This is a genomic window from Enterobacter cloacae complex sp. ECL352, assembly GCF_020149545.1.
Lineage (GTDB): Bacteria > Pseudomonadota > Gammaproteobacteria > Enterobacterales > Enterobacteriaceae > Enterobacter > Enterobacter asburiae_B.
Map to the genome: position 1 here is coordinate 3101586 of NZ_CP083709.1, position 115343 is coordinate 3216928.

The following is a 115343-nucleotide window of genomic DNA, read 5'->3' on the forward strand; positions in this document are numbered from 1 at the left end:
GTAAATACAAAAACTCAGGCTTTTCGTCAGGTTGTTAAAGCCATGCAGTTTAAGCTTTTTCAATTAGCTCACCCCCTTAGTGGATAATGCGTCTTGCAGGTACTGCGGCAGAGCAAACGCTGCGGTATGGATAGCCGGATTGTAGTATCGGCACTGAAGACCATCCTGATGGAAGCGGGCCTGAATAATTTCGGTGGAGAGATGGCGTAATACGTCGTTATCGGTCGCCCAGGCAAAGGTCATGATCCCGCCGTAGTACGTCGGAATAGCGGCCTGATAGAAGCTGACGTCATCGAAATAGGTGCTGAGCTTACGATGGCTGTCGAGCGCTTCATCCTGCTGCAGGAAGCAGACGCCATTTTGGGCGACAAAAATCCCGCCCGGGTTCAGGCAGCGCTTGCAGCCTTCGTAGAAGGAAGAGGTAAACAGCGACGCGCCGGGGCCGATTGGGTCGGTGCAGTCGGAGATAATGACGTCAAAGGTCTGCGAGGTCTGGTTAACAAAGTTAACGCCGTCGTCAATCACCAGGCTAAAGCGCGGATCGTCATAGCTACCGGCATTGTGGTTGGGCAGATACTGGCGGCAGAAAGAGACGACGCCCGCGTCGATTTCCACCATGGTGATGGTTTCAATGGAACGATGACGGGACACTTCACGCAGCATTGCGCCGTCGCCGCCGCCGATAATCAGGACATGCTTCGCGTGTCCGTGCGCCAGCAGCGGAACGTGGGTCATCATTTCGTGATAGATAAACTCGTCGCGCTCGGTCGTTTGCACGACGCCGTCCAGCGCCATCACGCGGCCAAAGGCGGCGTTTTCGAAGATGATGAGATCCTGGTGATCGGTTTTCTCATGATAGAGCACGTTATCAACGGCAAAGTACTGACCAAACTGGTCATGCAGTGTTTCATGCCACAACGTGTGGTCGGCCATACGCGGACTCCTCCTTTGTTAACATCCGTTACGCTCACAAAAAATGAGCGAAACATGATAGCTAACTATAACCGTGGTTGCACGGCTATAGGTTCAACAGGGGGGCGTCGGGAAGGTTATTTGACGTAGGCGAGCAGGCTGAGTGAGTCGCGAGCCAGCGCTTTGCATTTTTTGGCAGTGGGAATACCAATACCGCTCAAGTCACGGTAGCTGTCTTCGCCGAGCGCCTTCATGTCGAAGCTGTCGTAGTTGCTGAGATCCCACTGGTTTTGCTGGGCAAAAAAGACCAGCGCGCGGCGAATCTGCCCGTTGGGTAAATTCTGGTAGCCACAATCATTTTTCAGGAATACAAAAACCGCCGTTAAATCGGCCATATCTTCCGCTTCATTTTCACTTAGCGCATAGCTGTTCGCACACATTGCCATCAGGCTTCCGAACAAAATTGTCCTGAAAAACGTCTTCATTGCTTCTACCACTTCTTCACGGAAAATTAACGTTAGCATACTTGATGCCGGTGCGACGATCTTTATTATTGCCGCTTTACTTGACCTTCCGGTAAGGGGAGGGTTTATGCTCAAAAGATCGCCTGCTGGAAATAAGGAAATGAACATGCAACGTCGTGATTTTTTAAAATATTCCGCTGTGCTGGGGGCTGCCAGCGCATTACCTCTCTGGAGCCGCGCGGTTTTAGCGACCGACAGGCCTGCCTTACCCATTCCTGACTTACTGACCGCTGACGCCCGCAGCCGTATCCAGCTTGTGGTTCAGGCCGGTAAAACGACGTTCGGCGAGCACAACGCCACGACGTGGGGCTATAACGGCAATTTGCTCGGTCCGGCGCTTCAGCTACGTAAAGGGAAAGCGGTGACGGTGGATATCCACAACACGCTCGTCGAAGAGACGACGCTGCACTGGCACGGGCTTGAAGTGCCGGGCGAAGTGGACGGCGGGCCGCAGGGCATCATCAAAGCGGGCGGTACGCGCAGCGTCACCTTTACGCCCGATCAGCGCGCGGCGACCTGCTGGTTCCATCCGCATCAACATGGCAAAACGGGCCATCAGGTGGCGATGGGGCTGGCGGGGCTGGTGCTGATTGAAGACGACGAAAGCCGCCTGCTGCGCCTGCCGAAACAGTGGGGCATTGACGATGTACCGGTGATTGTGCAGGACAAGAAATTCAACGCTGACGGGCAAATTGACTATCAGCTGGACGTGATGAGCGCGGCGGTAGGCTGGTTTGGCGACACGTTGCTGACCAACGGCGCCATTTACCCTCAGCATGCCGCGCCGAAAGGCTGGCTGCGCCTGCGCCTGCTCAACGGCTGTAACGCGCGCTCGCTGAATTTCGCCGCCAGCGATAAACGCCCGCTGTATGTGGTAGCCAGCGACGGCGGCCTGCTGCCGGAGCCGGTGAAGGTGAGCGAGCTGCCGATGCTCATGGGCGAACGCTTTGAGGTGCTGGTGGATATCAGCGACGGCAAGCCGTTTGACCTCGTAACCCTGCCGGTGAGCCAGATGGGGATGGCGGTCGCACCGTTTGATAAGCCGCATCCGGTGCTGCGTATTCAGCCATTGCTGGTGGCCGCATCCGGCACGCTGCCTGATACGTTAACCACCCTGCCAGCCCTCCCGTCGCTGGAGGGGCTTACGCAGCGCAAGCTGCAGCTCTCAATGAACCCGATGCTCGATATGATGGGCATGCAGGCGCTGATGGCGAAATATGGCGATAAGGCGATGGCGGGGATGCAGCACGGCCAGATGATGGGCCACATGAATATGGACCACGGCAAAATGGGCGGCATGGGGAATATGAATCACGGCGACCATGGCTTTGATTTCCACAACGCCAACATGATCAACGGCAAAGCGTTCGACATGAACACGCCGATGTTTGCTGCGACAAAGGGTCAGCTTGAGCGCTGGGTGATTTCAGGCGAAGGGGACATGATGCTGCACCCGTTCCATATCCACGGCACCCAGTTCCGCATTCTCACAGAGAACGGCAAAGCGCCGGATGCGCATCGCGCGGGCTGGAAAGATACGGTGAGAGTGGAGGGCGGCGTCAGCGAGGTGCTGGTGAAGTTTGACCACGAGGCGCCGAAGGAGTTTGCCTATATGGCGCACTGCCACCTGCTCGAGCATGAAGATACGGGGATGATGCTGGGGTTCACGGTATAAAAAAGCCCGGTGGTCGCAGGTGCGGCCTGATGCCCTCACCCTGACCCTCTCTCACAGGGAGAGGGAACAAACACAAAAACGGCAACCGAAGTTGCCGTTTTGCTTTTATTTGCCTTCGTCAGGCAACGCATACGCGACGATATAGTCGCCCATCTTCGTGCCAAACGAACCGTGACCACCCGCTGAGATGACAACGTACTGCTTGCCATTCACTTCATAGGTCATCGGCGTGGCCTGTCCACCCGCCGGCAGACGGCCCTGCCACAGTTTTTCACCGTTGGTCATGTTGTACGCGCGCAGGTAGTTATCTGCGGTTGCCGCGATGAACAGCACGTTACCGGCGGTGGAGATTGGGCCACCCAGCATTGGCATACCCATATTGAACGGCACCGGAACAGGCATCGGGAACGGCATGCTGTCCTGTGGCGTACCAATACGTTTTTTCCATACGATCTGGTTAGTCTTCAGATCCAGACCGGAGATATAACCCCATGCAGGCTGTTTACACGGCAGACCAAACGGCGACAGGAACGGGTTCAGCGTTACGCCAAACGGCACGCCGTACTGCGGCTGAATGCCGGCTTCGGTACCGCTGCCTTTCGCGTCTTTCGGCTGCTCCATTGGGTTGCCCGGACCGCGTGGGATCAAGCGGGAAACGAACGGCAGCGCCATCGGGTTGGCAATCGCCACCTGACGGTTAGGGTCAACGGAGATCCCGCCCCACTCGAACATCCCCAGGTTACCCGGGAAGACCAGCGTGCCCTGCTCAGAAGGCGGCGTGAAGATGCCTTCATAGCGCAGCTGGTGGAACATCACGCGGCACACCAGCTGGTCAAACATGGTGGCGCCCCACATGTCCGCACCGCTGAGGTCTTTCTTCGGACGGAAGCTCAGGTCAGAGAACGGCTGGGTTTTGCTGACGTAATCGCCTTTCGCCGCGCCCTGCGGAACCGGTTTTTCCGGTGCTGGCACAACCAGCTTACCGTTGCTGCGATCCAGCACGAAGATGTTGCCCGTCTTGGCCGGCGCGTAAATCACCGGAACGGTTTTGCCATCAACGGTAATGTCCGCCAGCGTCGGCTGGGACGGCATATCCATATCCCACAGATCGTGGTGAACGGTCTGGTAGCTCCATGCCAGCTTGCCGGTGGTCGCGTTCAGCGCCACGATAGCGCTCGCATAACGCTCCTGCTCCGGCGTGCGGTTACCGCCCCAGATATCTGGCGTGGTCACACCCATTGGCAGATAGACCAGGTCCAGCTTCGCGTCATACGCCGCGGGTGCCCAGGAGTTTGGCGAGTTAAAGGTAAAGGTGTGCTCGTCCGACGGGATCGCGTTGGGATCTTTCGCGCCCGGGTCGAAGGCCCACAGCAGTTTACCGGTGTTCACGTCGAAACCACGGATTACGCCGGAGGTTTCACGCGTGGAGAAGTTATCCGTTACCGAACCGGCAATCACGATAGTTTTATCGGTGATGATTGGCGGTGAGGTTGGCTCATACAGACCCGGCGTGGTGTCCGGCATGTTGGTCTGCAGGTTCAGGATACCTTTGTTGGCAAAGGTTTCACACAGCTTGCCCGTTTCGGCATTGATGGCGAACAGACGGCCATCGTTCACCGGCAGCATGATGCGGCGAGGACAGTCAGCAATGACTTCCGGGCTCGCATTATCGGCGCGCGCTTCGTGGTAAGAGACGCCGCGGCAGGTGACGTGCTGGAAGGACGGGTTGGAGTTCAGCTGCGGATCGAAGTGCCATTTCTCTTTACCGGTGGCCGCGTCGAGCGCGAACAGACGCTGGTGCGCCGTACACAGGTAGAGCATATTGCCGACTTTAATCGGCGTGACTTCGTTGGTCAGTTCACCCGGATCGTTCGGCATCTTCAGGTCGCCGGTACGGAATACCCAGGCTTCCTTCAGGTTTTTGACGTTGTCCGCGTTGATCTGCTTCAGCGGGGAGTAACGTTGACCTTCCTGGTTACGGCCATACGCTGGCCAGTCGCCGTCAGCGACCTGCGAGATAGCCGCAGCAGGCGTGGATTCTGCGTTCAGCGTACCGTTGATCTCCTGCGGGTCATTAAAGCCAGCCCAGGTCAGAATGCCGCCGGTAATCAGCAGGGCAACAACCAGGCCCGCCACAGCACCGCTGGAAGGCACAATCAGGCGACGCCAGACGAACGGCAGGATCAGCCAGATACCAAAGAAGACCAGGATGTCGCTGCGCGGCGTCAGTGCCCAGAAGTCAAAACCGACTTCCCAGACGCCCCAGATCATGGTGGCAAGGAGGAGGGCGGCATACAGCCACAGTGCAGATTGTTTTCTACGCAACAGCAGAACGGTTACGCCAATCATAACCAGACCCGCAATCGGGTAGTACCAGGAGCCGCCTAAAGCGACCAGCCAGACGCCACCGATTAACAGATACAGCGCGCAAAAGGCTGCGAATGCGGCTGTTAATGTCACCAGTAGACGCGGCTGTTTAGAGTTTGTTTCAGCCATAGAAAGTGTACTCGTCAGTTTTTGTTAATAATTTGCTAGCAACTAATTATAGGTATTAACAAGTGTGATCGGAATCACAATATTTGCTTTTTATAACTCATACGCCAGGCTTATCCATTTGCTGATATAATGGCTGGCTTGCGTATCAGTGCTGGATATTAACTCATCCGTATTGAGAGATTTTCACTAAAATCATTTGGTTAGTAATATGAAACATACTGTTGAAGTGATGATCCCGGAAGCCGAGATCAAAGCGCGTATCGCCGAACTGGGTCGTCAAATCACCGAACATTACAAGGACAGCGGCAGCGAAATGGTGCTGGTCGGTCTGTTGCGCGGCTCTTTCATGTTCATGGCAGACCTGTGCCGTGAGGTGCATGTGCCCCATGAGGTCGATTTTATGACCGCCTCCAGCTACGGCAGCGGCATGTCCACTACCCGTGATGTGAAAATCCTGAAAGATCTGGATGAAGATATTCGTGGCAAAGATGTGTTGATCGTTGAGGACATCATCGACTCCGGCAACACGCTGTCAAAAGTGCGCGAGATCCTGAGCCTGCGCGAGCCAAAATCTCTGGCGATTTGTACGCTGCTGGATAAACCCGACCGTCGTGAAGTGCAGGTGCCGGTAGAGTTCGTAGGCTTCTCGATTCCGGACGAATTCGTCGTCGGTTACGGCATTGACTACGCGCAGCGCTATCGTCATCTGCCGTATGTGGGGAAAGTGGTACTGCTGGACGAGTAATCGAGGGCTGATGCCTTCACCCCGGCCCTCTCCCACAGGGAGAGGGAGAAAATCCCCGGCTTTATTTATGATTTACATGCTTAAGCTGAAGGTTAGCAATCCCCGAACGGTAACGCTGCTCCAGCGTTTCGCGGTTGGTGGCGGTCACTTCCAGATTGCGCAGCAGGCCATCGTGAATCCCGTACGCCCAGCCGTGGATAGAGACCTTCTGCCCGCGTTTCCACGCTGATTGCATGATCGTTGAGTGGCCCAGGTTATACACCTGCTCCATCACGTTGAGTTCGCAAAGGGTATCCATGCGACGCTCCTGCGGCATTTCGCCCAGCAGTGAGCTATGTTTGAACCAGATATCGCGGATGTGCAGTAGCCAGTTATCAATGAGCCCCAGTTCCGTGTTTTCAACCGCCGCCTGCACGCCGCCGCAGCCATAATGGCCGCAAATGATGATGTGCTCGACTTGCAGAACGTCCACGGCATACTGAACAACAGAAAGACAGTTGAGATCGGTGTGAATCACGAGATTGGCGACATTGCGGTGAACAAACAGTTCGCCGGGTTCAAGGCCGGTCAGGCGCTCCGCCGGTACGCGGCTGTCGGAACATCCAATCCAGAGAAAGCGTGGGTTCTGAGCCTGCGCGAGTTTTCCAAAAAATCCGGGGTCTTCCTCCACCAGCATTTTTGACCATAGTGCATTGTTGCTGATGAGTGTATCTATGTTGTTCATGGAGGTTAGCGACCTGTAACCGAGTTATTGCGTTGCGCTACTATAGGGTAACCCGACTTTTAATGAAACCACACAACGTGTGTAAGAACTGAAGGTAAGTTAATTTCATGGCAATTGCACTGGAGCTTGAGCAGCTTAAAAAAACCTATCCGGGTGGCGTTCAGGCGCTACGCGGAATAGATCTGAAAGTAGAGGCCGGCGATTTTTACGCGCTTCTGGGGCCGAACGGGGCCGGGAAATCGACCACCATTGGGATTATCAGCTCGCTGGTCAATAAAACGTCCGGCCGGGTGAGCGTCTTTGGGTACGACCTGCAAAAAGACGTGGTGAACGCCAAGCGCCAGCTGGGGCTGGTTCCGCAGGAGTTCAACTTCAACCCGTTCGAGACGGTGCAGCAAATTGTCGTTAACCAGGCGGGCTATTACGGCGTTGAGCGTAAAGAGGCCCTCGAGCGTAGCGAAAAATACCTTAAGCAGCTCGATCTGTGGGAAAAGCGTAACGAACGCGCGCGCATGTTGTCCGGCGGGATGAAGCGCCGCCTGATGATTGCCCGTGCGCTGATGCACGAGCCAAAGCTGCTGATCCTCGATGAACCGACAGCGGGTGTTGATATCGAACTTCGTCGCTCCATGTGGGGCTTCCTGAAAGATCTCAACGACAAAGGCACCACCATTATTCTGACCACCCACTACCTTGAAGAGGCTGAAATGCTGTGCCGCAATATCGGCATCATTCAGAACGGCGAGCTGGTGGAGAACACCTCGATGAAGAATCTGCTCTCCAAGCTGAAATCCGAAACCTTCATTCTCGATCTGGCGGCGAAAAGCGCGCTGCCAAAACTTGAAGGCTACAACTATCGTCTGGTGGATACCTCGACGCTGGAAGTGGAAGTGCTGCGCGAGCAGGGGATTAACAGCGTGTTCTCGCAGCTGAGCGCGCAGGGGATTCAGGTCTTAAGTATGCGTAACAAAGCGAACCGACTGGAAGAGCTGTTTGTCTCTCTGGTACATGACAAACAAGGAGACAAGGCATGACGCATCTTTACTGGGTCGCGCTGAAAAGTATCTGGGCGAAAGAGATCAACCGCTTTATGCGTATCTGGGTGCAAACTCTGGTGCCGCCAGTCATCACGATGACGCTCTATTTCATCATCTTCGGTAACCTGATTGGCTCCCGGATTGGTGAGATGCACGGCTTTACCTATATGCAGTTTATCGTGCCGGGCCTGATCATGATGGCGGTGATCACTAACGCCTACGCCAACGTGGCGTCGTCGTTTTTTAGCGCAAAGTTCCAGCGCAATATTGAAGAGCTGCTGGTCGCACCGGTGCCGACGCACGTCATTATCGCGGGCTATGTCGGCGGCGGCGTGGCGCGCGGGCTGTGCGTGGGGATCCTGGTCACGGCGATTTCGCTGTTCTTCGTGCCGTTCCAGGTCCACTCGTGGCTGTTTGTCGCGCTGACGCTGCTCCTGACGGCGATCCTGTTCTCGCTGGCCGGTCTGCTGAACGCCGTGTTCGCCAAAACGTTTGACGACATCAGCCTGATCCCGACCTTCGTACTGACGCCGCTGACCTATCTCGGTGGGGTGTTCTACTCCCTGACGCTGCTGCCATCGTTCTGGCAGGCGCTGTCGCACCTGAACCCGATTGTCTACATGATCAGCGGGTTCCGCTTTGGCTTCCTCGGTATCACCGATGTGCCGCTGTTTACCACGGTGGCGGTGCTGGTGGTGTTTATCATCGCCTTCTACCTGCTCTGCTGGTCGCTGATCCAGCGCGGACGCGGGCTGCGCAGCTAATCTTTTGCCCGGCGACGTTCTGTTTGCCGGGCACTTTCTTTGACAGTTATCACCGTAAGCTAACCTTCACTCCGCTAAACTACTTGCCTGCTAAGGAGGGAGTTATGCTGGGATGGGTTATCACCTGCCACGATGAACAGGCGCAGGAAATGCTGGATAAGCTTGAAGCAAGATTTGGCCCGCTGGTGCAATGCCGAGCGGTAAACTACTGGCGCGGGTTGAGCACCAACATGCTGAGCCGCATGATGTGCGATGCCCTGCATGACACGGACACCGGGGATGGCGTTATTTTTCTTACCGATAAATCGGGCGCGGCGCCTTATCGCGCAGCCGCGTTGCTGAGCCATAAGCACGCGTGCTGTGAAGTGATCTCGGGTATTAACCTCTCCCTGCTGGCGTTAATGTATCCGCAGCGTGGATCTTTAAGCAGCGCAGAGTTTCGCCAGGCCATCGTGGCGCAGGGCGTTCCGGGCGTCAGCAGCTTGTGGCATCAGCAGCAAAAAAATCCTCCCTTCGTCCTGCTCCACGATTTGTATAAGAATTAAACGTGGGTATTGATGTCTCATTTGTTACAATAGCGGCAGTTTTCCGCACCGATTAAGACATCATGCTACCGCGCATTCTTTTCTTGCTATTGATGCTCATTTCCGGCGTCAGCTCAGCCAGTTTACTCAGTCAGCACACGCTGCCTGCCCAGTACATGCAAACCACCGAAGACGCGGCGATCTGGGCGCAGGTGGGGAACAGCGTGATCAACGTCGGTAACGTGCGCGCAGGGCAGATCCTGGCCGTTGTGCCTGCGGCGGCGGACTACTACGAATTTCGCTTCGGTTTTGGCACGGGGTTTATCGACAAGGGGCACCTGGAGCCTGTTCAGGGGAAACAGCGCGTCGAGGACAGCCTCGGGGATCTCAATAAGCCCCTGAGCAATCAGAACCTCATTACCTGGAAAGACACGCCGGTGTATAACGCGCCGTCGAGCGGCAGCGCGCCGTTCGGTACATTAAGCGCCAATCTGCGCTATCCCATACTGAATAAACTGAAAGACCGGCTGAATCAGACCTGGTTCCAGATCCGCATCGGCAATCGTCTGGCGTGGATCAGCAGCCTGGACGCGCAGGAAGATAACGGCCTTCCGGTTCTGACCTACCATCATATTTTGCGTGATGAAGAAAACACGCGCTTTCGACATACGTCCACAACGACCAGCGTACGTGCGTTCAACAACCAGATGGCCTGGCTACGCGATCAGGGCTATACCACCCTGACGATGTACCAGCTTGAAGGGTACGTGCGTAACAAAATGAACCTGCCTGCAAAATCGGTGGTGATTACCTTTGACGACGGCCTGAAATCCGTCAGCCGCTATGCCTATCCTGTGCTGAAAGAGTACGGCTTCAAGGCTACCGCGTTTATTATCTCTTCCCGCATAAAAGGCCATCCGCAGAAGTGGGATCCAAAATCGCTGCAGTTTATGAGCGTGCAGGAGATTAAGGGGATTCAGGATGTGTTCGATATTCAGTCCCACACCCACTTCCTGCACCGCGTGGATGGGTATAAGCACCCGATTTTACTGAGCCGCAGCTATCACGTGATTTTGTTTGATTTTGAACGCTCGCGTCGCGCGCTGGCGCAGTTTAATCCACGCGTGCTCTATCTTTCCTATCCGTTTGGCGGCTACGATAATAAAGCGATAAAGGCGGCGAATGATGCCGGTTTCCATCTGGCGGTGACGACGGTGAAAGGGAAGGTGAAGCCGGGGGATAATCCGTTCTTACTGAAACGCCTGTACATCTTAAGAACGGATTCGCTGGAGACCATGTCGCGGCTGATCAGCAATCAGCCGCAGGGATAGTGCTTATGCAACCTGAACCGGAATCGCCTTCGCGGTACGTTTCATGTCGTTGTCGCCTTCAAAGTAGGCAACTTTCGGCTGCCAGCGGCGCGCTTCTTCATCAGACATCATCACGAAGCTGGCGATAATCACAATATCGCCCACGTCCGCGCAGTGCGCTGCCGCGCCGTTAACGGAGATGATTTTAGACCCGCGCTCGGCGGCGATGGCGTAGGTTGAGAAACGTTTGCCGTTGTTAACGTTCCAGATATCAATCGCTTCGTTTTCAAGGATGCCCGCAGCATCAAGGAAATCCTGGTCGATGGCGCAGGAGCCTTCATAGTGCAGGTCGGCCTGGGTGACTTTCACACGGTGAAGCTTACCTTGCAGCATTTTGCGAATCATTACGTTTACCTTTCATCTTCCGGGTAGAGAAACCTACGCCAGTTCAACCACTTTGTTGTCGATTAGGCGGGCCTGACCAAGCCATGCCGCCACCAGAATGACCGCACGTTTGCTGGTCTGTGTAAGCTCCAGAAGCGTATCGGCATCGCGAATTTGAATATCATCAGCGCGGAAGCCTTTATCGTTCAGCGCCTGTTCAGCCAGAGCAATAATCTCTTCGGCCGTTAACTCTTTCGCCAGCAGCTGTTCTGCCATGGTGTTCATGACCTTGCTTAAGCCCGGCGCGATTTTACGCTGGTCCGCGGTCAGGTAGCCATTTCGCGAGCTGAGCGCCAGACCGTCTTTGGCGCGTACAATCGGTACGCCGACAATCTCGATATCGTAGCCCATATCCGCAACCATCTTGCGGATCAGCGCCAGCTGCTGGAAATCTTTCTCACCGAAGCAGGCAACGTCCGGCTGCACCAGGTTGAACAGCTTGCTGACGATGGTCGATACGCCGCGGAAATGACCCGGGCGGCTTGCGCCTTCCAGCATGGTGGAAATGCCCGGTACGTCAACGTAAGTGGCCTCATCGGTACCCTGAGGATAGACATCCGCCGGTGCCGGAGAGAAGACAATATCCGCATGGCGTTTTTTGAGCTTCTCGCAATCTTCCTGCAGGGTGCGCGGATAGCGTGCCAGATCGTCGGCGCGGTCAAACTGCATTGGGTTAACGAAGATACTGACCACCACGATATCTGCACGGGCTCTTGCTTCGTCAACCAGCTTCATATGGCCGTCATGCAGGTTGCCCATGGTCGGGACCAGTGCGATACGTTTACCTTCCTGACGCGCACGACGGATATGCTGGCGCAGCAGCGGCAGGGTTTCAATGATTAGCACAACGAGACTCCTTAATGGAAACTGTGTTCTTCACCCGGGTAAACACCGGATTCAACGTCGGCAATATACTGCCTGACCGCAGCGCGCATGTCGCCCGCTTCGGTGAGGAAATTTTTGGCAAACTTCGGAATATGCCCGCCGGTGATGCCAAAGGCGTCGTGCATCACCAGGATCTGACCGTCGGTCACGTTGCCTGCGCCAATACCAATCACCGGAATCGACAGGGCTTCAGTAATACGCTTCGCCAGCTCAACCGGCACGCACTCCAGCACCAGCAGCTGGGCGCCTGCGGCTTCCAGCGCCAGGGCATCATCAAACAGCGTCTGGGCGGCGTCACCGCGGCCCTGCACTTTATATCCACCAAAGATGTTGACGGACTGCGGCGTCAAGCCCAAATGGCCGCACACCGGCACGGCGCGCTCGGTGAGCATCTTCACCGTATCCACCAGCCAGGCGCCGCCTTCAATTTTGACCATGTTAGCGCCAGCACGCATGACTACTGCCGCGTTTTCGAATGCCTGCTCCGGCGTGGCATAGGCCATAAACGGCAGATCGGAAAGCAGCAGGCAGGCTGGAGCCCCGCGGCGCACCGCACGCGTGTGGTAAGCGATATCCTCAACCGTGACCGGCAGGGTGGAATCATGTCCTTGTACCGTCATCCCTAACGAATCTCCGACCAGCATGACGTTGATACCCTCTTCGGCAAAGAGTTTGGCGAAGCTGTAGTCATACGCGGTGATGGTGGCGAAGCGTTTTTTTTCCTGTTTGCATTTCTGCAGTAAGGAGATGGTGGTTGGTTTCATACTGTTTCCTGATAGCCCAAAAGCGAATCTTTGCGCATTCTAACAGTAACATTCGGGGGAACAATGATTTTAGGTAACCGATTAGCCACAATTATTTTGAGGTTAATCGGCAGGGGAACCGGATCACCAGCGGGCGGGTCTTTCCGCGTTGAGGTTGTCCAGAATGGTCCGGAGTGGGATGCCATCCGGGAAGATGAGATCGGGGGCGACTTCAAACAGCGGCCAGAGCATAAACCCGCGGTTTTTCATGTCGTAATGCGGAACGGTGAGACGTTCAGTGTTAATGGTTTCGTGACCAAACAGCATAATGTCGAGGTCCAGCGTGCGCGGTCCCCAGCGCTCGGCTTTGCGTACGCGTCCCTGCTGCAGTTCGATGCGCTGGGTGTTATCCAGCAGCGTTTCGGCATCAAGGGCAGTTTCCAGCACCACGGCGGCATTGAGATAATCAGGCTGATCCTGCGGGCCCAGCGGCGGCGTGCGGTAGAAAGAGGAGACTGCCACGATCTTGCTTTGCGGGATCTCCCCCAGCGCCTGTACGGCAGCGTTCACCTGCTCCAGCGGAGAGGCTAAATTGCTGCCGATGGCGATATACGCGAGGGTCATGCTGTCCCTTCACGACGCGGCGCGCGTTTGCGCGGACGACGATGGCGGCGACGCGGTTCCGGCTCTTCATCCAGCCCGGTGAGCATGTCTTTTTGCTCCGGCGGTGCGGAAACCTGGAATTCGGCCCACCACTGCGCCAGGCGCTGCAGTTCCTGGTTGCGTTCAATTTCAGCACGCAGCGACAGCAGATCGAAGGCGGCGCGGAATTTTGGATGCTCCATCAGCTTCCAGGCGCGTTTGCCCTGACGACGGGACATGCGCAGCTGAAGCTGCCAGATATCGCGCACCAGCGTGGTAATGCGTTTTGGAATAGCGAGCGTACGGCACCCTTCGTCCAGCACGTCGTTTGCGGCCAGCGCGAAGGCGTCATAATAGGCAAGCCCGCTCTCCTGGGTAATTCGCTGGGCCGTTTCCAGCAGCGGATACCAGAACATCGCCGCAAACAGGAACGCCGGATTGACGCGCATGTCGTTGCGAATACGGGTATCGGTATTTTTCAGCACCTGCGCAATCATCCGCTCCATTGGGCTGTCACCGCTTTCGGTGAAGTAGCGGGTAATGGTCGGGAACAGGGGCTGGAACAGGTTGTATTCGCGCAGCAGGTTGTAGGTTTCAAAGCCGTGGCCAGCCTGCAGCAGCTTCAGCGCCTCTTCGAACAGGCGGGCAGGCGGCACGTCGTTAATCAGCGTCGCCAGGCGCGGAATCGGCTCTGCCGTTTCCGGGCTGATGCGCATATTGAGCTTGGCGGCGAAACGCACGGCGCGCAGCATACGCACGGGATCTTCACGATAGCGCGTTTCCGGCGTGCCGATCAGACGGATCAGACCTTCTTTCAGGTCCTGCATGCCGCCGACGTAATCGCGCACGGTGAAATCCGCCACGCTGTAATAAAGGCTGTTGATGGTGAAGTCGCGACGCTGGGCATCTTCTTCGATAGAGCCGAAGATATTGTCACGCAGCAGCATGCCGTTCTGGCCGCGCTGTGACGTGGTGCGATCGGATGCGCCCGCTTCGTGGTGGCCGCGGAAGGTCGCCACTTCAATGATTTCCGGGCCAAACATCACGTGAGCCAGACGGAAACGGCGGCCAACGAGACGGCAGTTGCGGAATAATTTGCGCACCTGCTCAGGCGTGGCGCTGGTCGTCACGTCGAAATCTTTTGGTTTTTTGCCCAGCAGTAAATCACGTACTCCACCGCCCACGAGGTAGGCCTCGTAGCCCGCTTTATTCAGACGATAGAGCACCTTGAGGGCATTTTCACTGATATCTTTGCGGGAAATAGTGTGCTGCTCACGCGGAATAACCGACATGTGTGGCTGTGCAATAGCATCGTTCGCCATGCTCTCTTCGCGGCTTAGCACTTTACGGCAAAAATTAGCGACTCGGGTAAAAATGGTACACCTCGTAGTGTGTTTTGTTATGAAAAAAGCGGCTAATCATAGCTCAGCGCAACGCATTTGAGAATGCTGGATTTTTGGCACTGCCGCGAGCGTCCAGTTGGCAACGGCCATTTTCAGCAGTTCGTCAATACGCAGATCCTGCCATTCGTTGGTTACATTCTGGTTGAGAAATCGCAGCGCGTCGATCAAAACAGGACGCGGATCGCCGTCTGGCAGGGCCGGGGCGTGGTTCTGCTTTGACAATTTAAAGCCCTGCGCATTGACCGCCAGCGGCAGATGAATGTAGTCCGGGGCCGTCCAGCCAAACTGGTGATACAGCGATATTTGTCGCACGGTCGGCTCGACCAGATCCGCCCCGCGCACAATTTCCGTCACGCCCTGAAAACGATCGTCGACGACCACCGCCAGGTTATAGGCGAAAAGGCCGTCACGGCGGTGAATAATAAAATCCTCACGCGCCAGACGTTCATCGGCATGAATCTCACCGGAGAGGAGATCGTTAAAGTGCGTCACCGGGGAGCGCTGCTTTATACGTACGGCGGCATTTTCCGGGGGAAGATTAAGCGTGCGGCAGTGGCCGTCATAGACGCCACCCACGCTCTGGATACGCGCGCGGGTGCAGGTGCAGTTATAGGAAAGCCCCCGATCGCGAAGCCAGGCCAGACGTTCCCGATAGGCATCGTGACGTTTTGACTGCCAGAGCACCTCGTCATCCCAGTGAAGACCGTAATGTTCCAGCTGACGCAGAATAGTGTCTGCAGCACCGGGAACTTCACGAGGAGGGTCAATATCTTCAATGCGTACGAGCCATTTTCCCAGGCGGGCGCGAGCCTGCAGGTAGCTGCCGAGCGCGGCAATCAATGAGCCGAAGTGTAATTCACCGGAAGGAGATGGCGCGAAGCGCCCAATATAGTGTGATTCAGACATATCAACAGTAACAAGGCGGGAGAGACTCCCGCCTTTGGAGTGTGTGAACAGCGCTGGTATTAACCGGCCATCTGTTTTTCGCGGATTTCGGCCAGCGTTTTACAGTCGATGCACAGATCGGCGGTTGGACGCGCTTCCAGGCGACGAATACCGATTTCAACACCGCAGGATTCGCAGTAGCCAAAATCTTCGTCTTCGACTTTTTTCAGCGTTTTCTCGATCTTTTTGATCAGTTTGCGTTCGCGGTCACGGTTACGCAGTTCGAGGCTGAACTCTTCTTCCTGAGCGGCACGGTCTACCGGATCCGGGAAGTTGGCAGCTTCATCCTGCATATGAGTAACGGTGCGATCGACTTCATCCCTGAGTTGATTACGCCATGCTTCAAGAATACGCTTGAAGTGCGACAGCTGGGCTTCGTTCATATACTCTTCGCCCGGCTTCTCTTGATACGGCTCCACCCCAGCGATGGCGAGAATACTCAGGGACGATGTTTTACGGTTTTGCCCTTCTTGCATGTTGCTTCTCCTTAACACGCACTATCGATCCCCGTGTTGGGGGAAAAATCAGGTCGCTATAAATAGCAGATGCTTTTCCGTAAGGCAATTATCTAAACGTAACACTTGACAAGCCTGTGAGGAAAAGCGTATTTGCGCACGCGGCCAGAACACTTATTCGACAATCGTCTAATCCCTTACAAGACAATGGGAAGAGAGGATCTCAGAGTCATATTATCGGCAGAAAGTTCCGCTTTATAAGCGAAAACCTCTACCCCCTGCTTTTGTGCCTCATTCAACAATTGCGCGTATTTAGGATCAATATGGCGGGCAGGGGAGAAACGTTCAATGGCTGAATGCAACACCGCAAACAGCAATACGGCGCGTTTGCCCGCCGCCGCAACACTCATTAGCTCTCGCAGATGCTTCTGGCCACGCAGCGTTACCGCATCCGGGAAGTAGCCATTTTCCTGTTCCGCTAACGTCACTGATTTTACTTCAATATAGCACTCGGGCCTGTCTTCCGCCTGTAACATGAAGTCAATTCTGCTGCCTTCATCGCCATATTTCACTTCACTTTTATGCGTGCCATATCCCACCAGTTCGGGAATGGCGCCAAGGGTCAGCGCTTCCTTAACCAGCTGATTTGCGCGCTGGGTATTAACGCAAATAAATGCTCCGTTTTGGGTTTCGGTCACTTCCCAGGTATGGGCATATTTGCGTTTACTATTTTCTGATGTGGAATACCAGACCCTGTCACCCGGCGTCGCACACCCCGTCATGGCGCCGGTATTGGGGCAGTGCAGGGTGAGATGAACCCCTTCGGGGGTGATCACGTCGGCGAGGAAGCGTTTGTAGCGTTGGATAAGCGTAGCGTGCTGCAGGGAAGGACTAAACTTCATCAGAATTCCTTTCGGTGTTGCCCAGCGTCCAGCGCTGTAGTGGCGTATAGCGGGTGCGTCCCTGTGCAAAGACGGATTCGTAAAGCGCGAATGCGTTGACCGGAAAGGCCCAGTGAAAACCCGGCGGCGGGATGGCAACGGCCTGACCGGCATCGCGCAGCAGCGTGATATGTGGATGAAACGGCTGTGGGCTCTGATAACAGCCGCTGCGCGCCGCCTGGGCGCGCAGCATATTCGCCAGCTGCAATAAGCCGCGCGGCGGCTGGCGCGTTCCCAGCCACACCACGCGCGAACGCGGCCACTGGCCCGCGTCGTCGAGGTGCAGCGTAAATTCCGGCTGGGCAATACGCCCGGCCATTGCGGCTAACGCCCGCTGTTTTTCGGCACTGACGTCGCCCAAAAAGGCCAGCGTCAGGTGCAGGTTGGCCGCCGCGACAGGGCGGCCCGCTTCCGGCGGAAAGCAATCGGCGCGCCAGCGAACAATTTGACGCTGTATTGTGGTGGGCAATTCAATGGCAAAAAACAGCCGTTTCGACTCAGGCATACGGAGGACTCGGTAATGATATGCGCCGATGCTACAATGTACGCCGACTAATGTTAACCCTCTGGAGCTGTTAGTGTCCTCATTGCCGGTCGCCGTCATTCTTCCTGAGCTTCTCGCTGCCTTACACCATTCCCCACAGGTTTTGCTGAATGCCCCAACGGGCGCGGGCAAGTCCACCTGGCTGCCGCTGCAGATTCTGAAAGACGGAAATATCCGCGGGAAAATTATCCTGCTGGAGCCGCGCAGGCTGGCCGCGCGCAACGTGGCTCAGCGTCTGGCGGAGCTGCTGAATGAAAAACCGGGCGAAACGGTAGGTTACAGGATGCGTGCCGAGACCTGCGTTGGTCCGAACACGCGTCTTGAAGTGGTCACCGAGGGTATTCTCACCCGCATGCTGCAAAACGATCCGGAGCTGAACGGCGTCGGGCTGGTGATCCTCGATGAATTCCACGAGCGCAGCCTGCAGGCGGATCTGGCCCTCGCGCTGTTGCTGGACGTGCAGCAGGGGCTGCGCGACGATCTCCGGCTGCTTATTATGTCGGCCACGCTGGATAACGAGCGGCTACGACAGGCATTACCCGATGCGCCGGTCATCAGCTCGGAAGGGCGGGCGTTTCCGGTTGAACGCCGCTATCAGCCGCTTCCCTCCCACCAGCGTTTTGACGAGGCCGTCGCCATTGCCACCGCTGAGCTGCTGCGCCAGGAAGCCGGTTCCCTGCTGCTGTTTTTACCCGGCGTGGGCGAAATCCAGCGCGTGCAGGAGCAGCTTTCTACCCGCACAGGCGCCGACGTGCTGCTTTGCCCGCTCTACGGCGCGTTGTCGCTACAGGATCAGCGTAAAGCGATCCTTCCCGCGCCGGCGGGGCAGCGCAAGGTGGTGCTGGCAACCAACATTGCTGAAACCAGTTTGACCATTGAAGGGATTCGCCTGGTGGTGGATAGCGCGCAGGAGCGGGTGGCAAGCTTTGACCCGCGTACCGGGCTGACTAAACTCCTGACGCAGCGCATCAGCCAGGCGTCGATGGTGCAGCGCGCGGGCCGCGCGGGGCGTCTTGAGCCGGGCATCTGCCTGCATTTGACCAGCGCGGAGCAGGCTGAACGCGCTGCACAGCAAAGCACGCCGGAAATTTTACAAAGCGATTTGTCTGGTCTGGTGATGGATCTGCTCCAGTGGGGCTGCCCGAACCCTGAGCAGCTCACCTGGCTTAATCCTCCTCCTGTCGTAAACCTCACCGCTGCGCGCACGTTGCTGACCCAGCTTGGCGCGCTGGAAGGCGAGCGTCTGACGGCGCGCGGCCAGAAAATGGCGGCGCTGGGCAACGATCCGCGTCTGGCCGCGATGCTGGTGGCCGCGCAAGGGGATGATGAAATTGCCACGGCGGCAAAACTGGCGGCTATTCTTGAGGAGCCGCCTCGCGGTGGCAGCAGCGATCTGGGGCAGGCGTTTTCGCGCAGCCAGGGTAACTGGCAGCAGCGGGCGCAGCAGCTGGGTAAACGCCTGAATAGCCGGGGAGGAGCGCCTGACAGCGACAAGATTGCCTTCCTGCTGGCCCAGGCTTTCCCGGACAGGATTGCGCGTCGGCGCGGGCTGGACGGTCGCTACCAGCTGGCAAACGGTATGGGGGCGATGCTGGACAGCGATGACGCGCTGACGCGTCACGAATGGCTGATCGCCCCGCTGTTGCTGCAGGGCAGCCATTCTCCGGATGCGCGTATCCTGCTGGCGATAGCCGTAGAGATTGACGCCCTGACGCGTGCCTGTCCGCAGCTGCTTCAGCAATCTGATACCGTGGAATGGGATGACGCCCAGGGCACGCTGAAGGCCTTTCGTCGCAGCCAGATTGGCAAGTTGACGCTTGGGACGAAGCCGCTGGCGAAGCCGTCGGAAGACGAGCTTCATCAGGCGATGCTGAACGGAATTCGGGAAAAAGGGCTGAGCGCCCTGAACTGGACGCCGGAAGCGGAGCAGTACCGCATTCGTCTGCACTGCGCCGCGAAGTGGCTACCGGAATACGGTTGGCCTGCGGTGGATGACGAGACGCTGCTCGCTACGCTTGAGCGCTGGCTACTGCCGCAAATGAGCGGCGTACACTCTCTGCGAGCCCTTAAGGCGCTTGATGTTAAGACCGCGTTACAGAATTTACTGGACTGGTCATTACGTCAACGTCTGGATAGTGAACTGCCAGGGCATTACACTGTGCCGACCGGAAGCCGGATTGCCATCCGTTATCATGAGGATAATCCGCCGGCGCTGGCGGTTCGGATGCAGGAGATGTTTGGTGAAGCCACCACGCCGTCCATTGCGGAAGGGCGTGTGCCGTTAGTGCTTGAGCTGCTGTCGCCTGCGCATCGTCCATTACAAATCACCCGAGATTTGGGTGCGTTCTGGGCGGGAAGCTACCGTGAAGTGCAAAAAGAGATGAAGGGGCGATATCCCAAACATGTCTGGCCGGACGATCCGGCGAATACGGCGCCGACGCGGCGAACGAAGAAATATTCGTAAAAGGGGAGTGCGGCCTGATGCCCTCACCCCGGCCCTCTCCCACGGGGAGAGGGAGAAAACACTAAAGACTTTCCTGACAGGAAAGTCTTGCTGTTTATTTTGAGAGATTTCTTCTTTCACAGGCCTGTGAAAGAAAAGAAAATCTGGCCTTTGCGCCTGAAAGTTGCGGAGAAAAAGCATGGCGGGGAATGACCGCGAGCCAATAGGACGTAAGGGAAAACCAACGCGTCCGGCGAAAGAAAAGGTAAGCCGTCGTCGCCTCAGAGATGAGGACTATGACGATGATTATGAAGACGATTATGAGGATGAAGAACCGATGCCGCGTAATGGAAAAGGCAAAGGGCGTAAGCCTCGGGGCAAGCGCGGCTGGTTCTGGCTGCTGCTGAAGCTGTTTATTGTTTTTGTTGTCCTGATGGCGATTTACGGCGTGTATCTGGATCAGAAGATCCGCAGCCGTATCGACGGTAAAGTCTGGCAGCTCCCTGCGGCAGTGTATGGCCGTATGGTGAACCTTGAGCCAGATATGTCCATCACCAAGAACGAGATGGTTAAACTGCTGGAAGCCACCCAGTATCGTCAGGTATCAAAAATGACGCGGCCTGGCGAATTTACCGTGCAGTCCAACAGCATTGAGATGATTCGTCGTCCGTTTGATTTCCCGGACAGCAAAGAGGGGCAGGTGCGCGCGCGTCTGACCTTTGACGGCGATCGTCTGGACACCATCGAGAACATGGATAACAACCGTCAGTTCGGTTTCTTCCGTCTCGATCCGCGTCTGATCACCATGCTTTCGTCAGCAAACGGCGAGCAGCGCCTGTTCGTGGCGCGTAACGGCTTTCCGGATCTGCTGGTTGATACGCTGCTGGCAACCGAAGACCGTCACTTCTACGAGCACGATGGCATCAGCCTCTACTCGATTGGCCGTGCGGTACTGGCTAACCTGACTGCCGGTCGCACCGTGCAGGGAGCGAGTACGCTGACCCAGCAGCTGGTGAAAAACCTGTTCCTCTCCAGCGAACGCTCTTACTGGCGTAAAGCGAACGAAGCCTACATGGCCGTGCTGATGGATGCGCGCTACAGCAAGGATCGTATCCTTGAGCTGTACATGAACGAGGTGTACCTCGGTCAGAGCGGCGATAACGAAATCCGCGGCTTCCCGCTGGCGAGTCTGTACTACTTTGGTCGCCCGGTAGAAGAGCTGAGCCTGGACCAGCAGGCGCTGCTGGTGGGCATGGTGAAAGGGGCGTCCATTTATAACCCGTGGCGTAACCCGAAACTGGCGCTGGAGCGTCGTAACCTCGTTCTGCGTCTGCTGCAACAGCAGCAGGTGATTGACCAGGAGCTGTACGACATGCTGAGCGCGCGTCCGCTGGGCGTTCAGCCGCGCGGCGGCGTGATTTCGCCTCAGCCTGCGTTTATGCAGCTGGTGCGTCAGGAGCTGCAAAGCAAGCTCGGTGATAAGGTCAAAGATCTCTCCGGCGTGAAGATCTTCACTACCTTTGACTCCGTGGCGCAGGATGCGGCCGAAAAAGCGGCTGTGGAAGGCATTCCGGCACTGAAGAAACAGCGTAAGCTCTCCGATCTGGAAACCGCGATGGTGGTGGTTGACCGTAACACCGGCGAAGTGCGCGCGATGGTGGGCGGGGCCGAGCCGCAGTTTGCGGGCTACAACCGTGCGATGCAGGCGCGTCGCTCAATCGGCTCTCTGGCAAAACCGGCAACCTACCTCACAGCCCTGAGCCAGCCAAATCAGTATCGCCTGAATACCTGGATTGCGGATGCGCCGATCTCACTGCGCCAGCCTAACGGCCAGGTCTGGTCACCGCAGAACGATGATAAACAGTTCAGCGGCCAGGTCATGCTGGTGGATGCGTTGACCCGTTCCATGAACGTGCCAACGGTGAACCTGGGCATGTCGCTGGGACTGCCGGCGATTGTCGATACCTGGCAAAAACTGGGCGTGGCGAAAGATCAGCTGCATCCGGTGCCGGCGATGATCCTCGGTGCGCTTAACCTGACGCCGATCGAAGTGGCGCAGGCATTCCAGACCATTGCCAGCGGGGGCAACCGCGCGCCGCTGTCTGCCCTGCGCTCAGTGATTGCCGAAGATGGTTCCGTGCTGTATCAGAGCTTCCCGCAGGCGGAGCGTGCCGTTCCCGCTCAGGCCGCCTATATGACGCTGTGGACGATGCAGCAGGTCGTGCAGCGCGGTACCGGCCGTCAGCTGGGCGCGAAGTATCCGGGTCTGCATCTGGCGGGTAAAACCGGGACCACCAACAACAACGTCGATACCTGGTTCGCCGGTATTGATGGCCGTGAAGTGGTGATCACCTGGGTAGGCCGCGACAACAACCAGCCGACCAAGCTGTACGGCGCGAGCGGGGCGATGTCGATTTACCAGCGCTATCTGGCGAATCAGTCTCCTGTGCCGCTGAATCTGGTTGCGCCGGAAGATATCGTCGATATGGGCGTGGACAGCTCCGGTAACTTCGTCTGCGGCGGCGGGATGCGTACGCTGCCTGTCTGGACCGCAAACCCGGACTCGCTGTGCCAGCAAAGCCAGCCAGAACAGCCAACGGGTAACCCGTTCGACCAGTCTTCTCAGCCACAGCAGTCGCAGCAGCAACAGCCGCAGCAGCAGAATGAGAAGAAAGACAGCGACGGTGTCGCGGGCTGGATTAAAGACATGTTCGGCGGTAACTAACCTTTTAAAGCCCTCTTCCCTGGAAGGGGGCTTTTTTTACCCGTAAACCTCATTTCGTTAACCCTCGCTTTAACTCTGATTAACCCTTCGTTTTCTCTTGATGATTTCTTAAACCCTTAATTCTCATAGGGCCGCTTACTGCTTGCTATGCAACCAGCGTTTCGCATATTATTCTGGCGCTCATAATAATAATTCTCGTTTACGTTATCATTCACTTTCACATCAGAGATTCAACATGGCGCTTTCCAATACTGCTCAGCCAATGAACACGTCGCTGCGTAAGCTCGCGGTCGTCGTCGCCACAGCGGTTGCCGGCATGTCTGCTTATGCTCACGCGGCCGAAACCCCGAAAAAAGAAGAAACCATTACGGTAACCGCAGCACCTGCGGCACAGGAAAGTGCCTGGGGGCCTGCTGCGACCATCGCCGCACGGCAATCCGCGACCGGAACCAAAACGGATACCCCTATTCAAAAGGTTCCACAGTCTATTTCTGTGGTCACGGCCGAAGAGATGGCGCTGCATCAGCCGCGCTCGGTGAAAGAAGCCCTGAGCTACACGCCGGGCGTTGCGGTAGGCACGCGCGGCGCGTCTAACACCTATGACTATTTGATCATCCGCGGCTTCGCGGCCGATGGCCAGACGCAGAATAACTACCTCGACGGCATGAAAATGCAGGGGAACTTCTATAACGACGCGGTAATTGATCCTTACATGCTGGAGCGCGCCGAAATCATGCGCGGTCCGGTTTCCGTTCTGTACGGCAAAAGCAGCCCGGGCGGTTTGCTGAACATGGTCAGTAAGCGCCCAACAACCGAGCCGCTGAAAGAGATCCAGTTCAAAGTCGGCACGGATAGCCTGTTCCAGACCGGGTTTGACTTTAGCGATGCGATCGACGACGACGGCGTTTACTCTTATCGCTTAACGGGCGTTGCGCGTTCTAATAACGCTCAGCAGGAGCGTGCGGAAGAGCAGCGTTACGCCATCGCGCCATCGTTCTCCTGGCGTCCGGATGATAAAACCACCTTCACGTTCCTCTCCTACTTCCAGAACGAGCCTGAAACGGGCTACTACGGCTGGTTGCCAAAAGAGGGAACGGTTGAGCCGCTGCCGAACGGCGATCGTCTGCCGACGAACTTCAACGAAGGCGCGAAGAACAATACCTATTCCCGTAACCAGAAAATGGTGGGATACAGCTTCGACCACGAGTTCAACGATACCTTTACCGTGCGTCAGAACCTGCGCTTTGCCGAGAACAAAACCTCGCAAAACAGCGTATATGGCTATGGCGTCTGTACCGATCCGGCAAACAGCGGCAACAAACAGTGTGCCGCGCTAGCGCCATCGGACAAAGGCCATTATCTGGCGCGTAAATACGTTGTCGATAACGAAAAGCTGCAGAACTTTACCGTTGATACCCAGCTGCAGAGCAAATTCTCAACCGGCGAGGTGGACCACGTCCTGCTGACCGGCGTTGACTTTATGCGCATGCGAAATGACATCAACTCCTGGTTTGGTTACGACGACTCTGTTCCGCTGCTGGATCTCTACAATCCGGTGAACAGCGATTTTGATTTCGGCTCAAAAGATCCCGCGACCTCCGGCCCATATCAGATCCTCAACCGTCAGAAACAGACGGGGCTGTACGTTCAGGATCAGGCGCAGTGGGATAAAGTGCTGGTAACCCTGGGCGGCCGTTATGACTGGGCCGATCAGGAATCCTACAACCGCGTGACGAACACCACCTCCAAACGTGATGATACCCAGTTCACCTGGCGCGGTGGCGTTAACTATCTGTTTGATAACGGCGTAACTCCGTACTTTAGCTACAGCGAATCGTTTGAACCGGCTTCGCAGACCGATGCCCAGGGCAAGCTGTTCTCGCCGTCTAAAGGCAAACAGTACGAAGCGGGCGTGAAATACGTGCCGAACGATCGTCCGATCGTCGTCACCGGTGCGTTGTACCAGCTGACCAAAACCAACAACCTGATGGCGGACCCGGCGGGCTCCTTCTTCTCGGTTCAGGGCGGTGAAATCCGCGCGCGTGGCGTAGAACTGGAAGCGAAAGCGGCCCTGTCTGCAAGCGTCAACCTGGTGGGTTCTTATACCTACACCGATGCGGAATACACCACGGACACCACCTACAAAGGCAACACGCCTGCTCAGGTGCCAAAACACATGGCATCGTTGTGGGGTGATTACACCCTGTTTGACGGTGCGCTGTCGGGTCTGACGCTGGGTACCGGCGTGCGTTACACGGGCTCAAGCTATGGTGATCCGGCGAACTCCTTCAAGGTGGGCAGCTACACCGTTGTCGATGCGCTGGTCAGATACGATCTGGCACGCGTTGGCATGGCTGGCTCAAACGTGGCGCTGCACGTGAACAACCTGTTCGATCGTGAGTACGTTGCCAGCTGCTTCAATACCTACGGCTGCTTCTGGGGTGCTGAACGTCAGGTTGTTGCCACCGCGACCTTCCGCTTCTAATCTCTCTTCGGGCACGGTTCGCCGTGCCCTTTTTATTTAAGTTGGCTGATATGCAGGATATTCAAACGCAACCCGACACCACCTTTACGCTCAATCATCTCTCCTTTCGCGTACCCGGGCGCACGCTGCTGCATCCGCTCTCTCTGACGTTCCCTGCCGGTAAAGTGACGGGCCTGATTGGTCATAACGGTTCCGGTAAATCCACGCTTCTCAAGATGCTGGGGCGCCATCAGCCGCCTTCAGAAGGCGATATTCTGCTGGATGACCAACCGCTGGAGAGCTGGAGCAGTAAAGCCTTTGCCCGCAAAGTGGCCTATCTGCCGCAGCAGCTGCCGCAGGCGGAAGGGATGACGGTGCGCGAGCTGGTGGCGATTGGGCGTTATCCGTGGCACGGTGCGCTTGGGCGCTTCGGCGTCGCCGACAGAGAGAAGGTGGAAGAGGCGATTGCGCTGGTCGGGCTAAAACCGCTGGCGCACCGTCTGGTGGATAGCCTGTCCGGCGGCGAACGTCAGCGCGCGTGGATCGCGATGCTGGTGGCGCAGGACAGCCGCTGTCTGCTGCTGGATGAACCGACCTCTGCGCTGGATATCGCCCATCAGGTCGACGTCCTGGCGCTGGTGCATCGCCTGAGCCAGCAGCGTGGCCTGACGGTCATTGCGGTCCTGCACGATATCAACATGGCCGCGCGCTATTGTGACTACCTCGTCGCGCTGCGCGGGGGCGAGATGATTGCCCAGGGGACACCGGCAGAGCTGATGCGCAGCGAAACGCTGGAACATATTTACGGTATTCCGATGGGTATTCTGCCTCACCCGGCCGGGGCTGCACCGGTGAGCTTTGTCTACTGATGCTGAATAACACACGCATTAGCCGCCGTCGCCTGCTGACGGCGATGGCGCTCTCGCCGCTGCTGTTAAAAATGAATACGGCGCGTGCCGCCGCCGTCGATCCGCACCGTATTGTGGCTCTGGAGTGGCTGCCGGTCGAACTGATGATGGCGCTCGGCGTCACGCCCTATGGCGTGGCGGACATTCCTAACTATAACCTCTGGGTGAACGAGCCAAAGCTGCCGGACTCGGTGATCGACGTCGGCCTGCGTACGGAGCCAAACCTTGAGCTGCTCACCCAGATGAAACCCTCGTTCCTGTTCTGGTCCGCGGGCTACGGCCCGTCAGAGGAGACCATGGCGCGCATTGCGCCGGGACGTGGATTTGCTTTCAGCGACGGTAAAAAACCGCTGGCCGTGGCGAAAAACTCGATTAACGAGATGGCGCACTTTCTCAACCGCGAAGCGGAGGCCAAAAAGCATCTCGACGAATTTGATGCCCTGATAGACTCCCTGAAGCCGCGCTTTGCTCACCGGGGCGATCGTCCGCTGCTGATGGTGACGCTGCTGGATGCCCGCCATATGCTGGTCTTCGGTAAAAACTGTCTGTTCCAGGAGGTGCTGGACAGCTTCGGCATTCGCAATGCCTGGGAAGGGGAGATGACCTTCTGGGGCAGTACCGCCGTGGGTATCGACCGCCTGGCGGCGTTTCGCGATGTGGACGTGCTCTGTTTCGACCACGGTAACGAACGCGACATGCAAACCCTGATGGCGACCCCGCTCTGGCAGGCGATGCCGTTTGTGCGCGAGAAGCGCTTCCAGCGCGCCCCGGCGGTCTGGTTCTACGGCGCGACGCTGTCGGCCATGCATTTTGCCCGCGTGCTGGATAACGCCCTGGGAGGTAAAGCATGAGTACGCGTATCGCCCGCTTCCCGGCGCTGCTGTTATCTCTGCTTTTTCTGGTTGCGCTGGTATTAACCGGGTTCAACCTCTCCGCGGCCTTACCGCGCGCGCAGTGGGGGGCCGCTCTGGCCTCGCCGGATATCGACAATATTCAGCAGATGCTGTTCCACTACAGCCTGCTGCCGCGTCTGGCGATCTCCCTTTTGGTCGGGGCCGGCTTAGGGCTGGTGGGCGTGCTGTTCCAGCAGGTTTTACGTAACCCGCTGGCAGAGCCAACCACGCTCGGCGTCGCGACCGGCGCGCAGCTTGGGATCACCATCACCACGCTGTGGGCGCTGCCGGGAGCGTTAACCTCGCAGTTTGCAGCACTCGCGGGGGCGTGCGTGGTGGGCGCGCTGGTCTTTGGCGTGGCCTGGGGCAAGCGCCTTTCTCCTGTGACGCTTATTCTGGCCGGGCTGGTGGTGAGCCTGTACTGCGGGGCGATTAACCAGCTGCTGGTGCTGTTCCATCACGATCGGCTGCAAAGCATGTTCCTGTGGAGTACCGGCACGCTCACCCAGACCGACTGGAGCGTTGTAGAGCACCTCTGGCCGCAGCTGGCTGGCGGCGTCGTGCTGACGCTGCTGCTCCTGCGCCCCCTGACGCTCATGGGGCTGGATGATGGCGTGGCGCGTAACCTGGGGCTGGCGCTGTCGCTGGCTCGTCTGGCGGCGCTGACGCTGGCGATTGTATTGAGTGCCCTGCTGGTCAACGCGGTTGGCATCATCGGGTTTATCGGCCTGTTTGCGCCGCTGCTGGCGAAAATGCTCGGGGCGCGTCGCCTGCTGGCGCGTCTGATGCTGGCGCCGCTGATTGGAGCGCTGATCCTCTGGCTTTCCGATCAGCTTATTCTCTGGCTGGCGCAGGTCTGGAGGGAAGTGTCCACCGGCTCTGTGACCGCGCTTATCGGGGCGCCGCTGCTGCTGTGGCTGCTGCCGCGCTTGCGCAGCATGAGCGCACCGGCGATGGACGCCGGCGATAAAGTCTACGCTGAACGTCAGTCGGTGCTGTGGTTTAGCCTTGCCGGTCTGGCGGTGCTGATTATCGCCTCGTTCGCGGCGCTCTCATTCGGACGCGATGCCATGGGCTGGCACTGGGCAACGGGTGATTTACTCAATGAACTGGTGCAATGGCGCTGGCCGCGTATCTTCGCTGCGCTGATCGCAGGGGTGATGCTGGCAGTGGCGGGGTGCATTATTCAGCGTCTGACCGGCAACCCGATGGCAAGCCCTGAAGTGCTTGGGATCAGCTCTGGCGCCGCCTTTGGCGTGGTACTGATGCTGTTCTTTGTGCCGGGGAATGCATTTGGCTGGCTGATGCCTGCCGGCAGTATCGGCGCGGCAATCACGCTGATGATTATCCTGATTGCCGCCGGTCGCGGCGGGTTTTCGCCGCACCGCATGCTGCTGGCCGGGATGGCGCTCAGCACCGCATTTACCATGCTGCTGATGATGCTGCAGGCCAGCGGCGATCCGCGTATGGCGAAGATCCTGACCTGGATTTCCGGCTCGACGTACAACGCCACCGGCAGCCAGGTGGTCTGGTCCGGGATCGCGATGCTCGTGCTGCTGGCGATGGTGCCGCTGTGCCGCCGCTGGATGACCATTCTGCCGCTCGGCGGCGAAACCGCGCGTGCGGTGGGAATGGCGCTGACGCCAGCGCGCGTGGCCCTGCTGCTGCTGGCGGCGTGCCTGACGGCTGTGGCAACCCTGACGATTGGACCGCTGAGTTTTGTCGGATTAATGGCGCCGCACATTGCCAGAATGATGGGATTCCGCCGGACGATGCCGCATATCGTCATGTCGGCCCTGACGGGCGGGGTGATGCTGGTGTTTGCGGACTGGTGCGGAAGAATGGTGCTGTTCCCGTATCAGATCCCGGCGGGTCTGCTGTCGACCTTTATCGGTGCGCCGTACTTTATTTATCTGTTGAGAAAGCAGAGTCGGTAATAAAAGTAAACGGCAATCCTTTAATTGCCGTTTTAGTGTTTGCTCCCTCTCCCCGTGGGAGAGGGTTGGGGTGAGGGCATCAAGCCGCACATCTTACAGCTTCGCAAACACCTTGCGCGCCGCGTCGATGGAGTTGTTGATATCTTCTTCGCTGTGCGCCACGGACATAAAGCCCGCTTCGAACGCGGACGGCGCCAGGTACACGCCTTCGTCCAGCATCAGGTGGAAGAAGCGCTTGAAGCGTTCAACGTCGCACTTCACCACGTCCTGATAGCAGGTCACGGTTTTCGCATCGGTGAAGAAAATCCCGAACATGCCGCCCACGTGGTTAACCACCAGCGGAATACCCGCTTCTTCTGCCGCTTCCAGCAGACCGTTTGCCAGCTGCGAGGTCAGGTCGGTCAGGGTTTCGTGAATACCCGGCTGTGCCACTTCGGTCAGGCAGGCAAAGCCCGCCGCCATGGCGATAGGGTTACCGGAAAGCGTGCCCGCCTGGTAAACCGGGCCGGTTGGCGCCAGGGCTTCCATCACGTCCTTACGACCACCGAATGCGCCGACCGGCATGCCGCCGCCGATGATTTTGCCGAGGCAGGTCAGGTCCGGCACGACGTCGTAGTAAGACTGGGCACCTGCCAGCGCCACGCGGAAGCCGGTCATGACTTCATCGATGATCAGCAGCGCGCCGAACTCGTCGCACAGGGCGCGCAGGCCCGGCAGGAAGTCAGGCTGCGGTGGGATACAGTTCATGTTGCCGGCAACCGGCTCAACGATGATGCAGGCGATTTCCTGCGGATACTGCTCGAACGCCGCGCGAACGGTAGCAAGATCGTTGTAGGTGCAGGTCAGGGTGTGCTTCGCGAAATCTGCCGGTACGCCAGGCGAGTTCGGCTGGCCGAGCGTCAGCGCGCCGGAACCGGCCTTCACCAGCAGACAGTCGGCATGGCCGTGGTAACAGCCTTCAAACTTGATGATTTTATCGCGACCGGTAAAACCGCGCGCCAGGCGGATGGCGCTCATGGTGGCTTCGGTACCGGAGTTCACCATACGCACCATGTCCATGGTAGGCACCAGTTCGGTCACCAGCTCCGCCATTTTCACTTCCATTTCGGTTGGCGCACCGAAGCTCAGGCCGCGCTGGGCGGCTTCAATTACCGCGTTACGAATGGCCGGATGGTTGTGCCCCAGCACCATCGGCCCCCAGGAACCCACATAATCGATATAGGCTTTGCCATCGACATCATACAGATACGCGCCGTCAGCACGTTCGATAAACAGCGGCGTACCGCCCACGCCGGTGAAGGCGCGCACAGGTGAGTTCACGCCACCCGGAATAAGCTCGCGGGCTGCACTGTAGAGGTTTTCAGAGTTGCTCATGGCGTCGTTCCTGGTTCGAATAAAATGGTTAAGCCCACTATTCTATGTGATTCGGGGAAGGTTATGAAATTTTTAGCCGGGCAATGCTTTAAGATTTGTTAAGTAATTTTCAGGAGACGGTAGGGCCGTCTCTGGTAAAATCCTCGCGGCTTTTTGTGTGACAAATAAGAACAGGACATGAAATCAGATTCTCCGTCTTTTGAAGAACAACAGTTTACGCGCGCCCAGCACCGAATCAGCATTCGGCGGCTGCTCAATCGCGATAAAACGCCGCTGGCGATCCTGCTGGCCGCTGCCGTGGTGGGTACTCTCGCGGGCCTGGTTGGCGTGGCGTTTGAAAAAGCGGTTAATGCCGTACTCAACTGGCGAGTGGGCACCGTGGCCGGTTTCGCCGACAGCGAATGGCTGGTCTGGGTGTGGGCATTCGGGCTGTCCGCGCTGTTTGCCATGGTGGGGTATTTTCTGGTGCGAAAATTCGCGCCGGAAGCGGGGGGATCGGGCATCCCGGAAATTGAAGGCGCGCTGGAGGAGCTGCGTCCGGTGCGCTGGTGGCGGGTGATTCCGGTTAAGTTCATCGGCGGCATGGGGACTCTGGGCGCGGGAATGGTGCTTGGACGGGAAGGACCCACGGTACAGCTGGGGGGGAACGTCGGCCGTATGGTGGGCGATCTGTTTCGGATGCGAAGCGCCGAAGCGCGCCATACGCTGCTGGCAACCGGCGCGGCGGCGGGGCTTTCCGCCGCGTTTAACGCGCCGCTGGCGGGCATTTTGTTCATTATCGAAGAGATGCGCGCGCAGTTCCGCTACAACCTGATCTCAATTAAAGCGGTATTCACCGGCGTCATTATGTCGAGCATCGTGTTTCGCATCTTTAATGGCGAGGGAGCGGTCATTGAGGTGGGTAAACTGACCAACGCGCCGGTCAACACCCTGTGGCTTTACCTGATCCTCGGCATGATTTTTGGCGTGGTGGGGCCGCTGTTTAACACCTTTATCCTGCGCGCTCAAGATATGTTCCAGCGCATTCACGGCGGGAACACCACGAAATGGGTGCTGATGGGCGGTCTGCTGGGCGGAATGTGTGGCGTACTCGGGTTTATCGAGCCGAATGCCGCAGGCGGCGGGTTCGGGCTGATTCCCATTGCGGCGGCGGGGAATTTCAGCGTGGGTCTGCTGCTGTTTATGTTTATCTCCCGGGTTATCACGACGGTACTGTGCTTCTCTTCCGGCGCGCCCGGGGGGATTTTTGCCCCGATGCTGGCGCTGGGTACGCTGCTCGGCACCGCGTTTGGTATGGCGGCTGAAGTGGGCTTTCCCGCCTATCACCTTGAAGCCGGGACCTTTGCGGTGGCCGGAATGGGGGCGCTGCTGGCCGCGTCCCTGCGTGCGCCCTTGACCGGGATCGTGCTGGTGCTGGAAATGACGGACAATTACCAGCTCATTTTGCCAATGATCATCACCTGTCTCGGCGCGACACTATTAGCCCAGTTCCTGGGTGGAAAACCGCTATATTCCACCATCCTCGCGCGTACCCTGGCGAAACAAGAGGCTGAGCGGGCCGCCACGCAGAATACTTGAATGAATTACCAGGGTATTAGATAATGAGACAAAGAATTGGGTGAATTTTACCCAATGGCAGTATTCATGGGAGCATAAGATGAGTGATGACGTAGTAGCTGTACCGCTCGAATTTACCGAAGCAGCAGCCAACAAAGTGAAAGTCCTGATTGCCGACGAAGACAATCCGGATCTGAAACTGCGTGTTTATATTACCGGTGGCGGCTGCAGCGGCTTCCAGTATGGTTTTACCTTTGACGATCAGGTTAACGATGGCGATATGACTATCGAGAAACAGGGCGTCGCGCTGGTGGTTGACCCGATGAGCCTGCAATATCTGGTGGGTGGTTCGGTGGATTACACCGAGGGTCTGGAAGGTTCGCGCTTTGTGGTCACGAACCCGAATGCGACAAGCACCTGCGGGTGTGGATCTTCGTTCAGCATCTAAGAGAGTGCGGGCTGATGCCGTTACTCCGTCCCTCTCCCACAGGGAGAGGGAGAAAAGACTAAAAACGGTAACCTTGCGGTTACCGTTTTGCTTTTACCTGCCATTATCATCCAGCGCAAACGTCGGCAGCTTCAGGTGCCAGCGTATCGCCGCTAAGCGTATCACCAGCGTCACGACCATCCCCAGCATCGCGGCATTTTCCAGCGGGAGGGCAAAGGTGTAGTACGCGGTAGCGTGAACAATCCCGCCCACGATGCAGGCCGTCGCGTAAATTTCAGTACGCAGGATCATCGGCACTTCACGCGCCAGAATGTCGCGAATGATCCCACCGCCCACGCCGGTTAATACGCCCATGCAGATTGCCACCATCGGACCGGTACCGGCATTAAACGCCTTGTTGACGCCAATACCGACAAACACGGCCAGACCCACGGCATCCAGTACCGGCAATATCCACTTGGGTAAGCGGCGGGGCTGGCGAACCAGCACAATGGTTAACAGGCAGGTGACCATCGCGACCACCAGATCGGTAGGATCTTTCACCCAAAACACCGGGCCATTTGCCAGCGCCATATCGCGGATAGTCCCGCCGCCGACGGCGGTCACGACGCCCAGCACCAGCACGCCAAACGGATCCATGCGTAGTTTTCCGGCGAGCAGAACGCCGGAGATAGCAAAAACGGCTGTGCCAAGAATATCCAGCCAATAAACGAGCATCGTTAAATCCTCGAAAAGGGTCTTATGTTAGTGACTCTCTGCCAGCGCGGCACAGAGCTGTTTTGCGGCGAGGATAATACGCGGGCTGGCGCGTTCAAACCAGTCGCTGTTGAGCGGGATCACCGGAATTTTTAGCTGCTTTTGCCAGAATTGTTCAATTTTAGGAATCTCGCTCGCATTTCCGACCACGACGATGGCCTGCGGCTGGCGCGCCAGCACCTGTTCGCGGCTCACCTGAGGCCACGGCACCCGGCTGGCAGCAAAGATATTTTCACCGCCACAGACTTCCAGCACCTGGTTCTGAATCGACCCTTTTCCTGTGGTGAACAGCGGCTGGCTGCCAAACTGCAGGAAGATGCGTTTTTTAACAGGGGTATCGTATCGGGATTTCAGCGCGGCATAGTCGCTCAGCATCTGTTTCGCCGCAGCCTCGGCTTTTTTGGGCGTAGGGCTGTAGGGTGCCAGGGCGCGTAGCGCCTGAGCGACCTGCTCAATGCTGACGGCATCAATCCACATGACCTTTATGCCAAGCGAGGTGAGCTGGTTGACCTGCCGCTCGGCGTTGCCGCCGCGCCAGGCCAGCACGAGATCCGGTTTAAGCGCCACGATGCGCTCAAGGTTCATCCCCTGCCAGGTTGCCACCTGTTCAATACCCGCGGCTTGTGGTGGGTAATCCGAAAAGCTACTCACGCCAACGGGCGTGATCCCGGCGGCAAACGCCAGTTCCGTATTTGCGGGAGAGAGAGTAATCACGCGCGGTAACGCATAGAGCCACAGCGGGGCGAGAAGAAGCAGGGCGGCCAGCGCCCTGACGGTATGTTTAGCCACGTGCCAGATTCTGCACCAGGCGCTCCACCATCACGGTGGACTGTTTTGCCGCAACGGTCAGGAACTCGTCGAAGCTGATGTGGGACTGCTGGTCTGCCACGTCAGAGATGGCGCGAACCACCACGAACGGTACGCTGAAGTTATGGCAGACATGAGCGATCGCGGTCGCTTCCATCTCAACGGCAACCGCCTGAGGGAAGTTATGACGGATTTTCGCCAGCCCAACGGAGCCGTTGATGAAGGCATCACCGCTGACAATCAGACCGCGTACCGCGTTGAGGTTGAGTTCTGCGATGCAGGTCTCTGCCGCCGCAATCAGTTTGTCGTCAGCTTTAAAACCAGCAGGGCAGCCCGGGAGCTGGCCGTACTCGTAACCGAACGCGGTGACGTCGGCATCGTGGTAACGCGCTTCGTCGGAAACAACGATATCGCCCACTTTCAGCGTCGGCGCCAGGCCGCCCGCAGAGCCGGTATTCACGATCACGTCCGGCTTGCAGCGCTCAAGCAGCAGGGTTGCACCCAGCGCAGCAGCCACTTTACCGATGCCTGATTTCAGCAGAGCCACGTCAACACCGTTCAGCTGGCCGGTGTAGATCTCACAACCTCCCAGAGAGAGGGTCTGACGGTTCTCAATTTTGTCACGCAGCAGCGTAACTTCTTCTTCCATTGCACCAATAATGCCGATTTTCATAGATTTACTCGCGATGTGCCTTGTTAAGATGCATAGTCTATCATGCGGTTAAGGGGAAACGCATTCTCACGCGGGGGAGCACATGTCACCAATCGATTTTCGCACCAAAATAAACTGGCACCGACGTTTCCGTTCGCCGCAGGGCGACAAGAGCGAACATGAGATCCTGCGTATCTTCGAAAGCGATCGCGGGCGGATCGTTAACTCGCCTGCCATCCGCCGTCTGCAGCAAAAAACTCAGGTGTTCCCGCTGGAGCGTAACGCCGCGGTGCGCACGCGCTTAACCCACTCGATGGAAGTGCAGCAGGTCGGGCGCTACATTGCCAAAGAGATTTTGAGCCGTCTCAAAGAGCAGCGTTTACTGGAAACCTATGGTCTGGACGAGCTGACGGGGCCCTTCGAGAGCATCGTTGAGATGGCCTGCCTGATGCATGACATCGGCAACCCGCCTTTCGGCCACTTTGGTGAGGCGGCTATCAATGACTGGTTTAAGCAGCGGCTTTATCCTTCGGATGCGGTAAGCCAGCCCCTCAGCGATGACCGCTGCATCGTACGCGATTTACGCCTGCGTGAAGGTGAAGAGGGGCTGAACGATCTGCGCCGCAAAGTGCGCCAGGATTTGTGTCACTTCGAGGGCAACGCGCAGGGGATCCGGCTGGTTCATTCCCTGATGCGCATGAACCTGACCTGGGCACAGGTCGGCTGCATTCTGAAATATACGCGTCCCGCGTGGTGGATGGGGGATACGCCCGCGTCCCACAGCTATTTAATGAAAAAACCGGGCTATTACCTTTCCGAAGAGGCCTATATTGAACGGTTACGTAAAGAACTTTCATTGACGCCAAACGGCCGCTTTCCATTGACGTGGATTATGGAAGCCGCCGATGATATTTCCTATTGCGTGGCCGATCTGGAAGATGCCGTGGAGAAAAGAATCTTCAGCGTCGAGGAGCTTTATCAACATCTTTATGCGTCCTGGGGTACCCATGAAAAAGGTTCGCTGTTTGCGCAGGTGGTCGAAAATGCCTGGGAAAAATCGCGCTCAAATACATTAAGCCGCAGTACGGAAGACCAGTTCTTTATGTATTTGCGGGTCAATACATTAAATAAGCTGGTGCCGTATGCGGCGTCGCGTTTTATTGATAATTTGCCGCTCATTTTCAGCGGGGAATTCAACCACGCGCTGCTGGAAGATGACAGTAGTTTCAGTCAACTCCTTGAGCTTTATAAACATGTGGCGATGCGGCATGTATTCAGCCATCCGGATGTCGAGCAGCTAGAGCTGCAGGGCTATCGGGTAATCAGTGGGTTACTGGAAATTTATTCCCCGTTGCTTCAGCTGTCGGTCGATGAATTCAGCGAACTGGTGGAACACGAGCGCGTGCGCAGAATACCCATCGAATCGCGGCTTTATCAGAAACTTTCTACCCGGCATCGTCTGGCGTATGTCGAAGCGATTGGTAAGCTGGAACGCAACTCTCCCCAATGGCCGGTGATGGAATATTATTATCGCTGCCGTCTTATCCAGGACTATATCAGCGGCATGACGGATTTGTATGCCTGGGATGAATACCGCAAGCTCATGGCGGTGGAATAATTCCGGAGTTTTGTAAAGACGGCCAATAAATTTTTACCTTTTCCATAAACTTATCGCCGGAACTAAGCGGTATAAAATGAATCTGAGTTACACAGCAATTTTGCGTTACCTGTAAATCGAGATTGAGAAACATGAAAAAAACCACATTAGCAATGAGTGCACTGGCTCTGAGTTTAGGTTTAGCGCTGTCTCCTCTGACTGCTACTGCAGCCGAGACCGCGTCGTCGGCAGCAACCGCGCAGCAGATGCCAAGCCTGGCACCGATGCTCGAAAAAGTGATGCCATCGGTGGTGAGTATTAACGTTGAAGGCAGTACGACCGTCAATACGCCGCGTATGCCGCGTAACTTCCAGCAGTTCTTCGGCGACAACTCGCCGTTCTGCCAGGACGGTTCGCCATTCCAGAGCTCTCCGTTCTGTCAGGGCGGCGGTGCCGGGGATGACAGCCAGGGCGGCGGCCAGCAGCAGAAATTCATGGCGCTTGGCTCGGGTGTCATTATTGATGCGGCGAAAGGCTACGTCGTCACTAACAACCACGTTGTCGATAACGCGAACAGCATTAAGGTTCAGCTGAGCGATGGCCGTAAGTTCGACGCCAAAGTAGTGGGTAAAGACCCGCGCTCCGACATCGCGCTGATCCAGATTCAGGATCCGAAAAACCTGACGGCGATTAAAATTGCCGACTCCGACGCGCTGCGCGTGGGCGACTATACCGTGGCGATCGGTAACCCGTTCGGTCTGGGTGAAACCGTGACATCCGGTATCGTCTCAGCGCTGGGTCGTAGCGGCCTGAACGCGGAAAACTACGAAAACTTCATCCAGACGGATGCGGCGATCAACCGCGGTAACTCCGGCGGTGCGCTGGTGAACCTGAACGGTGAGCTGATCGGTATCAACACCGCTATCCTGGCACCGGACGGCGGCAACATCGGCATCGGTTTTGCTATCCCGAGTAACATGGTGAAAAACCTGACCGCGCAGATGGTGCAGTATGGCCAGGTGAAACGCGGCGAGCTGGGTATCCTCGGTACGGAGCTGAACTCCGAACTGGCTAAGGCGATGAAAGTTGACGCTCAGCGCGGGGCATTCGTCAGCCAGGTGATGCCGAATTCTTCTGCGGCGAAAGCGGGCATTAAAGCGGGGGATGTGATCACCTCCCTGAACGGTAAACCGATCAGCAGCTTTGCCGCCCTGCGTGCCGAAGTGGGCTCGATGCCGATTGGCAGTAAAGTGACCCTCGGCCTGCTGCGCGACGGTAAGCCGGTTAACGTGAGCCTGGAGCTGCAGCAGAGCAGCCAGAATCAGGTGGATTCCAGCACCATCTTCAGCGGTATTGAAGGTGCCGAGATGAGCAATAAAGGCGCAGACAAAGGCGTGGTGGTGAACAACGTGAAAGCGAATTCACCGGCAGCCCGTATCGGCCTGAAAAAAGGCGATGTGATCATGGGCGCTAACCAGCAGCCTGTGAAAAACATCGCTGAACTGCGCAAAATTCTCGACAGCAAGCCTTCCGTGCTGGCGCTGAATATCCAGCGTGGTGATACCTCTCTTTATCTGCTGATGCAGTAATCCTCTGAAGCCCCTGTTCGCGGGGGCTTTCTCGTTTTTGTGATTCTTGCCACAACTCCATACTTCTTCCTCTCTCTTTGTGCATTCGCACAATGCAGCCGTCGCTGAACTTCCCTATTCTTGAGCTCTGCTCACGGGAGGGTTACATGGCTGGCTGGCATCTTGATACCAAAATGGCGCAGGATATTGTGGCGCGCACCATGCGCATCATTGATACCAATATCAACGTAATGGATGCCCGCGGGCGCATTATTGGCAGCGGCGATCGCGAGCGTATAGGGGAATTGCACGAAGGTGCGCTGCTGGTGCTTTCTCAGGGGCGGGTCGTGGATATCGACGATGCGGTAGCGAAACACCTGCACGGCGTACGTCAGGGCATCAATTTACCGCTGCGTCTTGAAGGCGAAATTGTGGGGGTAATCGGCCTCACCGGCGAGCCCGAGTCACTGCGAAAATACGGTGAGCTGGTCTGTATGACGGCAGAGATGATGCTGGAGCAGTCGCGCCTGATGCATCTGCTCGCTCAGGACAGCCGCCTGCGTGAAGAGCTGGTAATGAACCTTATTCAGGCGGAAGAGCATACGCCTGCGCTCAGCGAATGGGCGCAGCGTCTGGGGATCGATTTAAACCAGCCGCGCGTGGTGGCGGTCATTGAGGTCGATAGCGGCCAGCTTGGCGTGGACAGCGCGATGGCCGAGCTGCAGCAGCTGCAAAATGCGCTGGCGACGCCGGAGCGCGATAACCTGGTGGCGATCGTTTCTCTGACGGAAATGGTGGTCCTCAAACCGGCGCTCAATGCGTTCGGCCGCTGGGATGCCGACGATCATCGTCGTCGCGTAGAGCAGCTGATCTCCCGGATGGAGGAGAACGGCCAGCTGCGTTTTCGCGTTGCGCTGGGCAACTACTTTACCGGGCCGGGCAGTATCGCCCGCTCCTGGCGTACCGCGCGCACCACCATGATGGTGGGCAAGCAGCGGATGCCGGAGAGCCGCAGCTATTTCTATCAGGATCTGATGCTGCCGGTGCTGCTCGACAGCCTGCGCGGGGGATGGCAGGCCAATGAGCTGGCGCGGCCATTGGCGCGTCTGAAAGCCATGGACAACAACGGCCTGCTGCGCCGGACGCTGCAGGCGTGGTTCCGCCATAACGTGCAGCCGCTGGCGACCTCGAAGGCGCTGTTTATTCACCGTAATACGCTTGAGTATCGGTTAAACCGGATTTCGGAGCTGACGGGGCTGGATCTGGGAAACTTTGACGACAGGCTGCTGCTGTATGTGGCGCTGCAGCTGGACGAACAGAGATGATGCTGTATGCGGTCTGGTGCCCTCACCCCATCCCTCTCCCACGGGGAGAGGGCGCAAACACTAAAAACGGCAATCAAGGATTGCCGTTTTGCTTTTATTTCCGCGTTAATTTCTCAAGATCCGCTTCAATCTCGCTGATCTTATTTGTTACAACGCTTTCAAGGTGACGCAGATCGTCAAGGATCTTACGCTTAAGATCGACTTCGGTGCGGTCGCGCTGGCAGATCTGATCGAGTTCATCGATCACATAGCGCAGGTTAGGGCTGATTTCCTGTACTTCTTTGTAGCCCTGTCCTACACCGTCAGCCACAACGGTCTTACGCTGGCGTGGATATTTAAACTTCACGCTTTTGGCGAAAAACTCTCCTTTGTCCTTGTGAAAATAGATTTTCAGAATATCGTTATTGGCTTCCTGACGGAGGCTGTAACGATCAATTTCATCAGGATTGGTAATGCCCAGACTTTTCAGATTATCGTACATAGCGGTACCCTTGATCTCAACATAACCTTTGAATAATTAACGAAAAAATCTATTTTCGCCACCCTCAGATATAAAAAAAGCGGGGTTGCCCCCGCTTTTTGTTATACCCGATTAATCGATGGTGCGCAGTAATTCGTTGATGCCCACTTTACCGCGCGTTTTCGCATCCACTTTCTTCACGATAACCGCACAGTACAGGCTGTATTTGCCATCTTTTGACGGCAGGTTGCCGGAAACCACCACGGAGCCCGCCGGAACGCGACCGTAGTGAACTTCACCGGTTTCACGGTCGTAAATACGGGTGCTCTGACCGATGTAAACGCCCATGGAGATCACGGAACCTTCTTCAACGATCACGCCTTCAACCACTTCAGAGCGCGCGCCGATGAAGCAGTTGTCTTCGATGATGGTCGGGTTAGCCTGCAGTGGCTCCAGAACACCACCGATGCCCACGCCGCCGGACAGGTGAACGTTTTTACCGATCTGCGCGCAGGAACCGACGGTCGCCCAGGTATCAACCATGGTGCCTTCGTCAACGTAGGCACCGATGTTCACGTAGGATGGCATCAGCACGGTGTTGCGTGCGATGAATGCGCCCTGACGCACTGCCGCAGGCGGTACCACGCGGAAGCCTTCTTTCTGGAAACGCGCTTCGTCGTAGTCAGCGAATTTCATTGGCACTTTATCGAAGTAGCGGCTTTCTGCTCCGTCGATAACCTGGTTATCGTTGATACGGAAAGAGAGCAGCACGGCTTTCTTCAGCCATTGATGAGTGACCCACTGACCGTCGATTTTTTCTGCCACGCGCAGCGCGCCGGAATCCAGAAGGGAAATCACCTGGTTTACCGCTTCACGGGTCACGGTATCCACATTTGCCGGGGTAATCTCGGCGCGACGCTCAAAAGCGGACTCAATAACGTTCTGTAACTGCTGCATTGTTTACTCTTTCCATTTCACTAAAAAACATATCACCCTTTATCGTTTGGATTGAGGGCTGCTGTCAACCGTTGTTGCACTTCAAGCTGCAGGTCATTATTAAGGGCACGCCGGTCAGCGGTGGCGATTATAAATAAATCTTCTACTCGCTCGCCAATCGTTGTAATTCGGGCGCCGTGGAGCGAAATTCCCAGATCGGCAAAAACCTGGCCGACGCGGGCAAGCAGCCCTGGCTGGTCGAGCGCGATCAGCTCCAGGAACGATTTACGGTCGGTGTGGGTCGGCAGGAAATTGACCTCGGTATCGACGGTAAAGTGGCGCAATTTCGCCGGCTGGCGACGCGGCTGCGGGGGCTGCCAGCTGCGCTGGGTAATCGCCTGTTCCAGACCAAAACGTATCCCTTCATGCCTGTCCGACGAGAGCGGGCTGCCGTCCGGCTCAAGCACGATAAAGGTGTCCATCGCCATGCCGTCGCGGGTGGTGAAAATCTGCGCGTCGTGAACGCTCAGGTTACGCCTGTCCAGCTCGGCGCAGACCGCAGCAAACAGATAAGGTCGGTCCGGGCTCCAGATGAAAATCTCCGTCCCGCCGCGGGTAGCCTGCGGGCTCAGCAGGATCATCGGCTGGGACAGATCGTGCTTCAGCAGATGCCGCGCGTGCCACGCAAGCTGGTTTGGGCTATGGCGGACAAAATAGTTGGCGCGGCAGCGGGCCCAAATCTGATGCAGTGCCTCTTCATCAATATTATCCATCCGCAGCAGCGCCAGCGCCTGCAGCTGGTGATGGCGCACGCGCTCGCGCATGTCCGGGGTGTTTTGCATCCCGCGACGCAGCTGTTTTTCGGTGGCGAAGTACAGCTCGCGCAGCAGGCTCTGCTTCCAGCTGTTCCACAGGGTCTCGTTGGTGGCGCAGATATCGGCCACCGTCAGGCAGACCAGATAGCGCAGACGGTTTTCCGTCTGAACCTCTTCCGCGAACTGCTTGATCACTTCCGGATCCTGAATGTCACGACGCTGCGCGGTGACCGACATCAGCAGGTGATGGCGCACCAGCCAGGCCACCAGCTGCGTTTCACGCGAGTTCAGGCCGTGCAGTTCGGCAAATTTCAGCACGTCCTGCGCGCCCAGCACCGAATGGTCACCGCCGCGACCTTTGGCGATATCGTGGAACAGGGCGGCAATCAGGATCAGTTCCGGATGGGTCAGGCGCGGCCACAGTTCGACGCAGAGCGGGTGGCGGGAGCGCGTCTCTTCTCTCGCAAAGCTTTCCAGCTTTAGCATCACGCGGATCGTGTGTTCATCCACCGTGTAGGCGTGGAACAGATCGAACTGCATTTGCCCGACAATGTGCGACCACTGCGGCATATAGGCCCACAGCACGCTGTGGCGGTGCATCGGCAGCAGGCCGCGGCTGACGGCGCCCGGGTGGCGGAGCATGCTCAGGAATAGCGAACGCGCTTCCGGGATATAGCACAGCGGCTGCGTCAGATGACGGCGCGCGTGGCGCAGATGGCGAAGGGTGGTGGAGTAGATCCCGGTGATGGTGCTGTTGCGCACCATGGTATAGAACATTCGCAGAATCGCTTCCGGCTCGCGGATGAACAGCGTTTCGTCGCGCAGGTCGATAAGCGTGCCGCGCAGCTGGAATTCGTCATCAATCGGACGCGGTTTTTCGTCCGCCGTCAGAGCCAGAATGGCCTCGTCGAACAGCTGCAACAGCATCTGGTTCAGCTCGGTCACCCGGCGGGTGACGCGGAAGAAATCCTTCATCATGTGCTCAACCGGCTCGTTGCCTTCGCCCTGATAATTCAGACGCTGAGCCACGCTGAGCTGGCGGTCAAACAGCAGGCGGTTATCGTAGCGGGTGACTTCCAGATGCAGGGCAAACCGGATGCGCCACAGCAGGTGCAGGCACTCGTTCAGCTCGTTACGCTCGGCCTCGGTTAAAAAGCCGAAGCCGACCATCTCGTCCATCGAGGTGGCACCAAAATGGCGGCGGGCGACCCACTGCAGGGTGTGGATGTCGCGCAGGCCGCCGGGGCTGCTTTTAATATCGGGTTCAAGATTATAGCTGGTGCCGTGGTAGCGCTGGTGGCGCTGGTTTTGCTCCTCGACCTTCGCGGCGAAGAACTTTTCTGACGGCCAGAAGCCGTCGCTGAAGATGTGTTTTTGCAGCTCCAGGAACAGGGCGACGTCACCAATCAGCAGGCGGGTTTCAATCAGGTTGGTGGCGACGGTCAGGTCCGATAACCCTTCCAGCAGACACTCTTCCAGGGTACGCACGCTGTGGCCGACTTCCAGCTTTACGTCCCAGAGCAGCGTCAGCAGTTCGCCAATTTTTTGCGCCTGTTCGTCCGGCAGCTTTTTGCGGCTTAAGATCAGCAGATCGATATCGGAAAGCGGATGCAGCTCACCGCGGCCATAGCCCCCGACGGCAACCAGCGCAACATCACTGATTTGCCCAAACCCGTAATCGATCCACAGGCGCTGCAGCAGCTGGTCGATAAATTCGGTGCGCGCTTCAATGAGCTGCTCGGCCGACACGCCTGCGTCAAACGCGCTGCCCAGCCAGCGATGGAAAACATCCATATGGGCTTTAATATGCGCGCAGGTCAGCTCGTGCGACGGCCAGACGCCCGGGTTATCGGGCTGGTCGGGGAGGGTGGGAAGTGCTGTGTTAGCATACTGTTCGGGTAAAAGATTACTCATCGTGCGCCACCCATAAGAAAAAGCTATAGCCATTAAAAAAGCCGGCATTTGCCGGCTTTTTTATCATTCATCGTGCGTCAGTATCGCCGGGATGGTGTCATCCTTGCGCAACGTCATAATTTCGCAGCCGTTGTCTGTTACCACAATAGTATGCTCGTACTGCGCAGACAAGCTTCTGTCTTTGGTTTTCACCGTCCAGCCGTCTTTCATGGTGCGGATGCGGTAATCACCCGCGTTGACCATCGGCTCAATGGTAAAGGTCATGCCTTTTTGCAGCACCACGCCGCCGTCATCTGCATCATAGTGCAGGACCTGCGGTTCTTCATGGAAGACGCGACCAATGCCGTGACCGCAGTACTCGCGCACCACGGAGAAACCTTCGGCTTCCACAAACTTCTGGATTGCCGCACCGAGGGTACGCAGGCGAATACCCGGTTTAACCATTTTCAGCGCCAGGTAGAGGCTCTCTTGCGTCACTTTGCACAGACGCTCGCCGAGAATCGTCGGCTTGCCAACGATGAACATTTTTGAGGTGTCACCGTGGTACTCGTCTTTAATGACGGTTACGTCGATGTTGACGATGTCGCCATCTTTCAGCAGTTTTTCGTCATCCGGAATGCCGTGACACACCACTTCATTAATAGAGATGCAGACGGATTTCGGGAAACCGTGGTAGCCGAGGCAGGCGGAAACCGCGTGCTGCTCGTTCACGATATAGTCGTTACAGATACGGTCCAGTTCACCGGTGCTGACGCCCGGCTTCACGAACGGCTCGATCATTTCCAGCACTTCCGCGGCCAGACGACCGGCGATGCGCATCTTTTCAATTTCTTCAGGTGTCTTAATAGAGATAGCCATGTAATCTGTCCATCGGTGTCGATTTTTTCGACAATACTAGTCTAAGTGTCGTCAATGGTATCAGTCAGGCACGCTCCGTGCCAAATTGAGAATCATTAACAGCACACTCCGCCAACAACTGTTGGTTTCTGGTCGTGTTTTGTGGTATAAAGCGCGCCGGACTTCCGATCCATCTCAGATACACAGGCTGGACGGAAGCGACAAATCTCACTTTGTGTAACAACACACACGTATCGGCACATATTCCGGGGTGCCCTTCGGGGTCGGTAATATGGGATACGTGGAGGCATAACCCCAACTTTCAATATAGAGGTTTTAAACATGGCAACTGTTTCCATGCGCGACATGCTCAAGGCTGGTGTTCACTTCGGTCACCAGACCCGTTACTGGAACCCGAAAATGAAGCCTTTCATCTTCGGCGCGCGTAACAAAGTTCACATCATCAACCTTGAGAAAACTGTACCAATGTTCAACGAAGCCCTGGCTGAGCTGAACAAGATCTCTTCCCGTAAAGGTAAGATTCTGTTCGTTGGTACTAAGCGCGCTGCAAGCGAAGCTGTGAAAGATGCTGCTAACAGCTGCGACCAGTTCTTCGTGAACCATCGCTGGTTGGGCGGCATGCTGACCAACTGGAAAACTGTTCGTCAGTCCATCAAACGCCTGAAAGATCTGGAAACCCAGTCTCAGGACGGTACTTTCGACAAGCTGACTAAGAAAGAAGCGCTGATGCGCACTCGTGAACTGGACAAGCTGGAAAACAGCCTGGGCGGTATCAAAGATATGGGCGGCCTGCCAGACGCGCTGTTCGTAATCGATGCAGACCACGAGCACATCGCAATCAAAGAAGCTAACAACCTGGGTATCCCGGTATTCGCTATCGTTGATACCAACTCCGATCCGGACGGTGTTGACTTCGTTATCCCGGGTAACGACGACGCAATCCGTGCTGTTAGCCTGTACCTGAGCGCTGTAGCTGCTACCGTTCGTGAAGGCCGTTCCCAGGATCTGGCTTCTCAGGCGGAAGAAAGCTTCGTAGAAGCTGAATAATAAGGTTTTACCCCTTATTAGTACCGTGTATGAATAGGGGCCCATTACCGGCCCCTTTTTTCAATTTACACTGTTTGGCCCCCGGCCGGGCAGTTCACATCTCCCGAGGATTTAAGAATGGCTGAAATTACCGCATCCCTGGTAAAAGAGCTGCGCGAGCGTACTGGCGCAGGCATGATGGATTGCAAAAAAGCGCTGACTGAAGCGAACGGCGACATCGAGCTGGCAATCGAAAACATGCGTAAATCCGGTGCGATCAAAGCAGCTAAAAAAGCAGGCAACGTTGCTGCTGACGGCGTGATCATCACTAAGATCGACGGCAACTACGGCATCATTCTGGAAGTTAACTGCCAGACTGACTTCGTTGCTAAAGATGGCGGTTTCCAGGCATTTGCTAACAAAGTCCTGGACGCAGCTGTTGCTGGTAAAATCACTGACGTTGAAGTTCTGAAAGCACAGTTCGAAGAAGAACGTGTTGCGCTGGTTGCTAAAATCGGTGAGAACATCAACATCCGTCGCGTATCTTCTCTGGAAGGCGACGTTCTGGGCTCTTACCAGCACGGTGCACGTATCGGTGTTCTGGTTGCGGCTAAAGGCGCTGACGAAGAGCTGGTTAAACAGCTGGCAATGCACATCGCTGCAAGCAAACCAGAATTCGTTAAGCCAGAAGACGTGTCTGCTGAAGTGGTAGAGAAAGAGTACCAGGTTCAGCTGGACATCGCGATGCAGTCTGGTAAGCCAAAAGAAATCGCAGAGAAAATGGTTGAAGGCCGCATGAAGAAATTCACCGGCGAAGTTTCTCTGACTGGCCAGCCATTCGTAATGGACCCAAGCAAGTCTGTTGCTCAGCTGCTGAAAGAGCACAACGCTGACGTAACTGGCTTCATCCGCTTCGAAGTGGGCGAAGGCATCGAGAAAGTTGAGACTGACTTCGCAGCAGAAGTTGCTGCAATGTCCAAGCAGTCTTAATGATTGAAAAGGAGCCGCCTGAGGGCGGCTTCTTTTTGTCACCCGTCACAGGAAATCAGACAGGCTCCAGTATCGCTGTGCTGATTTGCGGCATATCATGTCGCCAGAATTAACCCCCATCTTAATCGTTGACAGTCTCAGGAAAGAAACATGGCTACCAATGCAAAACCCGTGTACAAACGCATTCTGCTTAAGCTGAGTGGCGAAGCGCTGCAGGGATCGGAAGGCTTCGGTATTGACGCAAGCATCCTTGATCGCATGGCACAGGAAATCAAAGAACTGGTCGAACTGGGTATCCAGGTTGGCGTGGTCATTGGCGGTGGCAACCTTTTCCGTGGTGCTGGTCTGGCGAAAGCGGGGATGAACCGCGTTGTGGGCGACCACATGGGTATGCTGGCAACCGTCATGAATGGCCTGGCAATGCGTGATGCACTGCATCGCGCCTATGTGAATGCCCGCCTGATGTCCGCGATTCCGCTGAATGGCGTTTGCGATAATTACAGCTGGGCAGAAGCCATCAGCCTGCTGCGCAATAACCGCGTGGTGATCCTCTCCGCCGGTACGGGTAACCCGTTCTTTACAACCGATTCCGCTGCCTGCCTGCGCGGTATCGAGATCGAAGCCGATGTGGTACTGAAAGCGACCAAAGTAGACGGCGTGTTTACTGCCGACCCGGCAAAAGATCCTTCTGCCACCATGTACGATCAGCTGAGCTACAGCGAAGTGCTGGATAAAGAGCTGAAAGTGATGGATCTTGCCGCCTTCACGCTGGCTCGCGACCACAAACTGCCGATCCGTGTCTTCAACATGAACAAGCCTGGCGCACTGCGTCGCGTGGTCATGGGCGAAAAAGAAGGCACTTTGATCACGGAATAATTTCCGTTGACGATAAATACAGGTAAGATTCCGCTTTATTTTGTAGTGGTATCTTTACCCGGGCGCGCCTTTGGCGTTGTCATGAATTAAACGCGACTATACTTAGCACACCTGTAGCGCTGTGCTGGCGGATAGTCTGCCTGAGACAAGTTTTCAAGGATTCGTAACGTGATTAACGACATCAGAAAAGATGCTGAAGTACGCATGGACAAATGCGTAGAAGCGTTCAAAAACCAAATCAGCAAAATCCGTACTGGCCGTGCTTCCCCAAGCCTGCTGGATGGCATCATCGTAGAATATTACGGTACGCCAACCCCTCTGCGCCAGCTGGCGAGCGTGACGGTTGAAGATACCCGTACGCTGAAAATCAACGTCTTCGACCGCTCTATGAGCCCGGCCGTTGAGAAAGCGATTATGGCCTCTGACCTCGGACTGAACCCAAGCTCTGCGGGCGCAGACATCCGCGTTCCACTGCCTCCGCTGACGGAAGAACGTCGTAAAGATCTTATCAAAGTGGTTCGTGGCGAAGCTGAGCAGGGTCGTGTATCCGTGCGTAACGTCCGTCGCGACGCGAACGATAAAGTGAAAGCACTGCTGAAAGAAAAAGAGATCAGCGAAGATGACGATCGTCGTTCTCAGGACGACATTCAGAAAATGACCGACGCGGCCATCAAGAAAATTGATGCGGCGCTGGCAGAAAAAGAAGCGGAACTGATGCAGTTCTGATTTCTGTCGTACACTGATAAACGCCGTTCAGAAGGACTTTGGGTCTTGCTGGCGGCGTTTTGCTTTTATCTGGTCTAACTTTTTTCGGGCATCTCATGAAGCATTTAACACTCCTCGGCTCAACCGGCTCTATCGGTTGCAGCACTCTCGACGTCGTTCGCCATAATCCTGAACTTTACACCGTGACAGCGCTGGTGGCCGGTAAGAATGTGCAGCGAATGGTCGAACAGTGCCTGGAGTTTGCGCCCCGCTATGCGGTGATGGATGACGAAGAGAGCGCGCGTCTGCTGAAAGCACAGCTGCGTGAAAAGGGCAGTCGAACCGAGGTGCTGAGCGGCCAGCAGGCGGCCTGCGAGATGGCGGCGCTGGATGAGGTGGATCAGGTCATGGCGGCCATTGTCGGCGCGGCAGGGCTGCTGCCCACGCTTGCTGCGATTGATGCTGGTAAGGATGTTTTGCTGGCCAATAAAGAGTCGCTGGTCACCTGTGGACGCCTGTTTATGGATGCGGTGAAGCAGCGCGGCGCGCGTCTTCTGCCGGTCGACAGCGAACACAACGCGATTTTTCAGAGTTTACCGCAACCTTTTCAACAGAACCTGGGGTACGCTGACCTGGAGCAGAATGGCGTGGTGTCTATTCTGCTTACCGGGTCTGGTGGCCCGTTCCGTGAAACGCCACTGTCTGAACTGCGTGCGATGACACCGGATCAGGCGTGCCGTCATCCGAACTGGTCGATGGGGCGTAAAATCTCCGTTGATTCTGCCACCATGATGAACAAAGGTCTGGAATACATTGAAGCGCGCTGGCTGTTTAATGCGTCAGCGAAACAGATGGAAGTACTGATTCACCCGCAATCGGTGATTCACTCGATGGTGCGTTATCAGGATGGCAGCGTGCTGGCACAGCTGGGCGAGCCGGACATGCGTACGCCGATTGCCCATTCAATGGCGTGGCCAAATCGAGTGAAATCCGGCGTGAAGCCGCTTGATTTCTGCAAGCTAAGTTCCCTGACGTTCAGTGAACCAGACTACGACCGCTATCCTTGTCTGAAGCTTGCGATGAATGCCTTTGACCAGGGGCAGGCGGCGACGACGGCACTTAATGCAGCTAATGAAATTACCGTTGAGGCATTTCTGAATCAGCAAATTCGTTTTACCGATATCGCGTCGTTAAATTTATCGGTACTGGAGATGATGGATTTGCGCGAACCACAAAGCGTGGAAGAGGTGCTGGCGGTGGATGCAGCTGCGCGTAATATTGCGCGCCAACAGGTGACACGTCTTGCAAGCTGGTGATAAAGCAAGCACTAGTCGTCGTGCTATTTGTTAGCGTTGGGCTTCAGTGATATAGTCTGCGCCACCTGATCGCAGGTATTTGACTTAATGTGGTCAGGTGAGCCGTGGTTTGACACGGCTTTTTTATGTATAGGCTTCAGTATTCCTGAGTACCGTTAAATCCTTTTCAGGGACAAAAAACGCGTTATGTTGTCTGCGAATCAACCAATAAGCGAAAATTTGCCAGCTCATGGCTGCCGTCATGTAGCAATCATTATGGATGGCAATGGCCGCTGGGCGAAAAGACAAGGGAAGATACGAGCCTTTGGGCATAAAGCGGGGGCGAAATCCGTTCGTCGCGCCGTTTCTTTTGCCGCCAACAACGGCATTGATGCGTTAACGCTCTATGCTTTTAGCAGTGAAAACTGGAATCGACCTCTGCAGGAAGTGACTGCGTTGATGGAATTGTTTGTGTGGGCGCTAGACAGCGAAGTAAAAAGCCTGCACCGCCACAACGTCCGCCTGCGTATCATTGGCGATACCAGTCGTTTTAACTCACGTTTGCAGGAACGGATTCGCAAAGCTGAAGCGCTGACGGAAAATAATACCGGTTTGACGCTGAATATTGCGGCGAATTACGGCGGACGCTGGGATATTATCCAGGGCGTTCGGCATCTGGCCGAACAGGTTCAGGAAGGGCTGTTGAGACCCGACCAAATTGATGAAGAGGCGCTGAGCAAGCAAATCTGCATGAATGAACAGGCACCTGTGGATTTGGTAATTAGGACAGGGGGGGAACATCGCATAAGTAACTTTTTGATATGGCAAATTGCCTATGCCGAACTTTACTTTACGGATGTTCTTTGGCCCGATTTTGATGAACAAGACTTTGAAGGTGCGCTGCATGCCTTTGCCAATCGAGAGCGTCGTTTCGGCGGCACCGAGCCTGGTGGCGACAAAGCCTGATGGGGGTAGCTTTTGCTGAAGTATCGCCTGATTTCCGCTTTTGTATTAATACCCATTGTCATTGCGGCGCTGTTTTTACTGCCCCCGGTGGGATTCGCTATTGTCACGCTGGTGGTGTGCATGCTCGCCGCGTGGGAATGGGGACAGTTTAGCGGCTTTACCTCGCGCACTCAGCGAGTATGGCTTGCGGTACTTTGTGGCTTTATCCTGGCCATAATGCTGTTTACGTTACCTGAATATCACCATGATATTCATCAGCCCCTGGTTGCCGGTTCCTTGTGGATATCGCTGGCCTGGTGGGTTGCTGCGCTGTTGCTGGTTCTTTTTTATCCGGGTTCCGCGGCATTGTGGCGTAATTCAAAAGTGCTGCGACTGATTTTTGGCTTGCTCACAATTATTCCTTTTTTCTGGGGTATGGTTGCGCTGCGAGCGTGGCACTACGACGAAAACCACTACAGCGGTGCGATCTGGCTGCTTTATGTGATGATTCTGGTCTGGGGGGCTGACTCCGGGGCCTATATGTTTGGTAAACTGTTTGGCAAACATAAGCTGGCACCGAAGGTTTCTCCGGGCAAAACCTGGCAAGGATTCATCGGCGGCCTGTTTACGGCAGCGATCATCTCCTGGGGCTACGGCGTCTGGGCGAATCTTGAAGTGGCACCGTCAATACTGCTGGTGTGCTCGATTTTTGCTGCGCTTGCCTCCGTGCTCGGTGATTTAACCGAAAGTATGTTTAAGCGTGAAGCAGGGATTAAGGACAGCGGACACCTGATTCCAGGGCATGGCGGTATACTGGATCGCATTGATAGCCTGACAGCGGCTGTTCCAGTGTTTGCGTGTTTGCTTTTACTGGTATTCGGGACGATTTAACGGAAGGTTTTATGCTGAGCATTCTCTGGAATCTGGCGGCGTTCATTGTTGCACTGGGTGTACTGATTACCGTGCATGAATTTGGCCATTTCTGGGTTGCTCGCCGCTGTGGCGTGCGCGTAGAGCGATTTTCCATCGGTTTTGGTAAATCACTCTGGACGCGCACCGACCGCCACGGCACGGAATTTGTCATCGCCCTTATCCCGCTGGGCGGCTACGTCAAAATGCTCGACGAACGCGTCGAGCCTGTCGCTCCTGAGCTGCGACACAGCGCATTCAACAATAAAACCGTTGGACAACGCGCCGCCATCATTGCTGCCGGACCGGTAGCCAACTTCATCTTTGCGATTTTCGCTTACTGGCTGGTGTTTATCATCGGCGTCCCTGGCGTACGTCCGGTGGTGGGTGAAATTGCCCCCAATTCCATCGCGGCGAGTGCGCAAATTACATCCGGGATGGAACTTAAAGCGATTGATGGCATCGAAACCCCTGATTGGGATGCCGTGCGACTGCAGCTGGTAGCCAAAATTGGCGATGCGCAGACCACCATCAGCGTATCGCCGTTTGGTTCAGATACGCGTCAGGACAAAGTACTCGATTTACGTCACTGGCGTTTCGAGCCAGACAAAGAGGATCCCGTCGCTGCGCTGGGTATTCGTCCACGCGGCGCGCAGATCGAGCCGGTATTAGCCGAAGTACAGGCAAATTCGGCGGCGAGCAAAGCGGGTTTGCAAGCGGGCGACAGGATCGTTAAAGTCGATGGTCAACCATTAACAGAGTGGATGACCTTTGTTACTCTGGTGCGCGATAATCCGGGAACGTCTCTCGCGCTGGAAGTTGAAAGGCAGGGCAGTCCGCTTTCGCTGACGCTGATCCCGGATACGAAGTCGGTCGGCAAAAAGGCAGAAGGGTTTGCAGGCGTTGTGCCAAAAGTGATCCCGCTGCCAGATGAGTACAAGACAATACGCCAGTATGGGCCGTTCAGCGCCATCCTTGAAGCCACGGATAAAACATGGCAACTGATGAAGCTGACGGTCAACATGTTGGGGAAATTGATAACCGGTGATGTGAAACTGAACAACCTCAGTGGGCCAATTTCGATTGCTCAGGGGGCTGGGATGTCAGCGGAATTCGGGGTGATTTACTATCTCATGTTCCTCGCGCTCATTAGCGTGAACCTTGGGATAATCAACCTGTTCCCGCTTCCCGTTTTAGACGGGGGTCATCTGCTGTTTTTGGCGATTGAAAAGCTAAAAGGCGGACCGGTATCCGAGCGAGTTCAAGACTTTAGTTATCGCATTGGCTCGATTTTGCTGGTGCTGTTAATGGGGCTTGCACTTTTCAATGATTTCTCTCGGTTGTAAGAGAGTGTTAGGAAGAACGCATAATAACGATGGCGATGAAAAAGTTGCTCATAGCGTCGCTGCTGTTTAGCAGCGCCACCGTATACGGTGCTGACGGGTTCGTAGTGAAAGACATTCATTTCGAAGGCCTCCAGCGTGTCGCCGTTGGTGCGGCCCTCCTCAGTATGCCTGTACGCCCCGGCGATACGGTTAATGATGATGATATCAGTAACACCATCCGTGCTCTGTTTGCCACCGGCAACTTTGAGGACGTCCGCGTCCTGCGCGATGGTGATACGCTGCTGGTACAGGTAAAAGAACGTCCGACGATCGCCAGTATCACTTTCTCCGGTAACAAGTCGGTGAAAGATGACATGCTCAAGCAGAACCTTGAAGCATCTGGTGTTCGTGTGGGTGAGTCCCTGGACCGCACAACCCTTTCAGACATTGAAAAAGGTCTGGAAGACTTCTACTACAGCGTCGGTAAATACAGCGCCAGCGTGAAAGCGGTTGTCACTCCGCTGCCGCGTAACCGTGTTGACCTGAAGCTGGTCTTCCAGGAAGGTGTTTCTGCGAAGATCCAGCAGATCAACATTGTCGGCAACCACGCGTTCAGCACCGACGAACTGATCTCCACCTTCCAGCTGCGCGATGAAGTGCCATGGTGGAACGTGGTGGGCGATCGCAAATACCAGAAACAGAAACTGGCGGGCGACCTCGAAACCCTGCGCAGCTACTATCTCGATCGTGGCTATGCGCGTTTCAACATCGACTCGACTCAGGTCAGTCTGACTCCGGACAAGAAAGGTATCTACATTACGGTTAACATCACTGAAGGCGAGCAGTACAAGCTTTCTGGTGTTGAAGTGAGTGGTAACCTGGCGGGGCATTCTGCTGAAATCGAATCGCTGACAAAAATTCAGCCGGGCGATCTGTATAGCGGTTCCAAGGTAACCAAAATGGAAGACAGCATTAAGAAGCTGCTCGGCCGCTACGGTTATGCCTATCCGCGCGTACAGACTCAGCCGGAAATCAATGACGCGGATAAAACCGTTAAGCTGCACGTGAATGTTGATGCGGGCAACCGTTTCTACGTGCGTAAGATCCGCTTCGTTGGTAACGACACCTCCAAAGATTCCGTTCTGCGCCGCGAAATGCGTCAGATGGAAGGCGCATGGTTGGGTAGCGATCTCGTTGATCAGGGTAAAGAGCGTCTTAACCGTCTGGGCTATTTTGAAACGGTGGATACCGATACCCAGCGCGTACCGGGCAGCCCGGATCAGGTTGATGTCGTTTATAAAGTGAAAGAGCGCAACACCGGTAGCTTCAACTTCGGTGTGGGTTATGGTACTGAAAGCGGCGTCAGCTTCCAGGTCGGCGTGCAGCAGGATAACTGGCTGGGTACGGGTTACTCTGTCGGTATTAACGGCACCAAAAACGACTACCAGACCTACTCTGAGTTCTCTGTGACTAACCCATACTTCACCGTTGACGGTGTAAGCCTGGGCGGTCGTATCTTCTATAACGACTTTAAAGCAGACGACGCGGACCTGTCTTCTTACACCAACAAGAGTTACGGTGTCGACGGTACGCTTGGCTTCCCGGTTAACGAATACAACACCCTGCGTGCGGGCTTGGGTTACGTGCATAACGACCTGTCCAACATGCAACCGCAGGTGGCGATGTGGCGTTATCTGGACTCTATCGGCCAGTCAACCAGTAAAAATGGTAATGACAATGGCTTCGCGGCGGACGACTTCACCTTTAACTACGGCTGGACCTATAACCGTCTCGACCGTGGTTACTTCCCAACGGAAGGTTCTCGCGTCAACCTGAACGGTAAAGTTACCGTGCCGGGTTCCGATAACGAGTTCTATAAGGTCACGCTGGATACCGCGTCCTACTTCCCGATCGATGACGATCATAAGTGGGTGGTTCTGGGTCGTACCCGTTGGGGCTATGGCGATGGTCTGGGTAGCAAAGAACTGCCGTTCTATGAAAACTTCTATGCGGGTGGCTCCAGCACCGTTCGTGGTTTCCAGTCCAATAACATTGGTCCGAAAGCGGTTTACTACGGCGGAAACGACAAAGATAACTGTGATAAGTCTTCCTCGTCAGAAGTCTGTAGCTCCAATGACGCGGTGGGCGGTAACGCCATGGCCGTTGCCAGCCTGGAGTTCATCACGCCAACGCCGTTTATCAGTGATAAATACGCGAACTCGGTCCGTACGTCCTTCTTCTGGGATGCCGGTACCGTGTGGGATACCAACTGGCAGAATACTGCCCAGATGCGCGCAGAAGGCATTCCTGACTACAGCGATCCGAGCAATATTCGCATGTCTGCCGGTATCGCATTACAATGGATGTCACCGCTGGGGCCGTTGGTCTTCTCCTACGCCCAGCCGTTTAAGAAATATGATGGAGACAAAGCGGAGCAATTCCAGTTTAACATTGGTAAAACCTGGTAATAATCCGCTGCAAAGGAATGCGTTGGCAGTGTAGCGCTGACAACTGGCGATCGGTAACACGGTCGCCTTGCCACGCAAAGAACGGTACCTTCTGGTGCCAATGGGATGGTAAGGAGTTAATTGTGAAAAAGTGGTTATTAGCTGCAGGTCTCGGTTTAGCGATGGCAACTTCTGCTCAGGCAGCAGACAAAATTGCAATCGTCAACATGGGTAATTTGTTCCAGCAGGTTGCACAGAAAACGGGTGTTTCTGCGACTCTGGAAAACGAATTCAAAGGCCGTGCAAGCGAACTGCAGGGTATGGAAAACGATCTTCAGTCCAAAATGCAGCGTCTGCAGCGTGATGGTTCTACCATGAAAGCAAGCGACCGTAGCAAGCTGGAAAAAGACGTAATGGCTCAGCGCCAGACGTTCTCCCAGAAAGCGCAGGCTTTCGAGCAGGATCGTCAGCGTCGTTCTAACGAAGAACGCGGCAAGCTGGTAACTCGCATTCAGACTGCTGTTAAAGCAGTGGCTGCCGATCAGAGTATCGATCTGGTTGTAGATGCGAACGCCGTTGCTTATAACAGCAAAGATGTTAAAGACATCACTGCTGATGTTCTGAAACAGGTTAAATAAGTAATGCCTTCAATTCGACTGGCTGATTTAGCTCAGCAGTTGGATGCAGAATTACACGGTGATGGCGATATCGTCATCACCGCTGTTGCGTCCATGCAATCTGCTAAAGCTGGCACGATTACCTTCATGGTAAGCCCTAAGTACCGTGAGCAACTGGCTCAATGCCAGGCGTCAGCTGTTGTACTGACGCAGGACGATCTTCCATTTGCCACTGTAAGCGCGCTGGTAGTGAAAAACCCCTACCTGACGTATGCACGCATGGCTCAAATTCTTGATACCACGCCGCAGCCGGCTCAGAACATTGCGGCCAGTGCAGCGATTGATGCGACGGCCAGGCTTGGTAACAACGTCGCCGTTGGCGCGAATGCAGTTATCGAATCCGGCGTTGTGCTGGGCGATAACGTCGTCATTGGCCCGGGCTGCTTCGTTGGGAAAAATACGAAAATCGGCGCCGGAACCCGTTTATGGGCCAATGTGTCCGTTTATCATGATGTTGAAATTGGCGAAAATTGCCTCGTCCAGTCCAGCACCGTTATTGGTTCTGATGGCTTTGGTTACGCTAACGATCGTGGTAACTGGGTTAAGATCCCGCAGCTTGGTCGCGTTATTATTGGCGATCGCGTAGAGATCGGCGCCTGTACTACCATTGACCGTGGCGCGCTTGACGACACGATCATTGGCAATGGTGTTATCATCGATAACCAGTGCCAGATTGCGCATAACGTTGTGATTGGCGACAATACCGCGGTTGCGGGTGGCGTCATCATGGCAGGCAGCCTGAAAATTGGCCGTTATTGCATGATTGGCGGCGCGAGCGTGATTAATGGCCATATGGAAATATGCGACAAGGTGACTGTGACGGGAATGGGCATGGTAATGCGTCCTATCACTGAACCTGGCGTCTATTCCTCAGGTATTCCGCTACAACCCAACAAGGTATGGCGTAAAACAGCAGCTCTGGTGATGAACATTGATGATATGAGCAAGCGCCTCAAGTCTCTTGAGCGTAAGATCGATCAACAAGATTAAGCGTCATCCGTTGAACGCTATTTTTCCCGGCCTGTCGGCTTTCTAATAAACCGGCAGGCCGTGTTATTATTGTTATCAGTACATTTTGACAGGAAGAGTATTTTGACTACTGACACTCATACTCTGCATATTGAAGAGATTTTAGAACTTCTGCCGCACCGCTACCCGTTTCTGCTGGTAGACCGTGTGCTGGATTTTGAAGAAGGTCGTTTTCTGCGCGCAGTGAAAAATGTTTCCGTGAACGAGCCGTTTTTCCAGGGACACTTCCCTGGTAAGCCTATCTTCCCGGGTGTGTTGATTCTGGAAGCGATGGCTCAGGCTACCGGTATTCTGGCGTTTAAAAGCGTTGGCAAACTGGAGCCAGGTGAGCTGTATTACTTCGCGGGTATTGATGAAGCGCGCTTTAAGCGCCCTGTCGTGCCTGGTGATCAGATGATCATGGAAGTCACTTTTGAAAAAACGCGTCGTGGCCTGACTCGCTTCAAAGGCGTAGCGCTGGTTGACGGCAAAGTTGTTTGCGAAGCGACGATGATGTGTGCTCGTAGCCGGGAGTCCTGATACGTGATTGATAAATCCGCCTTTATTCATCCTACCGCTATTGTGGAAACCGGTGCCATCATCGGCGCTAACGTCCACATTGGCCCGTTTTGTATTGTTGGACCCCATGTCGAAATTGGTGAGGGTACAGTACTGAAATCTCACGTTGTCGTGAATGGTCACACGACCATTGGCTGCAATAACGAGATCTATCAGTTCGCTTCCATCGGCGAAGTTAACCAGGATCTGAAATATGCTGGTGAGTCGACCCGTCTGGAAATTGGCGATCGTAACCGTATTCGCGAAAGCGTCACTATTCATCGTGGAACAGTACAGGGTGGTGGGTTGACGAAGGTGGGCAGCGATAACCTGTTTATGGTTAATGCGCACATCGCGCACGACTGTACCGTGGGTGACCGCTGTATTCTTGCCAACAACGCAACGCTGGCAGGACACGTATCGGTTGATGACTTCGCAATTATTGGCGGCATGACCGCAGTCCATCAGTTCTGCATCATTGGTGCGCACGTGATGGTTGGCGGATGCTCCGGTGTGGCGCAGGACGTCCCACCGTATGTGATTGCGCAGGGCAACCATGCCACGCCGTTTGGCGTGAACATCGAAGGCCTCAAGCGTCGTGGTTTTAGTCGCGAAGCGATTACTGCCATCCGCAACGCGTACAAACTGCTGTACCGTAGCGGTAAAACGCTGGAAGAGGCGAAGCCGGAAATTGCCGAGCTGGCGAATAAGCACCCGGAAGTGAACGCGTTCATGGAATTCTTTGACCGTTCAACAAGGGGTCTGATTCGTTAATGGTCGACAGTCGTCCGCTTACGATAGCCCTGGTCGCCGGAGAAACCTCCGGCGATATTCTTGGTGCCGGTCTCATCCGCGCGCTTAAGGCGCGTGTACCCAATGCTCGCTTTGTCGGCGTTGCTGGCCCGCTGATGCAGGCCGAAGGCTGTGAAGCCTGGTATGAAATGGAAGAACTCGCCGTGATGGGCATCGTTGAGGTGCTGGGACGGCTACGCCGTTTGCTGCACATCCGCGCCGATCTCACCCGCCGTTTTACCGAACTCAAACCCGATGTGTTTGTCGGTATCGATGCGCCTGATTTCAACATTACCCTCGAAGGGAATCTGAAAAAGCAGGGTATCAAAACAATTCACTACGTCAGTCCGTCCGTCTGGGCGTGGCGACAGAAACGCGTTTTCAAAATCGGACGGTCCACCAACCTGGTGCTGGCTTTCCTGCCTTTCGAAAAAGCGTTTTACGACAGATTTAATGTTCCGTGCCGTTTTATCGGTCATACCATGGCGGATGCGATGCCATTGGATCCGGATAAAAACGCGGCGCGCGACGCGCTGGGCATCCCGCACGATGTGCACTGTCTGGCACTGCTACCGGGCAGCCGTGGCGCAGAAGTTGAGATGCTGAGCGCCGATTTCCTCAAAACTGCGCAAATTCTTCGCCAGACCTATCCGGATCTTGAAGTGGTTGTTCCGCTGGTAAATGCGAAACGCCGTGAGCAGTTTGAGCGCATCAAAGCGGAAGTCGCCCCGGATCTTCACGTCCGTCTTCTGGACGGGAAAGGGCGGGAAGCGATGTATGCGAGCGATGCCGCGCTGCTGGCCTCCGGCACGGCGGCGCTGGAATGCATGCTGGCGAAATGCCCGATGGTGGTCGGTTATCGCATGAAGCCGTTCACTTTCTGGCTGGCAAAACGTCTGGTTAAAACGGATTATGTCTCCCTGCCAAACCTGCTTGCCGGGCGCGAGCTGGTGAAAGAGCTGCTGCAGGATGAGTGCCAGCCGCAGGCGCTTGCCGATGCACTACTGCCGCTGCTCGCGAACGGCAAGACCAGCCACCAGATGCACGATACCTTCCGCGAACTGCATCAACTGATCCGCTGTAATGCTGATGAGCAAGCGGCTGATGCGGTGCTGGAGTTAGCAAAATGATGGAATTTGTTTATCCTCACACTCGCCTTGTGGCGGGCGTGGACGAAGTGGGTCGTGGCCCGTTGGTCGGGGCTGTGGTGACTGCCGCGGTGATCCTCGATCCGGCTCGCCCGATTATCGGGCTGAACGACTCAAAAAAATTGTCTGAAAAACGCCGTCTGGCGCTGTTCAGTGAGATTCAGGAGAAGGCGCTGGCCTGGAGCCTGGGGCGCGCTGAACCGCATGAAATAGACGAGCTGAATATTTTGCATGCCACGATGCTGGCGATGCAGCGTGCGGTAGCAGGTCTGAAAATTTCCCCGGAATATGTCCTGATTGACGGCAACCGCTGTCCGGCATTGCCCATGCCTTCAATGGCGGTCGTCAAAGGCGATAGTCGGGTCGCAGAAATTAGCGCCGCTTCTATCATTGCCAAAGTGACGCGCGACGCCGAAATGGCCGCGCTGGACCTCACTTATCCTCAGTATGGTTTCGCCCAGCATAAGGGGTATCCCACACTTTTCCATCTGGAAAGGCTGGCTGAACATGGCGCAACCGAACATCACCGGCGCAGTTTTGGCCCGGTGAAACGCGCGCTGGGACGGGTGTCCTGAATCAATACGCAAGCAATTAAGTAACGCGGAATCTGAAGATGGCTGAACCACGTTTCGTACACCTGCGGGTGCATAGCGACTACTCCATGATCGATGGGCTGGCGAAGACCGGGCCGCTGGTAAAAAAGGCGGCCTCCCTTGGCATGCCCGCGCTGGCGATCACCGATTTTACCAACCTGTGTGGCCTGGTGAAGTTCTACGGAACGGCGCACGGTGCGGGAATGAAGCCTATCGTCGGCGCAGATTTTCATGTCCAGAGCGATCTCGTCGGCGATGAAATGACGCAAATCTCCGTGCTGGCGATGAACAACACGGGCTATCAAAACCTCACTCTGCTTATCTCAAAAGCCTATCAGCGCGGATATGGTGCGCTGGGCCCGTGGATCGACAGGGACTGGCTGGCTGAGCTGAACGAAGGGCTGCTGCTGATCTCTGGCGGCCGTATGGGCGATGTCGGTAAATGTCTGCTGCGCGGCAATAGCGCGCTGGTGGATCAATGCGTCTCGTTCTATGAGGAGTATTTCCCGGATCGTTATTATCTGGAGTTGATCCGCACCGGTCGCCAGGACGAAGAGAGCTATCTCCATGCGGCGGTCGCACTTGCGGAAGAACGCGGGCTGCCCGTCGTCGCGACAAACGATGTACGCTTCCTCGAGCCGGGAGATTTTGACGCTCACGAAATTCGCGTGGCGATCCACGATGGCTTCACGCTCGACGATCCGAAACGGCCGCGTAATTACTCCGCTCAACAGTACATGCGCAGCGAGGAGGAGATGTGTGAACTCTTCTCCGATATCCCCGAAGCGCTGGAAAACAGCGTAGAGATCGCCAGGCGCTGTAACGTTACCGTCCGCCTCGGCGAATACTTCCTGCCGCAGTTCCCGACGGGTGACATGACCACGGAAGATTTCCTGGTCGTGAAATCAAAAGAAGGTCTGGAAGAGCGTCTGGAATTCCTGTTCCCGGATGAGGCCGTTCGCAAAGAGAAGCGGCCGCCGTACGATGAACGCCTGGATATTGAACTCCAGGTCATCAACCAGATGGGCTTCCCGGGCTACTTCCTGATCGTAATGGAGTTTATCCAGTGGTCGAAGGATAACGGCGTACCGGTTGGACCGGGACGTGGCTCCGGTGCGGGATCGCTTGTGGCCTATGCGCTTAAAATTACCGACCTCGATCCGCTGGAATTCGACCTGCTGTTCGAACGTTTCCTTAACCCGGAACGTGTTTCCATGCCCGACTTTGACGTCGACTTCTGCATGGAGAAACGCGACCAGGTGATCGAGCACGTTGCCGATATGTACGGCCGTGATGCGGTATCGCAGATTATTACGTTCGGTACGATGGCGGCGAAGGCGGTTATTCGTGACGTCGGCCGCGTGCTGGGCCACCCGTACGGGTTTGTCGATCGTATTTCGAAGCTGGTGCCGCCCGATCCGGGCATGACGCTGGCAAAAGCGTTTGAAGCCGAACCTCAGCTGCCGGAAATCTACGAAGCTGACGAAGAAGTGAAAGCGCTGATCGACATGGCGCGAAAGCTGGAAGGCGTCACGCGTAACGCCGGCAAGCATGCGGGGGGCGTGGTTATCGCCCCGACCAAAATTACCGACTTCGCGCCGCTCTACTGCGATGAAGCGGGTGAGCACCCGGTTACTCAGTTTGATAAGAACGACGTAGAATACGCCGGGCTGGTGAAGTTTGACTTCCTCGGCCTGCGTACGCTGACGATCATCGACTGGGCGCTGAAGATGATCAACCCGCGCCGGGAAAAGCAGGGCCTTGAGCCGATAGACATTGCCGCCATTCCGCTGGATGACAAGAAAAGTTTCGACATGCTGCAGCGCTCGGAGACGACGGCCGTCTTCCAGCTTGAATCCCGCGGCATGAAAGATCTGATTAAACGCCTGCAGCCCGACTGCTTCGAAGATATGATCGCACTGGTCGCCCTGTTCCGTCCGGGCCCACTGCAGTCAGGGATGGTAGATAACTTTATCGACCGTAAGCACGGTCGCGAAGAGATTTCTTACCCGGACGTTCAGTGGCAGCATGAAAGCCTGAAGCCGGTGCTGGAGCCAACCTACGGCATTATCCTGTATCAGGAACAGGTCATGCAGATTGCTCAGGTGCTTTCCGGCTATACGCTCGGCGGCGCGGACATGCTGCGTCGTGCGATGGGTAAGAAAAAGCCGGAAGAGATGGCCAAGCAGCGCTCCATCTTTGAAGACGGGGCGAAGAAAAACGGCGTTGACGGCGAGCTGGCGATGAAAATCTTCGACCTGGTGGAGAAATTCGCCGGGTACGGATTTAACAAATCTCACTCCGCCGCCTATGCTTTGGTGTCGTATCAAACGCTGTGGCTGAAAGCGCACTATCCTGCTGAATTTATGGCGGCGGTAATGACGGCCGATATGGACAACACCGAGAAGGTGGTTGGCCTGGTGGACGAGTGCTGGCGCATGGGGCTTAAGATCCTGCCGCCGGATATTAACTCAGGGCTCTACCACTTCCACGTCAACGACGACGGAGAGATCGTTTACGGGATCGGCGCGATCAAAGGCGTGGGCGAAGGTCCGATCGAGGCGATCATCGAAGCGCGTAACAACGGCGGGTATTTCCGCGAGCTGTTCGATCTTTGCGCCCGTACCGACACCAAAAAACTGAACCGTCGCGTGCTGGAAAAACTGATCATGTCCGGCGCGTTTGACAGGCTGGGGCCGCACCGTGCCGCGCTGATGAATTCCCTCGGCGACGCCCTGAAAGCGGCGGATCAGCACGCAAAAGCGGAAGCCATTGGTCAGGCGGATATGTTCGGAGTGCTGGCGGAAGAGCCAGAGCAGATCGAGCAATCTTATTCCAACTGCCAGCCGTGGCCAGAACAGGTGGTACTGGATGGGGAGCGTGAGACGTTAGGCTTGTACCTGACGGGGCACCCGATCAACCAGTACATCAAAGAAATTGAGCGCTATGTCGGCGGCCACAGGCTTAAAGACATGCATCCGACAGAACGTGGTAAAATCACCACGGCTGCGGGGCTCGTGATTGCCGCAAGGGTTATGGTCACCAAGCGCGGCAATCGTATCGGCATCTGTACGTTGGATGACCGTTCCGGGCGTCTGGAGGTGATGTTGTTCACCGACGCGCTGGATAAATACCAGCAATTGCTGGAAAAAGACCGCATACTTATCGTCAGCGGACAGGTCAGCTTTGATGACTTCAGTGGGGGGCTTAAAATGACCGCCCGCGAAGTGATGGACATTGACGAAGCCCGGGAAAAATATGCTCGCGGGCTTGCTATCTCGCTGACGGACAGGCAAATTGATGACCAGCTTTTAAACCGACTCCGTCAGTCTCTGGAACCCCACCGCTCGGGGACAATTCCAGTACATCTCTACTATCAGAGGGCGGATGCACGTGCGCGGTTGCGCTTTGGTGCAACGTGGCGTGTCTCTCCGAGCGATCGTTTACTGAACGATCTCCGTGGCCTCATTGGTTCGGAGCAGGTGGAACTGGAGTTTGACTAATACAGGAATACTATGAGTCTGAATTTCCTTGATTTCGAACAGCCGATTGCTGAGCTGGAAGCGAAAATCGATTCTCTGACAGCGGTAAGCCGTCAGGATGAAAAACTGGATATTAACATCGACGAAGAAGTGCATCGTCTGCGCGAGAAAAGCGTAGAGCTGACGCGCAAAATCTTTGCCGATCTCGGCGCATGGCAGGTGGCCCAGCTGGCTCGCCATCCACAGCGTCCGTACACCCTGGATTATGTCCGCCTGGCGTTTGACGAATTTGACGAACTGGCAGGCGATCGCGCATACGCTGACGATAAAGCTATCGTTGGTGGTATCGCGCGTCTGGACGGACGCCCGGTGATGATCATTGGTCATCAGAAAGGTCGTGAAACCAAAGAGAAAATCCGTCGTAACTTCGGTATGCCAGCACCAGAAGGCTACCGTAAAGCCCTGCGTCTGATGGAGATGGCTGAGCGTTTCAACATGCCAATCATCACCTTCATCGACACCCCAGGTGCATACCCTGGCGTGGGCGCGGAAGAGCGCGGTCAGTCTGAAGCTATCGCGCGCAACCTGCGCGAGATGTCTCGTCTGAAGGTGCCGGTCATCTGTACCGTCATCGGTGAGGGTGGTTCCGGCGGTGCGCTGGCGATTGGCGTGGGCGATAAAGTGAATATGCTGCAGTACAGCACCTATTCCGTTATCTCCCCGGAAGGCTGTGCGTCCATTCTGTGGAAAAGCGCCGACAAAGCGCCGCTGGCTGCAGAAGCAATGGGCATCATTGCGCCACGCCTGAAAGAGCTGAAGCTGATCGATTCCATCATTCCGGAACCGCTGGGTGGTGCTCATCGTAAGCCGGAAGTAATGGCGGCTTCTCTGAAAGCGCAGCTGCTGGCTGACCTGGCGGATCTGGACGTGCTGAGCAAAGACGATCTGCTCAACCGCCGCTACCAGCGTCTGATGACCTACGGTTACGCGTAAGCTTCACAATTATCTGAAAAGCCGCACAATGTTGCGGCTTTTTTTATACCTGCGGTTTAGCCGGACTATGCTTAGCTAATGTTTTTTAAGGAGGAAGCCCATGAATATCATTGCCATTATGGGGCCACACGGCGTCTTTTATAAAGATGAGCCAATTAAGGAGCTGGAGCAATCCCTGCAGTCGCGCGGGTATCAGCTAATCTGGCCGCACAACAGCGCTGACCTGCTGAAGTTTATCGAGCATAACCCGCGTATCTGCGGCGTGATCTTCGACTGGGACGAATACGATCTCGAACTGTGCAGCGACATCAACAAGCTGAACGAATACCTCCCGCTGTACGCGTTTATCAATACCCACTCAACCATGGACGTCAGCGCCAATGATATGCGTATGGCGCTGTGGTTCTTTGAATATTCCCTCGGCGTTGCGGAAGATATTGCGACCCGCATTCAGCAATACACGAATGAATATCTCGATAACATCACTCCCCCCTTTACCCGCGCGCTCTTCACCTACGTGAAAGAGGGGAAATATACCTTCTGTACGCCAGGTCATATGGCGGGAACGGCCTATCAAAAAAGCCCGGTGGGCTGCCTGTTCTATGATTTCTTCGGTGGCAACACGCTGAAAGCGGACGTGTCTATTTCAGTCACCGAACTAGGCTCTCTGCTGGATCACACCGGCCCGCATCTTGAAGCCGAAGAGTATATCGCCCGCACCTTTGGCGCCGAGCAGAGCTATATGGTGACCAACGGCACGTCGACCTCGAACAAAATCGTCGGGATGTACGCTGCGCCTGCAGGCAGCACCTTGCTGATTGACCGTAACTGCCATAAATCGCTGGCGCACCTGCTGATGATGAGCGACGTCGTACCGCTCTGGCTCTCGCCCACGCGTAACGCGCTCGGTATTCTTGGCGGCATTCCGCGCCGGGAGTTCACCCACGAAGCCATTGAAAGTAAGGTCGCGGCAATTCCTGGCGCAAGCTGGCCTGTCCATGCGGTGATCACCAATTCCACCTACGACGGTTTGCTGTACAACACGAACTGGATCAAACAGACGCTGGACGTGCCGTCGATCCACTTCGATTCCGCATGGGTGCCTTACACTAATTTCCATCCGATTTACGCAGGCAAAAGCGGCATGAGCGGTGAACGGGTGCCGGGGAAAGTGTTCTTCGAAACGCAGTCGACGCATAAAATGCTGGCGGCGTTTTCCCAGGCTTCGCTTATTCACATCAAAGGCGAGTACGACGAAGACACGTTCAACGAAGCCTTTATGATGCACACCACCACCTCGCCGAGCTACCCGCTGGTGGCCTCTATTGAAACGGCCGCGGCGATGCTGCGCGGCAATCCCGGTAAGCGTCTCATCAATCGTTCGGTGGAACGCGCGTTGCATTTCCGCAAAGAGGTTCAGCGGCTGAAAGATGAAGCCGACGGCTGGTTCTTTGATATCTGGCAGCCGGAAGAGATTGATGAAGCAGAATGCTGGCCCGTCTCGCCCGGCGAAGGCTGGCATGGCTTCCGGGATGCCGATAGCGACCATATGTTCCTCGACCCGGTAAAAGTGACGATCCTGACGCCGGGCATGGATGAGCAGGGCAAGATGAGCGATGAAGGTATTCCGGCCGCGCTGGTCGCGAAATTCCTTGATGAACGTGGCGTGGTGGTAGAGAAAACCGGCCCCTATAACCTGCTGTTCCTGTTCAGCATCGGGATCGACAAAACCCGCGCGATGGGGTTGTTGCGCGGCCTGATGGAGTTTAAGCGCGCCTACGATCTCAACCTGCGGGTGAAGAACATGCTGCCGGATCTCTACGCGGAGGATCCCGACTTCTATCGAAATATGCGCATTCAGGATCTGGCCCAGGGGATCCACAGGCTGATCCGTCAGCACGATCTGCCGCGTCTGATGCTTCAGGCGTTCGATGTCTTACCGGAGATGAAGTTTACCCCGCACAAAGCATGGCAGCGCCAGGTGAAAGGGGAGGTCGAAACCGTCGAGCTGGAAAACCTGGTCGGCCGCGTATCGGCTAACATGATCCTGCCTTACCCGCCGGGCGTTCCGCTCCTGATGCCGGGAGAGATGATTACCGAAGAGAGTCGGGCGGTGCTTGATTTCCTGCTGATGCTCTGTTCGGTAGGGCGGCACTATCCCGGTTTTGAGACGGATATACACGGTGCGAAGCGCGACGAGAGCGGCGTTTACTGGGTGCGAGTCCTAAAATAAGGGTGACCGCTTGCCAGGCGCGGGTTTTCGGTTGTAACGTTCAGGCATCATAAAAAGGAGAAGCTATGCTGGGTTTAAAACAGGTTCATCATATTGCGATCATTGCGACCGACTACGCGAAAAGTAAGGCCTTCTACTGCGACATCCTGGGCTTTACGCTCATGAGCGAGGCCTACCGCGAGGAGCGCGACTCCTGGAAGGGCGACCTGGCGTTAAACGGGCAATATGTGATTGAGCTGTTCTCTTTTCCTTTTCCACCTGCGCGTCCGTCCCGCCCGGAAGCCTGCGGCCTGCGTCATCTTGCCTTCAGCGTCGATGACCTGGATAGCGCAGTTAAGCATCTGGAAGCGCACGGCGTGACGTGCGAAGCGATACGCGTCGATCCGTTCACCGACAAGCGCTTTACTTTTTTCAACGATCCGGACGGCCTGCCGCTGGAGCTTTATCAGCAGTAATGGTGGTCCTGTGTGATAATGCCCGCTCAGTTCGGGCATTTTTTATGTGTAATCTCCTATGACCTTACCCGCTATCGCACAAGCCGTTTCACCGTACCGCCAGCTGCTGGTGGGGTTTAGCGGTGGCCTGGATTCTACCGTGTTGCTGCATCGTCTAAAGCTTTGGCGCGATCGGGAACCTGACGTCCAGCTTCGGGCGATGCATATTCACCACGGATTAAGTCCTCACGCAGAGGCGTGGGTGGCGCACTGCGAAGCCTTATGTGTGGCCTGGGCGATCCCGCTCATCGTTGAGCGAGTGACGCTTGCGGAGGAAGGGCTGGGCATCGAGGCGCAGGCGCGGAAAGCCCGCTATGCCGCGTTTGCCGGGGCATTACGTGCTGGAGAAGCGCTGGTCACGGCCCAGCATCTGGACGATCAGTGTGAAACCTTTCTGCTGGCGCTTAAGCGGGGCAGCGGGCCGGCGGGACTTTCTGCCATGCCGGCGCGTTCTGAATTTGCCGGCACAACGTTACTGCGTCCGCTGCTTGGCGAGACGCGTGCCTCGCTGGAAAAGTGGGCGCGAGAACATCAGCTGAACTGGATCGAAGATGAGAGTAACCAGGATGACGGCTATGACCGTAACTTCCTGCGTCTGCGCGTCCTCCCGCTTTTAGGCGAGCGCTGGCCGCATTTCGCCGACGCGACGGCAAGAAGCGCCATGCTGTGCGCCGAACAGGAATCGTTGCTGGATGAACTGTTGAGCGACGAGCTGGCTGCACTCATTTCTGCCGACGGGGCGTTGGCGATCGCACCGATGAAAGCGATGAGCCCGGTACGTCGCGCCGCGCTGTTACGGCGCTGGCTGGCCTTTCATCGCGCCGCGATGCCGTCGAGGACAATGCTGAGCCGTATCTGGGACGAAGTCGCACTGGCGCGGGATGATGCTTCTCCGTGCGTCCACCTGAACGGTTTTGAGGTTAGACGTTATAAAGGGGAGCTCTGGTGGATAAAATCCATGCCCTCACTGACCGATGTGGTGCTCGACTGGCTTTCTCCTGACGCGCCGCTGATATTGCCCTGTGAGGCAGGACGCGTTTCTCTTCTGTCGTCTGGTCATGTGCGGCTGCCTAAGCCCGATGAACCTGTCACCGTGCGCTTTAAGGCTGGCGGCATGCTGCATATCGTCGGGCGCAACGGGGGACGAAAGCTGAAGAAAATATGGCAGGAGTGTAACGTGCCGCCGTGGCTGCGCGACACCATGCCGCTACTGTTCTACGGTGAAACGCTTATCGCTGCGGCAGGGGTGTTCATCACGGAAGAGGGGTGGTCAGAAAAGGGCGTTCGTTTTGAGTGGCAGAAAGCGTAACGGGCAGCCAGGCTGCCCGTTAGTGTCATCAGGATTCGCTCACCACGACGGTGCCGATTTGCGGGTGGCTGAAGCTGGCTATTTTGTCCAGACGCAGCTCACGCGTCGCACCTGCGTCTTCCACTATCAGGTATTCCACATTCTTTCGTGAAACCAGATCGCTGGCTTTCGCCTTCAACACTTCGCCATCTTTTAGCTCCAGCGTCAGTAATAAATGATGCTGGCAGGCGAGTTCGAGGTTGTCATAGTCATCACAATTGATGGGTTGATAAGTATCATTCATCGACATAATCGCTCACCAGTAAATTCGCCGCAGCATACGCTGCTTTTTCCCTGACCGACTCTGAAAGGCTCTCATCAGAGGCCACTTCATTAAGCACCTTCAATACACAGCCCAACGCGTCCGGGACATACCCCAGATCTCCGCTGGCGATTTCCGCATACCGTTTGCGAATTAACTCACAATAATTATTCACATCCCCTCCCGCCAGCGCACTGACTTACTGTGAGATATCATTAAGCCTACGAAGATAAACTCGGTTTAGCAAGGTGACTATACCATACTCATTTAAGCAATATCAGAGCCTTGATAGCGGTGTATTTAACACCCTGTAACAGCCTTTTGCCGCGGTTTTCGCTACAATGTGCGCCTGATTCGAATGGAGTTCTCTCATGGCGCTGAAAGCGACAATTTATAAAGCTGTGGTCAATGTGGCCGATCTGGATCGCAACCAGTTCCTCGATGCGTCGCTTACGCTGGCACGCCACCCCTCCGAAACTCAGGAGCGCATGATGCTGCGCCTGCTGGCGTGGATTAAGTATGCCGACGAGCGTCTGCAGTTTTCCCGTGGGTTAAGCGCAGAAGACGAGCCTGAAGCCTGGCTGCGCAACGATCATCTGGGTATCGATTTGTGGATCGAACTCGGCCTGCCTGACGAGCGCAGAATTAAGAAGGCCTGCACCCAGTCCGCTGAAGTGGCCTTATTCGCGTATAATCAGCGCGCTGCGGAGATCTGGTGGCAGCAAAACAAGAGCAAGTGCGGACAGTTTAAAAATCTCACGGTCTGGTATCTGGATGATGAGCAGCTGGCGCAGTTGAGCGAATTTGCCAGCCGGACCATGGTTTTGCAGGCGACGATTCAGGATGGCGCCATCTGGCTCTCTGATTCTCAGAATAATCTGGAAATTCATTTAGCAGCGTGGCAACCCGCGTCATGATCGTCTTGTCCCGAAACGTCAGCATTCCTGACAGCGAGCTGGAGATCACCGCCATCCGTGCGCAGGGAGCAGGCGGGCAGCACGTCAACAAGGCGTCGACGGCTATCCATTTGCGTTTTGACATTCGGGCCTCAAGCCTGCCAGAGTATTATAAAGAAAGCCTGCTTGCCGCCAGCCATCACCTGATCACCATCGATGGCGTGATTGTGATCAAAGCCCAGGAGTACCGCAGCCAGGAGCTCAACCGGGAAGCGGCGGTAGCCAGGCTGGTGGCGGTCATCAAAGAGCTAACGGCAGTACAAAAAAGCCGCCGGGCAACGCGGCCGACCCGCGCATCGAAAGAGCGTCGGTTGTCCTCGAAGGCCCAAAAATCCACAGTGAAAGCACTACGCGGTAAAGTTCGTCGCCCGACAGAGTGACGAAAGGGAACACACTTTTCATAAGGAATTCATTGTGAAAAAAGCATTATGGTCAGCGCTGGCAGTGAGTACGCTGTTTGCGCTTTTTGGGTGTAACAACCGCTCCGAAACGCAGGTTTTACAACCCACGCAAACGGAAGAATTAAAACCGATGCAGCAAAGCTGGCGCGGCGTATTGCCTTGCGCGGACTGTGAAGGCATTGAAACGTCTCTGTTCCTGCAAAAAGATGGCACCTGGGTGATGAATCAGCGCTATCAGGGCGCTAAAGAGCCTTCTTCTTTTGCCACTTATGGAACATGGGCGCGTACGGCAGAGAAGCTGGTCCTGACGGATACCTCCGGTGAGAAAACCTTTTTCCGCGCCAAAGGCGAGGGGATGGAGATGCTCGACCGCGAAGGCAACCCGATTGAATCCCAGCTCAACTACACGCTGGCGCCGGTAAAAGCGGCTCTGCCTGCCACGCCGATGGCAATGCGGGGGATGTACTTCTATATGGCGGATGCGGCGATCTTTACCGACTGCGCAACCGGCAGGAAGGTCAGCGTGGCAAACAATGCGCAGCTTGAACGTGATTACGCTGTGGCACGCGGCAATGACAGTAAGCCGGTACTGCTGACGGTTGACGGTCACTTTACGCTGGAGCCAAACCCGGATAGCGGGGAGATGGTGAAAACGCTGGTGGCAGATAAAGACGCGAAGTTTGTTGCGGGTAAAGACTGTAACAGTAAATAAGCCGACGCTGAGCCATTAAAAAACCCCGCCTGAGCGGGGTTTTTGTTTAGCCTTTGATGGCTTTCACCAGGTAATCAAGAATGTCGCCGGTCTTGATCATCTGTTTCTCGCCGCTGCGACGGTATTTGTATTCAATCTCATCGCTGTCGAGGTTACGGTCGCCGATGACGACGGTGTGCGGGATACCGATCAGTTCCATATCGGCAAACATCACGCCTGGACGCTCTTTACGGTCATCCATCAGCACTTCGATACCCTGAGCGCGCAGCTCGGCATACAGCTTCTCGGCCAGCTCCTGCACGCGGTAAGACTTGTGCATGTTCATTGGCAGAATGGCCACCTGGAACGGCGCAATATTGTCCGGCCAGACGATGCCGCGTTCGTCGTAGTTCTGCTCAATCGCCGCAGCCACCACGCGCGTCACCCCGATACCGTAGCAACCCATGGTCAGGATCTGGTTACGGCCATCTTCACCCTGAACAGCCGCGTTCAGCGCGCGAGAGTATTTATCACCCAGCTGGAAGATATGACCCACTTCGATGCCGCGCTTAATCATCAGGGTACCCTGGCCGTCCGGGCTTGGATCGCCTGCAACCACGTTACGGATGTCAGCCACTTCCGGCGTCGCCACGTCGCGATCCCAGTTGATGCCGAAGTAATGTTTACCGTCGATGTTCGCACCTGCGGAGAAGTCGCTCATTGCCGCAACCGTGCGGTCAATGACAACAGGCACCGGTAGATTGACTGGACCCAGTGAACCTGGACCCGCATTCACCACGGCGCGGATTTCCGCTTCCGTTGCGAAGGTCAGCGGGCTGGCTACCTGCGGCAGCTTCTCGGCTTTCACTTCGTTCAGCTCGTGATCGCCACGCACCAGCAGGGCAACCAGCGGGTAAGCGCTGCCTTCGGTGGATTTCACCAGCAGCGTTTTCACGGTTTTTTCGACAGGCAGATTGAACTGCTCAACCAGCTCGGCAATGGTTTTAGCGTTTGGCGTATCAACCAGCGTCATCTCTTGCGTTGCCGCCCCGCGTGGTTCTTTTGGCGCCAGCGCTTCTGCAAATTCGATATTCGCCGCGTAGTCTGAAGAGTCAGAGAAGATCACATCGTCTTCACCGCTCTGCGCCAGGACCTGGAACTCATGGGATGCGCTACCGCCGATGGAGCCGGTATCAGCCTGCACAGCACGGAAATCCAGACCCATGCGGGAGAAGATTTTGCTGTACGCCGCGTACATTGCGTCGTAGGTCTCTTGCAGTGATTCCTGAGAGGTATGGAAAGAGTAAGCATCTTTCATCAGGAATTCGCGAGAGCGCATGACGCCGAAACGTGGGCGAACTTCGTCACGGAACTTGGTCTGGATCTGGAAGAAGTTCAGCGGCAGCTGTTTGTAAGAGCTCAGCTCATTACGAATCAGGTCGGTAATGACTTCTTCATGCGTTGGGCCGAGAACGAACGGACGCTCGCCGCGATCGACAAAGCGCAGCAGTTCAGGACCATACTGTTCCCAACGGCCGCTCTCCTGCCACAGGTCAGCGGGCTGAACCACAGGCATGGACACCTCGATAGCACCGGCGTTGTTCATCTCTTCACGCACGATGTTTTCGACTTTTTTCAGGACGCGCACGCCGGTCGGCAGCCAGGTATATAACCCGGAGGCCAGCTTGCGGATCATCCCGGCGCGCAGCATCAGCTGATGGCTGATCACTTCGGCGTCGGCAGGCGTCTCCTTCAGAGTGGAGAGCAGATATTGGCTAGTACGCATGTTGTTACGGTTCCATTTCGACGATTGGAACAGGCTGAAACACCAGCCTGACACAAAAAAAGTGGTTTAGTTTACCAGTGTGGCAAAGATGCCAAAAGAGAGGAGAACAAAATTACCTGGGTTCAAGGGCAAACACTTCAAAACCTGCCCCGGTGACGCGCCAGCGAACGTTGAAATCGAGCAGCCAGACGGCGTACGTTTTTCCTTCTTCCTCTTCTTTACGGTAGGCCGGACGCGGGTCCTGTGCCAGAACTTCAGTGATGAAATCCCGTAAGCGAGGATAGCGTTTCTCCAGCTGACCGAGCTGCGCGGTTATCTCAGGCGTAAAATAAACAGGCATGTCCGCCTGTGGCGCGTCCTGAGCATAACTTGCACGCGCGTCCGGGAGGGCTTCGGCGAAGGGCAAATAGGGTTTGATGTCGATTACCGGCGTGCCGTCTACCAGGTCCAGGCTACCTAACTCCAGTATCACCCGATCTTTCTGGCAGCGTATGCCTTTCAGTTCAACCAGCGACATTCCAATCGGGTTTGGGCGGAAAGTCGAGCGAGTTGCAAACACGCCCATTCTCGCATTTCCGCCGAGACGAGGAGGGCGCACGGTCGGACGCCAGCCGCCTTCCATCGTCTGGTGAAACACGAACACCACCCATAAATGGCTGAAAGCCTCAAGCCCGCGTACCGCATCGGCCTGATTGTAAGGCGCAATCAGGTGAAGCTCACCGCTTCCGCTGGTGACCAGACCGGGCTGGCGGGGGACGGCGAACTTCTCTTTATAAGGAGAGTGGATAACGCCTATCTGCTCGAACTGAAATGCACTCATTTCGCCGTGATGTTCAGCGCTGAACCGATGCAAACCGCCTGACGGTAGCAGCCCGGCGTGCCGCTGGTGACTTCGCAGCTGTGCAGCAGAACCGCGTTGGCTTTCATTTTTGCGGCATTAATCTGCATACGTTTACGCGCTGTCGGAATATTTGGTGGTGAGTCCTGATTGGTCGCCTGACAGGATTCGCCGCTCACTTCGCCCAGTTCACGGAACGGTTTACCGACGAGTTCGTCTGCTTTCGTGATAATGCGAACCGGCGCAGGGCGAACCACTTTCGGTTTTGCAGGCTCGGTTTTTGGCGGGGTTGCCGTGCTTTGAACAGGTTCAACGGGAGATCTGCTTAGCATAGAACAGCCGCTCAGCATGAGTGCTAAAAGACAGATCGGTAAAGCACGCATAATAGTTCCTCAATGGATAATCAAAACGTCAGATATTGAATCAGTTGACTGCACAAATGACAAGACGGGCATAAGCCCGTCCTGATGATATTACACTGAGGTGAGATTACCAGCCTTTAACAGCGCCGCCGTTAAACACTTTGTTGGCTTCCTGGTAAACTTCATCAGACTGATAAGCCTGAACGAATTTCTTCACGTTTTCCGCGTCCTTGTTGTCTTCGCGAGTCACGATCAGGTTAACGTACGGGGAGTCTTTATCTTCAACGAAGATACCGTCTTTAGCTGGCGTCAGGCCAATCTGGCTGGCATAGGTGGTGTTGATCACGGCCAGGGCAATCTGCGCATCGTCCAAAGAACGTGGCAGCTGCGGTGCTTCCAGTTCAACAATTTTCAGATTTTTCGGGTTCTCGGTGACATCCAGAACGGTTGGCAGCAGGCCAACACCGTCTTTCAGTTTGATCAGGCCCACTTTCTGCAGCAGCAGCAGGGAACGGCCAAGGTTGGTTGGGTCGTTAGGCACGGCAACCTGAGAGCCCGGCTGCAGCTCGTCCAGCGATTTAATTTTCTTAGAGTAACCGGCAATTGGATAAACGAAGGTGTTACCAACACCCACCAGTTTATAGCCACGATCTTTGATCTGCTGATCCAGGTATGGCTTATGCTGGAAGGCGTTAGCGTCGATATCGCCTTTGCTCAGCGCTTCGTTCGGCAGAACGTAATCGTTGAAGGTCACCAGCTCAACGTCCAGGCCATACTTCTCTTTCGCCACTTTCTGAGCAACTTCAGCAACCTGTTGTTCTGCACCCACGATAACGCCCACTTTGATGTGGTTTGGATCTTTTTCGTCCTGACCGCAACCCACCAGTGCCAGAGAGCCGATCAGCGCGCCTACTGCTGCAAAGGTCTTTAATTTAAACGCCATGTTTTATCCTTAACTCGTAGAGTTTGTGTTGTGTGTAACGTTATTTGTGAGTAACGGTCCGGACGATGCGATCGCCGGAGAACTGGATTAAATAAACCAGAACAACCAGCAATACCAGAACGGTATTCATCACGGTAGCGTTATATCCAATATAGCCGTACTGGTAACCAATCTGGCCTAAACCGCCAGCGCCAACTGCGCCACCCATTGCGGAATAACCGACCAGCGTGATGAGCGTGATGGTTGCCGCGTTCACCAGGCCTGGCAGTGCTTCCGGGAGCAGGACTTTGCGAACGATCTGCATCGGCGTTGCGCCCATCGCGCGTGAGGCTTCGATCAAACCGGTTGGGATCTCCAGCAGGGCGTTTTCCACCATACGGGCGATAAATGGCGCAGCCCCCACGGTCAGCGGAACAATGGCCGCCTGCAGACCGATAGACGTTCCGACGATCACGCGGGTAAATGGAATCATCCACACCAGCAGAATAATGAAGGGAATAGAACGGAAGATGTTCACCAGCGCTGAGAGCGTACGGTACAGTTTCGCGTTCTCAATGATTTGACCCGGACGCGTCACGTACAGCAATACGCCGACCGGCAGGCCAATCACAAAACCAAAGAAGCCAGAGACAAAGGTCATTGCCAGCGTTTCCCAAACGCCGCGAACCAGCAGCCACATCATCGGCTCAGACATAACCCAGTACCTCTACTTTTACGTGGTGTTCTTGCAGCCAGGCAATCGCGGCCTGGGTTTCTTCTTGTGTGCCGTGCATTTCTGTCAGCATGATGCCGAACTTCACGCCACCGGCGTAATCCATCTGCGCGCTGATGATGTTGTTGTTTACGTTAAAGCGACGCGCGGTTTCGGAAAGCAGGGGAGCGTCAACGGACTGACCGGTGAACTCCATGCGCAGCATCGGGACGCTGTCTGCTGCGGGTTCGGTTTTCAAACGCTCCAGATAATCTTCCGGAATATCCAGATGCAGCGTGGACTGGATGAACTGCTGTGCCAGCGGCGTCTTCGGATGCGAGAACACTTCACTTACCGTGTCCTGCTCGATCAGTTCACCGTTGCTGATGACCGCCACGCAGTCGCAGATGCGTTTCACCACGTCCATCTCATGTGTAATAAGGAGGATCGTCAGGCCCAGGCGACGGTTAATGTCTTTCAGCAGTTCCAGAATCGAACGCGTGGTTGCCGGATCCAGTGCGCTGGTGGCTTCATCACACAGCAGTACCTTAGGATTGCTTGCCAGCGCGCGGGCAATGGCCACACGCTGCTTTTGCCCACCGGACAGATTTGCCGGGTAGCTATCATGCTTGTCGCCCAGACCCACGAGGTCGAGCAGTTCGGTGACGCGACGCTTCACTTCTTCTTTTGGCGTGTTATCCAGCTCAAGCGGCAGGGCAACGTTGCCGAATACGGTGCGGGAAGCCAGCAGGTTAAAGTGCTGGAAGATCATGCCAATCTGACGACGCGCTTTGGTGAGTTCTTTCTCTGAAAGGGCGGTAAGTTCCTGGCCGCCAACTTCTACGCTGCCCTGGGTTGGGCGCTCAAGCAGGTTAACACAACGAATCAGCGTGCTTTTACCTGCACCCGATGCGCCAATGACGCCATAAATTTGACCAGCAGGAACATGCAGGCTGACGTTGTTCAGCGCCTGAATGGTTCGGTTTCCCTGCTGGAACACTTTGGTGATATTGGAAAGTTTAATCATTAGATTATTTTTATCGTATGTAAGTTAGCCGTGGCATTTTCTTCTGCCAGATACGGGTGATGACCGTAAACAAAACGGATGTTAAGGCATCCAGACGTCTAAATCAATCCAACTCTGTACGATGAGCACTTTATTGCGCTGCGATTCATGAGATACTAGTCGAACATGCCTTTTTCAGGAGCAAACCGGTGGCAAAATCAGTACCCGCAATTTTTCTCGATCGTGACGGCACTATTAATGTGGATCACGGTTATGTTCATGAGATTGATGAGTTCGAGTTTATCGAGGGCGTAATAGATGCCATGCGCCAGCTGAAAGAGATGGGTTATGCGCTGGTGGTTGTGACGAACCAGTCCGGTATTGCACGCGGTAAATTCACCGAGGCGCAGTTCGAGACGCTGACGGAATGGATGGACTGGTCGCTAGCCGACCGCGGTGTGGATCTCGACGGCATCTACTATTGTCCGCACCACCCGCAGGGAACCGTTGAAGCGTATCGTCAGACCTGTGACTGCCGTAAGCCGCATCCCGGGATGTTCATCTCTGCACAGGAGTTCCTGCACATTGATATGTCTGCTTCTTATATGGTGGGCGATAAACTGGAAGATATGCAGGCAGCCGCCGCAGCGGGTGTAGGAACCAAAATATTAGTTCGCACCGGTAAGCCAGTGACGCCAGAAGCAGAAAATGCAGCGGATTGGGTGATTAATAGTCTGGCCGATCTGCCAAAAGAGATTAAAAAGCACCAAAAATAGCCTTTTTGGTGAAAAGATGAGCGGTTGAAATAAAAATGCATTTTTCCGCTTGTCATTACTCGGCGGCCCCCTATAATGCGCCTCCATCGACACGGCGGATGTGAATCACTTCACACAACAAGCGGTTCGGTTGAAGAGAAAAATTCTGAAATAACGGGTTGACTCTGAAAGAGGAAAGCGTAATATACGCCACCTCGCAACGGTGAGCGAAAGCCGCGTTGCACTGCTCTTTAACAATTTATCAGACAATCTGTGTGGGCACTCAAAGTGACATGGATTCTTAACGTCCTCGGACGAAAAATGAATACCAAGTCTCTGAGTGAACATACGTAATTCATTACGAAGTTTAATTCACGAGCATCAAACTTAAATTGAAGAGTTTGATCATGGCTCAGATTGAACGCTGGCGGCAGGCCTAACACATGCAAGTCGAGCGGCAGCGGAAAGTAGCTTGCTACTTTGCCGGCGAGCGGCGGACGGGTGAGTAATGTCTGGGAAACTGCCTGATGGAGGGGGATAACTACTGGAAACGGTAGCTAATACCGCATAACGTCGCAAGACCAAAGAGGGGGACCTTCGGGCCTCTTGCCATCAGATGTGCCCAGATGGGATTAGCTAGTAGGTGGGGTAACGGCTCACCTAGGCGACGATCCCTAGCTGGTCTGAGAGGATGACCAGCCACACTGGAACTGAGACACGGTCCAGACTCCTACGGGAGGCAGCAGTGGGGAATATTGCACAATGGGCGCAAGCCTGATGCAGCCATGCCGCGTGTATGAAGAAGGCCTTCGGGTTGTAAAGTACTTTCAGCGGGGAGGAAGGCGATAAGGTTAATAACCACAGCAATTGACGTTACCCGCAGAAGAAGCACCGGCTAACTCCGTGCCAGCAGCCGCGGTAATACGGAGGGTGCAAGCGTTAATCGGAATTACTGGGCGTAAAGCGCACGCAGGCGGTCTGTCAAGTCGGATGTGAAATCCCCGGGCTCAACCTGGGAACTGCATTCGAAACTGGCAGGCTAGAGTCTTGTAGAGGGGGGTAGAATTCCAGGTGTAGCGGTGAAATGCGTAGAGATCTGGAGGAATACCGGTGGCGAAGGCGGCCCCCTGGACAAAGACTGACGCTCAGGTGCGAAAGCGTGGGGAGCAAACAGGATTAGATACCCTGGTAGTCCACGCCGTAAACGATGTCGACTTGGAGGTTGTGCCCTTGAGGCGTGGCTTCCGGAGCTAACGCGTTAAGTCGACCGCCTGGGGAGTACGGCCGCAAGGTTAAAACTCAAATGAATTGACGGGGGCCCGCACAAGCGGTGGAGCATGTGGTTTAATTCGATGCAACGCGAAGAACCTTACCTACTCTTGACATCCAGAGAACTTTCCAGAGATGGATTGGTGCCTTCGGGAACTCTGAGACAGGTGCTGCATGGCTGTCGTCAGCTCGTGTTGTGAAATGTTGGGTTAAGTCCCGCAACGAGCGCAACCCTTATCCTTTGTTGCCAGCGGTTAGGCCGGGAACTCAAAGGAGACTGCCAGTGATAAACTGGAGGAAGGTGGGGATGACGTCAAGTCATCATGGCCCTTACGAGTAGGGCTACACACGTGCTACAATGGCGCATACAAAGAGAAGCGACCTCGCGAGAGCAAGCGGACCTCATAAAGTGCGTCGTAGTCCGGATTGGAGTCTGCAACTCGACTCCATGAAGTCGGAATCGCTAGTAATCGTAGATCAGAATGCTACGGTGAATACGTTCCCGGGCCTTGTACACACCGCCCGTCACACCATGGGAGTGGGTTGCAAAAGAAGTAGGTAGCTTAACCTTCGGGAGGGCGCTTACCACTTTGTGATTCATGACTGGGGTGAAGTCGTAACAAGGTAACCGTAGGGGAACCTGCGGTTGGATCACCTCCTTACCTTAAAGAACCTGCCTTTGTAGTGCTCACACAGATTGTCTGATGAAAAACAGCAGTAAAAATCTCTGCAGGCTTGTAGCTCAGGTGGTTAGAGCGCACCCCTGATAAGGGTGAGGTCGGTGGTTCAAGTCCACTCAGGCCTACCAAACTCCTTTTAAAGGATGAGCGGTACAGAGATGATAAACGATGGGGCTATAGCTCAGCTGGGAGAGCGCCTGCTTTGCACGCAGGAGGTCTGCGGTTCGATCCCGCATAGCTCCACCATCTTTTACTGCGAACACAAGAAAACTTCAGAGTGAACCTGAAAAGGTGCACTGCGAAGTTTTGCTCTTTAAAAATCTGGATCAAGCTGAAAATTGAAACGACACATCTTTAATGGTGTGTTCGAGTCTCTCAAATTTTCGCAATCAGAAGTGAAACATCTTCGGGTTGTGAGGTTAAGCGACTAAGCGTACACGGTGGATGCCCTGGCAGTCAGAGGCGATGAAGGACGTGCTAATCTGCGAAAAGCGCCGGCGAGGTGATATGAACCTTTGACCCGGCGATGTCCGAATGGGGAAACCCAGTGCAATTCGTTGCACTATCGTTAACTGAATACATAGGTTAACGAGGCGAACCGGGGGAACTGAAACATCTAAGTACCCCGAGGAAAAGAAATCAACCGAGATTCCCCCAGTAGCGGCGAGCGAACGGGGAGCAGCCCAGAGTCTGAATCAGCTTGTGTGTTAGTGGAAGCGTCTGGAAAGTCGCACGGTACAGGGTGACAGTCCCGTACACGAAAGCACACAGGTTGTGAACTCGAAGAGTAGGGCGGGACACGTGGTATCCTGTCTGAATATGGGGGGACCATCCTCCAAGGCTAAATACTCCTGACTGACCGATAGTGAACCAGTACCGTGAGGGAAAGGCGAAAAGAACCCCGGCGAGGGGAGTGAAAAAGAACCTGAAACCGTGTACGTACAAGCAGTGGGAGCACCTTCTTGGTGTGACTGCGTACCTTTTGTATAATGGGTCAGCGACTTATATTCTGTAGCAAGGTTAACCGTATAGGGGAGCCGAAGGGAAACCGAGTCTTAACTGGGCGTTAAGTTGCAGGGTATAGACCCGAAACCCGGTGATCTAGCCATGGGCAGGTTGAAGGTTGGGTAACACTAACTGGAGGACCGAACCGACTAATGTTGAAAAATTAGCGGATGACTTGTGGCTGGGGGTGAAAGGCCAATCAAACCGGGAGATAGCTGGTTCTCCCCGAAAGCTATTTAGGTAGCGCCTCGTGAACTCATCTTCGGGGGTAGAGCACTGTTTCGGCTAGGGGGCCATCCCGGCTTACCAACCCGATGCAAACTACGAATACCGAAGAATGTTATCACGGGAGACACACGGCGGGTGCTAACGTCCGTCGTGAAGAGGGAAACAACCCAGACCGCCAGCTAAGGTCCCAAAGTCATGGTTAAGTGGGAAACGATGTGGGAAGGCACAGACAGCCAGGATGTTGGCTTAGAAGCAGCCATCATTTAAAGAAAGCGTAATAGCTCACTGGTCGAGTCGGCCTGCGCGGAAGATGTAACGGGGCTAAACCATGCACCGAAGCTGCGGCAGCGACGCTTAGGCGTTGTTGGGTAGGGGAGCGTTCTGTAAGCCGTTGAAGGTGTGCTGTGAGGCATGCTGGAGGTATCAGAAGTGCGAATGCTGACATAAGTAACGATAAAGCGGGTGAAAAGCCCGCTCGCCGGAAGACCAAGGGTTCCTGTCCAACGTTAATCGGGGCAGGGTGAGTCGACCCCTAAGGCGAGGCCGAAAGGCGTAGTCGATGGGAAACAGGTTAATATTCCTGTACTTGGTGTTACTGCGAAGGGGGGACGGAGAAGGCTATGTTAGCCGGGCGACGGTTGTCCCGGTTTAAGCATGTAGGCGGAGGTTCCAGGTAAATCCGGTACCTTTTAACGCTGAGGTGTGATGACGAGGCACTACGGTGCTGAAGTAACAAATGCCCTGCTTCCAGGAAAAGCCTCTAAGCATCAGGTAACACGAAATCGTACCCCAAACCGACACAGGTGGTCAGGTAGAGAATACCAAGGCGCTTGAGAGAACTCGGGTGAAGGAACTAGGCAAAATGGTGCCGTAACTTCGGGAGAAGGCACGCTGATATGTAGGTGAAGCCCCTGCGGGTGGAGCTGAAATCAGTCGAAGATACCAGCTGGCTGCAACTGTTTATTAAAAACACAGCACTGTGCAAACACGAAAGTGGACGTATACGGTGTGACGCCTGCCCGGTGCCGGAAGGTTAATTGATGGGGTTAGCGGCAACGCGAAGCTCTTGATCGAAGCCCCGGTAAACGGCGGCCGTAACTATAACGGTCCTAAGGTAGCGAAATTCCTTGTCGGGTAAGTTCCGACCTGCACGAATGGCGTAATGATGGCCAGGCTGTCTCCACCCGAGACTCAGTGAAATTGAACTCGCTGTGAAGATGCAGTGTACCCGCGGCAAGACGGAAAGACCCCGTGAACCTTTACTATAGCTTGACACTGAACACTGGTCCTTGATGTGTAGGATAGGTGGGAGGCTTTGAAGCGTGGACGCCAGTCTGCGTGGAGCCAACCTTGAAATACCACCCTTTAATGGCTGGTGTTCTAACGTAGACCCGTAATCCGGGTTGCGGACAGTGTCTGGTGGGTAGTTTGACTGGGGCGGTCTCCTCCCAAAGAGTAACGGAGGAGCACGAAGGTTAGCTAATCCTGGTCGGACATCAGGAGGTTAGTGCAATGGCATAAGCTAGCTTGACTGCGAGAGTGACGGCTCGAGCAGGTGCGAAAGCAGGTCATAGTGATCCGGTGGTTCTGAATGGAAGGGCCATCGCTCAACGGATAAAAGGTACTCCGGGGATAACAGGCTGATACCGCCCAAGAGTTCATATCGACGGCGGTGTTTGGCACCTCGATGTCGGCTCATCACATCCTGGGGCTGAAGTAGGTCCCAAGGGTATGGCTGTTCGCCATTTAAAGTGGTACGCGAGCTGGGTTTAGAACGTCGTGAGACAGTTCGGTCCCTATCTGCCGTGGGCGCTGGAGAATTGAGGGGGGCTGCTCCTAGTACGAGAGGACCGGAGTGGACGCATCACTGGTGTTCGGGTTGTCATGCCAATGGCACTGCCCGGTAGCTAAATGCGGAAAAGATAAGTGCTGAAAGCATCTAAGCACGAAACTTGCCCCGAGATGAGTTCTCCCTGACCCTTTAAGGGTCCTGAAGGAACGTTGAAGACTACGACGTTGATAGGTCGGGTGTGTAAGCGCAGCGATGCGTTGAGCTAACCGATACTAATGAACCGTGAGGCTTAACCTTACAACGCCGAAGCTGTTTCGGCGAAGAGACAGACACGATTTTCAGCCTGATACAGATTAACAGAATTTGCCTGGCGGCTTTAGCGCGGTGGTCCCACCTGACCCCATGCCGAACTCAGAAGTGAAACGCCGTAGCGCCGATGGTAGTGTGGGGTCTCCCCATGTGAGAGTAGGGAACTGCCAGGCATCAAATTAAGTAGTAAGCCGGTGCATAAATCCGGTGGTTACAGCAGTCTTCGGTGGAGCGGTAGTTCAGTCGGTTAGAATACCTGCCTGTCACGCAGGGGGTCGCGGGTTCGAGTCCCGTCCGTTCCGCCACTTATTAAAAGCCCTGAGCTCACGCTCAGGGCTTTTTTCTTATCTGACGTTTAATTATTGCGAAATTAGCAAAAATCCTCTGCGTTTTGCGATCTTTTTCTCTATAACAACGCCAGCGATAATCTTCCTCAGTTTACGAACATAATGATTGAGGAATAGTATGACTCTCCCTGCATTTGGTCTTGGCACTTTCCGCCTGAAAGACGACGTTGTTATCGCATCGGTTAAAACCGCACTCGAACTGGGTTATCGTGCAGTTGATACGGCACAGATCTATGAAAACGAAGCTGCCGTTGGACAAGCTCTCGAAGAGAGTGGTGTGCCGCGTAACGAACTGTTTATCACCACGAAAATCTGGATTGAGAATCTCAGCAAAGATAAGCTGATCCCTAGCCTGAAGGAGAGCCTGAAAAAACTGCGTACTGACTACGTAGATCTGACGCTGATCCACTGGCCATCACCGAATGATGCCGTCTCAGTAGAGGAATTCATGCAGGCGCTGCTGGAAGCGAAAAAGCAGGGCTTAACCCGCGAAATTGGGATCTCCAACTTCACCATTCCGCTGATGGAAAAAGCCATTGCTGCTGTTGGCGCAGAAAATATTGCGACTAACCAGATTGAGCTGTCGCCATACCTGCAAAACCGTAAAGTCGTGGACTGGGCAAAACAGAACGGGATCCACATAACTTCATACATGACGCTGGCCTACGGTAAAGCTCTGAAAGATGAAGTAATTACGCGTATTGCAGAGAAACATAACGCCACTGCTGCGCAGGTGATTCTGGCATGGGCAATGGGTGAAGGTTATGCAGTGATCCCATCATCAACTAAGCGTGAAAACCTGGCCAGCAACCTGTTAGCAGCGGATCTTCATCTGGATGCAGACGATAAAAAAGCGATCGCAGCGCTGGAGTGCAACGATCGCCTGGTCAGCCCGGAAGGTTTAGCTCCTGACTGGGATTAAGTTTGACCCGCCCTCTGTAACCTGAACCCTCACACGGCTCCTCCGGGAGCTGTTTTTATATGTTCACTCAGGAAGTCAATAAAGGCACGAATACGCGTACTCACCGCTCTGTCACTGTAATACACCGCGCTAAAAGGCATTTCGACCGGCAGGCGTTTATCGGCCATCAATTCCACCAGTTCACCCCGGGCTATCTCCTTGTCAATCATATAGTCTGACAAGCAGGCGATACCATTTCCTTCGAGACACAGCTGCTTCAGCGTTTCCCCGCTGTTTGAGGATAATCCGCAGGTAATTTCATGAAGTTGACCATCATGACAGGCGACAGGCCAGGTGTTCAGCGACACCGGCTCCGTAAAGCCAAGGCACAGATGCTGCTTCAATTCTTCAACCGTCTCCGGTTTCCCATGCTCGGCAATATACTCTGGCGATGCGATAATTTTGCGGTAGCTGGCAAACAGAGGGCGGGCACGCAAGCTTGAATCTGTCAGGGTTCCCGCCCGGATAGCCACATCCACTTTCCGTTCGATGAGGTTGATAAACGTCTCTGAGGAGACCAGCGATAGCGTCATCTCCGGATAGCGTTCGCGGAAAGGTTTGATCAGCGGCATCAGAAAGTGAAGCACAACCGGCGTGGCCGCATCAATGCGCAGCAATCCACGCGGCGTGCTGCGGGTCTCCATAATCTCCGTCTCTGCTGCAGCCATCTCCTGCAGTACCGACTGCACGCGGCGGAAGTAACGCTCTCCTTCTTCCGTCAGGCTCAGCTGCCGCGTCGTTCGGTTAAGCAGACTCACTCCAAGCTTCATCTCCAGTTTTTTTACCGAACGGCTGATGGCTGAGTTAGCCTGACCCAGCTGTTCGGCCGCGCGGCTAAAGCTGCCGCTTTCAACGACGGCGACAAAGATTGTCAGCTCTTCCGATGTTGCTTTCATTTTTGCACCACCTGCAAAATTCTATTGAGATTTTGACCATTTTTGTTATTTAAGCACTGGCGCATACTGCCTGTCATCTTAATCCTGATGATACGGAGTATTTTATGCCACTGGCGCTACTTGCCCTGACGATCAGTGCCTTCGCAATTGGCACGACCGAATTTGTTATCGTGGGTCTGGTTCCCACTATTGCTAACCAGCTTGCGATCTCGTTGCCTTCCGCCGGATTGCTGGTGTCTATCTACGCCCTGGGCGTCGCCGTCGGTGCGCCAGTGCTGACGGCCCTGACCGGACGTTTTCCGCGTAAGCAGCTGTTAGTCGCGCTGATGGTGCTGTTCACCGCTGGCAACATTCTGGCCTGGCAGGCGCCGGACTACACCACGCTGGTGATTGCGCGTCTGTTAACCGGCCTTGCACACGGCGTGTTCTTCTCGATTGGTTCCACCATTGCAACCAGCCTGGTGCCCAAAGAGAAAGCGGCTTCAGCGATTGCGATCATGTTTGGTGGACTGACCGTTGCACTCGTTACGGGCGTACCGCTGGGAACGTTTATCGGACAACACTTCGGCTGGCGTGAAACGTTCCTTGCCGTCTCCTTACTGGGTGCCATCGCCCTGGTGACCAGCCTGCTGCTGGTACCGTCGAATATCCCAGGCCGGGCGAGCGCCAGCCTGCGCGATCAGCTGAAGGTGCTCACGCATCCCCGTTTGCTGATTATCTACGCGGTAACTGCATTGGGCTATGGCGGCGTATTCACGGCTTTCACCTTCCTGGCGCCGATGATGCAGGACCTGGCAGGCTTTTCACCTAATGCCGTGAGCTGGATTTTGCTGGGATACGGTATTTCCGTTGCCGTTGGCAATATCTGGGGCGGCAAGCTTGCGGATAAGCATGGTGCGGTACCGGCGCTGAAATTCATCTTCGCCGCCCTGGTGGTTCTGCTGATGATTTTCCAGTTCACGGCTTCGGTACACTACGCCGCGCTGGTCACTGTGCTGGTCATGGGGATCTTTGCCTTTGGTAATGTCCCCGGGCTTCAGGTTTACGTTGTCCAGAAAGCCGAGCTCTATACGCCAAATGCGGTGGATGTGGCGTCCGGTCTGAACATTGCCGCATTTAATATTGGCATCGCGCTGGGCTCCATCATTGGCGGACAAACCGTAGCGCATATTGGATTAGCCCAGACTCCGTGGATTGGCGCGGTGATTGTCCTGGTCGCCTTCCTGCTGATTGGACTGAGTGGACGTCTCGATAAGCCAGCCAGGGTCGCGCTGGGTTAACATCAGTAAGTGCTTGCTTACAAAACTGGAAAGCGGTTTCTCAGAAATTGCGTTGAAAGTATGACCTAAAGTCCCTATAACATTAGAACCAGTCCGTTTTCCGGGCTGGTTCATGTTACAGAGGCTGTTTCCAAAAGTGCGAAAAAATACCTATGCCATGCGTTATGTTGCCGGAATGCCCGCGGAGAGGATCTTGCCTCCGGGGTCATTTGCGAGCATAAGCCAGGCATTACCCGCCGGCACACCGTTAAGCAGCGATGAGAAAATCCGTGTACTGGTGTGGAATATCTTTAAGCAGCAGCGTGCCGAATGGTTATCGGTACTCAAGAATTTTGGAAAAGATGCCCACCTGGTTCTGCTCCAGGAGGCACAAACCACCCCTGAACTGGTACGCTTTGCCACCACGAACTATCTTGCCGCCGACCAGGTGCCTGCGTTTGTCCTGCCACAACACCCCTCAGGTGTGATGACGCTTTCAGCAGCACATCCGGTCTATTGCTGTCCACTGCGCGAACGTGAACCTATCCTGCGTCTGGCAAAATCGGCGCTGGTGACGGTCTATCCGCTGCCGGATACCCGAATGCTGATGGTCGTGAATATCCACGCGGTAAACTTCAGCCTGGGCGTGGATGTTTACAGTAAGCAGTTACTTCCGATCGGCGATCAGATTGCCCATCACAGCGGTCCCATCATTATGGCTGGCGATTTCAATGCCTGGAGTCGTCCGCGCATGAATGCGCTGTATCGCTTTGCGCGCGAAATGTCGCTGCGTGAAGTTCGTTTTAGCGATGACCAGCGCAAAAAAGCCTTTGGTCGTCCTCTCGATTTTGTCTTCTATCGTGGTTTGAGCGTGCACGACGCCTCGGTTCTGGTGACGCGCGCCTCGGATCATAACCCTCTACTAGTCGAATTCAGTCCCGGCAAACCTGATAAATAATGGTGTGTCAGGTCTGCCGTGGGGCAGGCCTGTGCGGGTGCTGCCCTTTATTTTTCACTCACAAAGGACAGTACGATGACAACAACACGCTCCCATCATGACAACGTAGAAAAACAGTTTGGTTCTCAGGCAAGTGCCTATCTGAGCAGTGCCGTGCATGCTTCTGGCCGCGATCTGGTGCGTCTCGGTGAACGTCTGGCGGCGTTCCCGCAGGCGCACGTGCTGGATTTAGGCTGCGGGGCAGGGCATGCCAGCTTTACGGCTGCGCAGCGGGTCGCGCACGTTACCGCGTATGACTTATCCAGCCAGATGCTGGACGTCGTTGCCGGGGCGGCAAAAGCGAAAGGGCTGAACAACATCGATACGCGCCAGGGCTATGCCGAATCCTTACCGTTCGATGATGCATCGTTTGAGGTGGTGATCAGCCGTTATTCCGCGCACCACTGGCACGATGTCGGCCAGGCATTGCGCGAGGTCAAACGTGTTCTGAAGCCGGGCGGCACCTTCATCATTATGGATGTGATGTCTCCCGGACACCCGGTGCGCAATATCTGGCTGCAGACGGTAGAAGCGCTGCGCGATACCTCGCACGTGCAAAATTACGCCAGCGGAGAGTGGTTGTCGCTTATCACTGAAGCGGGGCTGATCGCGCGCGCGTTGATTACCGATCGTTTACCGCTGGAGTTCAGCTCCTGGATCGCGCGTATGCGCACCCCGGAAGCATTGAGCCAGGCGATCAGACTGTATCAGGAGAGTGCGTCCGCGGAGGTAAAGGCGTACTTTGAACTGCAGGACGATGGCTCGTTTACCAGCGATACCATCATGGCTGAAGCGCAAAAAGCGGAATAAACAAAAAAGGCACCGAGGGGAATCGGTGCCTTTTTATCTTTCGATCGTGCTATCAGGAGTCTGGCGTCGCGCTGTTCTTCACAAACAGCGTCAGCTGGTCGCCAGGTTTCAGATTGTCAGTATCATTGTTCCAGCGCATCACATCCTTGATGTTCACGCCGTGCCGTTTTGCGATACTGGACAGTGAATCGCCCTTGCGCACGCGATAGGTAATGCTATCGCTGTTGCTGGCGAGACGCTGTGCGCTGCTACCTGCACCTACCGTCAGAGTCTGACCCACTTTCAGGCCGGAACTGCGCAGATTATTCCACTGCTGCAGATCTTTCGCATTCACGCCAAGACGTGACGCGATGCCCGAAAGCGTATCACCTGAACGAACCTTATAGCTGCGGCTGTTAACTGATGATGCATCCGCGATCAGCGTTGACTGAACGGCGGCGATTTCACCAGAAGCTAAAGACTCACGTAACTGCTCGGCATGTTTCTGCGGAACCATTACATACTGCGGGCCACTTGCCCCCAGGGTTGAGCCTTTAACGCCAGCATTAAAGGTTTTCAATTTACTTACCGACATACCCGTCATATCAGCAACCTGTTGAATATCAACTGGATTGCTGAGGCGAACACGCGCCAGTGCACGACTTTCGTCTGGTGTTGGCAGTTGTACACCGTAACGCTTGCTGTTCTTGAGAATATCGCTCAATGCCAGCATTTTCGGTACGTAAATCTTTGTTTCCTGTGGCAGTGAGAGCGACCAAAAATCGGTGGATTTACCCCGTGCTTTATTCGCTTTCATTGCCTTCAGTACACGACCTTCGCCACTATTATACGCTGCGACCGTTAACAGCCAGTCGCCGTCAAACATCTTGTTCAGACGTTGCATCATGTCGAGAGCGGCTGTCGTTGAAGCGACAACATCGCGACGCGCATCATAGTTGCGGGTCTGTTTCAGACCATAGTTTCGCCCGGTGCTCGGAATGATCTGCCAAATGCCTGCGGCATTGGCGCCAGACGTCGCGTGTGGGTCAAAAGCGCTCTCCACTATGGGTAGGAGTACCAGCTCCATAGGCATGTTACGTTTCTTAACTTGCCCGGCTATCCAGTACATATACGGCTCTGCCCGTAACGTTACATCGTGGAGATAGCTCTTATTACTTAAATACTTCTGTTTCTGTTCGCGAATCCGGGGATTTTCCGGAATTCCCATCTTTAGCTCGTCGCCAATAGAGGTCCACAAGTCTTGATCCTGCGCGTAAGATGTTCCATCGTCCATCCAGCGCGCCGAACTTGCAAACTTCCCTGCTTCCCCTTGACCAGCTGCAGAAAGGCTCTGTGCGTGCTGTTGTACGTTGCTGCCGTTTTGCGACTGGCAACCTACAAGCAGGACAGAGGCGAGTAATATCGCTTTTGCCTTCATGTGTGTGTCAATAGTTGCTTAAAAGACGAGCGATGATAACGGCGAAATTTTGAAAAGGCAACCCGCAATTATCTGAAGTTATCTTTCTTTGACCTTAACCATGCAAATCGTTGTTCTGGTTGTTGCAAATTTGTTTCTTGGTTAATTTTATTAATTAAATCAATATCATCTGTGCGTAAAAATAAATTAATTTGGCGCTCATTTTTCAGAATTACGGGGAGTGTTTTTTGGTTTTTTGCACGTAACTCCTTCACTTTGTGATAATAATCCTGAATCGCTCGATCCTCGGGTAAGAGGCTCACTGCAAACTTCATATTTCCTAATGTATACTCATGGGCGCAACAAATGAGCGTCTCATCGGGTAGCGCGTTAATCTTCTGTAAAGACTGATACATTTGAGCTGGCGTGCCTTCAAACAGTCTTCCGCAGCCTCCGGAGAACAGCGTATCGCCGCAAAAAAGATAAGGCTTACTGTAGAAACACAGATGTCCCAAAGTGTGACCTGGTGTGGCAAATACGGAAAACTCCCACTTGCGTATGAGGATATTTTCGCCTTCTTCGGCTACATGCGTGATTCCCTTATCTTGTGCCTCTGCCGGTCCGTAAACCACAAGATGCGGAAAATGAGCGCGCAGCTCAGGCACGCCGCCAGTGTGATCGTTATGATGATGCGTCAACAGAATGGCTTCTGGCTGCCAGCCGTTCTCTTTTATGGCGTGCAGTACAGGGGCGGATTCTCCGGGATCGACAATGACGCAGCGGCGATCGTCGTCAACCAAAACCCAGATGTAATTGTCCTGAAACGCTGGAATACTGATAAGATTCATACATTACCTCTTAGAGCGTGGCGGGTGTTTTGATGAAACCGGCAAGGATACCTCAGACTGTCGCAGCACCGGAACGTTGGGCGGAATTGCCCTGGGGTGAATACTATCGCGAAGCGTTAGAACAGCAGCTGAAGCACTGGCTCGCGAAAATGTATGGCTTTCACCTGCTTAAGATTGGCAATCTCAGCGCGGAAATCAATACCGAAAGCTGCGCTATCTCGCATCAGGTTAACGTCTCTCTCGGCGGATCGCCGGTTCAGGTGAAAGCAGACCCGTTGCATCTGCCGTTTGCGGAAAAATCCGTCGATGCATGTTTGCTCGCTCATACGCTACCCTGGTGCAGCGATCCGCATCGTCTGCTTCGCGAAGCCGATCGCGTGCTGATTGATGACGGCTGGCTGGTACTTAGCGGATTCAATCCGCTAAGCCTGATGGGCCTGCGTAAGCTGGTACCGGTGCTACGCCGGACTCCACCTTACAACAGCCGGATGTTCACGATGATGCGTCAGCTCGACTGGCTTTCACTGCTGAATTTTGAAGTGCTCTGCTACGGTGGTTTTCAGGTGCTGCCCTGGGCGCGGCAGGGGGGCGTGGTACTGAGCACCCATCTCCCCGCGTTGGGCTGTTTGCAGTTTATCGTTGCGCGTAAGCGAACCATTCCCCTTACGCTTAACCCCATGAAGCAGAGCAAGTCGAAAACGCCCATCCGCCAGACCGTGGGCGCCACGCGGCAGTACAAAAAAACCGATTAGACGTCGGGCTGATAGCCCGCATCTTCATGTGCGGGATTGGATGCCGCAGCACGCGCCAGTTCGTCGCAGCGTTCGTTTTCCGGGTGGCCTGCGTGGCCTTTAACCCACTCCCACTTAATCTGGTGCTGGCCCAGCGCAGCATCAAGACGTTTCCAGAGATCGACGTTCTTGACCGGCTTCTTATCGGCGGTTTTCCAGCCGCGTTTTTTCCAGTTATGGATCCACTGGGTGATCCCCTGACGCACGTACTGACTGTCGGTGCTTAGCACCACGTCACAATGTTCTTTTAACGCCTCCAGCGCCACGATGGCCGCCATCAACTCCATCCGGTTGTTGGTGGTCAGAAAATAGCCTTCGCTAAAGGTTTTTTCGTGCTGGCGATAGCGCATAATCGCGCCGTAGCCGCCGGGTCCTGGGTTACCGAGACAAGATCCATCGGTGAAAATTTCTACCTGTTTACGCATCTCTGGTAGACTTCCTGTATTCGAAACGTTCAGTTAAACGATAAGTCTGACATAAATGACCGCTATGAGCACTGCAATTACTCGCCAGATTGTCCTCGATACCGAAACCACCGGTATGAACCAGATCGGCGCGCACTACGAAGGGCATAAGATCATCGAGATCGGTGCCGTTGAAGTGGTGAACCGTCGTCTTACGGGGAACAACTTCCACGTCTACCTCAAACCCGATCGGCTGGTTGATCCGGAAGCATTCGGCGTTCACGGGATTGCCGATGAGTTCTTGCTGGATAAGCCGACTTTTGCGGATGTCGCTGACGAGTTCCTGGAATACATCAAGGGCGCCGAGCTTGTCATCCATAACGCATCGTTCGATATCGGCTTTATGGATTATGAATTCAGCAAGCTTAATCGTGATATTCCGAAGACGAACACCTTCTGTAAGGTGACGGACAGCCTGGCGCTGGCAAGGAAGATGTTCCCCGGCAAGCGTAACAGCCTGGATGCACTCTGCTCGCGCTACGAGATAGACAATACCAAGCGAACGCTCCACGGGGCGTTGCTCGATGCCCAGATCCTGGCCGATGTCTATCTGACGATGACCGGCGGGCAGACGTCAATGAAGTTCAGTATGGAAAATGAATCCCAGCAGACGCAAGGCGAAGCGGGCATTCAGCGTGTTGTCCGTCAGGCCAGTCGGTTGCGGGTTATTTTAGCCAGTGACGAAGAGCTTCTTAACCACGAATCCCGGCTTGATCTGGTCCAGAAGAAGGGCGGCAGCTGTTTGTGGCGCGCCTGAAAAAACGCCTTAATGCCTGTAAAATCATCGTTTGGGCGATTTTTGCAGCAAACGATTCAAAACGTGAGAAAAAGCGTTGACGAGATCGGAGGCGCACCGTAATATGCGCCTCGTTCCCCAAACGGGAACAGTGGAGCGGTAGTTCAGTCGGTTAGAATACCTGCCTGTCACGCAGGGGGTCGCGGGTTCGAGTCCCGTCCGTTCCGCCACTATTCAGAAAGCCTGAATCAGAAATGATTCAGGCTTTCGTCGTTTCAGCCTTCAGTAATCTCATTCTCTCTCTCTTATCGTTAACAAAAAGTTAATATGCATAGTGCAATTTATTAACAATTGCACGGATATAGTGCATAATTTGCACTGTAATTGTGCATTTCTCCATCACTCCTCTCTTCGCACCTCATTCAGAATGTTTCTTTCTGTAAAAATAATTCACGCAGAATCATCTGGTTATCTCCTGCTTTCCAAAAATATACCGAACCAATTGCGTATTGGTTTGGTTATTGCTTAATCATTAGCACGATAAGCTTCATTCCATATCAATAACTTATCGTTAATAAAAATAAAGTCATGATGAAAGCGAGCGAACCAATATGGAAAAACCGTCACGGTTTCTGGCCAATTCCAGCACCGCGCTTGAGCAGTTGCGCGGGCTTATCAACCAGCATGAGTCAACACCAGGCATATCGCTGCCCACGGAACGTGAGCTGTCGGACACTCTCGGCGTAGGACGACGCGAAGTGCGTCGTGCGCTGGACGTGCTGGAAGAAGAGGGGCGCATCTGGCGTAAGCAGGGCAAAGGGACCTTTATTGGCCCGGCGGCACCTGTTGAACCGCTGGCCCTTCAGGGATTGGTTCAGCAAACCAACCTTCTGGAAGTGATGGAAGCTCGTCTGCAGCTCGAACCCGGCTTAGCCCGGCTTGCGGCACTGCGTGCCACCAGGGAAAACCTCGCGCTTATGCAGCGCATGCTGGAACGCATCGACAAGGTCAGTCCGGACGACCGCGATCTCAACGAACTCTGGGACAGCGCCTTTCACCGGGCGATTGCCGAGGCGGCGGGCAACCGTCTGATGCTCGGCCTGTTTGATGCCATTGATGCCGTTCGGCGCGAACCGGGCTGGCAGCATCTGCGCGAGCTGGCACGCACCCCCGAACGTGTCGACACCTATAACGACCACCACCATAAGATCATGTCTGCGATTATCCATCGCCAGCCTAATGAAGCCGCGGCCGCCATGCGCGAACACTTGCTCAGCCTGCAAACCGCCCTGATTCAGGCGATCCACCTTGAGGACGACTTCACGCCATGACGACAATACCCTTTAAGGACGCTACACCCGTATTGCGAGTGCAAAACCTCAACGTTACGTTTGCTGGCTCGCCGGTTAGCGTGCTTGATGGTATCTCGCTGACCGTCAGGGCGGGCGAAACGCTGGCGCTGGTGGGGGAGTCCGGCTGCGGGAAAAGTATTACCTCACTGGCGCTGATGGGGTTACTGCCCGCCAGCGCGCAGATTGTCAGCGGCGAGATGCAGTTTCGCCGCCACAATCTGCGAAAGCTCTCACCGCGGGAGTATGCCGATCTGCGCGGCAGCGAGCTGGCGATGATTTTTCAGGAGCCAATGACCTCGCTCAATCCGGCGTTCACGCTGGGGGATCAGCTGAGCGAGGCGGTTATGCGACACCAGAACGTCTCGCGCGAAGAGGCGATGAAGGCCGCGCTGCAGATCCTCGAGAAGGTGCAGATCCCGGCGGCAGAGATGCGCCTGAAAGCATATCCCCACCAGCTTTCCGGCGGCATGCGCCAGCGCGTGATGATTGCCATGGCGCTGATTAACCACCCTAAACTGCTGATTGCCGACGAGCCAACCACCGCGCTCGACGTCACCATCCAGGCGCAAATCCTCGCCTTGCTCAACGCCTTAAAAGAGGAAACCGGCACGGCGGTGCTGATGATCACCCACGATTTGGGCGTGGTGGCAGAAGTCGCCCAGCAGGTCGCCGTGATGTATGCCGGACAGGTGGTGGAGCAGGGGAGCGTGGAGGCAATATTCGCCGACCCGCAGCACCCGTACACCATCGGCCTGATGGGGTCGATCCCCTCGCTGGGCGCACGCAAGGGCCAGCTCTCCACAATTCCCGGCGCGGTCCCGCTCCCGGAATCCATGCCGAAAGGCTGCCGTTTTGCCACCCGCTGCCCGTTTGCGCAGTCGCGCTGCCATGATGAAAAACCGCAGCTCACCGCGCTCGGCGCGGGCCATCAGGTAGCCTGCTTCCGCGTGCCGCTCGAACACCACATTGCCCTGGGAGAGACCGCATGACCACGCCCATTCTTGAAGCCCGTGACCTCAGCAAGCTTTTCCCCGGCCCCAAAAAACTCTTTACTCCGGCACGCTTTGTCACGGCGGTCGATCGCGTTTCGCTTGCCGTGATGCCGGGCGAAACGCTGGCGATTGTCGGCGAGTCCGGCTCCGGGAAATCTACCCTCGGCCGCCTGCTGCTGCGCCTGCTGGCCGCCAGCGAAGGGCGCGTGTTCTATCAGGGGGAAGAGATCACCGACGCCTCCGGTGCCCGCCTGAACCAGCTCCGGCGCGAGCTGCAGATTATTTTTCAGGATCCCTTCGCCTCGCTCAACCCGCGCATGACGGTGGAGCAGATCGTCGGTGAGCCGCTGTGGCTGCATCAGAACATGAAAAAAGCGGATCGCCAGTACCGCGTTGCCGAGCTGCTTAAAACCGTGGGCCTGCCTGCCGCCTGGGCCGGGCGCTATCCGCACGAGTTTTCCGGCGGGCAGCGCCAGCGTATCGGCATTGCGCGTGCGCTGGCTTCCGGGCCGAAGCTGCTGCTGGGCGATGAGCCGGTATCCGCGCTGGATGTGTCCGTTCAGGCGCAGGTGGTTAATCTGCTGGAGAGCCTGAAGCACCAGCTGGGGCTGACGATGGTGATTGTCGCCCACGGTCTGGCGGTGATCCGCCATATGAGCGACCGAGTGGCGGTCATGTATCTCGGGCAAATCGTCGAGCTTGCCACCGTCGACGAGATTTTTGACGCGCCGCTGCACCCCTACACCCAGGCGCTGATTGCCTCGGCACCGCAGATGCAGCCGGGCGTTGAGCGAGATGCGCCGCTGCTGCAGGGGGATCTGCCCAACCCGGCCAGCCCGCCGTCCGGCTGCCGTTTCCACACCCGCTGCCCGTACGTCACCGATGAATGCCGCCAGGTTGAGCCGATCAATCAGGTGCTCGACGGCGGACGTCAGGTTGCCTGCCACCGCTGGCAGGAGATCAACCGCGATCGCAGCGTTATTCAGATCGCACCGCCATCCGCCGCCTTTCTGCGCCGCCGCGCGCTGTTTGAACACGCGGCCACTCACTCGTCCCTTCCTTCAAGGAACTCATGATAATGACAATGCGTAATTCTCTTTTGACCGTACTGGGAAGTGTTATGTTGCTTGGCGCGGCGCTGCCCGCCCATTCTGAAAGCGTGCTGCGAATCGGCCTGGGCGCTGACCCGGACATGCTCGACCCGCATCTGGCGCGCACCTACTATGGCCGCTTCGTCTTTGCCTCCCTGTGCGACAGGCTGGTGGACGTGGATGAAAATCTGAAGGTCGTCCCCGGCCTGGCTAAAGACTGGGCGTGGAGTGACGACGGTAAAACCCTGACGCTCAATCTGCGCGAAGGCGTCACCTTCCACGACGGTGAGAAATTCGATGCCGCCGCGGCAAAATACAACCTCGACCGCGCCCTGACCCTGAAAGGATCCCTGCGTAAGAGCGAGATCTCCTCCGTTGAATCGGTCGAGGTCACCGGCCCGATGCAGATTGCGCTGCACCTGAAGACCCCCGATGCCGCGCTGCTGATGCAGCTCACCGACCGCGCGGGCGCGATGATGGCCCCCGAGGCGGCGAAAAAGCCTGACTTTGCCGCCCACCCGGTCTGTTCCGGCCCGTACAAGTTTGACAGCCGCGTGTCGCAGGACCGCATCGTTCTGACCCGTTTCTACAACTACTGGAACAAAGACGCCTACCACTTCGACAAAATCATCTATCTGCCGATCCCGGATGCCTCCGTGCGCCTCGCGAACCTGCGCGCGGGCGATCTTGACTTGACCGAAGGCATCGCCGCCAGCGACGTTAAAACGGTCGAAGCCGACAGCAAGCTGGCGCTGGCGAAGGTAACCGGTCTCGGCTATCAGGGCATCACCTTCAACATCAACAACGGCAAGGTGCCGGCCAACGATCCGTTCAAGGACGCCCGCGTGCGCGAGGCGTTTTCTCAGGCCATCGACCGCGATGCGTTAAACCAGGTGGTCTTCGAAGGGCTTTACACCCCGGCAAACCAGGCGTTTTCCCCGGTCAGCCCGTATCACGTTAACCTGCCGGTTCCGCCGCGTGACGTCGACAAAGCCAAAGCGCTGCTGAAGGCGGCAGGCGTCGCCGCGCCGCTGACCGTCAACCTGCTGGTGCCGAACAACCCAACCTCGCAGCAGGTGGGCCAGGTGCTGCAGGCGATGGTCGCCGAGGCCGGATTTAACCTGAACCTGCAGATGACCGAATTCGCCACGCTGCTCGACCGCCAGCAGAGCGGCGACTATCAGCTGAGCTTCTCCGGCTGGTCGGGACGCCCGGATCCGGACGGCAGCATCTACGGCTTTATCAACAGCAAAGGCACGCTCAACGACGGCCGCTACAGCAACGCGCAGGTCGATGAGTGGCTGACCCAGGCGCGCCAGAGCACCGACCAGGCCGCACGCCAGCCGCTGTACGACAAGGTGGTGAAGCAGCTGCAAACCGACATGCCGATTGCCTACCTCTACTTCGAGCCGCGCATTTTCGGTCTGAACAAAAGCGTGCAGGGCTTTAAGCCGTACCCGGACGGCATCGTGCGTCTGGCGGGTTTAACGCTGGCGAAATAACCGTCCTGAGGAGAACCCATGCTGGAACTGATTTGCAAACGTCTGCTGCTGGCTATACCAACCCTGCTGCTGGTGAGCATGATGGTCTTCGGGCTGCAAAAGCTGCTGCCCGGCGACCCGCTAATCGCCATGGCCGGGGAGGAGCGCGATCCGGCGGTCATCGCCCAGCTGCGTGCGGAACTGAACCTCGATGCGCCAATCCCCGTGCAGTATTTCCACTGGCTGACGCGGGCGCTGCAGGGCGATCTGGGCGTCTCCTTACGCACGCACGAACCGGTGACGCAGCTGATCGCCAGCAAGCTGCCGGTCACGCTGGAGCTGTCTCTGCTGGCGATGATTATCGCGCTGGTGTTTGGCATCAGCATGGGGATCCTCGCGGCGGTGAACAAAAATAGCTGGGTCGATCACGGGGCGAATTTCGTGGCGATCTCGGGGATCTCGATCCCGCACTTTTGGCTGGGGATCCTGCTGATTCTGGTCTTTTCGGTGAACCTGCAGTGGCTGCCCGCGTCCGGCTACGTGCCGTTCAGTGAAGAGCCGCTCCAGAACCTGCGCACGCTGCTGCTGCCTGCGTCCGTGCTCGGAACGGGCCTTGCGGCGACGCTGATGCGCCATACCCGCGCCTCGATGATTGCGGTCCTGAAGGCGGATTACATCCGCACCGCGCGCGCTAAGGGGCTGCTGCCAAAGGCGGTGATCCTGAAGCATGCGTTTCGCAACGCGCTGGTACCGGTCATCACCCTCACCACGCTGCTGTTCGGCGAGCTGCTGGGTGGCGCGGTGCTGACCGAGCAGGTCTTCACCATTCCGGGCTTCGGCAAGATGATCGTCGACTCGGTATTTAACCGTGACTACGCGGTGGTGCAGGGCGTAGTGCTGATCGTGGCGATCGGCTTCCTGATGCTGAACCTGCTGGCCGACGTGCTCTACGTCCTTATCAACCCGAAAATGCGAGGTTAACCATGGCGGAACTGACGACGCAAACCGTTACGCCCGCGCTGCCGCGCGCGCAAAACCGGGTGCTGAAGAAATTCCTCGCCAACAAAAGTGCGGTGATTGGCGCGGTGGTGGTGGGGTTCTTTGTGCTGGTGGCGCTGCTGGCGCCGTGGATCGCCCCGTTCGACCCGGTCAAAGCCAACTTCCTGGCGGTGCGCAAAGCGCCGTCGGCGATGTACTGGTTCGGCACCGACGAGCTGGGGCGCGACATTTTATCCCGCATTATCTGGGGTGCGCGCACCTCGCTGATGGCAGGCTGTATGTCGGTCGTTATCGCGGTGGTCATCGGCGTGCCGCTGGGGCTGGTGGCGGGTTACTTCCAGAAGATGTGGGACGGCGTGATCTCGCGGTTTATCGAGGCGCTGCTGGCCTGTCCGTTCCTGATCATGGCGATCGCGCTGGGGGCGTTTTTGGGGCCGAGTCTGACCAACGCGATGATCGCCATCGGTCTTTCGGCGATGCCGATCTTCGCCCGCCTGACGCGCGGGCAGGTGATCGCCATTCGCAACGAAGAGTACATCGACGGCGCGCGGGCGATTGGCCTGCCGGACCGCTGGATCATCATCAAATACGTCCTGCCGAACGTGATGTCGCCGATCCTCGTACAGGCCACGCTGGCCATCGCCTCGGCAATTATCGCCGAAGCCAGCCTGTCGTTTTTGGGGCTGGGGCAGCAGCCGCCCAATCCGTCCTGGGGCTCTATGCTCAACACCGCGAAAGGGTTTCTGGAGCAGGCGCCGTGGATGTCCGTTTTCCCCGGCGTGGCGATTTTCCTTGCCGTGCAGGGCTTTAATTTACTCGGTGACGGGCTGCGCGACGCGCTCGATCCGCGCCACGACTAAGGAGTCATGATGACCAAAGCGCTTGATTTTACATCCGGTTACGCTTCACGCCGCCCGCCAATGATGGGCCGTAACGCCGTCGCCACGTCGCAGCCGCTGGCGGCGCAGGCGGGAATGAAAATGTTGCAGCTGGGCGGCAACGCCGTGGATGCGGCCATTGCGACCGCTATGGCGCTGACGGTGGTTGAGCCGACCGGCAACGGGATCGGCAGCGACGCCTTTGCCATCGTCTGGGACGGTGAAAAGCTGCACGGCCTGAACGCGTCCGGTCGTTCGCCTGCAAGCTGGCATGCGGATCTGTTTGCCGGTAAAACCGCGGTGCCGGAAATTGGCTGGGACGCGGTGACCGTGCCGGGCGCGGTCTCCGGCTGGGTTGCGCTGGCGGAACGCTTCGGCACGCTGCCGCTGACCACGCTGGCGCAGCCTGCCATTGACTACGCGCGCAACGGTTTCCCTGTCTCCCCGCTGATTGGCCATCTCTGGCAGCGCGGCTATAGCAAGCTGAAAGATCAGCCGGGCTTCAGCGCCTGCTTCGCGCCGGAAGGCCGCGCCCCGCGCGTGGGTGAAATCTTCCGTAACCCGGCGCAGGCGAACTCGCTGGAGCTGATTGCCCGCACCAACGGTGAAGCCTTTTACCGCGGCGAGCTGGCGCAGAAAATTGCCGCTTTCGCCAAAGAACACGGCGCGCACCTGACGGCTGAAGATCTGGCAAACCACCGCGTGGACTGGGTAGAGCTGCTGTCGCGCGACTTCGCGGGCGGTTCGGTGCAGGAATTGCCGCCAAACGGCCAGGGGATCGCCACGCTGATTGCGCTCGGCATTCTGGAGCAGTGCGGCATTGAGAAGCATCACCCGGATTCCGTGCAGTCCCTGCACCTGTCCATTGAGGCGATGAAGCTGGCGCTGGCGGATCTTGACCGCTACGTGGCGGATGAAGACCATATGGCGTTCGCGGCGCAAGAGCTGCTGAGCGACCATTATCTGAAGTCGCGCGCGGCGCTTATCAATCACGAGCACGCCTCTGATTTCGTTTACGGTTCCCCGACGCAGAGCGGCACGGTCTACATCAGCACCGCCGACGCCAGCGGGATGATGGTTTCGTTTATTCAGTCCAACTACATGGGCTTCGGTTCAGGCATTGTGGTGCCGGATACGGGGATTAGCCTGCAAAACCGGGGCTGCGGGTTTGTGCTGGATCCCAATCACCCGAACGCGCTGGCGGGCAGCAAGCGACCGTTCCACACCATCATTCCGGGCTTTGCGATGGACGGCAACGGCCAGCCGCTGATGTCTTTCGGCGTGATGGGCGGGCCGATGCAGGCGCAGGGGCACATGCAGATGGCGCTGCGCATTATGCTGCACGGGCAAAACCCGCAGGCGGCAATTGATGCCCCGCGCTGGCGCGTGGTGCAGGGCAGGGAGGTGATCGTTGAATCGACCTTCGATCGCAATACCATCGCCGCGCTGCGCGAACGCGGTCATCAGATCGTGGTGGAAGATCCGCTTCAGGATTACAACTTCGGCGGGGCGCAGGTGATTTACCGTCTGCCGGAAGGGCACTACGTTGCCGCGACGGAAAGCCGCAAAGACGGGCAGGCGCTGGTGAGTTAATGTTTTATCCTCCCTCTCCCGTTGGGAGAGGGGCGGAGTGAGGGGAAAATTTCAGCCAATGCTAAACGGATCCGCATCCTGCCAGGCCGGAAACTTCTCGCGATACTCCTGCAGCGCCGTCAACGACAGCTCGGCATCAATGCGCGTCGCCTGATGCGGCTCGGCGGTGGCAATGATCTCGCCCTGCGGGTTCACCACCCGGCTGTCGCCGCGGTAGTGATGCCCGTTGCCGTCGGTTCCCACGCGGTTACAGCCCACCACGTACGCCTGGTTCTCAATCGCGCGCGCTACCAGCAGCGACTGCCAGTGGAGGGAGCGCGGTGCAGGCCAGTTGGCAACATACAGCGCCAGGTCGTAATCGTTGCGGTTGCGCGACCACACCGGGAAGCGCAGGTCGTAGCAGACCAGCGGCAAAATACGCCAGCCGCGCCACTCGAACACCACGCGCTCGTGACCCGCTTCATAGTGATGATGCTCATCCGCCATGCGGAACAGGTGGCGTTTATCGTAAAAATGCACTTTCCCTTCCGGCTCCACCAGCAGGAAGCGGTTCACCGGCCCGCGATCCGTTTGCAGGGCAGCGCTCCCGGCGATCAGCGCGTTGGTCTGCTGCGCTTTGGCATGCATCCAGGCGACAACCTCATCCTGAGGCATTGACTGTTGTGCCGCTTCCATGGCGAATCCGGTGGTGAACATTTCCGGCAGGACAATCACATCACGCCCGGTAATCTCTTCCAGTTGACGATCAAAGTGGCGCAGGTTGGCGGGGCCATCCATCCACACTAAAGGTTGCTGCAAAATAGAAATCTTCAAACCAGGCACGATACAGACTCCTCAAAAGACCGCTTTTTGACACTGTAGCACGTCATTACGAGAAAATGTGGCAATAAAAAACCCCGCGCGAGGCGGGGTTTGTATAAGCGAAACGCGTTACGCCGCTTCAGGTTTGCGGTGCTTCTCCGGCAGCTTTACCGGCTGCGTCGCCAGCTCGTCCGGCTCGAAATCATCCACGTTAATGCTGCGCAGACGGCTCTCTTCGGCTTTCACCAGCAGCGCGGCTTCATCTTTATTGATAATGCCGCCGGCCAGCGCCTGTTTTGCCAGTTCGTCCAGACGGGTAAACGGCAGGTTTTTGCCCAGCTGTTTACAGATCTTCTGGTGAATCGGATCGGCAGCCATCACGTCCAGCAGCGCCTCTTCCAGCAGTCCCACCGGGTTATGCGGCGTCGGCGTCAGATACTGACCACGACCGATACGGGAGCGGGTTGCGCTCGGTACCTGCAGGATCTTCGCCACCTTGTGGTCCAGCTTGTCGGACGGCGCAAGGTGGTGACGTCCGGTCGGGAAGATCACCGCGCGCAGGGCTCCCGCCACGAAGCGGTTCGGGAAGTTCGCCAGCAGGTCGTCAATCGCCTGTTCAGCCTGATACATCGCATCCTGAACGCCCCAGTGCACCAGCGGCAGATCCGCTTCCTGACGGCCTTCGTCGTCGTAGCGCTTCAGGACCGCAGAGGCCAGGAAGATCTGGCTCAGCACATCCCCCAGACGGGCAGAGATACGCTCGCGACGCTTCAGGCTACCGCCCAACACCGCCATGGAGACGTCAGACAGCAGAGCCAGGTTGGCGCTCAGACGGTTCAGATGCTGATAGTAACGTTTGGTCGCATCGCCGGTCGGCGTCGCGCTGGTAAGACCGCGCGTCAGGCCCAGCCAGAAGCTGCGTACCTTGTTGCTGCCCACGTGACCGATATGTTTGAACAGCAGCTTATCGAAGGCATCCACGTCGTTGTTCTGCGCGGCAGCCATCTCTTCCAGCACGTACGGATGGCAGCGAATTGCGCCCTGACCAAAGATCATCATGCTGCGGGTCAGGATGTTTGCCCCTTCCACGGTGATGGCAATCGGTGCGCCCTGGTAGCCGCGCGCCAGGAAGTTGCCTTCGCCGAGCATAATGCCTTTACCGCCCGCGATATCCATAGCGTCAATGATCGACTGCTGCGCGCGGTGGGTACAGTGGTACTTCACAATTGCGGACAGCACGGCCGGTTTTTCGCCCAGCATAATGCCGTAGGTAATCAGAGAAGCCGCGGCATCCATCACGTAGGCGTTGCCCGCGATACGCGCCAGCGGCTCTTCGATACCTTCCATCTTGCCGATGGAGATTTTGAACTGACGGCGGATGTGGGCGTAAGCGCCAATCCCCATCGCGACCGACTTCAGACCGCCGGTTGAGTTCGACGGCAGGGTAATGCCGCGGCCCACGGACAGACATTCCACCAGCATGCGCCAGCCCTGACCGGCCATTTTCGGACCGCCGATGATGTAGTCAATCGGCACAAAGATGTCCTGACCGCGGGTCGGACCGTTCTGGAACGGCACGTTCAGCGGGAAGTGACGGCGACCAATTTCAACGCCTGGGGTAGAGGTTGGGATCAGCGCACAGGTAATGCCCAGATCTTCTTCGCCGCCCAGCAGTTTTTCCGGGTCAGAGAGCTTAAAGGCCAGACCCAGCACGGTGGCGATTGGCGCCAGGGTGATATAACGCTTGTTCCAGGTCAGGCGCATGCCCAGCACCTGCTCGCCCTGCCACTCGCCCATGCAGACCACGCCGGTATCTGGGATCGCGCCTGCATCGGAACCCGCTTCCGGGCTGGTCAGCGCGAAGCAAGGGATTTCCTGACCGCGTGCCAGACGCGGCAGGTAGTGATCTTTCTGCTCTTCGGTACCGTAATGCTGCAGCAGTTCGCCCGGGCCTAAGGAGTTAGGCACGCCAACGGTAATCGCCAGGATCCCGGAGACGCCCGCCAGCTTTTGCAGGACACGAGCCTGAGCGTAAGCGGAGAATTCCAGGCCGCCATACTCTTTCTTGATGATCATCGCGAAGAAGCGATGCTCTTTCAGATACGCCCACAGCTCTGGCGGCAGATCGGCCATTTCATGGGTGATGGCAAAGTCGTTTGCCATGCGGCACGCTTCTTCCACCGGGCCGTCAATAAAGGCCTGCTCTTCAGCGGTCAGACGCGGCTGCGGATAGTTATGCAGCTTTTTCCAGTCCGGGTTGCCCTGGAACAGATCGCCTTCCCACCAGGTGGTGCCCGCGTCAATCGCTTCTTTTTCAGTACGCGACATGGGCGGCATCACTTTGCGAAAGCCCTTGAACACCGGCGCAGAGATCATTGATTTACGCATCGGGGCCAGGTTAAACGGCAGAAGGATGATGGCAAGAGGGACTAAAAGCCAGATATTCCAGAGACCTGCGACGCCAAGCGCAGCCGTCCAGGCCAGAAGAATCAGGCTGCTCAGGAATAAACTTACGCGGTGATAGAACAACACACCGAGCAGAACAACGGTTGCGAGAATGCTCAAAATCATCATAAAGAAAAGCTCCCTTGCTTGTAGGAGGTCTGACCACTTGTGATGATATGGTTGTAGTTGATGTAAATTCCTTTAGCAATGTGTTTACAAAATAATTACAACCTGGTTCACATTGTTCGTGTTTTAGCCGGCACAAAAAATCAAAACGCCGGACGATTCGCATGGCTTTAGCTTCTCGCTTTTCCCGCTATCCGGTACACTCCACTGTGTTATTTCATCAATACTGAAGGATTATCCTCATGTACCAGGATCTTATTCGTAACGAACTGAACGAAGCGGCGGAAACGCTGGCGAACTTTCTGAAAGATGATGCCAATATTCACGCTATTCAGCGCGCAGCGGTCCTGCTGGCCGACAGCTTCAAAGCCGGTGGCAAAGTGCTTTCCTGCGGTAACGGCGGTTCCCACTGCGACGCTATGCACTTCGCAGAAGAGCTGACCGGACGCTATCGCGAAAACCGCCCGGGCTACCCGGCGATTGCGATTTCAGACGTGAGCCACATCTCCTGCGTAGGCAACGACTTCGGTTACGACCACATCTTCTCCCGCTACGTTGAAGCGGTAGGCCGTGAAGGCGACGTGCTGCTGGGGATCTCTACCTCAGGCAATTCCGGCAACGTGATCAAAGCGATCGCCGCCGCGCGTGAAAAAGGGATGAAAGTCATCACCCTGACCGGTAAAGATGGCGGTAAGATGGACGGTACGGCGGATGTCGAAATTCGCGTTCCGCACTTCGGTTATGCTGACCGTATTCAGGAAATTCACATCAAAGTGATCCACATCCTGATCCAGCTGATCGAAAAAGAGATGGTTAAGTAAGACTTCGCTGGGGGCACTCTCGCCCCCGCTGTTGTGGAGGTGTTGTATGTGCGAACTGCTCGGGATGAGCGCCAATGTGCCAACCGATATCTGCTTTAGCTTCACCGGGCTGGTTCAGCGCGGTGGAGGAACCGGGCCGCATAAAGACGGCTGGGGCATCACCTTCTACGAAGGCAAAGGATGTCGCACGTTCAAAGATCCACAGCCCAGCTTTAACTCACCGATTGCCAAACTGGTTCAGGACTACCCGATCAAGTCCCGCTCGGTAATCGCCCACATCCGTCAGGCCAACCGTGGCGAAGTGGCGCTGGAAAATACCCATCCGTTTACCCGTGAACTGTGGGGCCGTAACTGGACCTACGCGCACAACGGGCAGCTCACGGGCTATAAGTCGCTGGAGACGGGCAATTTCCGCCCGGTCGGCGAGACGGACAGCGAAAAAGCCTTCTGCTGGCTGCTGCACAAGCTGACGGAGCGCTATCCCCGCACGCCCGGCAACATGACTGCCGTGTTCAAATACATCGCGACGCTGGCATCTGAACTGCGTGAAAAAGGCGTGTTCAACATGCTGCTCTCTGATGGCCGCTATGTGATGGCGTTCTGCTCGACGAATCTGTTCTGGATCACCCGCCGTGCGCCGTTTGGCGTTGCGACGCTGCTCGATCAGGATGTGGAGATAGACTTTCAGAAGGAGACCACACCGAACGATGTGGTCACTGTTATCGCAACGCAGCCGCTGACGGGCAACGAAACCTGGCAAAAGATTATGCCAGGCGAGTGGGTGCTATTTTGTCTCGGGGACCGTGTAATTTGACGCCAGCTGTGGATGGACGACTTCGTGGCTCAGCGGTTTGCTGACCACGTAACGGCCATCGACGATAGAGACCACGGGTGGCTTGTGGGTCTGCTCAAAGTAGTCGTAACCCGGCTTCAGCTGTTTCCAGAAATCCGCGTAGTATGAGTACTTGTGACGCGTCATGTTGGCGTCCGTCATGCGGAACGGATAGATGCTGACCTGTACGTTAGGCTGCCCAAAGACCAGCGCGCCCGTCACGAACTGGAAAATCTCATCAATGCCGGAGTCGGTCATCGCATAACAGCCGATAGACACGCAGGCGCCGTGGATCATCAGATATTTACCTTCATAACCGTGTGCACGGTCATAGGCATTCGGGAAGCCGATATTAATGGCTTTATAGAAGCGGCTGTCAGGCTTGAGCTGGCTGCGCTGAACGTTGTAGAACCCTTCCGGACTTTTGAAGTCGCCCTGACGCTGTTTTGGCCCCAGTCCGCCGGAGTAGTTACAAATTTTGTAACTATCAAGCAGCTGATATGTCTCACCCATTTTGACAAACAGATCGAGAGTGCGCTCTTCCTTGAAGATCTGAATATAAACCGGCGATCCCATTAACTGCTGTTTATATTCCTTGCTGACCGGCGTCGTTGAGCTATTACTGCTGAGCAGTCCGGCAAACGACATGCACGGCATCAGAAGCATCGCAATGAACAATGCGATTTTACGCATACTACTAGTTCCTTGATAAAACCATGACCAACTTGCCAGGACGGCAAAAGAGACCCGAAATCAGATTATTCTGTTAGGAGCGCTCACATTAGCACCGCTATAGATTTTCGCAAGAGCCGGGCGGTGAGTTTACAAATTAGTTTTACTTTATAAACCATCAAAATTGCGATGGCTCCAGGAACTTTGCGCATTAGCTCGCAATTTGGCGCGCGCGACGGCGGATTCCCTGCCCGCGTGAAGGGGAAAATGCTACACTTCGCGCCCACTGGATTGTTGTTCATGGAAACCTGCTAACCACATGTTTAAAATTAAAAAAGGACTTGATCTGCCGATTGCAGGCGTGCCAGCGCAGCACGTTTCGACAGGCGCAAGTGTCCGTCATGTCGCCATTATGGGCGAAGACTACCTGGGTATGCGTCCTTCAATGCTGGTACAGGAGGGCGATCGCGTTATCAAAGGACAGACGCTCTTTGAGGACAAAAAAAATCCCGGCGTGATGTTCACGGCCCCCGCGAGCGGCACCGTTGTGGCCATCAACCGTGGCGAACGGCGCGTTCTGCAGTCGGTGGTTATCCGCATTGAGGGCGATGAAAAGCGTGAATTTGCCCATTACGACATAGCAGAACTCGCGTCGCTGAACCGCGACGCCGTTCAGGATCAGCTCCTGGCATCCGGTTTATGGACCGCGCTTCGTACGCGTCCCTTCAGCAAAACCCCTGTTCCGGGCACGGAGCCTGCCGCGATTTTCGTCACGGCCATAGACACCAACCCGCTCAGCGTGGACCCGGAACCGGTTATCCTGGCGCAGCGAAAAGCTTTTGATGCTGGACTCACTATTCTAACCCGCCTCACGTCCGGAAAAGTGCACGTTTGCCAGGCTGGCGGCGGCAAGCCTGGCGGGCATCCGCTGGGGCAGGTCACGTTTAATGAATTTTCTGGCCCGCATCCGGCGGGGCTGGTCGGGACGCACATCCATTTCCTTGAGCCAGTCAGCCTGACGAAACAGGTCTGGCACCTTAACTATCAGGACGTCATTGCCATCGGTAAGCTCTTTACTACGGGTGAACTCTGCGCTGAACGGATAATCGCCATCGGCGGACCGCAGGCTGCAAATCCGCGCCTGGTGAAGACGCTGCTGGGTGCCGACATCAATGAACTGCTGGTGGGGGAAACGAAAGAGGGCGAAAACCGCCTGATTTCCGGCTCGGTCCTCAGCGGCCGCCATGCGGCCAATGCGCATGCGTACCTGGGACGCTTCCATTTGCAGGTCAGCATTGTGCAGGAAGGGCGGGAGAAAGAGCTGTTTGGCTGGGTTCTGCCAGGCGCGGAAAAATACTCCGTCACCCGAACCACGCTGGGCCACTTCCTGCGTAATAAGCTGTTTAGCTTCTCAACCAGCACCCACGGCGGCGAGCGCGCCATGGTCCCGATTGGCAATTACGAACGCGTCATGCCGCTGGATATTCTGCCCACCGTGCTGCTGCGCGATCTGCTTGCTGGCGATACCGACGGCGCGCAGGCGCTGGGCTGTCTGGAGCTTGACGAAGAAGATCTGGCGCTCTGTACCTATGTCTGTCCGGGCAAATATGAATATGGACCGGTATTGCGCGAGGTGTTAACCCGCATTGAGCAGGAAGGATAACCGATGGGCTTAAAACACCTCTTTGAAAAAATTGAGCCGCACTTTACCGAAGGAAAGCTCAAAAAGTACTACCCGCTGTATGAAGCAACGACGACCATTTTCTACACGCCGGGGCTGGTGACGAAAGGGGCGGCGCACGTTCGTGATGCTATCGACCTGAAACGCATGATGATCCTGGTGTGGTTTGCGGTCTTCCCGGCGATGTTCTGGGGAATGTACAACGTCGGCCTGCAGACCATTCCGGCGCTGCACCACATGTACGATGCACAGCAGCTGGCGCAGGTGATCCAGTCCGACTGGCACTACCGTCTGGCCCAGTCGTTAGGGGTGAGCTTCGCCGCAGACGCGGGCTGGCTGAGCATGATGACGCTGGGCGCGGTGTTCTTCCTGCCGATTTACATCACGGTATTTGTCGTGGGCGGCTTCTGGGAAGTGCTGTTTGCCATCATCCGTAAACATGAGATCAACGAAGGCTTCTTCGTGACCTCTATTCTGTTTGCCCTGATTGTTCCCCCGACGCTACCGCTCTGGCAGGCGGCGCTTGGCATCAGCTTCGGCGTGGTGATTGCCAAAGAGATCTTCGGCGGCACCGGGCGGAACTTCCTCAACCCGGCGCTGGCGGGACGCGCGTTTCTGTTCTTTGCTTATCCGGCGCAAATCTCGGGCGACCTCGTGTGGACGGCGGCAGACGGTTTTTCCGGCGCGACGCCGCTTTCACAGTGGGCGGCACACGGCGGCGAAACGCTGGTTAACAACGCGACGGGTCAGCCAGTCACCTGGTTTGATGCCTTTATTGGCAACATTCCGGGCTCCATCGGAGAAGTCTCTACGCTGATGATTTTGCTTGGCGGCGCGATCATTCTTTTTGGTCGCGTGGCCTCCTGGCGGATCGTTGCGGGCGTGATGATCGGCATGGTGCTGACCGCCACCCTGTTCAACGTTATCGGTTCGACCACCAATCCGATGTTCTCCATGCCCTGGTACTGGCATCTGGTGCTGGGTGGCTTCGCGTTCGGCATGATGTTCATGGCGACGGACCCCGTCTCTGCCTCGTTTACAGACAAAGGTAAATGGAGCTATGGCGTGCTCATTGGCGCGATGTGCGTTCTGATCCGCGTGGTCAACCCGGCGTATCCGGAAGGGATGATGTTGGCCATTCTGTTTGCCAACCTGTTTGCGCCGCTCTTCGATTACCTGGTGGTGCGGGCCAACATTAAGCGGAGGAAGGCGCGTGGCTGAGGTTAAAAATAACGACAGCATCAGCAAAACGCTGCTGGTGGTGCTGGTGCTCTGTCTGGTCTGTTCTATTGTCGTGGCCGGCTCTGCCGTGGGGTTAAAACCCCTGCAGCAGGAGCAACGTGCGCTGGATAAACAGCGCAACATCCTGGCCGTCGCCGGGCTGATGCAGGAAGGAATGAGCGCGGACGACGTTTCGGCCGTCTTTGCTGAACGTATTTCGGCGCGTCTGGTGGATTTAAAAACGGGTGAACTGCTGGATAAAGACCCGGCAAAATTCAACCAGGCGCTGGCGCTGAAAGATCCGCAGATGAGCCTGACGCTGGAGGCATCGCAAGATCCCGCCGGGATTAAGCGTCGCAGCAACCTGGCCGAAATCTATCTGGTTCGCGATCCCCAAAAACGCATTCAGGAAGTGGTACTGCCTGTTTACGGTAACGGTCTGTGGTCAATGATGTATGCCTTTGTGGCCCTTGATACCGACGGCCGCACGGTCAAAGGCATTACGTATTACGACCAGGGCGAAACGCCGGGGCTGGGTGGCGAAGTTGAGAACCCTAACTGGAGGGCACAGTTTGTCGGCAAGAAAGTGCTCGACGATAACGGCCTGCCTGCGCTGAAGGTGATGAAAGGGGCGGCACGTCCCGGTGACGACTACGCCGTTGACGGGCTTTCCGGCGCCACGCTCACCTCAAAAGGCGTGCAGCACAGTTTTGATTTCTGGATGGGCGAGCTGGGCTTTGGTCCTTTCCTGAAAAACGTACGTGAAGGAGCGCTGAACAATGGCTGATACCGGTGAACTGAAAGAAGTTAAAAAGGTGCTCGTTGGCCCACTGTTAGCCAATAACCCGATCACGCTCCAGGTGCTGGGTGTCTGTTCTGCTCTGGCGGTGACGACCAAGCTGGAAACGGCAGTCGTGATGACGCTGGCGGTCACGCTGGTCACGGCGTTCTCCAGCATGTTTATCTCGATGATCCGCCACCACATCCCCAACAGCGTGAGGATCATCGTGCAGATGGCGATCATCGCCTCGCTGGTGATCGTGGTCGATCAGCTGCTGCGCGCCTTCGCCTACGAAACCTCCAAACAGCTCTCGGTGTTTGTCGGGCTGATTATCACCAACTGTATCGTCATGGGGCGTGCGGAAGCCTACGCCATGAAAATGCCGCCGCTGGCGAGCTTTATGGACGGCATCGGCAACGGCCTGGGCTACGGCGTGATCCTGCTGACCGTTGGGTTCCTGCGCGAGCTGATTGGCAGCGGCAAGCTGTTTGGCATCACGGTGCTGGACACGGTGCAGAACGGCGGCTGGTATCTGCCAAACGGCCTGTTCCTGCTGGCCCCTAGCGCATTTTTCATTATCGGTTTGTTGATCTGGCTGATTCGTACGCTGAAGCCAGAACAGCAGGAAAAGGAGTAACCGACGATGGCTCATTACCTGAGTTTGTTTGTGCGGGCAGTGTTTGTTGAAAACATGGCGCTCGCGTTTTTCCTCGGCATGTGTACGTTCCTTGCGGTTTCCAAAAAAGTGTCGACGGCATTTGGTCTCGGTATCGCGGTCACCGTGGTGCTCGGCTTATCTGTACCGATCAACAATCTGGTGTACAACTTTGTGCTGCGGGACGGCGCGCTGGTGGAAGGGGTTGATCTCAGCTTCCTGAACTTCATCACCTTTATCGGGGTGATCGCGGCGCTGGTGCAAATCCTCGAGATGATCCTCGATAAGTATTTCCCGTCGCTCTACAACGCGCTGGGGATCTTCCTGCCGCTGATCGCGGTGAACTGCGCCATCTTTGGTGGCGTCTCGTTTATGGTGCAGCGTGATTACAACTTCAGCGAATCCGTGGTGTACGGTTTTGGTTCCGGCATCGGCTGGATGCTGGCGATTGTCACCATGGCGGGGATCCGCGAGAAAATGAAATATGCCAACGTGCCTGCGGGTCTGCGTGGCCTGGGGATCACCTTTATCACCACCGGGCTGATGGCGCTGGGCTTTATGTCCTTCTCCGGTGTGCAGCTATAAGGGCAAACAGATGGAAATTATCCTTGGCGTGGTGATGTTCACGCTGATTGTACTGGTGCTGTCAGGGCTTATTCTGGCGGCGCGCGCGAAGCTGGTGAATTCCGGCGACGTGGTCATTGATATTAACGACGAGCCGCAGAATCAGATCCGCACGCCGGCCGGAGACAAGCTGCTCAACACGCTCTCCGGTAACGGCATTTTTGTCTCCTCAGCCTGCGGCGGCGGCGGTTCCTGCGGGCAGTGCCGCGTGACGGTAAAAGAGGGCGGCGGCGATATTCTGCCAACCGAACTGGCGCATATCACAAAGCGTGAGGCAAAAGAGGGCTGTCGTCTGGCCTGCCAGGTCGCGGTGCGCCAGAACATGAAGATTGAGCTGCCGGAAGAGATCTTCGGCGTCAAAAAATGGGAGTGCGAGGTTATCTCTAATGATAACAAAGCCACCTTTATAAAAGAGCTGAAGCTGCGGGTGCCGGAAGGCGAGCATGTCCCGTTCCGCGCCGGAGGCTACATTCAGATCGAGTGCCCGGAGCACGCTGTGGCCTATGCGGACTTTGACGTGCCGCATGAGTACCGCGCCGACTGGGACAAATTCAATCTCTTCCGCTTTGTATCTGAGGTGAAAGAGCCGACGCTGCGCGCCTACTCGATGGCCAACTACCCGGAAGAGAAGGGCATCATCATGCTCAACGTGCGTATCGCCACGCCGCCACCGAATGTGCCGGATGCACCGCCGGGCGTCATGTCGTCATACATCTGGTCCCTGAAGCCTGGCGATAAGGTGACGATCTCCGGCCCGTTCGGGGAGTTCTTCGCGAAAGATACCGATGCGGAAATGGTCTTTATCGGCGGCGGTGCCGGTATGGCCCCGATGCGCTCGCACATCTTTGACCAGCTCAAGCGGCTGGGGAGCCAGCGTAAGATCAGCTTCTGGTACGGGGCGCGCTCGCTGCGCGAGATGTTCTATGAAGATGAGTTTGAACAGCTGGCGCGTGAAAACCCGAACTTTACCTTCCATGTGGCGCTTTCCGATCCGCAGCCGGAAGATAACTGGACGGGCTATACGGGGTTCATCCACAACGTGCTGTATGAAAACTACCTCAAACAGCACCCGGCGCCTGAGGACTGCGAGTTCTATATGTGTGGTCCGCCGATGATGAACGCCGCCGTGATTAAGATGCTGAAAGATCTCGGTGTCGAAGATGAGAACATCATGCTCGATGACTTTGGAGGCTGATGATGCTGACGTTTCTGGCAACCTTTGTGGTGTTTGTGCTTGTCGTCTTCGGCATGTCGTTAGGCTGGATTGTTAAGAGGAAAAGCATTCAGGGTAGCTGCGGCGGTATTTCATCTATTGGGATGGAAAAGGTTTGCGACTGTCCGGAACCGTGCGATGCGCGGAAGAAAAGGATGGCCCGCGAACAGCAGCGCATTATTTAATTTTTTGCAGGCCGGGTAAGGCAAAGCCGCCACCCGGCGTTCTCACATCTGCTTCTCAATCCTCATTTGTTTACTGTATACTTATCCAGTGATGAGTGAGGGCTTACTATGCGCAAAATAATCCATGTCGATATGGACTGCTTTTTTGCCGCAGTGGAGATGCGTGACAACCCGGCGCTGCGGGATATTCCCATCGCCATTGGCGGCAGCCGCGTTCAGCGTGGTGTCATCAGCACCGCCAACTATCCTGCGCGCAAATTTGGCGTGCGCAGCGCGATGCCAACGGCGATGGCCTTAAAGCTTTGCCCTCATCTCACGCTTCTGCCCGGCCGGTTTGAAGCCTATAAAGAGGCTTCCCTCCATATTCGGGAAATCTTCTCCCGCTATACCTCTCTGATAGAGCCGCTGTCGCTGGACGAAGCCTATCTGGATGTGACCGACAGCGTGCACTGCCACGGCTCCGCCACGCTGATGGCGCAGGAGATCCGCCAGACGATTTTCAACGAGCTGAATCTGACGGCATCGGCGGGCGTCGCGCCCGTTAAATTCCTCGCCAAAATTGCCTCCGATTTAAATAAGCCCAACGGTCAATACGTCATCACGCCTGACGAGGTGCCGGCGTTTTTGAAAACGCTGCCGCTCGGCAAAATCCCCGGCGTGGGAAAAGTCTCCGCCGCAAAGCTGGAAAGCATGGGGCTACGGACCTGCGAAGACGTGCAGCGAAGCGATCTCGCCATGCTGCTCAAGCGCTTTGGAAAGTTTGGCCGCGTGCTGTGGGAGCGCAGCCAGGGAATTGACGATCGCGATGTGAACAGCGAGCGGCTACGTAAATCCGTCGGCGTTGAGCGCACCCTCATTGAAGATATTCATGACTGGTCCGAATGCGAAACCATTATCACGGAACAGCTTTACCCTGAGCTGGAACGACGCTTAAGCAAGGTGAAGCCGGACCTGCTGATTGCCCGTCAGGGTATCAAATTAAAATTCAATGACTTCCAGCAGACCACGCAGGAACACGTCTGGCCGCGTCTGAATAAAGACGACCTTATCGCGACGGCGAAAAAGGCATGGGAAGAGCGCCGGGGCGGGCGAGGGGTGAGGCTGGTGGGATTGCACGTTACGCTGCTGGATCCGCAGCTAGAGCGACAGCTGGTTCTGGGATTGTAAAAAAGCCCGGTGGCGCTACGCTTACCGGGCCTACGTTTTTCACCCTCTCCCTGTGGGAGAGGGCTGTAGTGAGGGTATTACTTAACGGGGATCGCTTTCAGCAGTTCAGTCAGCAGCGTCCAGTAGTGACCGACGCTTTCGATATGAACCTGCTCATCCGGCGAATGCGGACCGGTAATGGTTGGCCCGATGGACACCATATCCATATCCGGATACGGTTTCTTGAACAGGCCACATTCCAGACCGGCGTGGATCACCTGAATGTTCGGGGTGCTGTTGAACAGACGCTGATAGGTTTCACGCACCAGCGCCATCACCGGAGAACTTGCATACGGCTGCCAGCCCGGGTAGCTGCCTTTGGCAGACGTTTTTGCGCCCGCCAGCGTGCCCAGAGATTCCAGCATGCTCACCACGTACTCTTTACCGCTGTCGATAAGCGAGCGGATCAGGCAGATGATTTCCGCGCTGTCGTCGCTCATGGTCACCACGCCCACGTTCAGCGAGGTTTCCACCACGCCTTTCGCCACGTCAGAGTTGCGGATCACGCCGTTTGGCGTCGCGTTCAGCAGCTGAACGAAGGTGTCACGAGACTGCGCGGTCAGCGCGGCTTTATCTGTAGAAACAGATTCCAGCACCACGGTCAGGTTTTTCTCTTTCGCCGACAGTTCGTTCTTCAGGATATCCAGGTATACGGTGGAGAGTTTTTTCAGCTCGTCCGCTTTTGCCGCTGGAACCGCTACGGTGGCGAAGGCTTCGCGCGGGATCGCGTTACGCAGTGTACCGCCGTTGAAGTCTACCAGACGCAGATCCAGCTCGACCGCATGGCCTGCCAGGAAGCGCGCCAGCAGCTTGTTGGCGTTACCCAGACCCAGGTGAATATCGCCGCCGGAGTGGCCGCCTTTCAGCCCTTTCAGCGTCAGCTTGAAGGTCTGGAAGCCCGCAGGAATCGCTTCGCGCTTCAGCGGCAGGGTAGAGATGAAATCAATCCCGCCCGCGCAGCCCATGTAGATCTCGCCTTCTTCTTCAGAGTCGGTGTTGATCAGGATGTCCGCCTGCAGCCAGTTCGCCTGCAGACCAAACGCGCCGTCCATGCCCGCTTCTTCGGTCATGGTCAGCAGCACTTCCAGCGGACCGTGTTCAACGCTGTCGTCGGCCAGCACGGCCAGCGCAGAGGCCATACCGATGCCGTTATCCGCGCCCAGCGTGGTGCCGCGTGCTTTCACCCAGTCGCCGTCGATGTACGGTTGAATCGGGTCTTTGGTGAAGTCGTGAACGGTGTCGTTGTTCTTCTGTGGCACCATGTCCAGGTGCGCCTGCAGCACAACCGGTTTGCGGTTTTCCATGCCTGCGGTAGCCGGTTTGCGGATCAGAATGTTGCCAACCTGGTCACGTTCAGCATGCAGACCTTTTTCCTTCGCCCAGCCCATAATATGTTCGGCAAGCTGTTCTTCGTGGTAGGAAGGGTGTGGAATGGAGCAGATTTTCGCAAAAATATCCCACAGCGGCTGCGGAGATAATTGAGACAGTTCAGACACGATAAGTCTCCTTGTCGAGGCGCTGCAAACAGGGTTGCAGGTCACAGGGTTAGCAGGTTAATAGTTACCACAAGTCAGGCTTGCGAGATGAAACTGAGAATACCACTTTCTCTGCTGGCTGGTAGCATAAAGCATGTAAAAACTCAGGCAGAGGGCGCTAAACACTGGTTTTTAGTGCGTCAGATCTCTATAATCTCGCGCAACCTATTTCCCCCTCGAACACTTTTTAAGCCGTATAAAAACAGGCTGGGACACTTCACATGAGCGAAAAATACGTCGTCACCTGGGACATGTTGCAGATTCACGCACGCAAACTGGCTGCGCGTCTGATGCCTTCCGAACAGTGGAAAGGCATTATTGCCGTCAGCCGTGGCGGTCTGGTACCGGGGGCGCTGCTGGCACGTGAGCTGGGTATTCGTCATGTCGATACCGTTTGCATCTCCAGCTATGACCATGACAACCAGCGCGAGCTGACCGTGCTGAAACGTGCGGAAGGCGACGGCGAAGGTTTCATCGTTATTGATGACCTGGTGGATACCGGCGGTACTGCGGTCGCTATCCGCGAAATGTATCCGAAAGCACATTTCGTCACTATCTTCGCGAAGCCTGCTGGCCGCCCGCTGGTTGACGATTACGTGATTGATATCCCGCAGGACACCTGGATTGAACAGCCATGGGATATGGGCGTGGTCTTCGTACCGCCTATTTCAGGCCGTTAATACCAG

General features: G+C 55.9%; 103 protein-coding genes, 4 tRNA genes and 3 rRNA genes (1 of these 110 only partly in view). 72 read left to right on the forward strand and 38 right to left on the reverse strand.

Going from position 1 to position 115343, the window contains the following annotated elements:
• From speD to LBF07_RS15050, 3 genes are all read right to left on the reverse strand, one after another.
• On the reverse strand, window positions 1–63 hold the start of the coding sequence (speD, locus tag LBF07_RS15040) for an adenosylmethionine decarboxylase (protein ID WP_032649781.1). The gene continues 732 nt to the left of window position 1, outside the view; only the first 63 of its 795 coding nucleotides appear in the window; the start codon lies at window positions 61–63; its stop codon lies off the left edge, out of view.
• The gene (gene speE, locus LBF07_RS15045) at window positions 64–933 is read right to left on the reverse strand and encodes a polyamine aminopropyltransferase (RefSeq protein ID WP_094934537.1); all 870 of its coding nucleotides are present in this window, start codon (window positions 931–933) and stop codon (window positions 64–66) included.
• 116 nt (window positions 934–1049) lie between these two features.
• Complete coding sequence (locus LBF07_RS15050; RefSeq protein WP_014882582.1) at window positions 1050–1397, reverse strand: YacC family pilotin-like protein; 348 nt, start codon at window positions 1395–1397, stop codon at window positions 1050–1052.
• A 145-nt stretch (window positions 1398–1542) separates the two neighbouring features.
• On the opposite strand from LBF07_RS15050, the gene cueO reads away from it, so the two are divergent.
• On the forward strand, window positions 1543–3111 hold the full coding sequence (cueO, locus tag LBF07_RS15055; RefSeq protein ID WP_094934539.1) for a multicopper oxidase CueO: 1569 nt from the start codon (window positions 1543–1545) through the stop codon (window positions 3109–3111).
• 105 nt (window positions 3112–3216) lie between these two features.
• On the opposite strand, the gene LBF07_RS15060 is transcribed toward cueO, so the two are convergent.
• Window positions 3217–5607, reverse strand: coding sequence for a glucose/quinate/shikimate family membrane-bound PQQ-dependent dehydrogenase (locus LBF07_RS15060; protein WP_087823369.1), 2391 nt, complete (start codon window positions 5605–5607; stop codon window positions 3217–3219).
• A 208-nt stretch (window positions 5608–5815) separates the two neighbouring features.
• On the opposite strand from LBF07_RS15060, the gene hpt reads away from it, so the two are divergent.
• On the forward strand, window positions 5816–6352 hold the full coding sequence (gene hpt / locus LBF07_RS15065) for a hypoxanthine phosphoribosyltransferase (RefSeq protein WP_008501948.1): 537 nt from the start codon (window positions 5816–5818) through the stop codon (window positions 6350–6352).
• A gap of 61 nt (window positions 6353–6413) precedes the next feature.
• Here the strand turns inward: hpt and can are convergent, their stop codons facing one another.
• Window positions 6414–7076, reverse strand: coding sequence for a carbonate dehydratase (gene can, locus LBF07_RS15070; RefSeq protein WP_008501947.1), 663 nt, complete (start codon window positions 7074–7076; stop codon window positions 6414–6416).
• A gap of 107 nt (window positions 7077–7183) precedes the next feature.
• Here can and LBF07_RS15075 point away from each other — a divergent pair, with 107 nt between their 5' ends.
• The 4 genes from LBF07_RS15075 to LBF07_RS15090 all read left to right on the forward strand — a co-directional run bounded on the left by LBF07_RS15075 (window position 7184) and on the right by LBF07_RS15090 (window position 10732).
• A complete protein-coding gene (locus LBF07_RS15075) occupies window positions 7184–8110 on the forward strand; it encodes an ABC transporter ATP-binding protein (protein WP_032660633.1) in 927 nt (308 codons plus the stop codon).
• Window positions 8107–8877 carry an ABC transporter permease gene (locus LBF07_RS15080; RefSeq protein WP_094934540.1) on the forward strand — a complete coding sequence of 257 codons (771 nt, stop codon included), beginning with the start codon at window positions 8107–8109 and terminating at the stop codon, window positions 8875–8877. Before LBF07_RS15075 ends, LBF07_RS15080 begins: the two co-directional genes overlap by 4 nt.
• A gap of 104 nt (window positions 8878–8981) precedes the next feature.
• Window positions 8982–9422, forward strand: a complete 441-nt coding sequence (locus tag LBF07_RS15085; protein ID WP_094934542.1) for a PTS sugar transporter subunit IIA — start codon at window positions 8982–8984, stop codon at window positions 9420–9422.
• A 62-nt stretch (window positions 9423–9484) separates the two neighbouring features.
• Entirely contained in the window at window positions 9485–10732 is a 1248-nt protein-coding gene (locus tag LBF07_RS15090; protein WP_045355167.1) for a polysaccharide deacetylase family protein, read from the forward strand.
• A gap of 3 nt (window positions 10733–10735) precedes the next feature.
• Here the strand turns inward: LBF07_RS15090 and panD are convergent, their stop codons facing one another.
• The 9 genes from panD to thpR all read right to left on the reverse strand — a co-directional run bounded on the left by panD (window position 10736) and on the right by thpR (window position 17674).
• The gene (panD, locus tag LBF07_RS15095) at window positions 10736–11116 is read right to left on the reverse strand and encodes an aspartate 1-decarboxylase (protein ID WP_006810068.1); all 381 of its coding nucleotides are present in this window, start codon (window positions 11114–11116) and stop codon (window positions 10736–10738) included.
• Window positions 11117–11149: 33 nt separating this feature from the next.
• Window positions 11150–12001, reverse strand: a complete 852-nt coding sequence (gene panC, locus LBF07_RS15100) for a pantoate--beta-alanine ligase (protein WP_023310431.1) — start codon at window positions 11999–12001, stop codon at window positions 11150–11152.
• An 11-nt stretch (window positions 12002–12012) separates the two neighbouring features.
• Window positions 12013–12804, reverse strand: coding sequence for a 3-methyl-2-oxobutanoate hydroxymethyltransferase (panB, locus tag LBF07_RS15105; RefSeq protein WP_047060107.1), 792 nt, complete (start codon window positions 12802–12804; stop codon window positions 12013–12015).
• Window positions 12805–12927: 123 nt separating this feature from the next.
• A complete protein-coding gene (gene folK, locus LBF07_RS15110) occupies window positions 12928–13407 on the reverse strand; it encodes a 2-amino-4-hydroxy-6-hydroxymethyldihydropteridine diphosphokinase (protein WP_033144656.1) in 480 nt (159 codons plus the stop codon).
• Entirely contained in the window at window positions 13404–14801 is a 1398-nt protein-coding gene (gene pcnB, locus LBF07_RS15115; protein ID WP_072162357.1) for a polynucleotide adenylyltransferase PcnB, read from the reverse strand. The genes folK and pcnB overlap by 4 nt, the downstream gene beginning before the upstream one ends.
• Before the next feature lie 42 nt (window positions 14802–14843).
• Entirely contained in the window at window positions 14844–15734 is an 891-nt protein-coding gene (gene gluQRS, locus LBF07_RS15120; RefSeq protein ID WP_047060102.1) for a tRNA glutamyl-Q(34) synthetase GluQRS, read from the reverse strand.
• Window positions 15735–15793: 59 nt separating this feature from the next.
• Entirely contained in the window at window positions 15794–16249 is a 456-nt protein-coding gene (dksA, locus tag LBF07_RS15125) for an RNA polymerase-binding protein DksA (RefSeq protein ID WP_001155232.1), read from the reverse strand.
• A 176-nt stretch (window positions 16250–16425) separates the two neighbouring features.
• Complete coding sequence (sfsA, locus tag LBF07_RS15130) at window positions 16426–17130, reverse strand: DNA/RNA nuclease SfsA (protein ID WP_094934543.1); 705 nt, start codon at window positions 17128–17130, stop codon at window positions 16426–16428.
• The gene (gene thpR, locus LBF07_RS15135; protein ID WP_023310437.1) at window positions 17120–17674 is read right to left on the reverse strand and encodes an RNA 2',3'-cyclic phosphodiesterase; all 555 of its coding nucleotides are present in this window, start codon (window positions 17672–17674) and stop codon (window positions 17120–17122) included. The genes sfsA and thpR overlap by 11 nt, the downstream gene beginning before the upstream one ends.
• Window positions 17675–17747: 73 nt before the next feature.
• Between thpR and hrpB the strand changes: the two genes are divergently transcribed.
• From hrpB to fhuB, 6 genes are all read left to right on the forward strand, one after another.
• Window positions 17748–20177 (forward strand): ATP-dependent helicase HrpB, encoded by a 2430-nt coding sequence (gene hrpB / locus LBF07_RS15140; RefSeq protein WP_112778037.1) that lies wholly within the window; start codon window positions 17748–17750, stop codon window positions 20175–20177.
• A gap of 178 nt (window positions 20178–20355) precedes the next feature.
• A complete protein-coding gene (gene mrcB / locus LBF07_RS15145) occupies window positions 20356–22881 on the forward strand; it encodes a bifunctional glycosyl transferase/transpeptidase (RefSeq protein ID WP_094934545.1) in 2526 nt (841 codons plus the stop codon).
• Between the two features lie 235 nt (window positions 22882–23116).
• A complete protein-coding gene (gene fhuA / locus LBF07_RS15150) occupies window positions 23117–25366 on the forward strand; it encodes a ferrichrome porin FhuA (RefSeq protein ID WP_033144662.1) in 2250 nt (749 codons plus the stop codon).
• A gap of 50 nt (window positions 25367–25416) precedes the next feature.
• Entirely contained in the window at window positions 25417–26214 is a 798-nt protein-coding gene (gene fhuC, locus LBF07_RS15155) for a Fe3+-hydroxamate ABC transporter ATP-binding protein FhuC (RefSeq protein ID WP_033144663.1), read from the forward strand.
• Window positions 26214–27104: a Fe(3+)-hydroxamate ABC transporter substrate-binding protein FhuD gene (gene fhuD / locus LBF07_RS15160; RefSeq protein ID WP_033144664.1), complete on the forward strand. Its 891-nt coding sequence runs from the start codon at window positions 26214–26216 to the stop codon at window positions 27102–27104. Before fhuC ends, fhuD begins: the two co-directional genes overlap by 1 nt.
• The gene (gene fhuB, locus LBF07_RS15165; protein WP_094934546.1) at window positions 27101–29083 is read left to right on the forward strand and encodes a Fe(3+)-hydroxamate ABC transporter permease FhuB; all 1983 of its coding nucleotides are present in this window, start codon (window positions 27101–27103) and stop codon (window positions 29081–29083) included. The genes fhuD and fhuB overlap by 4 nt, the downstream gene beginning before the upstream one ends.
• Window positions 29084–29176: 93 nt before the next feature.
• Here the strand turns inward: fhuB and hemL are convergent, their stop codons facing one another.
• Entirely contained in the window at window positions 29177–30457 is a 1281-nt protein-coding gene (hemL, locus tag LBF07_RS15170) for a glutamate-1-semialdehyde 2,1-aminomutase (RefSeq protein ID WP_094934547.1), read from the reverse strand.
• Window positions 30458–30634: 177 nt separating this feature from the next.
• Here hemL and clcA point away from each other — a divergent pair, with 177 nt between their 5' ends.
• A complete protein-coding gene (gene clcA, locus LBF07_RS15175; protein WP_039260615.1) occupies window positions 30635–32035 on the forward strand; it encodes a H(+)/Cl(-) exchange transporter ClcA in 1401 nt (466 codons plus the stop codon).
• A 79-nt stretch (window positions 32036–32114) separates the two neighbouring features.
• Window positions 32115–32462: an iron-sulfur cluster insertion protein ErpA gene (gene erpA / locus LBF07_RS15180; RefSeq protein ID WP_023310446.1), complete on the forward strand. Its 348-nt coding sequence runs from the start codon at window positions 32115–32117 to the stop codon at window positions 32460–32462.
• A 93-nt stretch (window positions 32463–32555) separates the two neighbouring features.
• Here erpA and LBF07_RS15185 read toward each other — a convergent pair whose 3' ends face one another.
• From LBF07_RS15185 to mtnN, 3 genes are read right to left on the reverse strand one after another with little or no spacing between them, the layout of a single operon-like run.
• Window positions 32556–33179 carry a TRIC cation channel family protein gene (locus tag LBF07_RS15185; protein ID WP_023310447.1) on the reverse strand — a complete coding sequence of 208 codons (624 nt, stop codon included), beginning with the start codon at window positions 33177–33179 and terminating at the stop codon, window positions 32556–32558.
• A gap of 27 nt (window positions 33180–33206) precedes the next feature.
• Window positions 33207–34007, reverse strand: coding sequence for a vitamin B12 ABC transporter substrate-binding protein BtuF (gene btuF, locus LBF07_RS15190; RefSeq protein ID WP_047060090.1), 801 nt, complete (start codon window positions 34005–34007; stop codon window positions 33207–33209).
• A complete protein-coding gene (gene mtnN, locus LBF07_RS15195) occupies window positions 34000–34698 on the reverse strand; it encodes a 5'-methylthioadenosine/S-adenosylhomocysteine nucleosidase (protein WP_014882620.1) in 699 nt (232 codons plus the stop codon). Before mtnN ends, btuF begins: the two co-directional genes overlap by 8 nt.
• An 82-nt stretch (window positions 34699–34780) precedes the next feature.
• Here mtnN and dgt point away from each other — a divergent pair, with 82 nt between their 5' ends.
• The 3 genes from dgt (at window position 34781) to cdaR (ending at window position 39167) form a co-directional block, all read left to right on the forward strand.
• Complete coding sequence (dgt, locus tag LBF07_RS15200) at window positions 34781–36295, forward strand: dGTPase (protein ID WP_033144669.1); 1515 nt, start codon at window positions 34781–34783, stop codon at window positions 36293–36295.
• Window positions 36296–36426: 131 nt separating this feature from the next.
• The gene (degP, locus tag LBF07_RS15205; protein WP_024907518.1) at window positions 36427–37863 is read left to right on the forward strand and encodes a serine endoprotease DegP; all 1437 of its coding nucleotides are present in this window, start codon (window positions 36427–36429) and stop codon (window positions 37861–37863) included.
• Window positions 37864–38009: 146 nt separating this feature from the next.
• Window positions 38010–39167 (forward strand): DNA-binding transcriptional regulator CdaR, encoded by a 1158-nt coding sequence (cdaR, locus tag LBF07_RS15210; RefSeq protein WP_023310452.1) that lies wholly within the window; start codon window positions 38010–38012, stop codon window positions 39165–39167.
• Between the two features lie 94 nt (window positions 39168–39261).
• On the opposite strand, the gene LBF07_RS15215 is transcribed toward cdaR, so the two are convergent.
• From LBF07_RS15215 to map, 4 genes are all read right to left on the reverse strand, one after another.
• Window positions 39262–39648 carry a DUF3461 family protein gene (locus tag LBF07_RS15215; RefSeq protein ID WP_014168696.1) on the reverse strand — a complete coding sequence of 129 codons (387 nt, stop codon included), beginning with the start codon at window positions 39646–39648 and terminating at the stop codon, window positions 39262–39264.
• Window positions 39649–39759: 111 nt separating this feature from the next.
• Window positions 39760–40584, reverse strand: a complete 825-nt coding sequence (gene dapD / locus LBF07_RS15220; RefSeq protein WP_008501915.1) for a 2,3,4,5-tetrahydropyridine-2,6-dicarboxylate N-succinyltransferase — start codon at window positions 40582–40584, stop codon at window positions 39760–39762.
• A 32-nt stretch (window positions 40585–40616) separates the two neighbouring features.
• The gene (glnD, locus tag LBF07_RS15225; protein ID WP_039260604.1) at window positions 40617–43292 is read right to left on the reverse strand and encodes a bifunctional uridylyltransferase/uridylyl-removing protein GlnD; all 2676 of its coding nucleotides are present in this window, start codon (window positions 43290–43292) and stop codon (window positions 40617–40619) included.
• Between the two features lie 63 nt (window positions 43293–43355).
• The gene (map, locus tag LBF07_RS15230) at window positions 43356–44150 is read right to left on the reverse strand and encodes a type I methionyl aminopeptidase (RefSeq protein WP_033144670.1); all 795 of its coding nucleotides are present in this window, start codon (window positions 44148–44150) and stop codon (window positions 43356–43358) included.
• 321 nt (window positions 44151–44471) lie between these two features.
• Here map and rpsB point away from each other — a divergent pair, with 321 nt between their 5' ends.
• The 20 genes from rpsB (at window position 44472) to tilS (ending at window position 67955) form a co-directional block, all read left to right on the forward strand.
• Entirely contained in the window at window positions 44472–45197 is a 726-nt protein-coding gene (gene rpsB / locus LBF07_RS15235; protein WP_003856207.1) for a 30S ribosomal protein S2, read from the forward strand.
• 117 nt (window positions 45198–45314) lie between these two features.
• Window positions 45315–46166 (forward strand): translation elongation factor Ts, encoded by an 852-nt coding sequence (gene tsf / locus LBF07_RS15240; RefSeq protein ID WP_014882627.1) that lies wholly within the window; start codon window positions 45315–45317, stop codon window positions 46164–46166.
• A 150-nt stretch (window positions 46167–46316) separates the two neighbouring features.
• A complete protein-coding gene (gene pyrH, locus LBF07_RS15245; protein ID WP_008501910.1) occupies window positions 46317–47042 on the forward strand; it encodes a UMP kinase in 726 nt (241 codons plus the stop codon).
• Between the two features lie 168 nt (window positions 47043–47210).
• Complete coding sequence (gene frr, locus LBF07_RS15250) at window positions 47211–47768, forward strand: ribosome recycling factor (protein WP_003856180.1); 558 nt, start codon at window positions 47211–47213, stop codon at window positions 47766–47768.
• Window positions 47769–47863: 95 nt separating this feature from the next.
• The gene (ispC, locus tag LBF07_RS15255) at window positions 47864–49063 is read left to right on the forward strand and encodes a 1-deoxy-D-xylulose-5-phosphate reductoisomerase (RefSeq protein WP_069303680.1); all 1200 of its coding nucleotides are present in this window, start codon (window positions 47864–47866) and stop codon (window positions 49061–49063) included.
• 186 nt (window positions 49064–49249) lie between these two features.
• On the forward strand, window positions 49250–50008 hold the full coding sequence (gene ispU / locus LBF07_RS15260) for a (2E,6E)-farnesyl-diphosphate-specific ditrans,polycis-undecaprenyl-diphosphate synthase (RefSeq protein WP_024907522.1): 759 nt from the start codon (window positions 49250–49252) through the stop codon (window positions 50006–50008).
• A 12-nt stretch (window positions 50009–50020) separates the two neighbouring features.
• Window positions 50021–50878: a phosphatidate cytidylyltransferase gene (gene cdsA / locus LBF07_RS15265; protein ID WP_023310457.1), complete on the forward strand. Its 858-nt coding sequence runs from the start codon at window positions 50021–50023 to the stop codon at window positions 50876–50878.
• 11 nt (window positions 50879–50889) lie between these two features.
• The gene (gene rseP / locus LBF07_RS15270) at window positions 50890–52242 is read left to right on the forward strand and encodes a sigma E protease regulator RseP (protein ID WP_033144672.1); all 1353 of its coding nucleotides are present in this window, start codon (window positions 50890–50892) and stop codon (window positions 52240–52242) included.
• A 29-nt stretch (window positions 52243–52271) separates the two neighbouring features.
• On the forward strand, window positions 52272–54689 hold the full coding sequence (gene bamA, locus LBF07_RS15275) for an outer membrane protein assembly factor BamA (RefSeq protein ID WP_033144673.1): 2418 nt from the start codon (window positions 52272–52274) through the stop codon (window positions 54687–54689).
• 122 nt (window positions 54690–54811) lie between these two features.
• Window positions 54812–55306 (forward strand): molecular chaperone Skp, encoded by a 495-nt coding sequence (gene skp, locus LBF07_RS15280; RefSeq protein WP_032644135.1) that lies wholly within the window; start codon window positions 54812–54814, stop codon window positions 55304–55306.
• A gap of 3 nt (window positions 55307–55309) precedes the next feature.
• Entirely contained in the window at window positions 55310–56335 is a 1026-nt protein-coding gene (gene lpxD / locus LBF07_RS15285) for a UDP-3-O-(3-hydroxymyristoyl)glucosamine N-acyltransferase (RefSeq protein WP_032644136.1), read from the forward strand.
• A 102-nt stretch (window positions 56336–56437) separates the two neighbouring features.
• A complete protein-coding gene (gene fabZ / locus LBF07_RS15290; RefSeq protein ID WP_010426706.1) occupies window positions 56438–56893 on the forward strand; it encodes a 3-hydroxyacyl-ACP dehydratase FabZ in 456 nt (151 codons plus the stop codon).
• 3 nt (window positions 56894–56896) lie between these two features.
• Window positions 56897–57685: an acyl-ACP--UDP-N-acetylglucosamine O-acyltransferase gene (gene lpxA, locus LBF07_RS15295; RefSeq protein ID WP_023310462.1), complete on the forward strand. Its 789-nt coding sequence runs from the start codon at window positions 56897–56899 to the stop codon at window positions 57683–57685.
• Window positions 57685–58833, forward strand: a complete 1149-nt coding sequence (gene lpxB, locus LBF07_RS15300; protein ID WP_023334578.1) for a lipid-A-disaccharide synthase — start codon at window positions 57685–57687, stop codon at window positions 58831–58833. The genes lpxA and lpxB overlap by 1 nt, the downstream gene beginning before the upstream one ends.
• Complete coding sequence (rnhB, locus tag LBF07_RS15305) at window positions 58830–59426, forward strand: ribonuclease HII (protein ID WP_094934549.1); 597 nt, start codon at window positions 58830–58832, stop codon at window positions 59424–59426. Before lpxB ends, rnhB begins: the two co-directional genes overlap by 4 nt.
• 38 nt (window positions 59427–59464) lie before the next feature.
• Window positions 59465–62947 carry a DNA polymerase III subunit alpha gene (gene dnaE / locus LBF07_RS15310; protein ID WP_033144674.1) on the forward strand — a complete coding sequence of 1161 codons (3483 nt, stop codon included), beginning with the start codon at window positions 59465–59467 and terminating at the stop codon, window positions 62945–62947.
• 12 nt (window positions 62948–62959) lie between these two features.
• Window positions 62960–63919: an acetyl-CoA carboxylase carboxyl transferase subunit alpha gene (gene accA / locus LBF07_RS15315; RefSeq protein ID WP_023310466.1), complete on the forward strand. Its 960-nt coding sequence runs from the start codon at window positions 62960–62962 to the stop codon at window positions 63917–63919.
• Between the two features lie 100 nt (window positions 63920–64019).
• Window positions 64020–66152, forward strand: coding sequence for a lysine decarboxylase LdcC (locus LBF07_RS15320; protein WP_094934551.1), 2133 nt, complete (start codon window positions 64020–64022; stop codon window positions 66150–66152).
• Window positions 66153–66217: 65 nt separating this feature from the next.
• Window positions 66218–66607 (forward strand): VOC family protein, encoded by a 390-nt coding sequence (locus LBF07_RS15325; protein ID WP_029741193.1) that lies wholly within the window; start codon window positions 66218–66220, stop codon window positions 66605–66607.
• A 58-nt stretch (window positions 66608–66665) separates the two neighbouring features.
• The gene (gene tilS, locus LBF07_RS15330; RefSeq protein ID WP_094934552.1) at window positions 66666–67955 is read left to right on the forward strand and encodes a tRNA lysidine(34) synthetase TilS; all 1290 of its coding nucleotides are present in this window, start codon (window positions 66666–66668) and stop codon (window positions 67953–67955) included.
• 28 nt (window positions 67956–67983) lie between these two features.
• On the opposite strand, the gene rof is transcribed toward tilS, so the two are convergent.
• Window positions 67984–68244 (reverse strand): Rho-binding antiterminator, encoded by a 261-nt coding sequence (gene rof, locus LBF07_RS15335; protein WP_008501890.1) that lies wholly within the window; start codon window positions 68242–68244, stop codon window positions 67984–67986.
• Window positions 68231–68431, reverse strand: a complete 201-nt coding sequence (locus LBF07_RS15340; protein WP_008501889.1) for a YaeP family protein — start codon at window positions 68429–68431, stop codon at window positions 68231–68233. Before LBF07_RS15340 ends, rof begins: the two co-directional genes overlap by 14 nt.
• Before the next feature lie 196 nt (window positions 68432–68627).
• Between LBF07_RS15340 and LBF07_RS15345 the strand changes: the two genes are divergently transcribed.
• The 3 genes from LBF07_RS15345 to nlpE are packed head-to-tail and all read left to right on the forward strand — an operon-like array spanning window position 68628 to window position 70325.
• Entirely contained in the window at window positions 68628–69173 is a 546-nt protein-coding gene (locus LBF07_RS15345) for a YaeQ family protein (protein ID WP_048974974.1), read from the forward strand.
• Entirely contained in the window at window positions 69170–69592 is a 423-nt protein-coding gene (arfB, locus tag LBF07_RS15350; protein WP_094934555.1) for an alternative ribosome rescue aminoacyl-tRNA hydrolase ArfB, read from the forward strand. Before LBF07_RS15345 ends, arfB begins: the two co-directional genes overlap by 4 nt.
• A gap of 34 nt (window positions 69593–69626) precedes the next feature.
• Window positions 69627–70325 (forward strand): envelope stress response activation lipoprotein NlpE, encoded by a 699-nt coding sequence (gene nlpE / locus LBF07_RS15355; RefSeq protein WP_039260572.1) that lies wholly within the window; start codon window positions 69627–69629, stop codon window positions 70323–70325.
• Window positions 70326–70371: 46 nt separating this feature from the next.
• Here nlpE and proS read toward each other — a convergent pair whose 3' ends face one another.
• The 6 genes from proS to metN form a co-directional block, all read right to left on the reverse strand.
• Window positions 70372–72090, reverse strand: a complete 1719-nt coding sequence (gene proS, locus LBF07_RS15360) for a proline--tRNA ligase (RefSeq protein WP_033144681.1) — start codon at window positions 72088–72090, stop codon at window positions 70372–70374.
• A gap of 112 nt (window positions 72091–72202) precedes the next feature.
• A complete protein-coding gene (gene tsaA, locus LBF07_RS15365) occupies window positions 72203–72910 on the reverse strand; it encodes a tRNA (N6-threonylcarbamoyladenosine(37)-N6)-methyltransferase TrmO (RefSeq protein WP_039260568.1) in 708 nt (235 codons plus the stop codon).
• Window positions 72907–73311 (reverse strand): Rcs stress response system protein RcsF, encoded by a 405-nt coding sequence (gene rcsF, locus LBF07_RS15370; protein ID WP_008501883.1) that lies wholly within the window; start codon window positions 73309–73311, stop codon window positions 72907–72909. The genes tsaA and rcsF overlap by 4 nt, the downstream gene beginning before the upstream one ends.
• Before the next feature lie 106 nt (window positions 73312–73417).
• Window positions 73418–74233 carry a methionine ABC transporter substrate-binding lipoprotein MetQ gene (gene metQ, locus LBF07_RS15375; RefSeq protein ID WP_014168729.1) on the reverse strand — a complete coding sequence of 272 codons (816 nt, stop codon included), beginning with the start codon at window positions 74231–74233 and terminating at the stop codon, window positions 73418–73420.
• A 40-nt stretch (window positions 74234–74273) separates the two neighbouring features.
• On the reverse strand, window positions 74274–74927 hold the full coding sequence (locus LBF07_RS15380; protein ID WP_014168730.1) for a methionine ABC transporter permease MetI: 654 nt from the start codon (window positions 74925–74927) through the stop codon (window positions 74274–74276).
• Complete coding sequence (gene metN, locus LBF07_RS15385; protein WP_023310475.1) at window positions 74920–75951, reverse strand: methionine ABC transporter ATP-binding protein MetN; 1032 nt, start codon at window positions 75949–75951, stop codon at window positions 74920–74922. The genes LBF07_RS15380 and metN overlap by 8 nt, the downstream gene beginning before the upstream one ends.
• 188 nt (window positions 75952–76139) lie before the next feature.
• On the opposite strand from metN, the gene gmhB reads away from it, so the two are divergent.
• The 8 genes from gmhB to dkgB all read left to right on the forward strand — a co-directional run bounded on the left by gmhB (window position 76140) and on the right by dkgB (window position 83237).
• Window positions 76140–76706: a D-glycero-beta-D-manno-heptose 1,7-bisphosphate 7-phosphatase gene (gmhB, locus tag LBF07_RS15390; RefSeq protein WP_029741186.1), complete on the forward strand. Its 567-nt coding sequence runs from the start codon at window positions 76140–76142 to the stop codon at window positions 76704–76706.
• A 368-nt stretch (window positions 76707–77074) separates the two neighbouring features.
• A 16S ribosomal RNA gene (locus LBF07_RS15395) occupies window positions 77075–78616 on the forward strand.
• A gap of 69 nt (window positions 78617–78685) precedes the next feature.
• A tRNA-Ile gene (locus LBF07_RS15400) sits at window positions 78686–78762 on the forward strand.
• 42 nt (window positions 78763–78804) lie between these two features.
• Window positions 78805–78880: transfer RNA gene (locus tag LBF07_RS15405), tRNA-Ala, on the forward strand.
• 171 nt (window positions 78881–79051) lie between these two features.
• Window positions 79052–81956: ribosomal RNA gene (locus tag LBF07_RS15410) — 23S ribosomal RNA — on the forward strand.
• Between the two features lie 69 nt (window positions 81957–82025).
• A 5S ribosomal RNA gene (gene rrf / locus LBF07_RS15415) occupies window positions 82026–82141 on the forward strand.
• The 16S, 23S and 5S rRNA genes sit together here with 3 tRNA genes alongside, the layout of an rRNA operon.
• Window positions 82142–82196: 55 nt before the next feature.
• A tRNA-Asp gene (locus LBF07_RS15420) sits at window positions 82197–82273 on the forward strand.
• A gap of 160 nt (window positions 82274–82433) precedes the next feature.
• Window positions 82434–83237: a 2,5-didehydrogluconate reductase DkgB gene (dkgB, locus tag LBF07_RS15425; protein WP_033144684.1), complete on the forward strand. Its 804-nt coding sequence runs from the start codon at window positions 82434–82436 to the stop codon at window positions 83235–83237.
• A gap of 29 nt (window positions 83238–83266) precedes the next feature.
• Here dkgB and yafC read toward each other — a convergent pair whose 3' ends face one another.
• On the reverse strand, window positions 83267–84172 hold the full coding sequence (gene yafC / locus LBF07_RS15430) for a DNA-binding transcriptional regulator YafC (RefSeq protein ID WP_033144685.1): 906 nt from the start codon (window positions 84170–84172) through the stop codon (window positions 83267–83269).
• A gap of 104 nt (window positions 84173–84276) precedes the next feature.
• Here yafC and LBF07_RS15435 point away from each other — a divergent pair, with 104 nt between their 5' ends.
• From LBF07_RS15435 to LBF07_RS15445, 3 genes are all read left to right on the forward strand, one after another.
• Window positions 84277–85452, forward strand: a complete 1176-nt coding sequence (locus tag LBF07_RS15435) for an MFS transporter (protein ID WP_058842167.1) — start codon at window positions 84277–84279, stop codon at window positions 85450–85452.
• Between the two features lie 136 nt (window positions 85453–85588).
• Window positions 85589–86389, forward strand: coding sequence for an endonuclease/exonuclease/phosphatase family protein (locus LBF07_RS15440; RefSeq protein ID WP_024909448.1), 801 nt, complete (start codon window positions 85589–85591; stop codon window positions 86387–86389).
• A 75-nt stretch (window positions 86390–86464) separates the two neighbouring features.
• Entirely contained in the window at window positions 86465–87238 is a 774-nt protein-coding gene (locus tag LBF07_RS15445) for a class I SAM-dependent methyltransferase (protein ID WP_048980843.1), read from the forward strand.
• Window positions 87239–87290: 52 nt separating this feature from the next.
• Here LBF07_RS15445 and mltD read toward each other — a convergent pair whose 3' ends face one another.
• Window positions 87291–88655 (reverse strand): murein transglycosylase D, encoded by a 1365-nt coding sequence (mltD, locus tag LBF07_RS15450; RefSeq protein WP_032661729.1) that lies wholly within the window; start codon window positions 88653–88655, stop codon window positions 87291–87293.
• A 68-nt stretch (window positions 88656–88723) separates the two neighbouring features.
• Window positions 88724–89482 (reverse strand): hydroxyacylglutathione hydrolase, encoded by a 759-nt coding sequence (gene gloB, locus LBF07_RS15455; protein WP_206462053.1) that lies wholly within the window; start codon window positions 89480–89482, stop codon window positions 88724–88726.
• A gap of 32 nt (window positions 89483–89514) precedes the next feature.
• Between gloB and LBF07_RS15460 the strand changes: the two genes are divergently transcribed.
• A complete protein-coding gene (locus LBF07_RS15460) occupies window positions 89515–90234 on the forward strand; it encodes a class I SAM-dependent methyltransferase (RefSeq protein WP_094935644.1) in 720 nt (239 codons plus the stop codon).
• Here LBF07_RS15460 and rnhA read toward each other — a convergent pair.
• The gene (rnhA, locus tag LBF07_RS15465; RefSeq protein WP_023334599.1) at window positions 90231–90698 is read right to left on the reverse strand and encodes a ribonuclease HI; all 468 of its coding nucleotides are present in this window, start codon (window positions 90696–90698) and stop codon (window positions 90231–90233) included. The genes LBF07_RS15460 and rnhA overlap by 4 nt on opposite strands.
• A 64-nt stretch (window positions 90699–90762) precedes the next feature.
• Between rnhA and dnaQ the strand changes: the two genes are divergently transcribed.
• The 9 genes from dnaQ to LBF07_RS15510 all read left to right on the forward strand — a co-directional run bounded on the left by dnaQ (window position 90763) and on the right by LBF07_RS15510 (window position 99859).
• On the forward strand, window positions 90763–91494 hold the full coding sequence (gene dnaQ / locus LBF07_RS15470) for a DNA polymerase III subunit epsilon (protein ID WP_055703371.1): 732 nt from the start codon (window positions 90763–90765) through the stop codon (window positions 91492–91494).
• A gap of 132 nt (window positions 91495–91626) precedes the next feature.
• Window positions 91627–91703, forward strand: a tRNA-Asp gene (locus tag LBF07_RS15475).
• 381 nt (window positions 91704–92084) lie between these two features.
• Entirely contained in the window at window positions 92085–92804 is a 720-nt protein-coding gene (locus LBF07_RS15480) for a FadR/GntR family transcriptional regulator (RefSeq protein WP_094935645.1), read from the forward strand.
• Entirely contained in the window at window positions 92801–93814 is a 1014-nt protein-coding gene (locus LBF07_RS15485; protein WP_094935646.1) for an ABC transporter ATP-binding protein, read from the forward strand. Before LBF07_RS15480 ends, LBF07_RS15485 begins: the two co-directional genes overlap by 4 nt.
• Window positions 93811–94893: an ABC transporter ATP-binding protein gene (locus LBF07_RS15490; RefSeq protein ID WP_039263859.1), complete on the forward strand. Its 1083-nt coding sequence runs from the start codon at window positions 93811–93813 to the stop codon at window positions 94891–94893. The genes LBF07_RS15485 and LBF07_RS15490 overlap by 4 nt, the downstream gene beginning before the upstream one ends.
• Window positions 94894–94895: 2 nt before the next feature.
• Entirely contained in the window at window positions 94896–96410 is a 1515-nt protein-coding gene (locus LBF07_RS15495; protein WP_205742271.1) for an ABC transporter substrate-binding protein, read from the forward strand.
• Window positions 96411–96428: 18 nt separating this feature from the next.
• The gene (locus LBF07_RS15500) at window positions 96429–97370 is read left to right on the forward strand and encodes an ABC transporter permease (RefSeq protein ID WP_069303693.1); all 942 of its coding nucleotides are present in this window, start codon (window positions 96429–96431) and stop codon (window positions 97368–97370) included.
• Between the two features lie 2 nt (window positions 97371–97372).
• Window positions 97373–98248: an ABC transporter permease gene (locus tag LBF07_RS15505; protein WP_029739694.1), complete on the forward strand. Its 876-nt coding sequence runs from the start codon at window positions 97373–97375 to the stop codon at window positions 98246–98248.
• Window positions 98249–98257: 9 nt separating this feature from the next.
• Window positions 98258–99859 carry a gamma-glutamyltransferase family protein gene (locus LBF07_RS15510; protein WP_094935648.1) on the forward strand — a complete coding sequence of 534 codons (1602 nt, stop codon included), beginning with the start codon at window positions 98258–98260 and terminating at the stop codon, window positions 99857–99859.
• Between the two features lie 51 nt (window positions 99860–99910).
• On the opposite strand, the gene LBF07_RS15515 is transcribed toward LBF07_RS15510, so the two are convergent.
• Window positions 99911–100681, reverse strand: coding sequence for an amidohydrolase (locus LBF07_RS15515; protein ID WP_039263863.1), 771 nt, complete (start codon window positions 100679–100681; stop codon window positions 99911–99913).
• 108 nt (window positions 100682–100789) lie between these two features.
• The gene (gene fadE, locus LBF07_RS15520) at window positions 100790–103234 is read right to left on the reverse strand and encodes an acyl-CoA dehydrogenase FadE (RefSeq protein ID WP_029739697.1); all 2445 of its coding nucleotides are present in this window, start codon (window positions 103232–103234) and stop codon (window positions 100790–100792) included.
• Between the two features lie 239 nt (window positions 103235–103473).
• Between fadE and lpcA the strand changes: the two genes are divergently transcribed.
• Window positions 103474–104052 carry a D-sedoheptulose 7-phosphate isomerase gene (lpcA, locus tag LBF07_RS15525; RefSeq protein ID WP_010427884.1) on the forward strand — a complete coding sequence of 193 codons (579 nt, stop codon included), beginning with the start codon at window positions 103474–103476 and terminating at the stop codon, window positions 104050–104052.
• Window positions 104053–104098: 46 nt separating this feature from the next.
• On the forward strand, window positions 104099–104866 hold the full coding sequence (locus LBF07_RS15530) for a class II glutamine amidotransferase (RefSeq protein ID WP_023310496.1): 768 nt from the start codon (window positions 104099–104101) through the stop codon (window positions 104864–104866).
• Here LBF07_RS15530 and dpaA read toward each other — a convergent pair.
• Window positions 104837–105577 carry a peptidoglycan meso-diaminopimelic acid protein amidase gene (gene dpaA / locus LBF07_RS15535; protein ID WP_033144698.1) on the reverse strand — a complete coding sequence of 247 codons (741 nt, stop codon included), beginning with the start codon at window positions 105575–105577 and terminating at the stop codon, window positions 104837–104839. The two genes, LBF07_RS15530 and dpaA, sit on opposite strands and share 30 nt — an antisense overlap.
• Before the next feature lie 298 nt (window positions 105578–105875).
• Between dpaA and LBF07_RS15540 the strand changes: the two genes are divergently transcribed.
• From LBF07_RS15540 to dinB, 8 genes are all read left to right on the forward strand, one after another.
• Window positions 105876–107219: a Na(+)-translocating NADH-quinone reductase subunit A gene (locus tag LBF07_RS15540; protein WP_094935649.1), complete on the forward strand. Its 1344-nt coding sequence runs from the start codon at window positions 105876–105878 to the stop codon at window positions 107217–107219.
• Window positions 107220–107222: 3 nt separating this feature from the next.
• Entirely contained in the window at window positions 107223–108458 is a 1236-nt protein-coding gene (locus LBF07_RS15545) for an NADH:ubiquinone reductase (Na(+)-transporting) subunit B (RefSeq protein WP_029739701.1), read from the forward strand.
• The gene (locus LBF07_RS15550) at window positions 108451–109245 is read left to right on the forward strand and encodes a Na(+)-translocating NADH-quinone reductase subunit C (RefSeq protein ID WP_033144700.1); all 795 of its coding nucleotides are present in this window, start codon (window positions 108451–108453) and stop codon (window positions 109243–109245) included. The genes LBF07_RS15545 and LBF07_RS15550 overlap by 8 nt, the downstream gene beginning before the upstream one ends.
• Window positions 109238–109876, forward strand: a complete 639-nt coding sequence (locus LBF07_RS15555; protein ID WP_033144701.1) for an NADH:ubiquinone reductase (Na(+)-transporting) subunit D — start codon at window positions 109238–109240, stop codon at window positions 109874–109876. Before LBF07_RS15550 ends, LBF07_RS15555 begins: the two co-directional genes overlap by 8 nt.
• Before the next feature lie 6 nt (window positions 109877–109882).
• A complete protein-coding gene (nqrE, locus tag LBF07_RS15560; protein WP_008500255.1) occupies window positions 109883–110479 on the forward strand; it encodes an NADH:ubiquinone reductase (Na(+)-transporting) subunit E in 597 nt (198 codons plus the stop codon).
• A 10-nt stretch (window positions 110480–110489) separates the two neighbouring features.
• Window positions 110490–111713, forward strand: coding sequence for an NADH:ubiquinone reductase (Na(+)-transporting) subunit F (gene nqrF, locus LBF07_RS15565; protein WP_048979301.1), 1224 nt, complete (start codon window positions 110490–110492; stop codon window positions 111711–111713).
• A complete protein-coding gene (gene nqrM, locus LBF07_RS15570; RefSeq protein WP_058842155.1) occupies window positions 111713–111916 on the forward strand; it encodes a (Na+)-NQR maturation NqrM in 204 nt (67 codons plus the stop codon). Before nqrF ends, nqrM begins: the two co-directional genes overlap by 1 nt.
• A gap of 108 nt (window positions 111917–112024) precedes the next feature.
• The gene (gene dinB / locus LBF07_RS15575) at window positions 112025–113083 is read left to right on the forward strand and encodes a DNA polymerase IV (RefSeq protein WP_023334616.1); all 1059 of its coding nucleotides are present in this window, start codon (window positions 112025–112027) and stop codon (window positions 113081–113083) included.
• Window positions 113084–113160: 77 nt separating this feature from the next.
• Here dinB and pepD read toward each other — a convergent pair whose 3' ends face one another.
• Window positions 113161–114618: a cytosol nonspecific dipeptidase gene (gene pepD / locus LBF07_RS15580; protein ID WP_094935650.1), complete on the reverse strand. Its 1458-nt coding sequence runs from the start codon at window positions 114616–114618 to the stop codon at window positions 113161–113163.
• 260 nt (window positions 114619–114878) lie between these two features.
• Between pepD and gpt the strand changes: the two genes are divergently transcribed.
• Window positions 114879–115337: a xanthine phosphoribosyltransferase gene (gene gpt / locus LBF07_RS15585; protein WP_010427903.1), complete on the forward strand. Its 459-nt coding sequence runs from the start codon at window positions 114879–114881 to the stop codon at window positions 115335–115337.
• Window positions 115338–115343: the final 6 nt, after the last annotated feature.

Excerpts from the sequence above, each read along its gene's own strand:
- LBF07_RS15490 (WP_039263859.1), top strand. The coding sequence starts at position 93,811 with ATGACCACGCCCATTCTTGAAGCCCGTGACCTCAGCAAGCTTTTCCCC.
- yafC (WP_033144685.1), bottom strand. The coding sequence starts at position 84,172 with ATGAAAGCAACATCGGAAGAGCTGACAATCTTTGTCGCCGTCGTTGAA.
- LBF07_RS15505 (WP_029739694.1), top strand. The coding sequence starts at position 97,373 with ATGGCGGAACTGACGACGCAAACCGTTACGCCCGCGCTGCCGCGCGCG.
- rnhB (WP_094934549.1), top strand. The coding sequence starts at position 58,830 with ATGATGGAATTTGTTTATCCTCACACTCGCCTTGTGGCGGGCGTGGAC.
- pyrH (WP_008501910.1), top strand. The coding sequence starts at position 46,317 with ATGGCTACCAATGCAAAACCCGTGTACAAACGCATTCTGCTTAAGCTG.
- rof (WP_008501890.1), bottom strand. The coding sequence starts at position 68,244 with ATGTCGATGAATGATACTTATCAACCCATCAATTGTGATGACTATGAC.
- rcsF (WP_008501883.1), bottom strand. The coding sequence starts at position 73,311 with ATGCGTGCTTTACCGATCTGTCTTTTAGCACTCATGCTGAGCGGCTGT.
- fadE (WP_029739697.1), bottom strand. The coding sequence starts at position 103,234 with ATGATGATTTTGAGCATTCTCGCAACCGTTGTTCTGCTCGGTGTGTTG.
- LBF07_RS15325 (WP_029741193.1), top strand. The coding sequence starts at position 66,218 with ATGCTGGGTTTAAAACAGGTTCATCATATTGCGATCATTGCGACCGAC.
- LBF07_RS15460 (WP_094935644.1), top strand. The coding sequence starts at position 89,515 with ATGAAACCGGCAAGGATACCTCAGACTGTCGCAGCACCGGAACGTTGG.
- thpR (WP_023310437.1), bottom strand. The coding sequence starts at position 17,674 with ATGCCTGAGTCGAAACGGCTGTTTTTTGCCATTGAATTGCCCACCACA.
- metQ (WP_014168729.1), bottom strand. The coding sequence starts at position 74,233 with ATGGCGTTTAAATTAAAGACCTTTGCAGCAGTAGGCGCGCTGATCGGC.
- LBF07_RS15185 (WP_023310447.1), bottom strand. The coding sequence starts at position 33,179 with ATGCTCGTTTATTGGCTGGATATTCTTGGCACAGCCGTTTTTGCTATC.
- LBF07_RS15320 (WP_094934551.1), top strand. The coding sequence starts at position 64,020 with ATGAATATCATTGCCATTATGGGGCCACACGGCGTCTTTTATAAAGAT.
- hpt (WP_008501948.1), top strand. The coding sequence starts at position 5,816 with ATGAAACATACTGTTGAAGTGATGATCCCGGAAGCCGAGATCAAAGCG.
- cdaR (WP_023310452.1), top strand. The coding sequence starts at position 38,010 with ATGGCTGGCTGGCATCTTGATACCAAAATGGCGCAGGATATTGTGGCG.
- rpsB (WP_003856207.1), top strand. The coding sequence starts at position 44,472 with ATGGCAACTGTTTCCATGCGCGACATGCTCAAGGCTGGTGTTCACTTC.
- fhuB (WP_094934546.1), top strand. The coding sequence starts at position 27,101 with ATGAGTACGCGTATCGCCCGCTTCCCGGCGCTGCTGTTATCTCTGCTT.
- panB (WP_047060107.1), bottom strand. The coding sequence starts at position 12,804 with ATGAAACCAACCACCATCTCCTTACTGCAGAAATGCAAACAGGAAAAA.
- LBF07_RS15050 (WP_014882582.1), bottom strand. The coding sequence starts at position 1,397 with ATGAAGACGTTTTTCAGGACAATTTTGTTCGGAAGCCTGATGGCAATG.
- mrcB (WP_094934545.1), top strand. The coding sequence starts at position 20,356 with ATGGCGGGGAATGACCGCGAGCCAATAGGACGTAAGGGAAAACCAACG.
- LBF07_RS15435 (WP_058842167.1), top strand. The coding sequence starts at position 84,277 with ATGCCACTGGCGCTACTTGCCCTGACGATCAGTGCCTTCGCAATTGGC.
- LBF07_RS15075 (WP_032660633.1), top strand. The coding sequence starts at position 7,184 with ATGGCAATTGCACTGGAGCTTGAGCAGCTTAAAAAAACCTATCCGGGT.
- ispU (WP_024907522.1), top strand. The coding sequence starts at position 49,250 with ATGTTGTCTGCGAATCAACCAATAAGCGAAAATTTGCCAGCTCATGGC.
- mltD (WP_032661729.1), bottom strand. The coding sequence starts at position 88,655 with ATGAAGGCAAAAGCGATATTACTCGCCTCTGTCCTGCTTGTAGGTTGC.
- ispC (WP_069303680.1), top strand. The coding sequence starts at position 47,864 with ATGAAGCATTTAACACTCCTCGGCTCAACCGGCTCTATCGGTTGCAGC.
- nqrF (WP_048979301.1), top strand. The coding sequence starts at position 110,490 with ATGGAAATTATCCTTGGCGTGGTGATGTTCACGCTGATTGTACTGGTG.
- dpaA (WP_033144698.1), bottom strand. The coding sequence starts at position 105,577 with ATGCGTAAAATCGCATTGTTCATTGCGATGCTTCTGATGCCGTGCATG.
- gluQRS (WP_047060102.1), bottom strand. The coding sequence starts at position 15,734 with ATGTCTGAATCACACTATATTGGGCGCTTCGCGCCATCTCCTTCCGGT.
- proS (WP_033144681.1), bottom strand. The coding sequence starts at position 72,090 with ATGCGTACTAGCCAATATCTGCTCTCCACTCTGAAGGAGACGCCTGCC.
- fhuA (WP_033144662.1), top strand. The coding sequence starts at position 23,117 with ATGGCGCTTTCCAATACTGCTCAGCCAATGAACACGTCGCTGCGTAAG.
- glnD (WP_039260604.1), bottom strand. The coding sequence starts at position 43,292 with ATGAGTAATCTTTTACCCGAACAGTATGCTAACACAGCACTTCCCACC.
- gloB (WP_206462053.1), bottom strand. The coding sequence starts at position 89,482 with ATGAATCTTATCAGTATTCCAGCGTTTCAGGACAATTACATCTGGGTT.
- folK (WP_033144656.1), bottom strand. The coding sequence starts at position 13,407 with ATGACCCTCGCGTATATCGCCATCGGCAGCAATTTAGCCTCTCCGCTG.
- tsf (WP_014882627.1), top strand. The coding sequence starts at position 45,315 with ATGGCTGAAATTACCGCATCCCTGGTAAAAGAGCTGCGCGAGCGTACT.
- dksA (WP_001155232.1), bottom strand. The coding sequence starts at position 16,249 with ATGCAAGAAGGGCAAAACCGTAAAACATCGTCCCTGAGTATTCTCGCC.
- dkgB (WP_033144684.1), top strand. The coding sequence starts at position 82,434 with ATGACTCTCCCTGCATTTGGTCTTGGCACTTTCCGCCTGAAAGACGAC.
- lpxB (WP_023334578.1), top strand. The coding sequence starts at position 57,685 with ATGGTCGACAGTCGTCCGCTTACGATAGCCCTGGTCGCCGGAGAAACC.
- LBF07_RS15480 (WP_094935645.1), top strand. The coding sequence starts at position 92,085 with ATGGAAAAACCGTCACGGTTTCTGGCCAATTCCAGCACCGCGCTTGAG.
- accA (WP_023310466.1), top strand. The coding sequence starts at position 62,960 with ATGAGTCTGAATTTCCTTGATTTCGAACAGCCGATTGCTGAGCTGGAA.
- LBF07_RS15485 (WP_094935646.1), top strand. The coding sequence starts at position 92,801 with ATGACGACAATACCCTTTAAGGACGCTACACCCGTATTGCGAGTGCAA.
- mtnN (WP_014882620.1), bottom strand. The coding sequence starts at position 34,698 with ATGAAAATCGGCATTATTGGTGCAATGGAAGAAGAAGTTACGCTGCTG.
- LBF07_RS15345 (WP_048974974.1), top strand. The coding sequence starts at position 68,628 with ATGGCGCTGAAAGCGACAATTTATAAAGCTGTGGTCAATGTGGCCGAT.
- bamA (WP_033144673.1), top strand. The coding sequence starts at position 52,272 with ATGGCGATGAAAAAGTTGCTCATAGCGTCGCTGCTGTTTAGCAGCGCC.
- can (WP_008501947.1), bottom strand. The coding sequence starts at position 7,076 with ATGAACAACATAGATACACTCATCAGCAACAATGCACTATGGTCAAAA.
- nqrM (WP_058842155.1), top strand. The coding sequence starts at position 111,713 with ATGATGCTGACGTTTCTGGCAACCTTTGTGGTGTTTGTGCTTGTCGTC.
- cueO (WP_094934539.1), top strand. The coding sequence starts at position 1,543 with ATGCAACGTCGTGATTTTTTAAAATATTCCGCTGTGCTGGGGGCTGCC.
- tsaA (WP_039260568.1), bottom strand. The coding sequence starts at position 72,910 with ATGAGTGCATTTCAGTTCGAGCAGATAGGCGTTATCCACTCTCCTTAT.
- lpcA (WP_010427884.1), top strand. The coding sequence starts at position 103,474 with ATGTACCAGGATCTTATTCGTAACGAACTGAACGAAGCGGCGGAAACG.
- rnhA (WP_023334599.1), bottom strand. The coding sequence starts at position 90,698 with ATGCGTAAACAGGTAGAAATTTTCACCGATGGATCTTGTCTCGGTAAC.
- degP (WP_024907518.1), top strand. The coding sequence starts at position 36,427 with ATGAAAAAAACCACATTAGCAATGAGTGCACTGGCTCTGAGTTTAGGT.
- LBF07_RS15530 (WP_023310496.1), top strand. The coding sequence starts at position 104,099 with ATGTGCGAACTGCTCGGGATGAGCGCCAATGTGCCAACCGATATCTGC.
- nqrE (WP_008500255.1), top strand. The coding sequence starts at position 109,883 with ATGGCTCATTACCTGAGTTTGTTTGTGCGGGCAGTGTTTGTTGAAAAC.
- gpt (WP_010427903.1), top strand. The coding sequence starts at position 114,879 with ATGAGCGAAAAATACGTCGTCACCTGGGACATGTTGCAGATTCACGCA.
- metN (WP_023310475.1), bottom strand. The coding sequence starts at position 75,951 with ATGATTAAACTTTCCAATATCACCAAAGTGTTCCAGCAGGGAAACCGA.
- LBF07_RS15495 (WP_205742271.1), top strand. The coding sequence starts at position 94,896 with ATGACAATGCGTAATTCTCTTTTGACCGTACTGGGAAGTGTTATGTTG.
- panD (WP_006810068.1), bottom strand. The coding sequence starts at position 11,116 with ATGATTCGCAAAATGCTGCAAGGTAAGCTTCACCGTGTGAAAGTCACC.
- LBF07_RS15500 (WP_069303693.1), top strand. The coding sequence starts at position 96,429 with ATGCTGGAACTGATTTGCAAACGTCTGCTGCTGGCTATACCAACCCTG.
- lpxD (WP_032644136.1), top strand. The coding sequence starts at position 55,310 with ATGCCTTCAATTCGACTGGCTGATTTAGCTCAGCAGTTGGATGCAGAA.
- LBF07_RS15510 (WP_094935648.1), top strand. The coding sequence starts at position 98,258 with ATGACCAAAGCGCTTGATTTTACATCCGGTTACGCTTCACGCCGCCCG.
- LBF07_RS15380 (WP_014168730.1), bottom strand. The coding sequence starts at position 74,927 with ATGTCTGAGCCGATGATGTGGCTGCTGGTTCGCGGCGTTTGGGAAACG.
- LBF07_RS15540 (WP_094935649.1), top strand. The coding sequence starts at position 105,876 with ATGTTTAAAATTAAAAAAGGACTTGATCTGCCGATTGCAGGCGTGCCA.
- arfB (WP_094934555.1), top strand. The coding sequence starts at position 69,170 with ATGATCGTCTTGTCCCGAAACGTCAGCATTCCTGACAGCGAGCTGGAG.
- LBF07_RS15555 (WP_033144701.1), top strand. The coding sequence starts at position 109,238 with ATGGCTGATACCGGTGAACTGAAAGAAGTTAAAAAGGTGCTCGTTGGC.
- LBF07_RS15545 (WP_029739701.1), top strand. The coding sequence starts at position 107,223 with ATGGGCTTAAAACACCTCTTTGAAAAAATTGAGCCGCACTTTACCGAA.
- dgt (WP_033144669.1), top strand. The coding sequence starts at position 34,781 with ATGTCACCAATCGATTTTCGCACCAAAATAAACTGGCACCGACGTTTC.
- sfsA (WP_094934543.1), bottom strand. The coding sequence starts at position 17,130 with ATGAAGTTTAGTCCTTCCCTGCAGCACGCTACGCTTATCCAACGCTAC.
- speE (WP_094934537.1), bottom strand. The coding sequence starts at position 933 with ATGGCCGACCACACGTTGTGGCATGAAACACTGCATGACCAGTTTGGT.
- dnaQ (WP_055703371.1), top strand. The coding sequence starts at position 90,763 with ATGAGCACTGCAATTACTCGCCAGATTGTCCTCGATACCGAAACCACC.
- erpA (WP_023310446.1), top strand. The coding sequence starts at position 32,115 with ATGAGTGATGACGTAGTAGCTGTACCGCTCGAATTTACCGAAGCAGCA.
- dapD (WP_008501915.1), bottom strand. The coding sequence starts at position 40,584 with ATGCAGCAGTTACAGAACGTTATTGAGTCCGCTTTTGAGCGTCGCGCC.
- LBF07_RS15060 (WP_087823369.1), bottom strand. The coding sequence starts at position 5,607 with ATGGCTGAAACAAACTCTAAACAGCCGCGTCTACTGGTGACATTAACA.
- hemL (WP_094934547.1), bottom strand. The coding sequence starts at position 30,457 with ATGAGCAACTCTGAAAACCTCTACAGTGCAGCCCGCGAGCTTATTCCG.
- dnaE (WP_033144674.1), top strand. The coding sequence starts at position 59,465 with ATGGCTGAACCACGTTTCGTACACCTGCGGGTGCATAGCGACTACTCC.
- dinB (WP_023334616.1), top strand. The coding sequence starts at position 112,025 with ATGCGCAAAATAATCCATGTCGATATGGACTGCTTTTTTGCCGCAGTG.
- LBF07_RS15215 (WP_014168696.1), bottom strand. The coding sequence starts at position 39,648 with ATGTACGATAATCTGAAAAGTCTGGGCATTACCAATCCTGATGAAATT.
- fhuC (WP_033144663.1), top strand. The coding sequence starts at position 25,417 with ATGCAGGATATTCAAACGCAACCCGACACCACCTTTACGCTCAATCAT.
- map (WP_033144670.1), bottom strand. The coding sequence starts at position 44,150 with ATGGCTATCTCTATTAAGACACCTGAAGAAATTGAAAAGATGCGCATC.
- LBF07_RS15085 (WP_094934542.1), top strand. The coding sequence starts at position 8,982 with ATGCTGGGATGGGTTATCACCTGCCACGATGAACAGGCGCAGGAAATG.
- LBF07_RS15080 (WP_094934540.1), top strand. The coding sequence starts at position 8,107 with ATGACGCATCTTTACTGGGTCGCGCTGAAAAGTATCTGGGCGAAAGAG.
- LBF07_RS15090 (WP_045355167.1), top strand. The coding sequence starts at position 9,485 with ATGCTACCGCGCATTCTTTTCTTGCTATTGATGCTCATTTCCGGCGTC.
- LBF07_RS15445 (WP_048980843.1), top strand. The coding sequence starts at position 86,465 with ATGACAACAACACGCTCCCATCATGACAACGTAGAAAAACAGTTTGGT.
- clcA (WP_039260615.1), top strand. The coding sequence starts at position 30,635 with ATGAAATCAGATTCTCCGTCTTTTGAAGAACAACAGTTTACGCGCGCC.
- fhuD (WP_033144664.1), top strand. The coding sequence starts at position 26,214 with ATGCTGAATAACACACGCATTAGCCGCCGTCGCCTGCTGACGGCGATG.
- tilS (WP_094934552.1), top strand. The coding sequence starts at position 66,666 with ATGACCTTACCCGCTATCGCACAAGCCGTTTCACCGTACCGCCAGCTG.
- rseP (WP_033144672.1), top strand. The coding sequence starts at position 50,890 with ATGCTGAGCATTCTCTGGAATCTGGCGGCGTTCATTGTTGCACTGGGT.